At 71.3% G+C, this 114,189-nt stretch carries 103 protein-coding genes and 1 other RNA gene (2 of these 104 only partly in view); 74 read left to right on the plus strand and 30 right to left on the minus strand.

Annotation, left to right across the window (positions count from 1 at the left end; all coding sequences use genetic code 11):
- Positions 1-496: the final stretch of a threonine ammonia-lyase gene (gene ilvA, locus ACLJOK_RS20570; protein ID WP_410820331.1), read on the plus strand. 725 nt of this gene lie to the left of the window's left edge; 496 of the gene's 1,221 nt are visible here — the last part of the coding sequence; the start codon falls outside the window, past its left edge; it ends in the stop codon at positions 494-496.
- Between the two features lie 96 nt (positions 497-592).
- Here ilvA and greA read toward each other — a convergent pair whose 3' ends face one another.
- Both greA and ACLJOK_RS20580 read right to left on the minus strand, forming a co-directional pair.
- The gene (gene greA, locus ACLJOK_RS20575; protein WP_410820332.1) at positions 593-1,090 is read right to left on the minus strand and encodes a transcription elongation factor GreA; all 498 of its coding nucleotides are present in this window, start codon (positions 1,088-1,090) and stop codon (positions 593-595) included.
- 156 nt (positions 1,091-1,246) lie between these two features.
- Positions 1,247-1,687, minus strand: coding sequence for a DUF4307 domain-containing protein (locus ACLJOK_RS20580; RefSeq protein WP_410820333.1), 441 nt, complete (start codon positions 1,685-1,687; stop codon positions 1,247-1,249).
- 203 nt (positions 1,688-1,890) lie between these two features.
- Between ACLJOK_RS20580 and mca the strand changes: the two genes are divergently transcribed.
- The 6 genes from mca (at position 1,891) to purE (ending at position 9,735) form a co-directional block, all read left to right on the plus strand.
- Positions 1,891-2,772, plus strand: a complete 882-nt coding sequence (mca, locus tag ACLJOK_RS20585) for a mycothiol conjugate amidase Mca (RefSeq protein WP_410820334.1) — start codon at positions 1,891-1,893, stop codon at positions 2,770-2,772.
- 48 nt (positions 2,773-2,820) lie between these two features.
- The gene (locus tag ACLJOK_RS20590) at positions 2,821-3,114 is read left to right on the plus strand and encodes a hypothetical protein (protein WP_112582453.1); all 294 of its coding nucleotides are present in this window, start codon (positions 2,821-2,823) and stop codon (positions 3,112-3,114) included.
- Between the two features lie 179 nt (positions 3,115-3,293).
- A complete protein-coding gene (locus tag ACLJOK_RS20595; protein ID WP_410820335.1) occupies positions 3,294-5,825 on the plus strand; it encodes a putative bifunctional diguanylate cyclase/phosphodiesterase in 2,532 nt (843 codons plus the stop codon).
- Positions 5,826-5,877: 52 nt separating this feature from the next.
- Positions 5,878-7,914, plus strand: coding sequence for a thioredoxin domain-containing protein (locus ACLJOK_RS20600; protein WP_410820336.1), 2,037 nt, complete (start codon positions 5,878-5,880; stop codon positions 7,912-7,914).
- Positions 7,915-8,035: 121 nt separating this feature from the next.
- A complete protein-coding gene (locus ACLJOK_RS20605) occupies positions 8,036-9,211 on the plus strand; it encodes a 5-(carboxyamino)imidazole ribonucleotide synthase (protein ID WP_410820337.1) in 1,176 nt (391 codons plus the stop codon).
- A gap of 32 nt (positions 9,212-9,243) precedes the next feature.
- On the plus strand, positions 9,244-9,735 hold the full coding sequence (gene purE, locus ACLJOK_RS20610) for a 5-(carboxyamino)imidazole ribonucleotide mutase (protein WP_410820338.1): 492 nt from the start codon (positions 9,244-9,246) through the stop codon (positions 9,733-9,735).
- Between the two features lie 152 nt (positions 9,736-9,887).
- On the opposite strand, the gene ACLJOK_RS20615 is transcribed toward purE, so the two are convergent.
- Positions 9,888-14,783, minus strand: coding sequence for an SCO7613 C-terminal domain-containing membrane protein (locus tag ACLJOK_RS20615; protein ID WP_410820339.1), 4,896 nt, complete (start codon positions 14,781-14,783; stop codon positions 9,888-9,890).
- A gap of 151 nt (positions 14,784-14,934) precedes the next feature.
- Positions 14,935-16,362 (minus strand): UDP-glucose dehydrogenase family protein, encoded by a 1,428-nt coding sequence (locus ACLJOK_RS20620; RefSeq protein ID WP_238679775.1) that lies wholly within the window; start codon positions 16,360-16,362, stop codon positions 14,935-14,937.
- A 250-nt stretch (positions 16,363-16,612) separates the two neighbouring features.
- Here ACLJOK_RS20620 and ACLJOK_RS20625 point away from each other — a divergent pair, with 250 nt between their 5' ends.
- Positions 16,613-17,779 (plus strand): acyl-CoA dehydrogenase family protein, encoded by a 1,167-nt coding sequence (locus tag ACLJOK_RS20625; RefSeq protein WP_410820340.1) that lies wholly within the window; start codon positions 16,613-16,615, stop codon positions 17,777-17,779.
- A 44-nt stretch (positions 17,780-17,823) separates the two neighbouring features.
- Here the strand turns inward: ACLJOK_RS20625 and ACLJOK_RS20630 are convergent, their stop codons facing one another.
- The 5 genes from ACLJOK_RS20630 to ACLJOK_RS20650 are packed head-to-tail and all read right to left on the minus strand — an operon-like array spanning position 17,824 to position 22,006.
- Entirely contained in the window at positions 17,824-18,438 is a 615-nt protein-coding gene (locus ACLJOK_RS20630) for a hypothetical protein (protein ID WP_410820341.1), read from the minus strand.
- Positions 18,435-19,823 carry a hypothetical protein gene (locus ACLJOK_RS20635; protein WP_410820342.1) on the minus strand — a complete coding sequence of 463 codons (1,389 nt, stop codon included), beginning with the start codon at positions 19,821-19,823 and terminating at the stop codon, positions 18,435-18,437. The genes ACLJOK_RS20630 and ACLJOK_RS20635 overlap by 4 nt, the downstream gene beginning before the upstream one ends.
- The gene (locus ACLJOK_RS20640; RefSeq protein WP_410821550.1) at positions 19,820-20,620 is read right to left on the minus strand and encodes an ABC transporter ATP-binding protein; all 801 of its coding nucleotides are present in this window, start codon (positions 20,618-20,620) and stop codon (positions 19,820-19,822) included. Before ACLJOK_RS20640 ends, ACLJOK_RS20635 begins: the two co-directional genes overlap by 4 nt.
- A gap of 34 nt (positions 20,621-20,654) precedes the next feature.
- On the minus strand, positions 20,655-21,458 hold the full coding sequence (locus ACLJOK_RS20645) for a hypothetical protein (protein WP_410820343.1): 804 nt from the start codon (positions 21,456-21,458) through the stop codon (positions 20,655-20,657).
- Positions 21,455-22,006: an RNA polymerase sigma factor gene (locus ACLJOK_RS20650; RefSeq protein WP_410820344.1), complete on the minus strand. Its 552-nt coding sequence runs from the start codon at positions 22,004-22,006 to the stop codon at positions 21,455-21,457. The genes ACLJOK_RS20645 and ACLJOK_RS20650 overlap by 4 nt, the downstream gene beginning before the upstream one ends.
- A gap of 305 nt (positions 22,007-22,311) precedes the next feature.
- On the opposite strand from ACLJOK_RS20650, the gene ACLJOK_RS20655 reads away from it, so the two are divergent.
- Positions 22,312-23,604 (plus strand): multidrug effflux MFS transporter, encoded by a 1,293-nt coding sequence (locus ACLJOK_RS20655; protein WP_410820345.1) that lies wholly within the window; start codon positions 22,312-22,314, stop codon positions 23,602-23,604.
- A gap of 49 nt (positions 23,605-23,653) precedes the next feature.
- Here the strand turns inward: ACLJOK_RS20655 and ACLJOK_RS20660 are convergent, their stop codons facing one another.
- Positions 23,654-24,325 carry a hypothetical protein gene (locus ACLJOK_RS20660; protein WP_410820346.1) on the minus strand — a complete coding sequence of 224 codons (672 nt, stop codon included), beginning with the start codon at positions 24,323-24,325 and terminating at the stop codon, positions 23,654-23,656.
- Between the two features lie 23 nt (positions 24,326-24,348).
- Here ACLJOK_RS20660 and ACLJOK_RS20665 point away from each other — a divergent pair, with 23 nt between their 5' ends.
- Both ACLJOK_RS20665 and ACLJOK_RS20670 read left to right on the plus strand, forming a co-directional pair.
- The gene (locus ACLJOK_RS20665; RefSeq protein ID WP_091394150.1) at positions 24,349-24,867 is read left to right on the plus strand and encodes an acyl-CoA thioesterase; all 519 of its coding nucleotides are present in this window, start codon (positions 24,349-24,351) and stop codon (positions 24,865-24,867) included.
- Positions 24,868-25,010: 143 nt separating this feature from the next.
- A complete protein-coding gene (locus ACLJOK_RS20670) occupies positions 25,011-27,008 on the plus strand; it encodes an acetoacetate--CoA ligase (protein WP_410820347.1) in 1,998 nt (665 codons plus the stop codon).
- A 137-nt stretch (positions 27,009-27,145) separates the two neighbouring features.
- Here the strand turns inward: ACLJOK_RS20670 and ACLJOK_RS20675 are convergent, their stop codons facing one another.
- Positions 27,146-27,835 carry a TIGR03089 family protein gene (locus ACLJOK_RS20675; protein ID WP_410820348.1) on the minus strand — a complete coding sequence of 230 codons (690 nt, stop codon included), beginning with the start codon at positions 27,833-27,835 and terminating at the stop codon, positions 27,146-27,148.
- 154 nt (positions 27,836-27,989) lie between these two features.
- Here ACLJOK_RS20675 and ACLJOK_RS20680 point away from each other — a divergent pair, with 154 nt between their 5' ends.
- Together ACLJOK_RS20680 and ACLJOK_RS20685 are read left to right on the plus strand one after the other, a co-directional pair.
- The gene (locus tag ACLJOK_RS20680) at positions 27,990-29,135 is read left to right on the plus strand and encodes a glycosyltransferase family 4 protein (RefSeq protein WP_354941282.1); all 1,146 of its coding nucleotides are present in this window, start codon (positions 27,990-27,992) and stop codon (positions 29,133-29,135) included.
- A 63-nt stretch (positions 29,136-29,198) separates the two neighbouring features.
- Positions 29,199-30,290 (plus strand): mannose-1-phosphate guanylyltransferase, encoded by a 1,092-nt coding sequence (locus ACLJOK_RS20685; RefSeq protein ID WP_410820349.1) that lies wholly within the window; start codon positions 29,199-29,201, stop codon positions 30,288-30,290.
- Here the strand turns inward: ACLJOK_RS20685 and ACLJOK_RS20690 are convergent.
- Positions 30,259-30,876 carry an NUDIX hydrolase gene (locus ACLJOK_RS20690; protein WP_410820350.1) on the minus strand — a complete coding sequence of 206 codons (618 nt, stop codon included), beginning with the start codon at positions 30,874-30,876 and terminating at the stop codon, positions 30,259-30,261. The genes ACLJOK_RS20685 and ACLJOK_RS20690 overlap by 32 nt on opposite strands.
- A 39-nt stretch (positions 30,877-30,915) precedes the next feature.
- Here ACLJOK_RS20690 and ACLJOK_RS20695 point away from each other — a divergent pair, with 39 nt between their 5' ends.
- Positions 30,916-31,974 (plus strand): hypothetical protein, encoded by a 1,059-nt coding sequence (locus ACLJOK_RS20695; RefSeq protein WP_410820351.1) that lies wholly within the window; start codon positions 30,916-30,918, stop codon positions 31,972-31,974.
- Between the two features lie 258 nt (positions 31,975-32,232).
- Positions 32,233-33,225: an ArsR/SmtB family transcription factor gene (locus ACLJOK_RS20700; RefSeq protein ID WP_410820352.1), complete on the plus strand. Its 993-nt coding sequence runs from the start codon at positions 32,233-32,235 to the stop codon at positions 33,223-33,225.
- A gap of 30 nt (positions 33,226-33,255) precedes the next feature.
- Here ACLJOK_RS20700 and ACLJOK_RS20705 read toward each other — a convergent pair whose 3' ends face one another.
- Together ACLJOK_RS20705 and cofD are read right to left on the minus strand one after the other, a co-directional pair.
- On the minus strand, positions 33,256-34,341 hold the full coding sequence (locus ACLJOK_RS20705) for a coenzyme F420-0:L-glutamate ligase (protein ID WP_410820353.1): 1,086 nt from the start codon (positions 34,339-34,341) through the stop codon (positions 33,256-33,258).
- Entirely contained in the window at positions 34,338-35,285 is a 948-nt protein-coding gene (cofD, locus tag ACLJOK_RS20710; protein WP_238681801.1) for a 2-phospho-L-lactate transferase, read from the minus strand. The genes ACLJOK_RS20705 and cofD overlap by 4 nt, the downstream gene beginning before the upstream one ends.
- Before the next feature lie 98 nt (positions 35,286-35,383).
- Between cofD and ACLJOK_RS20715 the strand changes: the two genes are divergently transcribed.
- The 6 genes from ACLJOK_RS20715 to ACLJOK_RS20740 all read left to right on the plus strand — a co-directional run bounded on the left by ACLJOK_RS20715 (position 35,384) and on the right by ACLJOK_RS20740 (position 42,295).
- The gene (locus ACLJOK_RS20715) at positions 35,384-36,412 is read left to right on the plus strand and encodes a hypothetical protein (RefSeq protein ID WP_410820354.1); all 1,029 of its coding nucleotides are present in this window, start codon (positions 35,384-35,386) and stop codon (positions 36,410-36,412) included.
- Between the two features lie 389 nt (positions 36,413-36,801).
- Positions 36,802-39,345, plus strand: coding sequence for a bifunctional FO biosynthesis protein CofGH (locus ACLJOK_RS20720; RefSeq protein ID WP_410820355.1), 2,544 nt, complete (start codon positions 36,802-36,804; stop codon positions 39,343-39,345).
- 162 nt (positions 39,346-39,507) lie between these two features.
- Positions 39,508-39,786 (plus strand): hypothetical protein, encoded by a 279-nt coding sequence (locus tag ACLJOK_RS20725; protein WP_357208181.1) that lies wholly within the window; start codon positions 39,508-39,510, stop codon positions 39,784-39,786.
- A gap of 51 nt (positions 39,787-39,837) precedes the next feature.
- The gene (locus tag ACLJOK_RS20730) at positions 39,838-41,232 is read left to right on the plus strand and encodes a DUF4331 domain-containing protein (protein WP_410820356.1); all 1,395 of its coding nucleotides are present in this window, start codon (positions 39,838-39,840) and stop codon (positions 41,230-41,232) included.
- A gap of 17 nt (positions 41,233-41,249) precedes the next feature.
- The gene (locus ACLJOK_RS20735) at positions 41,250-41,579 is read left to right on the plus strand and encodes a phospholipase (protein WP_410820357.1); all 330 of its coding nucleotides are present in this window, start codon (positions 41,250-41,252) and stop codon (positions 41,577-41,579) included.
- Positions 41,580-42,037: 458 nt separating this feature from the next.
- A complete protein-coding gene (locus tag ACLJOK_RS20740; protein ID WP_007455784.1) occupies positions 42,038-42,295 on the plus strand; it encodes a WhiB family transcriptional regulator in 258 nt (85 codons plus the stop codon).
- An 86-nt stretch (positions 42,296-42,381) separates the two neighbouring features.
- On the opposite strand, the gene ACLJOK_RS20745 is transcribed toward ACLJOK_RS20740, so the two are convergent.
- On the minus strand, positions 42,382-42,831 hold the full coding sequence (locus tag ACLJOK_RS20745) for a metallopeptidase family protein (protein WP_074316962.1): 450 nt from the start codon (positions 42,829-42,831) through the stop codon (positions 42,382-42,384).
- A 153-nt stretch (positions 42,832-42,984) separates the two neighbouring features.
- On the opposite strand from ACLJOK_RS20745, the gene ACLJOK_RS20750 reads away from it, so the two are divergent.
- Entirely contained in the window at positions 42,985-43,359 is a 375-nt protein-coding gene (locus tag ACLJOK_RS20750) for a DUF3499 domain-containing protein (RefSeq protein ID WP_410820358.1), read from the plus strand.
- Between the two features lie 121 nt (positions 43,360-43,480).
- On the opposite strand, the gene ACLJOK_RS20755 is transcribed toward ACLJOK_RS20750, so the two are convergent.
- Positions 43,481-44,827, minus strand: coding sequence for an aspartate aminotransferase family protein (locus tag ACLJOK_RS20755; protein ID WP_410820359.1), 1,347 nt, complete (start codon positions 44,825-44,827; stop codon positions 43,481-43,483).
- Positions 44,828-45,350: 523 nt separating this feature from the next.
- Between ACLJOK_RS20755 and ACLJOK_RS20760 the strand changes: the two genes are divergently transcribed.
- Both ACLJOK_RS20760 and ACLJOK_RS20765 read left to right on the plus strand, forming a co-directional pair.
- Positions 45,351-46,094 carry a Scr1 family TA system antitoxin-like transcriptional regulator gene (locus ACLJOK_RS20760; protein WP_410821551.1) on the plus strand — a complete coding sequence of 248 codons (744 nt, stop codon included), beginning with the start codon at positions 45,351-45,353 and terminating at the stop codon, positions 46,092-46,094.
- Positions 46,085-46,297 carry a DUF397 domain-containing protein gene (locus ACLJOK_RS20765; protein ID WP_410820360.1) on the plus strand — a complete coding sequence of 71 codons (213 nt, stop codon included), beginning with the start codon at positions 46,085-46,087 and terminating at the stop codon, positions 46,295-46,297. Before ACLJOK_RS20760 ends, ACLJOK_RS20765 begins: the two co-directional genes overlap by 10 nt.
- 82 nt (positions 46,298-46,379) lie before the next feature.
- On the opposite strand, the gene ACLJOK_RS20770 is transcribed toward ACLJOK_RS20765, so the two are convergent.
- Positions 46,380-46,892, minus strand: a complete 513-nt coding sequence (locus ACLJOK_RS20770) for an Lrp/AsnC family transcriptional regulator (RefSeq protein WP_238659941.1) — start codon at positions 46,890-46,892, stop codon at positions 46,380-46,382.
- A 214-nt stretch (positions 46,893-47,106) separates the two neighbouring features.
- On the opposite strand from ACLJOK_RS20770, the gene ACLJOK_RS20775 reads away from it, so the two are divergent.
- The 8 genes from ACLJOK_RS20775 (at position 47,107) to ACLJOK_RS20810 (ending at position 56,012) form a co-directional block, all read left to right on the plus strand.
- The gene (locus tag ACLJOK_RS20775; RefSeq protein WP_410820361.1) at positions 47,107-48,291 is read left to right on the plus strand and encodes an extracellular solute-binding protein; all 1,185 of its coding nucleotides are present in this window, start codon (positions 47,107-47,109) and stop codon (positions 48,289-48,291) included.
- Entirely contained in the window at positions 48,291-49,448 is a 1,158-nt protein-coding gene (locus tag ACLJOK_RS20780; protein WP_410820362.1) for an ABC transporter ATP-binding protein, read from the plus strand. Before ACLJOK_RS20775 ends, ACLJOK_RS20780 begins: the two co-directional genes overlap by 1 nt.
- Positions 49,445-50,353 (plus strand): ABC transporter permease, encoded by a 909-nt coding sequence (locus ACLJOK_RS20785; protein WP_410820363.1) that lies wholly within the window; start codon positions 49,445-49,447, stop codon positions 50,351-50,353. Before ACLJOK_RS20780 ends, ACLJOK_RS20785 begins: the two co-directional genes overlap by 4 nt.
- On the plus strand, positions 50,353-51,189 hold the full coding sequence (locus ACLJOK_RS20790; RefSeq protein ID WP_410820364.1) for an ABC transporter permease: 837 nt from the start codon (positions 50,353-50,355) through the stop codon (positions 51,187-51,189). Before ACLJOK_RS20785 ends, ACLJOK_RS20790 begins: the two co-directional genes overlap by 1 nt.
- Positions 51,186-52,646 (plus strand): NAD(P)/FAD-dependent oxidoreductase, encoded by a 1,461-nt coding sequence (locus ACLJOK_RS20795; RefSeq protein ID WP_410820365.1) that lies wholly within the window; start codon positions 51,186-51,188, stop codon positions 52,644-52,646. Before ACLJOK_RS20790 ends, ACLJOK_RS20795 begins: the two co-directional genes overlap by 4 nt.
- On the plus strand, positions 52,646-53,827 hold the full coding sequence (locus ACLJOK_RS20800) for a saccharopine dehydrogenase C-terminal domain-containing protein (protein ID WP_410820366.1): 1,182 nt from the start codon (positions 52,646-52,648) through the stop codon (positions 53,825-53,827). Before ACLJOK_RS20795 ends, ACLJOK_RS20800 begins: the two co-directional genes overlap by 1 nt.
- Before the next feature lie 271 nt (positions 53,828-54,098).
- On the plus strand, positions 54,099-54,890 hold the full coding sequence (locus tag ACLJOK_RS20805; RefSeq protein ID WP_410821552.1) for a G5 domain-containing protein: 792 nt from the start codon (positions 54,099-54,101) through the stop codon (positions 54,888-54,890).
- Positions 54,891-55,166: 276 nt separating this feature from the next.
- On the plus strand, positions 55,167-56,012 hold the full coding sequence (locus ACLJOK_RS20810) for a DUF559 domain-containing protein (protein ID WP_410820367.1): 846 nt from the start codon (positions 55,167-55,169) through the stop codon (positions 56,010-56,012).
- 152 nt (positions 56,013-56,164) lie between these two features.
- On the opposite strand, the gene ACLJOK_RS20815 is transcribed toward ACLJOK_RS20810, so the two are convergent.
- From ACLJOK_RS20815 to ACLJOK_RS20825, 3 genes are read right to left on the minus strand one after another with little or no spacing between them, the layout of a single operon-like run.
- Entirely contained in the window at positions 56,165-56,509 is a 345-nt protein-coding gene (locus ACLJOK_RS20815; protein WP_410820368.1) for a DUF779 domain-containing protein, read from the minus strand.
- Entirely contained in the window at positions 56,509-58,014 is a 1,506-nt protein-coding gene (adh, locus tag ACLJOK_RS20820; protein ID WP_410820369.1) for an aldehyde dehydrogenase, read from the minus strand. The genes ACLJOK_RS20815 and adh overlap by 1 nt, the downstream gene beginning before the upstream one ends.
- Before the next feature lie 48 nt (positions 58,015-58,062).
- Entirely contained in the window at positions 58,063-59,340 is a 1,278-nt protein-coding gene (locus ACLJOK_RS20825) for a GAF domain-containing protein (RefSeq protein WP_410820370.1), read from the minus strand.
- A 239-nt stretch (positions 59,341-59,579) separates the two neighbouring features.
- Between ACLJOK_RS20825 and ACLJOK_RS20830 the strand changes: the two genes are divergently transcribed.
- From ACLJOK_RS20830 to ACLJOK_RS20855, 6 genes are all read left to right on the plus strand, one after another.
- Positions 59,580-60,245 carry a response regulator transcription factor gene (locus ACLJOK_RS20830; RefSeq protein WP_410820371.1) on the plus strand — a complete coding sequence of 222 codons (666 nt, stop codon included), beginning with the start codon at positions 59,580-59,582 and terminating at the stop codon, positions 60,243-60,245.
- A complete protein-coding gene (locus tag ACLJOK_RS20835) occupies positions 60,242-61,306 on the plus strand; it encodes a sensor histidine kinase (protein ID WP_410820372.1) in 1,065 nt (354 codons plus the stop codon). The genes ACLJOK_RS20830 and ACLJOK_RS20835 overlap by 4 nt, the downstream gene beginning before the upstream one ends.
- Positions 61,307-61,379: 73 nt before the next feature.
- Positions 61,380-62,390, plus strand: a complete 1,011-nt coding sequence (locus tag ACLJOK_RS20840; protein ID WP_410820373.1) for a threonine/serine dehydratase — start codon at positions 61,380-61,382, stop codon at positions 62,388-62,390.
- Positions 62,387-63,517: a D-alanine--D-alanine ligase family protein gene (locus tag ACLJOK_RS20845; RefSeq protein ID WP_410820374.1), complete on the plus strand. Its 1,131-nt coding sequence runs from the start codon at positions 62,387-62,389 to the stop codon at positions 63,515-63,517. The genes ACLJOK_RS20840 and ACLJOK_RS20845 overlap by 4 nt, the downstream gene beginning before the upstream one ends.
- Entirely contained in the window at positions 63,514-64,191 is a 678-nt protein-coding gene (locus ACLJOK_RS20850) for a M15 family metallopeptidase (protein ID WP_410820375.1), read from the plus strand. The genes ACLJOK_RS20845 and ACLJOK_RS20850 overlap by 4 nt, the downstream gene beginning before the upstream one ends.
- A gap of 57 nt (positions 64,192-64,248) precedes the next feature.
- Positions 64,249-64,923: a hypothetical protein gene (locus ACLJOK_RS20855; protein WP_410820376.1), complete on the plus strand. Its 675-nt coding sequence runs from the start codon at positions 64,249-64,251 to the stop codon at positions 64,921-64,923.
- A 56-nt stretch (positions 64,924-64,979) separates the two neighbouring features.
- On the opposite strand, the gene gabT is transcribed toward ACLJOK_RS20855, so the two are convergent.
- Positions 64,980-66,251, minus strand: a complete 1,272-nt coding sequence (gabT, locus tag ACLJOK_RS20860) for a 4-aminobutyrate--2-oxoglutarate transaminase (RefSeq protein WP_410820377.1) — start codon at positions 66,249-66,251, stop codon at positions 64,980-64,982.
- A gap of 3 nt (positions 66,252-66,254) precedes the next feature.
- Positions 66,255-67,691, minus strand: coding sequence for a gamma-aminobutyraldehyde dehydrogenase (locus tag ACLJOK_RS20865; protein WP_410820378.1), 1,437 nt, complete (start codon positions 67,689-67,691; stop codon positions 66,255-66,257).
- Positions 67,692-67,833: 142 nt separating this feature from the next.
- Here ACLJOK_RS20865 and ACLJOK_RS20870 point away from each other — a divergent pair, with 142 nt between their 5' ends.
- Complete coding sequence (locus ACLJOK_RS20870) at positions 67,834-69,273, plus strand: aldehyde dehydrogenase family protein (protein WP_410820379.1); 1,440 nt, start codon at positions 67,834-67,836, stop codon at positions 69,271-69,273.
- Positions 69,274-69,291: 18 nt separating this feature from the next.
- On the opposite strand, the gene ACLJOK_RS20875 is transcribed toward ACLJOK_RS20870, so the two are convergent.
- Positions 69,292-70,533 carry an SUKH-3 domain-containing protein gene (locus tag ACLJOK_RS20875; protein WP_410820380.1) on the minus strand — a complete coding sequence of 414 codons (1,242 nt, stop codon included), beginning with the start codon at positions 70,531-70,533 and terminating at the stop codon, positions 69,292-69,294.
- Between the two features lie 78 nt (positions 70,534-70,611).
- Here ACLJOK_RS20875 and ACLJOK_RS20880 point away from each other — a divergent pair, with 78 nt between their 5' ends.
- The 15 genes from ACLJOK_RS20880 to ahcY all read left to right on the plus strand — a co-directional run bounded on the left by ACLJOK_RS20880 (position 70,612) and on the right by ahcY (position 86,001).
- Positions 70,612-71,034: a YbaB/EbfC family nucleoid-associated protein gene (locus ACLJOK_RS20880; RefSeq protein ID WP_410821553.1), complete on the plus strand. Its 423-nt coding sequence runs from the start codon at positions 70,612-70,614 to the stop codon at positions 71,032-71,034.
- On the plus strand, positions 71,031-71,363 hold the full coding sequence (locus tag ACLJOK_RS20885) for a hypothetical protein (protein ID WP_410820381.1): 333 nt from the start codon (positions 71,031-71,033) through the stop codon (positions 71,361-71,363). The genes ACLJOK_RS20880 and ACLJOK_RS20885 overlap by 4 nt, the downstream gene beginning before the upstream one ends.
- 15 nt (positions 71,364-71,378) lie before the next feature.
- Positions 71,379-75,410 (plus strand): toxin glutamine deamidase domain-containing protein, encoded by a 4,032-nt coding sequence (locus ACLJOK_RS20890; protein WP_410820382.1) that lies wholly within the window; start codon positions 71,379-71,381, stop codon positions 75,408-75,410.
- On the plus strand, positions 75,379-75,666 hold the full coding sequence (locus ACLJOK_RS20895; protein WP_410820383.1) for a hypothetical protein: 288 nt from the start codon (positions 75,379-75,381) through the stop codon (positions 75,664-75,666). The genes ACLJOK_RS20890 and ACLJOK_RS20895 overlap by 32 nt, the downstream gene beginning before the upstream one ends.
- Before the next feature lie 14 nt (positions 75,667-75,680).
- Positions 75,681-76,115: a hypothetical protein gene (locus ACLJOK_RS20900; RefSeq protein ID WP_410820384.1), complete on the plus strand. Its 435-nt coding sequence runs from the start codon at positions 75,681-75,683 to the stop codon at positions 76,113-76,115.
- Positions 76,116-76,152: 37 nt separating this feature from the next.
- Positions 76,153-76,812 carry a tetratricopeptide repeat protein gene (locus tag ACLJOK_RS20905; protein ID WP_410820385.1) on the plus strand — a complete coding sequence of 220 codons (660 nt, stop codon included), beginning with the start codon at positions 76,153-76,155 and terminating at the stop codon, positions 76,810-76,812.
- 56 nt (positions 76,813-76,868) lie between these two features.
- Positions 76,869-77,117 (plus strand): hypothetical protein, encoded by a 249-nt coding sequence (locus ACLJOK_RS20910; protein WP_410820386.1) that lies wholly within the window; start codon positions 76,869-76,871, stop codon positions 77,115-77,117.
- Between the two features lie 125 nt (positions 77,118-77,242).
- Positions 77,243-77,884 carry a deoxyribonuclease V gene (nfi, locus tag ACLJOK_RS20915; RefSeq protein WP_410820387.1) on the plus strand — a complete coding sequence of 214 codons (642 nt, stop codon included), beginning with the start codon at positions 77,243-77,245 and terminating at the stop codon, positions 77,882-77,884.
- A 139-nt stretch (positions 77,885-78,023) separates the two neighbouring features.
- Positions 78,024-79,085 carry a hypothetical protein gene (locus ACLJOK_RS20920; RefSeq protein WP_410820388.1) on the plus strand — a complete coding sequence of 354 codons (1,062 nt, stop codon included), beginning with the start codon at positions 78,024-78,026 and terminating at the stop codon, positions 79,083-79,085.
- Positions 79,086-79,154: 69 nt separating this feature from the next.
- Entirely contained in the window at positions 79,155-80,540 is a 1,386-nt protein-coding gene (locus ACLJOK_RS20925) for a phosphomannomutase/phosphoglucomutase (protein WP_410820389.1), read from the plus strand.
- A gap of 61 nt (positions 80,541-80,601) precedes the next feature.
- A complete protein-coding gene (locus tag ACLJOK_RS20930; protein WP_354941357.1) occupies positions 80,602-80,787 on the plus strand; it encodes a Trm112 family protein in 186 nt (61 codons plus the stop codon).
- Complete coding sequence (locus ACLJOK_RS20935; RefSeq protein ID WP_410820390.1) at positions 80,784-81,980, plus strand: SIS domain-containing protein; 1,197 nt, start codon at positions 80,784-80,786, stop codon at positions 81,978-81,980. The genes ACLJOK_RS20930 and ACLJOK_RS20935 overlap by 4 nt, the downstream gene beginning before the upstream one ends.
- 67 nt (positions 81,981-82,047) lie before the next feature.
- On the plus strand, positions 82,048-83,055 hold the full coding sequence (locus ACLJOK_RS20940) for a cation diffusion facilitator family transporter (protein ID WP_410820391.1): 1,008 nt from the start codon (positions 82,048-82,050) through the stop codon (positions 83,053-83,055).
- Between the two features lie 3 nt (positions 83,056-83,058).
- Positions 83,059-84,222 carry a mannose-6-phosphate isomerase, class I gene (gene manA / locus ACLJOK_RS20945; protein WP_410820392.1) on the plus strand — a complete coding sequence of 388 codons (1,164 nt, stop codon included), beginning with the start codon at positions 83,059-83,061 and terminating at the stop codon, positions 84,220-84,222.
- A gap of 279 nt (positions 84,223-84,501) precedes the next feature.
- Positions 84,502-86,001, plus strand: coding sequence for an adenosylhomocysteinase (gene ahcY, locus ACLJOK_RS20950; RefSeq protein WP_410820393.1), 1,500 nt, complete (start codon positions 84,502-84,504; stop codon positions 85,999-86,001).
- A gap of 92 nt (positions 86,002-86,093) precedes the next feature.
- Here the strand turns inward: ahcY and ACLJOK_RS20955 are convergent, their stop codons facing one another.
- Positions 86,094-86,252, minus strand: coding sequence for a hypothetical protein (locus ACLJOK_RS20955; RefSeq protein WP_410820394.1), 159 nt, complete (start codon positions 86,250-86,252; stop codon positions 86,094-86,096).
- A gap of 172 nt (positions 86,253-86,424) precedes the next feature.
- Here ACLJOK_RS20955 and efeU point away from each other — a divergent pair, with 172 nt between their 5' ends.
- The 8 genes from efeU (at position 86,425) to hpf (ending at position 95,873) form a co-directional block, all read left to right on the plus strand.
- Complete coding sequence (efeU, locus tag ACLJOK_RS20960) at positions 86,425-87,324, plus strand: iron uptake transporter permease EfeU (protein ID WP_410820395.1); 900 nt, start codon at positions 86,425-86,427, stop codon at positions 87,322-87,324.
- Positions 87,325-87,346: 22 nt separating this feature from the next.
- Positions 87,347-88,480, plus strand: coding sequence for an iron uptake system protein EfeO (gene efeO, locus ACLJOK_RS20965; protein ID WP_328650864.1), 1,134 nt, complete (start codon positions 87,347-87,349; stop codon positions 88,478-88,480).
- A 25-nt stretch (positions 88,481-88,505) separates the two neighbouring features.
- On the plus strand, positions 88,506-89,783 hold the full coding sequence (gene efeB, locus ACLJOK_RS20970; protein WP_410820396.1) for an iron uptake transporter deferrochelatase/peroxidase subunit: 1,278 nt from the start codon (positions 88,506-88,508) through the stop codon (positions 89,781-89,783).
- 223 nt (positions 89,784-90,006) lie between these two features.
- A complete protein-coding gene (gene mtrA / locus ACLJOK_RS20975) occupies positions 90,007-90,696 on the plus strand; it encodes an MtrAB system response regulator MtrA (protein WP_110564421.1) in 690 nt (229 codons plus the stop codon).
- Positions 90,697-90,708: 12 nt separating this feature from the next.
- Positions 90,709-92,466: an MtrAB system histidine kinase MtrB gene (gene mtrB, locus ACLJOK_RS20980; RefSeq protein ID WP_410820397.1), complete on the plus strand. Its 1,758-nt coding sequence runs from the start codon at positions 90,709-90,711 to the stop codon at positions 92,464-92,466.
- Positions 92,467-92,498: 32 nt separating this feature from the next.
- Positions 92,499-94,277, plus strand: coding sequence for an LpqB family beta-propeller domain-containing protein (locus ACLJOK_RS20985; protein WP_410821554.1), 1,779 nt, complete (start codon positions 92,499-92,501; stop codon positions 94,275-94,277).
- A 37-nt stretch (positions 94,278-94,314) separates the two neighbouring features.
- Positions 94,315-94,989 (plus strand): ComF family protein, encoded by a 675-nt coding sequence (locus ACLJOK_RS20990; RefSeq protein ID WP_410821555.1) that lies wholly within the window; start codon positions 94,315-94,317, stop codon positions 94,987-94,989.
- A gap of 248 nt (positions 94,990-95,237) precedes the next feature.
- On the plus strand, positions 95,238-95,873 hold the full coding sequence (gene hpf / locus ACLJOK_RS20995; RefSeq protein ID WP_410820398.1) for a ribosome hibernation-promoting factor, HPF/YfiA family: 636 nt from the start codon (positions 95,238-95,240) through the stop codon (positions 95,871-95,873).
- A gap of 55 nt (positions 95,874-95,928) precedes the next feature.
- Here hpf and ACLJOK_RS21000 read toward each other — a convergent pair whose 3' ends face one another.
- On the minus strand, positions 95,929-97,041 hold the full coding sequence (locus ACLJOK_RS21000; protein WP_410820399.1) for a GNAT family N-acetyltransferase: 1,113 nt from the start codon (positions 97,039-97,041) through the stop codon (positions 95,929-95,931).
- On the minus strand, positions 97,038-98,189 hold the full coding sequence (locus ACLJOK_RS21005; protein ID WP_410820400.1) for a GNAT family N-acetyltransferase: 1,152 nt from the start codon (positions 98,187-98,189) through the stop codon (positions 97,038-97,040). Before ACLJOK_RS21005 ends, ACLJOK_RS21000 begins: the two co-directional genes overlap by 4 nt.
- Positions 98,190-98,357: 168 nt before the next feature.
- Between ACLJOK_RS21005 and secA the strand changes: the two genes are divergently transcribed.
- Entirely contained in the window at positions 98,358-101,282 is a 2,925-nt protein-coding gene (gene secA / locus ACLJOK_RS21010; protein WP_410820401.1) for a preprotein translocase subunit SecA, read from the plus strand.
- Positions 101,283-101,417: 135 nt separating this feature from the next.
- Here the strand turns inward: secA and ACLJOK_RS21015 are convergent, their stop codons facing one another.
- Positions 101,418-102,014, minus strand: coding sequence for an Rv3235 family protein (locus ACLJOK_RS21015; RefSeq protein ID WP_410820402.1), 597 nt, complete (start codon positions 102,012-102,014; stop codon positions 101,418-101,420).
- Positions 102,015-102,305: 291 nt separating this feature from the next.
- On the minus strand, positions 102,306-102,533 hold the full coding sequence (locus tag ACLJOK_RS21020) for a helix-turn-helix domain-containing protein (protein WP_030490852.1): 228 nt from the start codon (positions 102,531-102,533) through the stop codon (positions 102,306-102,308).
- Between the two features lie 216 nt (positions 102,534-102,749).
- Between ACLJOK_RS21020 and ACLJOK_RS21025 the strand changes: the two genes are divergently transcribed.
- The gene (locus tag ACLJOK_RS21025) at positions 102,750-103,259 is read left to right on the plus strand and encodes a DUF6912 family protein (RefSeq protein ID WP_410820403.1); all 510 of its coding nucleotides are present in this window, start codon (positions 102,750-102,752) and stop codon (positions 103,257-103,259) included.
- A gap of 76 nt (positions 103,260-103,335) precedes the next feature.
- Here the strand turns inward: ACLJOK_RS21025 and ACLJOK_RS21030 are convergent, their stop codons facing one another.
- Complete coding sequence (locus tag ACLJOK_RS21030; protein ID WP_410820404.1) at positions 103,336-104,469, minus strand: hypothetical protein; 1,134 nt, start codon at positions 104,467-104,469, stop codon at positions 103,336-103,338.
- Between the two features lie 291 nt (positions 104,470-104,760).
- On the opposite strand from ACLJOK_RS21030, the gene pruA reads away from it, so the two are divergent.
- The 10 genes from pruA to ACLJOK_RS21080 all read left to right on the plus strand — a co-directional run bounded on the left by pruA (position 104,761) and on the right by ACLJOK_RS21080 (position 113,548).
- Complete coding sequence (gene pruA, locus ACLJOK_RS21035) at positions 104,761-106,389, plus strand: L-glutamate gamma-semialdehyde dehydrogenase (RefSeq protein WP_410820405.1); 1,629 nt, start codon at positions 104,761-104,763, stop codon at positions 106,387-106,389.
- A 177-nt stretch (positions 106,390-106,566) separates the two neighbouring features.
- Positions 106,567-107,082 carry a PadR family transcriptional regulator gene (locus tag ACLJOK_RS21040; RefSeq protein WP_238677722.1) on the plus strand — a complete coding sequence of 172 codons (516 nt, stop codon included), beginning with the start codon at positions 106,567-106,569 and terminating at the stop codon, positions 107,080-107,082.
- 64 nt (positions 107,083-107,146) lie between these two features.
- Complete coding sequence (gene prfB / locus ACLJOK_RS21045; protein ID WP_410820406.1) at positions 107,147-108,268, plus strand: peptide chain release factor 2; 1,122 nt, start codon at positions 107,147-107,149, stop codon at positions 108,266-108,268.
- Between the two features lie 118 nt (positions 108,269-108,386).
- The gene (gene ftsE / locus ACLJOK_RS21050; protein ID WP_030331491.1) at positions 108,387-109,067 is read left to right on the plus strand and encodes a cell division ATP-binding protein FtsE; all 681 of its coding nucleotides are present in this window, start codon (positions 108,387-108,389) and stop codon (positions 109,065-109,067) included.
- Between the two features lie 67 nt (positions 109,068-109,134).
- Positions 109,135-110,010 carry a permease-like cell division protein FtsX gene (gene ftsX, locus ACLJOK_RS21055; RefSeq protein ID WP_238677720.1) on the plus strand — a complete coding sequence of 292 codons (876 nt, stop codon included), beginning with the start codon at positions 109,135-109,137 and terminating at the stop codon, positions 110,008-110,010.
- Positions 110,011-110,159: 149 nt separating this feature from the next.
- Entirely contained in the window at positions 110,160-110,639 is a 480-nt protein-coding gene (smpB, locus tag ACLJOK_RS21060) for an SsrA-binding protein SmpB (protein WP_124854050.1), read from the plus strand.
- 104 nt (positions 110,640-110,743) lie between these two features.
- Positions 110,744-111,119, plus strand: a transfer-messenger RNA (tmRNA) gene (gene ssrA / locus ACLJOK_RS21065).
- A 71-nt stretch (positions 111,120-111,190) separates the two neighbouring features.
- Positions 111,191-111,868, plus strand: coding sequence for a hypothetical protein (locus ACLJOK_RS21070; RefSeq protein ID WP_410820407.1), 678 nt, complete (start codon positions 111,191-111,193; stop codon positions 111,866-111,868).
- Between the two features lie 171 nt (positions 111,869-112,039).
- On the plus strand, positions 112,040-112,549 hold the full coding sequence (locus ACLJOK_RS21075) for a hypothetical protein (RefSeq protein ID WP_410820408.1): 510 nt from the start codon (positions 112,040-112,042) through the stop codon (positions 112,547-112,549).
- Positions 112,550-112,594: 45 nt separating this feature from the next.
- Positions 112,595-113,548, plus strand: a complete 954-nt coding sequence (locus tag ACLJOK_RS21080) for a hypothetical protein (protein WP_410820409.1) — start codon at positions 112,595-112,597, stop codon at positions 113,546-113,548.
- Between the two features lie 6 nt (positions 113,549-113,554).
- Here the strand turns inward: ACLJOK_RS21080 and mdlC are convergent, their stop codons facing one another.
- A protein-coding gene (mdlC, locus tag ACLJOK_RS21085) for a benzoylformate decarboxylase (protein ID WP_410820410.1) crosses the window boundary here: on the minus strand, positions 113,555-114,189 show its 3' end. It continues 961 nt past the right edge of the window; 635 of the gene's 1,596 nt are visible here — the last part of the coding sequence; its start codon lies beyond the right edge, outside the window; its stop codon occupies positions 113,555-113,557.

The raw sequence follows: 114,189 nt of genomic DNA on the forward strand, positions 1-114,189 counted from the left end.
CACCTTCAACCACGTGCGCAAGCTGGTCGACGAGATCGTCACGGTCTCCGAGGAGGACATCTCCCGGGCCCTGCTGATGCTGCTGGAGCGGGGCAAGCAGGTGGTCGAGCCGGCCGGGGCGGTCGGTGTGGCCGCGCTGCTGGCTGGCGTGGTCGAGGTGCAGACCCCGGTGGTCGCGGTGCTCTCCGGCGGCAACATCGACCCGTTGCTGATGCTGCGGGTGATCGAGCACGGGTTGGCCGCAGCGGGTCGCTACCTGCGGGTGACCGTCCGCTGTTCGGATCGGCCGGGGCAGCTCGCGTCGCTGCTCAGCCAGATCGCCGAGCACCGGGCCAACGTGGTGGACGTGGAGCACCAGCGGGCCAACCCGCACCTCAGCCTCGGCGAGGTGGAGGTGGCGCTGTCGGTGGAGACCCGGGGCGTCGAGCACTCGGACACCCTGATCAGCGCCCTGCGGGCCAGCGGCTACCAGGTGGTCTTCGCGGCCGAGGCGTGACACCGGTGGGTGCCACGCCTCGGATGCGCGGTGCTGAGACAGCGGGTGCCGGCGTCGGTCGACCCGGCCGGTAGCGGGTAGCGCGATCGGCGACGGTCAGCCGGAGAACGGCTCGAAGCTGACCACTGTCACCTTGATGTCGGCGCCGCTGGGCGCCGTGTAGGTGCAGGTCTGCCCGGCTCGGCCACCCAGGATCGCCCTGCCCAGCGCGGACTCCGGGCTGTAGACGGTCAGGTCGGTGGTGGCCGCGATCTCCCGGGAACCGAGCAGGAAGGTCTCGGTGTCGTTGGTGTCGTCGTCGAAGTAGATCGTCACCACCATGCCCGGCGACACCGCGTCGGCCGTCGGCGCCGTGCCGACCTTCGCGGTGCGCAGCAGCTCCTGCAGGTAGCGGATGCGACCCTCGGCCTTGCCCTGCTCCTCGCGGGCGGCGTGGTAGCCGCCGTTCTCCTTGAGGTCGCCCTCCTCGCGCCGAGCGTTGATCTCAGCTGCGATCGCCGGACGGTTGGCGATGTGCTCGTCGAGCTCGGCCTGGAGGCGGTCGTGCGCGTCCTGCGACAGCCAGGTGGCGGGCGCCTCGTTGCCAGTGGACACAGGCGTTCTCCTCAGTTGTGCGTGGCTGGCTGACAGGTGAGTTACCAAGTTACCAGTGCGGTACGACACAGCGTGTCGGCCATCACCGCCGGTGTCCGGATCCGACACCGGGGGTAGGCGCCCCGCCAGCCCCGCTTCTGGTGCTGTTCGCGCAGCTCAGGACGGTGGTCGGCAGCGCAGAACCTCACCGATGAACGGCCGCGCGGTGGTGGTCAGGCGGTGCTGGTTCGTCACGTGCCGATCCCCGGGATCGGCGGTCACGGTGACCTGTTCGCGGCCCACCTCGGCACCGGCACGGTCCCGGGCGCGCAGCACGCAGACCGCTGATCCACCCGGCGGGACCGTCACCCGAAAGTCGACAAGCACCTGCTTGTCCGTGATGTCGGTGTACGTGATCACCTGGGCGTCGTAGACCGGGTCGCCGTACTGGCGGTAGAGCCGGACCGAGATCACGGTCAGCGTGGCCACGAGCGCCAACAGCGCCAGCGCGGCCAGCAGCGTACGGCGGCGCTTTCCGCCCGGTGCCCGACGGCGGCCGTAGCGCCCGGCCGGGAATACCGGCGCGCCTGGTGAAATTGTGGCGTGCGTCTCGGTCACCGGCGGGTATCTCCTGGCGTTGTTGTCGGCGGCATCGGCAAGAATGACAGAGCCCCATCCTCCCACCCGGTCCAGCGGCAGGAATGGCAGGTCATGCCCGGCGCTGGTGGCCGGCGACAGGGTATGGCGAGGAAAGATCCCGGCAGGTCAGCCGGTCGAGCCCGGTCGGGTCCACCGTCCGGCACAGACGAGGAGCGCCGAAGTTGGCAGAGCAACTGCGTCTCATGGCCGTGCACGCGCACCCGGACGACGAGTCGAGCAAGGGCGCGGCGACGACGGCGAAGTATGTCGCTCAGGGGGTGGACGTCCTGGTCGTGACGTGCACCGGTGGCGAGCGCGGGAGCGTGCTCAACCCCAAGCTCGACCGCCCCGACGTGTGGGCCAACATCGGCGAGATCCGGCGTGCCGAGATGGACGCCGCCCGGGCCATCCTCGGTGTCGACCAGGCCTGGCTGGGCTTCGTCGACTCGGGTCTGCCCGAGGGCGATCCGCTGCCGCCGCTGCCCGAGGGCTGTTTCGCCCTCCAGGACGTCGAGGTCGCCGCGGGCCCGCTGGTGCGGCTGATGCGTGAGTTCCGTCCGCACGTGGTGACCACGTACGACGAGGAGGGTGGCTACCCGCACCCGGACCACATCATGTGCCACAACGTGAGCGTGGCCGCGTTCGAGGCCGCCGGTGACCCGGAGCGCTACCCGGAGCTGGGCGCGCCCTGGCAGCCGCTGAAGCTCTACTACGACATCGGCTTCTCCAAGGGCAAGATCATGGCCTTGCACGAGGGCATGCTGGCCGCCGGTCTGGAATCGCCCTACGAGGAGTGGCTCAAGCGGTGGGAGGATCGCCCCGACAAGGGCCCGCGGATCACCACCCGGGTCGAGTGCGCCGAATACTTCCCGGTCCGCGATGACGCGCTGCGCGCTCACGCCACCCAGGTCGACCCGGACGGCTTCTGGTTCCACGTGCCGATGGAGCTCCAGCAGAGCGCCTGGCCGACCGAGGACTACGAGTTGGCCCGCTCGATGGTCGACAGCCCGCTGCCCGAGTCCGATCTCTTCGCCGGGGTGCGGGAGACGGCGCACGCGCGCTGATTCCCGGCGGGGCTACCCTGGTTACCAACCGCACATCGGAGGAACGCCATGCTGACCGCTGCCCAGGTGCTCGCGGAGAACAACTTCGGGGACACCCGCACGGGTGGTCTGGCCGGGCCGATGGGCCTCTTCCTCATCCTGCTGCTGGCCACCGCGACCATCCTGCTGATCCGCAACATGAACGCTCGGCTGCGCCGTCTGCCGGACCGTTTCCCCCAGCAGTCCGGGTCGACCGACCCGACCAGGGCCGATGCGGCAGTCGTCGATCCGACAGACGGGACCGGGGGGCGTGATTCATCCACGCCCGCTCCCAATGGGCACCAGCAGCACCTGAACGGGTAGTCCGCGCGTGAATCACGCCGAACCGGGTGGTCGCCCCCTGTTGCGGCCACCCGGTTTGGCTTAGCCTTCCGCCGGGGGGACCAAAAGTCCCCGAGCCGTGTGCGGGAGGGGGCGCCGATGACCAGCACAGCACCGGCCGCCCGCCGCGACACCGGTCGGTCGGCTGACGGGGGAGGTCGATGACCTCCGATCCGGCCGACGACCCGTTCGATCGGCTCGGGGTGCGTGGCACGCCGGGCCGGCTGCTCGTGCTCACCGCCGCCGTCACGCTGACCGCCCTGGCCGCCGCCGCGGTCGGGTTGACCCTCCCGGTCCGGCTGCCGGCCGACGACTCCCTCGGCGGTCCGGCCCGCTTCGGCATCGCCGTCGCCGTCCTGGCCCTCGCCCAGCTCGCCCGGCTGCGATTCCGCTCGGCCGCGGGCATGGTCAGCATCACCTGGGGCGAGGCGGCCCTGATCGTCTGCCTCTACCTGACCCCGGCCGGCTGGCTCCCGTCCGCCACGTTGCTCGGCACCGGGCTGGCCTGGACGATGCTGTCACTGCACAACGACCGCCGCCCCGCCCTGGAGATCGTCCGGATCGCCGCGTCGCTGGCCGCCGCGTCGGCACTGGCCGTCTCCGTGACCACCGCGCTCGGGCGGCCGCTGCTCTCGCCACCCACCCCGATGCTGGCGCTCGCCGTGATCGCCGGGTCGGTGACGTACCTCCTGGTGACCGCCTGGCTGGGCGGCGTGACGCTGGGCCTGCGGCACGGGCTGCCGATCGGCCCGCCGCTGCTCGCCGCGCTGCGCGGCAAGCTGCTGATGTTCGTCGGCAACGTGGCGGTCGGCCTCGTCGTGGTCGCTCTGCTGGAACTCGACCCGCGCTGGTTGCTGTTGCTGCCGCCGCTGCTGTGGCTATTGCAGCAGACCTACCGTTACCGGCTGCGCTCCGATCAGGAGCGCCGCACCTGGCGTGCCTTCGCCGAGGCCACCGCGGCCCTCAACCAGCTCGACGAGCGGGGCGTGGCCAGCGCCGCCGTCACCGGGGCGCTGACGCTGTTCAACGCCGAACTGGTGGACGTCGACGTGGCCCGGGCCGACGGCCGGTGGCACCGCTACCGGGGCGACGCCAGCGGTCAGCTGGTCGACCGGGAGACCGGCCCACCGGACAAGTCGGAGCCGGACGAGCACGAGCTGAGCCGGGCGCTGTCGGTCGGCGCCGCGCCGGTCGGTCGGCTGCGGGTGCGGTTCCCCCGCTCGGCCCCGCCCACGGCCCGGGAACATGACGCGGTGGCCGCGTTCGGCGACGCGCTCGCCGCCGCGCTGCACGACGCCGCGACCCACCACGAGCTGCGGTTGGTGACCGCCCGTTCGTCGTACGAGGCGGTGCACGACCCGCTCACCGGGCTCGCCAACCGCGCGGCGATGCTGAGCAAGGGCGACCAGTCGCTGCGACAGCTCAGCCACGACCACCCGGTGGCGCTGCTGCTGTTGGACATCAACCAGTTCAAGGAAGTCAACGACACCCTCGGCCACGCGGCGGGTGACCAGCTGCTGCGGCTGACCGCGAACCGCCTCAACGCGCTGGTCCGCCCCGGCGACCTGCTCGGCCGACTCGGCGGCGACGAGTTCGCCCTGCTGCTCACGGCGGTGCCGGTGCTCGGCGACCGGGCCGCCCCGATGGCCCACGCGTTGCGTCAGGCCCGCGAGATCGCCGAGCGGCTGGCCGCGCCGACCGAGGTGGCCGGCGTACGGATGTCCATCGAGGTCTCGGTCGGGGTGGTGGTGGCCGCCGCGGGCACCGCGGACCTGACCGAGCTGCTGCGTCGGGCCGACATCGCGATGTACCAGGCCAAGGAGGGCGGCGGCAACGTCGCCGCGTACGACGGCGCGCGCGACGCGGCCAGCACCGACCAGCTCGCCCTGCTCGCCGAGCTGCGTGAGGCGTTGAAGGTCGACGATCAGCTGGTGCTGGCGTTGCAGCCGGCTGTCGACCTGGCCACTGGCGCGCCCACCGGGGTGGAGGCGCTGATCCGTTGGCAGCACCCCCGGCGTGGGTGGCTGAACCCGGCCGACTTCATCCGGCCGGTGGAGAACAGCGAGCAGCTCGGCGCCTTCACCCGCTACGTGCTGAACAAGGCGCTCAGCGTGGCCGCCAGTTGGGCCCGTGAGGGGCTGGACGTCCCGATCTCGGTCAACCTCTCGGCACGCAGCCTGCTCGACCCCCGGTTGCCGGCGGAGATCGCCGACGCGTTGCGCCGCCACCAGGTGCCGCCGCACCGGCTCGTTCTGGAGATCACCGAGACGGTGGTGATGAGCGAGCTGGAGGTCATCGACGAGGTGCTGGCGACGCTCCGGTCGATGGGCGTGCAGCTCGCTGTCGACGACTTCGGCACCGGCTTCTCGTCGCTGACCTTCCTCACCCGGATCGCTGTGGACGAGTTGAAGGTGGACCGCTCCTTCGTCATCCGGATGGCCGACTCGCCGGAGGCCGCCGCGATCGTCCGGACGACCGTCGGCCTCGCTCACGAGTTGGGGTTGCGGGTGGTCGCCGAAGGGGTGGAGACAGCCGAGCAGCGGATGGCCCTGGCCGAGTTGGGTTGCACCTCCGCGCAGGGATACCACTTCTTCAAGCCGATGCCGGCGGACAAGATCGGCGCGGTGCTGGGGTCGCTGCGCGACTCGGCAGAGTCGAACGTGTTCCGGCTCCGCGCCGACGGCGCGTCCTGACCGTCCGGGTGGAGCCCGCGCGGTCCGCGCCGGGGCTGGCTATGGTCGTCAGGTGAACCGACTCGCCGACGCCACAAGTCCGTACCTGCTCCAGCACGCCGACAACCCGGTCGACTGGTGGCCCTGGTCGGACGAGGCGTTCGCCGAGGCGAAGCGGCGGGACGTTCCGGTGCTCATCTCGGTGGGCTACGCGGCCTGCCACTGGTGCCACGTCATGGCACACGAGTCGTTCGAGAACGCGCAGGTCGGCGCCCTGATGAACGACAACTTCGTGTCGATCAAGGTGGATCGTGAGGAGCGCCCGGACGTGGACGCGGTCTACATGACCGCCACCCAGGCGATGACCGGCCAGGGCGGTTGGCCGATGACTGTCTTCGCCACACCGGACGGCACCCCGTTCTTCTGCGGCACCTACTTCCCGCGACCCAACTTCGTCCAGCTGCTCCAGTCGGTCGCCACCGCCTGGCGTGAGCAGCGCGAGGCGGTGCTGGGCCAGGGCGCCGCCGTGGTCGAGGCGATCGGCGGCGCGCAGGCCGTGGGTGGCCCCACCGCGCCGCTGGACGGCCCGCTGCTCGACGCGGCGGCCGCCAAGCTGGCCAGCGAGTACGACGCCACGAACGGCGGGTTCGGTGGCGCCCCGAAGTTCCCGCCGCACATGAACCTGCTCTTCCTGCTGCGCCACCACCAGCGCACCGGTGATTCCGGCAGCCTGGAGATCACCCGGCACACCGCCGAGGCGATGGCCCGGGGCGGCATCTACGACCAGCTCGCGGGCGGCTTCGCCCGCTATTCGGTGGACGCGCACTGGACGGTGCCGCACTTCGAGAAGATGCTCTACGACAACGCGCTGCTGCTGCGGGTCTACACCCAGCTGTGGCGACTCACCGGTGACCCGCTGGCCCGCCGGGTGGCCCGGGACACCGCCCGGTTCCTCGCCGACGAGCTGCACCGGCCGGGGCAGGGATTCGCGTCCGCACTGGACGCCGACACCGAGGGCGTCGAGGGGCTCACCTACGCCTGGACGCCCGCCCAACTCGTCGAGGCGTTGGGCGAGGAGGACGGCCGGTTCGCCGCCGACCTGTTCACCGTCACGGACGAGGGCACCTTCGAACACAGCATGAGCGTGCTCAAGCTCGCCCGCGACGTGGACGATGCCGCGCCCGAGGTACGCGCCCGCTGGCAGCAGGTGGTCGGGCGGCTGCTCGCCGCCCGGGACACCCGCCCGCAGCCGGCCCTCGACGACAAGGTGGTGGCCGCCTGGAACGGCCTGGCGATCACCGCCATCGCCGAGTTCCAGCAGGTCGCCGCCGTCTACGCGTCCCCGCAGGACTCGGACGCCAACCTGATGGACGGCGTCACCATCGTCGCCGACGGTGCGATGCGCCAGGCCGCCGAGCACCTGGCCACCGTGCACCTGGTGGACGGCCGGCTGCGCCGGGTCTCCCGGGACGGCAAGGTCGGCGAGCCGGCTGGTGTCCTGGAGGACTACGGCTGTGTGGCCGAGGCCTTCTGCGCGTTGCACCAGCTCACCGGGGAGGGCCGCTGGCTCACACTGGCCGGCGAGCTGCTGGACACCGCCCTGGCGCATTTCGCCGCGCCCGGTGGCGCCTTCTACGACACCGCCGACGACGCGGAGCGGCTCGTCGCCCGGCCGGCCGACCCGACCGACAACGCCACCCCGTCCGGCCGGTCGGCGTTGATCGCCGGGCTGGTGGCGTACTCGGCGCTGACCGGGGAGACGCGCTACCGGGAAGCAGCCGAAGCGGCCCTCGGCACTGTCGCGCCGATCGTCGGTAAGCACCCCCGGTTCACCGGGTACGCGGCAATGGTCGGCGAGGCGTTGCTCTCCGGGCCGTACGAGATCGCCGTGGTCACCGACGACCCGGCCGGCGACCCCCTGGTGGCCGCCGCCCGCCGGCACGCCCCGCCCGGAGCTGTGGTCGTCGCGGGGCGTCCGGACCAGCCGGGTGTGCCGCTGCTCGCCGACCGCCCGCTGGTCGAGGGGCGGTCCGCCGCGTACGTCTGCCGGGGTTTCGTCTGCCAGCGGCCGGTCACCTCGGTCGAGGACCTGGTAGCCGAGCTGGGCTGAGCGCACGGCCACGCCCGGTAGTCGCCCGCGCCGCCCGTCGGGTGGTCCCGCCAGCGCTTCCGAGGCGGGTCGCCAGCCCTCCCGGTGGGCCCGTCGGCGGCCCGGATAGGCTGGCCGCGCTATGGATTCCCGTACCGGTCTGCCAGTTGTCGGCATGGTGGGTGGCGGCCAGTTGGCCCGGATGACCCACCAGGCCGCGATCGCCCTCGGCCAGTCACTGCGTGTGCTCGCGACCGCCCCCGACGACGGCGCGGCGCTGGTCGCCGCCGACGTCCAGTACGGCGACCACACCGACCTGGCCGCCCTGCGTACCTTCGCCAAGGGCTGCGACGTCGTCACCTTCGACCACGAGCACGTGCCTTCCGAGCACATCCGCACGCTGGCGGCGGAAGGGGTGGCTCTCTACCCGCCGGCGGACGCGCTGTTGCACGCCCAGGACAAGCAGGTCATGCGGGAACGCCTGACCGAGCTGGGTGCGCCCAACCCGGCCTGGCGGCCGGTCGGGGAGCCCGCCGACCTGGTCGGCTTCGGCGAGCAGGTCGGCTGGCCGGTGGTGCTCAAGGCGGCCCGGGGTGGGTACGACGGCCGGGGCGTCTGGATGGTCGACGACGCCGCGCAGGCCACCGAGTTGGCGACCACGCTGCTCGCTGGCGGCACCCGGCTGATCGTCGAGGAGCGGGTGCCGCTGCGGCGGGAGTTGGCCGTGCAGGTGGCCCGTTCGCCGTTCGGTCAGGTGGCCGCGTACCCGGTGGTCGAGACGGTGCAGCGCGACGGCATCAACGTGGAGGTGCTGGCCCCGGCGCCCGGCCTGGACGAGGAGCTGGCGGTCTCCGCTCAGCAGCTCGCCATCGATCTGGCCACCGCGCTCGGTGTGATCGGCCTGCTGGCCGTCGAGCTGTTCGAGGTGCGCGACGACGCCGGCCGGCCGGCGATCGTGGTCAACGAGCTGGCGATGCGTCCGCACAACTCCGGGCACTGGACCATCGAGGGTGCCCGGACCTCGCAGTTCGAGCAGCACCTGCGGGCCGTGCTCGACTACCCGATGGGTGATACCGCGTTGACCGCCCCGGTGGTGGTGTCGGCGAACGTGCTCGGCGGTGAGCCGGGCGGGATGTCGATCGACGAGCGGTTGCACCACCTCTTCGCCGCCGAGCCGGGTGCCAAGGTGCACCTGTACGGCAAGCAGGTGCGACCCGGCCGCAAGATCGGGCACGTCACGGTGCTCGGTGACGACCTGGACGACCTGCGGGCCCGGGCCGCGCGGGCCGCGCGCTGGCTGCGCGAGGGCCACGAGTGAGTGACGGTTTCGGCAACGAGGAGAGGGCCGCAGTGAGCACGGTTGGCTTGATCATGGGCAGCGACTCGGACTGGCCGACCATGCGGGCCGCGTCCGAGGTGTTGGACGACTTCGGCGTGGCGTACGAGGTCCGGGTGATCTCGGCGCACCGGACTCCGGTCGCGATGATCGAGTACGGGCGCGACGCCGCCGACCGGGGCCTCAAGGTGATCATCGCGGGGGCGGGGGGTGCCGCCGCGCTGCCCGGCATGGTGGCCTCGGTGACGCCGCTGCCGGTGATCGGTGTGCCGGTGCCGCTGAAGCACCTCGACGGCATGGATTCGCTGCTGTCCATCGTGCAGATGCCGGCCGGGATCCCGGTCGCCACCGTGTCGATCGGCAACGCCCGCAACGCCGGCCTGCTCGCCGTACGGATCCTCGGTGCCGCCGACGAGGGACTGCGCGCCAAGATGACGACGTACCAGCAGGACCTGGAAAAGCTGGTAGCGACAAAGGAAGCGGCCCTCCAAGCCACCCTGCTCTAGTCCCCGCCCCGCCCTCAACCGGCGTCGATCATGTAGCCATGGTGCCCGAAAAGGGGGTGCAATTAGCCCTTTGTCCCCCACCGCAACTCGATGATCGACGCGGCCGGCCCACTCGCCGCGCCCACTCACCCGCGCCGCAGGGACCCTCCGGTTTATCTCATGCCGCGTAGGGCGGTCTGTAGGCGTTCCTGGGCGCGGCGGCGGCGCTCGTTGCTCGCGCCGAGCACCAGCAGCAGGATGCCCACCGGGATCAGCGCCAGCCACGGGCCCAGGCTGAACAGGGCGTGGATCGCCGTGATCGCGGTGACCGACGCGCCGACGATCACCGGCGCCTGCTGCCGACTGGACGACCCGAAGATCAGCACCGCGACCGCGCCGAGCAGCAGCAGCATCTGCCGCACCGTGCTGGATTCGGTGGCCAGCACGATCGCCAGCGTCGGCACGAAGGCCGTGACCAGCGCCGGCCCGTATGCCACCCAACTGCTCATGTCGGGTCGGTGGCGCAGCTCCAGAACTCCGACGAGGAGGGCCAACACGGCGAACGGCAGCGTGTACGCCTCGGGCAGCGCCACGTCGGCGACTCGCATCAGGATCCACCACGCGGTGATCTCACAGACCACCACCGCCCAGAACAGGATCCGGCGTTCCACCGGCCGACGGCCGGGTCGGGTCGCCGCCACCCCGAGGACAGCGCCCCAGGCGGCCAGCAGGGCGGCGATGTGGCGGGGCGAGTCGAAGGCGAGGGCCAACGCGATCAGCGCGGCAGCGTACCCGGTCCATTCCACAGTGGAGGCTTCCCGCTGCGCCTCGGGGCGGCGCAGCCGGGGCAGGGTCGCGGCGAGCACCTGGAGGACCGCTCCGACGGCGAGCACCCCGAACGCGGACCAGACCGCCGCCAGCCCGGCGACCAGGCCGGCGGTGAGCACGAAGAGCTGCGCCATGAGTGAGGCGAAGAGCCAGCCGAGGATGCGTGCCCGCTGGGTGGTGCCGAACAGCGCCGCCACCGCGCCCACCCCGACCGCGCTGCCGAGGGTGAGCAGGGTCATCTGCCGGTCGGCCAGGCTGCCGGCGAGCCCGGCGCTGCCGCCGGCCAGCCCGATGGCGAACACCAGCACCCGGGCTAGCCGCAGCGAGCGGGCCCGCTCGACCAGCGGCGGCGGTGGGGTCAGTGCGAGACCAAGCATCGCGATGGTGAAGACGGAGAGCGCGGCGACGGTGCTGGCTGGCCAGCCCTGGCCCAGCGCGAGGGGTGCGATCAGCAGCGTGACGGCCGCCCCGGGCAGCACCACCGGCACGGCCCGGGACCGTCGCCCGCCGCTGAAGCCGGTGGCGGCCAGCGCTGCGGTCGCGGTGAGCAGCAACGCCGTCAGCACATGGGTCGGGTTGACCACGTCCGGTGGCGGGGTGAGCAGCTCCGGCGGCGGGCCCTGCCAGATCCGGGTCAGTGTGCGGTGCGGCTCGACCAGGGCGGTGACCAGCGCGGGTGCGATGGAGGCGAGTGCCAGAGCGGTCGGAAGCGCCGCCGCGGCCAACGCGCCCGCGGCCGGGTTGACCCGCCACCGTCGTCGCTCCGGGTCGTCCGGCAGCCGCCGTAGGGCGCCGTCGAGTCGTACCGCCCAGCGCCGCACCGGCTGGGCCGCGCCGGTGGGCGGCACGGTGGCCGCGCGGATCAACTCGGCCAGTACGCCGAGCAGGGCGGCGGCGGCCGCGTAGACGCCGGCGGCGAGGCCGGTGGGAATGGCGGCGAGGGCGCTGATGGTGGCCCCGCCGACCACCGCCACGCTGACCCAGGGCAGATATTGCGGAACCTGCCGGCGGACCGCGGCCACGGCGGCCAGGCCGAGGCTGGTCGCGGCCAGCGCGGCGGTCAGCACCACCTGCGCCGAGTGTTCGAACTCGGCGGACAGCGCCGCCACGGCACCGGGGAGGGCCAACAGCGCGGCACCGGTGGCCGCGCCGCCGATCTGCGCCAGGTGTGGCGGCATCCCCTCGGTCTCGATGTCGGTGACCTGTGGGCCGGCGAGGACGCGGGCCAGCAGGGCCACCACCACGCCGATCAGCGCGATGCTGCCCAGCGCCAGGGCCGTGGTCCACGGGCGGACGAGTCCGGCTCCGGCGGCGTGCAGCGCGACGACCCCGGCCACAGTGGCCCGGGACAACCCGGCGCGCGCCTCCTCAGTGGCCACCGCGGCCATGCCGAACACGGTGGCGACCATTCCGCCGACCAGGACCGGCGACCACCAGGCCAGATCGAATGCGGCAGGCGCGCCGATCGTGGCGAGCACCACCGCCACGCCGGACACGTCCCAGCGCCACGGCGGCGGAAGCAGGATGCCGGCGGCGAGGGCCAGCAGCGCCAGCGCGACGGGCGCCTGCCAGGTGGCACCGCCGACCGGGGCCGCCGGCCAGTCGCTCAGGTCACCCCTCCAGATCGGGCCGGGGGTGGCCAGCACGCCGACTCCACCGCGCACCGCCGACCAGCCGGCGAGGACGCCGATGAGGACACCGCCGACGGTGAGGCCGAGGATCGGCCCGCGTCGCCACTCCTCCGGCATGCTGCGGGCGCCCACGGCGACCACCAGGAGCAGGGCGGCGGCCACCGCCAGCTGCCCGCCCGGGGCGAGTACCGCCCCGATTCGTACCAGCGTGGCGATCAGGGCGGTGGTGACCGCCGCGGCGGCCAGGTCCGAGCCGTCGAGGGTGAGGTCGGCTCGACGGCCGGCGTCGATGGAGGGGGCCAGGAAGAGCAGCACCGCCGCGACCAGCAGGAGCGCGCCCACCCACGCGTCGGCGACTGTCGCGCCGGGCGCCCCGAACGCGGCGGCGGTGACCATCAACGCGCCCAGCCCGGTGCCGACCGACAGCGGCGCGGGGATGTGGCGCTGGGAGACCTGTACGACGGCGGCGTAGCCGAGGGTTACGCAGACCGCCAGGAAGCTGGCCGCCAGGACCGGGACGGTCACCTCGCGGAGGCTCGCCGGGGTGGGGGTCGGGTCGGTGGGCATGGTCGCGGCCACGAACGCCGCCACCGCCCCGGGCAGCGCGAACGCGGCGCCGCCGGCGGCCCAGGCGGTGACCGTGTCGGAGGCGGCCGAGGCGATCCGGATCCGGGGCGCCAGCGCGACCAGCGTGCCGGCCACGAACAGGGTGATCAGGACCGCGGCCGTGAGGGTGGGGCTGGCCAGGCTGGCGCCCGCGCCGAACAGGCCGACCACTGCCGCCCCGATGGCGTGCGCCACAGCGGCTCGGCCGGTGCGGGCGGAGAGCCCGATCACCCCGATGCCGATCGCGGTGATCACCATTGGCCAGGGTGCCATCGACCAGCCGAGACCGAACGAGGCCGGGACGGCGAGTGCGGTCAACGCCGCGCCGGCGACCGCGAACTCCCGGCGGATCTCGGCGGGCAGGGCCAGCACCGCCGCGATGGTGAGCAGGAACGCGGCGACCGCGAGCTGCCAGGTGGTCGGCCCGACGGCGGCGGCCAACTCGCCCGGGTACTGGTTCAAGTCGGGGTTCCAGGCGGGCAGGGCCGCCCGGACCGGTGCCACCCCGGCGCGTAGCGCGCCGCCGGCGACCACCAGACCACTGACGGTCAGCGCCACCGCTGAGGCGATCTGTGGACCACGTCGGGCCGCCTCCGGGACCGCCCGCACCGCCAGCCCGGTCACCGTGATCACCGCCGCGATCAGCAGCAGCGCCTGGCCGGGGAGTGCCACCGACGCGATTCGGCTGAGTGAGCCGATCACCGCCAGGGTGACGATGCCGGCCGCGACGTCGGGCAGTGGCGGCCGACGCAGCACCAACGCGCCGGCCAGCCCGATCATGGCGGCCAGCAGCAGCACCACCCCGGCGCCGGTCGCTGTCGGCACGGTGTCAGCCCGCAGCAGGGCGGTGACCGCGTACGCCAGCGAGACGGCGACCGCCAGGGCGTGCAGCAACCAGGTCAGCTCACGTAGGCCGGGCACCGGGCGGGTCGGCTGGGGGTCGGCGGGGCCGGCGGTGGCGTCGATCAGCTCGGCGGCCTCCTCCGGGTCGCCCTCCGGCCGGCTCTCCGCGTCGCGTTGGCGGGCCGCGGACGGCGTGCCCGGCGACGGCAGGTCCTGCCGGACGGTGCGCTCGACGGTCACGCCGGAGCGGGCCAGGCCGAGGTTGACGAGGGCGACCAGGGCCAGCACCAGCGCCCAGCCGCCCGGGCCGGTGATCTGGTCGTACGCCAGCAGGGGCAGCACCGGCTGCGCGGCCAGCACTGTGGCGAAGCGGGGCGCGCGCAGACCGGTCCAACCTGCGTACCCGAATGCGACGGCGGCGGTGACCGCGAAGATCACCCCGGCGAAGACCGTGCCGGAGCCGCCGCCGGCGCCGATCCGGTCCACCGCCCAGAGGGCGTTGCCGGCGAGCGGCACCAGCAGCAGGCCGACCGCGGCGATGGTCTCGGCGGTCGAGGTGAGCCCACGCCGGGCCAGTGCCGGTGGGGCGATCAGCATCAGCACGGTGGCCAGGAGCAGGATGCCGAGCCGGGCCAGCGCGTCCATCGAGCTGGTGGCCACCGCGGCGAAGACCACAGCGGCCACGCCGAGCAGCAGCGCGCCCAGCCCGAGCGGGATGTTCTGCACCTCGCGCGAGGACGCCTCCGGCGGATGCTCCGGGTCGTCCACGTCCAGCCAGGCGGCCCGGGGCGGGGGCGGCGGCGGATCCTCCGGGGCGGGCGGAGTGCCCTGGCGGGGCACCCGGGGCGGCGCGCCCATGGTGGCGGTCGGTGGCCGCCGGCCGGGACGGCGGCGCAGCACCCGGCGTGGCCGGGTGGCCTGCTTGATCCGCTCCTCGCCGGCGTGGGCGAGGATGTCCCGCTGGAAGAGCGCGGCCTGCATCTTGGCGGCAATCTGCCGCTGCTCGCGGGCGATGGCGGCGTCGCGCGCCTTCATCTCCGCGATCGAACGCTCAATGTCGGCCAGGTGCTCGACCCACTGTGGTTGATCTGCCCCACAGTGCGGGCATCGGACGGCCGGCTTGATCTCCCGGCCGCACGAGGAGCATTGAAAGGTCGCCACGACACCCCTCCACCCGCACTGTGGACTCCCACTGTCGCAGCATGCCCAAAGCTGGCGCGGATTTCGACTCTTGTCGGCGGGTCCGGGGCAAACAAAAACACCGGCCGGCCATCGAGATGCTCGATGACCGGCCGGTGGCGCGTCGGTCTCGTCAGGGGCGACCCATGCCCCGGTACTCCCAGCCCGCCTGGGTCCACAGTGCCGGGTCGAGGCAGTTGCGGCCGTCGACGACCTTGCGACCCTTGACCAACTCGCCGAGGGCGACCGGGTCGGCGTTGCGGAAGTCGGCCCACTCGGTGAGGACGCAGACCAGGTCGGCGTCGTTGACCGCCTCGTTGATGCTGCTCTCGTAGGTCAACTCGGGAACCGCGCGGCGGGCGTTCTCGGTGCCCTGCGGGTCGTACACGTGCACGTCGGCGCCGGCCTTGTGCAGCAGCGCGGCGACGGCGAGCGCCGGCGCGTCGCGGACGTCGTCGGTGTTGGGCTTGAAGGTGGCACCGAGCACGGCGATCCGGGTGCCGGAGAAGTCCGGGCCGGCCGGGCCGGAGCGGCGGCCGAGCAGGTCCGCGGCGAGCTGGAGCACCCGGGTGCGCCGACGCAGGTTGATCAGGTCGACCTCGTGCAGGAAGCGCAGCGCCTCGCCGGCGCCCAACTCCTGGGCGCGGGCCTGGAAGGCGCGGATGTCCTTGGGCAGGCAGGCGCCTCCGAAGCCGAGGCCGGCCTGGAGGAACCGGTTGCCGATCCGCGGGTCGTAGCCGATCGCGCGGGCGAGCTGGGTGACGTCGCCGCCAGAGGCCTCGCAGACCTCGGCCATCGCGTTGATGAAGGAGATCTTGGTGGCCAGGAAGGCGTTCGCGGCGACCTTGACCAGCTCGGCGGTGGAGAAGTCGGTGACCACCAGGGGCACCTCGCGGTCCTCCGTGGCGGCCAGGTCGAACACGCCCTTGTGCGCGGCGTAGAGCATGCCGTTGGCCCACTCGCTCTTGACGCCGACCACGATCCGGTTGGGCCGCAGGACGTCGTCGACGGCGAAGCCCTCCTGAAGGAACTCGGGGCTCCACGCCACCTCGACGTCCAGGTCGTTCGGGGTGTGCTTCCCGACGAGCTGCTCGACCCACTCGGCGGTGCCGACCGGCACGGTGGACTTGCCGACGATCAACGCCTTGCGGGTCAGGTGCTGCGCGAGGCTGGTGACGGACGCCTCGACGTACGACAGGTCGGCGCCCATGCCGTCGGCCCGCTGGGGGGTGCCGACGCAGATGAAGTGCACGTCACCGAAGTCGGCGGTCTCGGCGATGTCGGTGCTGAACCGGAGGCGGCCGGCGGCGAGGTTGCGCCGGAGCAGCTCGTCCAGGCCGGGCTCGTGAATCGGCACCTGACCGGCGTTCAGCATCGCGATCTTGTCGGCGTCGACGTCGAACCCGAGGACCTCGTAGCCCAGTTCGGCGTAGCAGATGGCGTACGTCGCACCGAGGTAACCCGTCCCTAGGAACGTCACCCGCGGCCGGGGTGCGCCCGAGGGCGGAGTCACCGCGGCGATGGCGGGGGTCGGCTGGATGGTGGGGTAGGGGATCGTCACGCCTGTCTTCTCCGCTCGCGCTGGCGCCGCGTCGTCGCGTCGCATTCTGCTGCGGCGCCTGGGCGGGGCACCGGAGGGTGGCTCACTGTTTCAATCTCCATCATCGCTGAGCGCGTTAGGTGCACCATCTTGCCCATACCTACGCGCCGGTAACATCACCTGAACTGCAGTCGCTAGTCTTCAGTCTGCGCGGTCGGCGGTCAGGAGTCGTCACAGACTGCGCATGATAGTGGTGAAGGGGAGGGCCGAGATGGCCGCAGGGGAGTCGTTCGACGTCTACCGGTTGCCCGAGGAGCACCAGGCGATCCGGGAAGCCGTGCGAGAGGTCTGCGCCGCGAAGGTGGCTCCGCACGCCGCGGAGGCCGACGAGACCGGGGAGTTTCCCAAGGCGTCCTACGACGCGCTGCGAGCTGCCGACTTCCACGCACCGCACATCCCCGAGGAGTACGGCGGCGCGGGCGCGGACGCGCTGGCCACCGCCATCGTCATCGAAGAGGTGGCCCGCGCCTGCGCGTCCTCCTCGCTGATCCCGGCGGTGAACAAACTCGGCACCATGCCGCTGTTGCTGTCCGGTTCGGCCGACCTGAAGAGCCGTTACCTGACGCCGGTCGCCGCCGGTGACGCGATGTTCTCGTACTGCCTCTCCGAGCCGGAGGCGGGCAGCGACGCGGCGTCGATGACCACCAGGGCCGTACGTGACGGGGATCACTGGGTGCTCAACGGCGTGAAGCGCTGGATCACGAACGCCGGGGTGTCCGAGTTCTACACCGTCTTCGCCGTCACCGACCCGTCCGCCCGGTCCCGGGGCATCTCGGCCTTCGTGGTCGAGAAGTCCGATGCCGGGGTGAGCTTCGGCGCGCCGGAGAAGAAGCTCGGCATCAAGGGCTCGCCCACCCGCGAGGTCTACCTCGACAACGTGCGGATCCCGGCCGACCGGATGATCGGCGCGGAGGGCACCGGCTTCGCGACGGCGATGAAGACCCTGGATCACACCCGGGTCACCATCGCCGCGCAGGCCGTCGGGATCGCGCAGGGCGCGCTCGACTACGCGAAGGGGTACGTGGCCGAGCGCCGGCAGTTCGGCAAGGCCGTCGCCGAGTTCCAGGGGATCCAGTTCATGCTTGCCGACATGGGCATGAAGCTCGAGGCGGCCCGGCAGCTCACGTACGCGGCCGCCGGCAAGTCGGAGCGTGGCGACGCGGATCTCACCTACTTCGGGGCGGCGGCCAAGTGCTTCGCCTCCGACGCGGCCATGGAGATCACCACCGATGCGGTGCAGTTGCTCGGTGGCTACGGCTACACGCGGGACTACCCGGTCGAGCGGATGATGCGGGACGCCAAGATTACTCAGATCTACGAGGGCACCAACCAGGTGCAGCGGATCGTCATGGCGCGGCAGTTGCTGGCCGACGTCTAGGTCGGTTTCCGGTGCTCCGGGATCCCGGAGCACCGGAGCGTCAGTCACCGGTCGGGGGCGGTCTCGCTCACCGGCCGCACGGGGCAACCCCGCAGGGCGTACGCGAGCAGACCGGTCACCGCCAGGACGGCGGCGCAGGTGGTGGCGGCGGTGGTCCCGGCGGGTTGGATCAGCCAGCCGGCGACCTGCATCTTCAGATCCGGGCTGGGCCCCATCATCGGCAGCACCGCGATGAGGGTCCAGGTCAGCGGGGCGATCCAGGCCAGGGCGGCACCCAGCAGTGTGGCGCCGAGCGCGGTGAGGCCGAGCAGTCCCGCGGTGTTGCGCAGCATGAGGGCGAACGGCTCGTAGCGCGTGTCGGTGATCATGCTGAGGGACAGCAGCGCGGTGATCGCTGCGGCGGCGAGCAGCAGGTGCCCGGCACGGCGTACCGGCCAGTTGACCGCCATCGTGTGGTCGAGGGCGTCGTCGGCGCCGTTGAGGGTGGTGCCGACAGCGACCACCGCCAGCATGATGGCGAGGCTGGCCGTCCGGGCGCTGATGGTCGTCGCGTCGGTGTAGGCCAGCGGCAGCGCCCAGGTCAGCGCGATCAACGCGGTCGCGGTGGTCAGGGCGAGGGGCACCCGGCGGGAGCGCAGGTGAAGCTGAAGCCACCTCACGGCTGTTCCCCCGGCAGGATCGCCACCAGTTCGTCGTCCCGGCAGGCCAGTACGCCCTCGCGTACCGCTGCCATCCGAGTCCGTTGCTCGACCTCCGGCAGGCTCACCAGCGCCCGGTACGCGCTCTCCAGCAGCGCCATCTCCTCGGCTGCCCATCCGGTCTGCGGGACCGGTGGTCGACCGGTCAGCCAGGCGGCGGCGACCATCCGGGCCCGATACACGTCGCCTTGAACCGACTGGTCGCCGCACTCCTGCTGCCAGGCTGCCTCCAGCAGGGACGGCAGGAAGTAGTCACCGGACAGGTCGGCGCGCCCGACGCGGTCGATGGTGGGGGTGTCGAAGACGATCGTGTCGGCGGAGTGCCGGGTCGGTGCCGTGTCCCGGTCCAGCCGCGCCCAGTAGGTGACCTGTTGGGTCTCCACTGCCCGGACGGGTGCGTTGGGCAGCTTCGCCGCCATCATGCCGAGCGCCTGGCGGGCGGGGCCGACGACGGCGGGCAGCAGCCCGGCGTGTGCCCGCGTCACGCAGACCTGCGGGCCGTCGTTGTCGCAGACCAGCTCGATGGCGACCGGGTCGACGACCGCCGCCCCGCGGGCTCCGCCGACGGGCAGGAACGGTAGGGCGACAGCGACGCCGAGCAGCGCCGGGAGCACGGCGAACGCGATCGCGCGGCGACGGACCGCGCCCAGCAGCAGCAGGCCGGTCGCGGCGAGGGACACCAGCCACAGCGCCTGGAGCAGGCTGACCCGCGTCGCGATCGTCTGGAAGTCGTCCAGACCGGTGATCGTCGGTAGGAGCAGCACCGCTGCCGGTTCCGGCCGGAACTGCGCGATCTCCGCGCCCGTGTCGGGTGCCATCGCCAACTCCGGCGCCAGACCCACCAGGACAAAGCCGACCACGGCGAGGACCGGCGCGGTGATCACACGGGGCACGGCCCGGCCGGCGGCCATGCCCAGCCAACCCGCGGCGATCAGCGCCGGAACGCCGACCGCGAAGACGACGATCGTCGCGCTCGGGAAGTAGTTCGACGTGGGCACCACCCATCCGGCCGCGATGAGAAAGACCAGGAGGTACGCGGTCACCACCGAGACCGCGAGAGCGCCGGCGGTCGGGACGACGCGCTGCCAGCGCGGCCGGACGGTGCTGGCGAACAACTCGTTGACCCGGTGGCGCGCGTCGCGTCGGCCCATCCACGCCCCACCGGCCAGCGCGAGCGGCAGCAGCACCATCAGCAGCGACCGGGCCATCACCGCCAGCTGCATCCACCGCCCCGCGAAGAACTGGGTGGACGACAGCAGCAACGCCGCGCCGGTCACCAGTAACAACAGGGCGGTTCCCAGCGCCGCCGAGCGGCGCAGTTCGATGCGGAGGATTCGTCCCGTCATGCCGACACCCGCTCACGGTAGGCGCGCAGCAGCGACGAGTAGCCACGTTCGGTGGCGCTGTCACCGGCGTCGCCGGCCCCACCCTGCTCGGTGAGCTGCCCGGTGGTGCCCTGCCACACCAGCCGGCCCTCACTGATCAGCACCACGTCGGAGCAGGCCACCGCGACGTCCTCGACCAGGTGGGTGGAGACGAGTACGCAGCTGTCCAGGCCGATCTCCCGCAGCAGTTCGCGGAAGTCGAGGCGCTGCTCCGGGTCCAGGCCGACCGTCGGCTCGTCCAAAAGCAGCACCGCCGGGTCGTTGACGATCGCCTGGGCGATGCCGGCACGGCGCAGCATCCCGCCGGACAGTGTCTTCATCCGGGAGTCGGCGCGGCCCGCCAGACCCACCCGTTCGACGGCCCGCTGCACCGCGCCAGGGATGACCGCCTTCGGCATCTCCTTGAGCCAGGCGATGTATTCGACGAACTCCCGGACCGTGAAGCGCGGGTAGAAGCCGAAGTGCTGCGGCAGGTAGCCCAGACCGCGGCGTACCTGGCGGAGGTCGGCGTTGCCGGTGACCTCGCCGCCGAGCAGGGTCAGCCGCCCACCGGCCGGCTTCACCACGGTGGCCAGAGCGCGCATCAACGTCGTCTTACCGGCGCCGTTGGGGCCGAGCAGCCCGTGCACACCGGTGCCCAACCTCAGGTCGAGCTCGTTGACCGCGAGGTGTCGGCCGGCCCGGACCTGCAACTTCTCGGCGTGCACCGCCCACGCATAGGTGGACGGGGCGGTCTCCGCCACGCTGACCGTACGCATCATGATCTCTCCATTCGGCGCTGGCTCGATGTCGTCATCGGTGCAGAAGGTTCTGGTGCGGTTCGTGCGGCCGTCGCCACGCTCGAACGAGCACGACGGCCGTCAGCGCCACTGTGGCGAGCGCCCACCCCGGCAGGCTGCCGCCGGTGAGGACCGCCGGAAGTCGCCCGTCGGCGAGGCTCGGCACGACCACACCGGCGGACCAGGCGACTGTCAACGCGAGTGCCGCGCGGTCGACCCCCACCACCGCGCCCAGCGCCAACGCGCCGGCGGTGAACCCCAGTGCGGGCAGCAACCAGAGGCCGGGGGAGTGCCCGGTGACCCAGCCCGCCACCGCCAGCACCGGTATGACCGCCGACAGCACCCCCAACGTGCGGCGCATCAGCAGCGGTAGGCCGGTGCGGGGCATGGTGGCCGTCAGCTCCCAGGCCGGGTCGAGGCGCCGGCTCCAGACCGCCGCCACCGGCAGCAGCGGCGCCACCGGCGCGATCAGCAGCACCAGCGACGGCAGGCTGTTGAACGTCCACTCGAACAGGGCCGCGGCCAGCATCAACCCGGTGGCGGTGACCAGCCAGGGCAGCACCCGGGTGGCGACCCCGGTGCGCAGCAGCCGGTGACGGCGTACCGGACCCGGACCGGTGGCGATTCCGGTGGCGATCTCGTCGGCCACCCGGTCCAGCAGGTCCCGGGTGCCCGGGTCGACGGCGTCCGTCAGCACTGCGCGGCAGGCGGCGCAGGTCTCCAAGTGCGCCTCGACCGCCCAGATGGCCGTGTCGTCGACGCCGGTGCCGCCGGAGGCGTACTGGGAGATGAGGGTGGGCGACGGGTGAGTGGTCATGACAGCGCCTCCCGGAGGGCGATTCGGGCCCGTCGGGCACGCGTCTTCACGGTTCCCTCCGGCATGCCGAGCAGCAGTGCGGTCTCCCGTGCGGTCAACCCGTCGAGGACCATCGAGCGCAGCACCTGACGGAGTTCCGGCGGTAGCTCGTGCAGGGCACGCTCCAGGTTGGCGTCCATCCCGCCGGCCAGCGCCTCGTCCTCGGCGGCCGGGGCCACGGTCTCGAAGGTCTGCACCGACAGGATCCGCTCCCGTCGGGCCCGGTGGCGGAACGCGTCGATCAGCCGGTGCGCGGCGATCGTCCACAACCAGCCCACCGCGCTGCCGGAGGTGGAGGACTGCGCCTGGCTGCCGGCCGACCGCCAGACCGCCAGGTACGTCTCCTGCAACACCTCGGCCACCACGTCCTCGTCGGCGCAGCGCCGACGCAGTCGCGCGGTCAACCACGGGGCGGTACGCCGGTACAACGCGTCGAACGCCCGCCGGTCGCCCCGGGCGACGCGGCGGAGGAGTTCGCCCTCGTCGAGCCCGTCCAGACTTCGTTTCACACCAGGCAAGACGACGCGTACCCCGGCCCCGGTTCTGCTCCTGATGTGACTCCAGTCACATTGCACCCGGGCGAACGGGGCGGGGTGACTCCCCACACATCGGGAACGTCATCCGCCGCCGAGGTGTTGCCGAGCGAGAGGATCACCCTCGGATCATCGCCCCACCCGGCCGCCCCCGCCACGACCCTGCCTCGTCACGTCCACGCTGCCCACCTCGGGCATCCCACACCGTGCCGCCACGTCCACGCGGTCCGGTGACGCCCCGCGCCGCCGCTCGTGACGACGCGCCCCGCAGAGAGATCGAGATGATGAAGCAGTTGGTGGAGAAGACCGGACGCGATACCGCCGTCGCGCAAGAGGTGCTGCCCGGCGACCTGATGACCAACCGTCAGCGGGCGCAACTCGTCCTCGTGCTGGGCGCGTTGATCGCGATCGGGCCGTTGACCATCGACATGTACCTGCCCGCGCTACCCGCCATCACGGCGGGGCTGCAAACCACCGAGACCGCTGTGCAGTTGACGCTGACCGGCACGCTCGTCGGCCTCGCGCTGGGGCAACTGTTGATCGGGCCGCTATCCGACGTGGTCGGGCGGCGGGTGCCGCTGCTGGCCGGGTTGGCCGCGCACATCGTGGCCTCCGTCCTGTGCGTCTTCGCGCCCAACATCGCGGTGCTCGGCGGGCTGCGCGTACTCCAAGGGCTCGGCGTCGCCGCCGCCACAGTGGTCGCGACTGCTGTGGTCCGCGATCTGTTCAGCGGGGCCTCCTTTGCCCGGATCTTCTCCCGACTGATGCTCGTCATGGGCCTCGCGCCCATCCTCGCGCCGACCTTGGGCAGCGGCCTGCTGAGCTGGACCGACTGGCGGGGAGTCTTCGCGGCGCTGGCGGTGCTGGGCGCGCTGCTGATCGTCGTGGCGGCTCTCCGGCTCCCGGAGACCCTTCCGGTGACGCGTCGGCGGCACGGCGGGGTGCGCGCCACACTGCGCGACTACCGGGGGTTGGTCAACGACCGGGCGTTCGTCGGCCTGGTGCTCGTCGCCGGGCTGGCGATGGCTGCCCTGTTCGCGTACGTCTCGGGTTCGTCGTTCGTGCTTCAGCAGGAGTACGGCCTCGACGAGCAGCAGTTCGGCATCGCCTTCGGGGCCGGCGCTGTCGGCCTGATCGGGGCCACCCAGTTCAACGTGCGGCTGCTGCGCCGCTACACCCCGCAGCAGATCCTGGTCAGCGCCCTGATTGCCGGCACGGCGGCCGGCCTGCTGCTGGTCATGTTCGCGGCGACCGGCATCGGTGGCCTGGGCACCCTGCTCGCGTCACTGTGGCTGGTCCTGGCCGCGGCAGGCCTGGCCCTGCCCAACGCGCCGGCGTTGGCCATGAGCCGGCACAGCGAGGCCGCTGGCACCGCTGCTGCGCTGCTCGGGGCGGTGCAGTTCGGCATCGGCGCGGTGTCGGCGCCACTGGCCGGTCTGTTCGGCACCGGGAGCGTACCGATGGCGATCGTCATCGCGGGCGGCATGGCCGCCGCGCTGATCGTCATGGTCCTCGTCGTTCCCCGCGCCAGCCTCGGCACTGTCGACAGGGACCTGGCGGTCGCGCTGCACTAGCCCGGAAGAGACGAAAGGGGCGGGCCGGGCGACCGGCCCGCCCCGACGATCAGCGGATCTCGGTGGTGTCCTCGGGGCGCGGTTGACCGCGCGGTGGGGCGGACCAGGGTGATTCGCCACCCACCCGACGGGGCAGCGGCTCGGTCGCTGTCGAGTCCGCCGGGTAACCCAGAGTGAGGGGCGCGGTGTCGCGCTCCGCGGGCGCGGGGGCCGGCCAGTCGGTCAACGTGAAGTCGTCGTCGCGGGGGCCTCCGTCCGACGCGGGGGTGGGTGCCGCGGCCGGTTCGGTCGCCGGGCTCGGCCACTGCCGCCACCGCTGTTGGCTGAAGGTCGCCATCAGCAGCAGCAGGCCGAGCAGGAAGAGCGTGCCGTTCTCCACGGGCAGTCGCAGCGGCAGCGGATCGCCGAACACCTTCCACTCGTGCGGGATCGCGTCCCGCACCGAGAAGGGCGCCACGAACATCCCGATGTACGGGGTGACCAGCAGCGCTCCGGCCACCATCGGGCCCAGCGGCGAGAAGCGCAGCGTGCCGAGCAGGCCCAGCAGGACACCGCCGACACCGAGGTAAACGGCCGGCTCGATCAGGTTGGCGGTGTTGAACGTGCCGATCTCCACCCAGCGGTCGACCGTCCGGCTCGACCCGTCCTGCCCCAGTGTGACCAGCACCCAGGTGATGGGCGCCACCACCAGCCCGGCGAGGAAGCTCCAGAGATGTCGCATCCGCGCACCGTACCGTTTTCGACATGACTGAGCACCTCTCCGCCGCTCCAACCGGCAAGCCGACGTCGTACTCGCGCGTCACTCTCAGCAAGATCATGACCGCGGTCGACGTCAACCTCTACGGCACCGTGCACGGCGGGGTTCTGATGAAGTTCGTCGACGACGTGGCCGGGGCCGCTGCCGCCCGACACAGCGGCGGCACCGCGGTGACCGCGGCGATCGACGAGATCGTCTTCTCCGAGGCGGTCCGGGTCGGCGACCTGGTGCACGCGCACGCCCAGGTGAACTGGACCGGCCAGACCTCGATGGAGGTGGGCGTGCGGGTGGTGGCCGAACGGTGGGACTCGGCCGAGGATGCGCCGGTCCGGGTGGCCACCGCGTACCTGGTGTTCGTCGGTGTGGACGTGGGTGGGGCGCCTCGGGCGGTCCGCCCGGTGCTGCCGGAGACGGCGGAGGACGAGCGCCGGTACAAGGAGGCGGAGATCCGCCGAGCGCACCGGCTGGCCCGCCGCCGCGCCATCCAGGCCCACCGCGCCGGCTGACCCACATGGGGTGCCGGGTTGGAGTGTGGGACGGGCACGCGTCGGTTGGCCTACCCGGTGCGCAGAATGGCGCTTCGAGGTAGGGCAAGATGGCGCCACGGCCCAGTCACAGTGTCGTGTCGGGCCAGGGGGAGGGTGGAGCAGTGGGTGACATGCTGTGGGCACCGCCGGCGGACGTACGTGAGCGGTCCCGGATCGGCGCCTACCTGCGCTGGCTGCGGGAGCACCGCGGGCTGGACTTCGCCGACTACGACGCGCTGTGGCGCTGGTCCACCACCGACCTGGACGGGTTCTGGCGCTCGATCTGGGACCACTTCGAGGTGATCGCGCACACCCCGCCGACCGCCACCCTGGCCGAGCGGGGGATGCCCGGCGCCCGTTGGTTCCCCGACTCCACGCTCAACTACGCGGAGAACGTGCTGCGGATGCCGGGGCGGGCCGACGACGACCCGGTGGTGATCTCCCATGGGCAGACCCGAGCGCCGGTCACCCTGACCGCCGGTGAGCTGCGCGAGCAGGTCCGCCGGGTGTCGGCCGGGCTGCGCCGGCTCGGCGTCACCGCCGGCGACCGGGTGGCGGCGTACGCCCCGAACATCGCCGAGACGTACGTCCTGCTGCTGGCCACCGCCAGCCTGGGTGCGATTTTCTCGTCCTGCGCGCCCGAGTTCGGCACCCGCAGCGTCACCGACCGTTGGCAACAGATCGAACCGACGGTGCTGGTCGCCGTGGACGGCTACCGGTACGGCGACAAGCCGGTGGACCGGCGTGCCGAGGTCGCCGCGATCCGGGCCGCCCTGCCGTCGCTGCGCCACACGGTCAGCATCGGTTACCTCGACCCGGCGGGCCCCGCGCCCGAGGGCGCGCTGGGCTGGGCCGAGCTGTCCGCGCCGACCGACGAGCCGTTGACGTTCACGCCGGTGCCGTTCGACCACCCGCTCTACGTGCTCTACTCCTCGGGCACCACCGGGCTGCCGAAGCCGATCGTGCACGGCCACGGCGGCATCCTGCTGGAGCACCTGAAGATGCTCGCCCTGCATCACGATCTGGGCCCGGCCGACCGGTTCTTCTGGTTCACCACCACCGGCTGGATGATGTGGAACTTCCTGGTCTCCGGCCCGGCGGTGGGTGCGGCCATCGTGCTCTTCGACGGCAACCCGGGCGTTCGGGCGGAGCCCGGCCAGCCGGCTGAGCCGGACCTCGGCGGGCTGTGGCGGCTGGCGGCGGAGACCGGCACCACGTACTTCGGTACCTCCGCGCCGTACCTGCTGGCCTGCCGTAAGGCCGGGTTGGTCCCCCGGGAGGTCGCCGACCTGTCGGCGCTGCGCGGCGTGGGTTCCACAGGTGCGCCGCTGCCCGCCGAGGGCTTCCGCTGGGTGTACGAGACCGTCGGCGACCACCTCCAGCTCCAGTCGCTCTCCGGCGGCACCGACGTGTGCACCGGGTTCGTCGGTGGGGTGCCGCTGCTGCCGGTGTACGCCGGTGAGATCGCCTGCCGGGCGTTGGGCGCCAAGGTGGAGGCACGTTCCGCCGACGGCACGCCGGTCATCGGTGAGCTCGGCGAGCTGGTGATCACCGAACCGATGCCGAGCATGCCGGTGGGCTTCTGGAACGACACAGACGGCACCCGCTATGCGGAGGCGTACTTCGGCGTCTACCCGGGCGTCTGGCGGCACGGCGACTGGATCACCATCAACGAGCGGGGTGGCTGCGTGATCACCGGCCGCTCCGACGCCACCCTCAACCGTGGTGGGGTGCGGCTCGGCACCGCCGAGTTCTACTCGGTCGTGGAGGGGCTCGACGAGGTGCTCGACTCGGTCGTCGTGCACCTGGAGGACGACGAGGGCGGCGCCGGTGAGCTGCTGCTCTTCGTGGTGCTGGCCGAGGGTCTGGAGTTGGACGACCCGATGCGCGCGAAGATCTGCCGAGAACTGCGTACGGCGCTCTCACCCCGGCACGTGCCCGACGAGATCCACCAGGTGCGTTCGGTGCCCCGTACCCTCTCGGCGAAAAAGCTGGAGGTGCCGGTCAAGAAGATCCTCACCGGCACGCCGGTCGACCAGGCCGCGGCGAAGGGCGCCCTGGTCAACCCCGAGTCCCTGACTGCCTTCGCCGCCCTGGCCCAACGCCGCACGAAGTCCTGACCCCTACCCCCGCGATCGTGCCCTCGGCTCGCGTCGATCATGGAGTTGTGGTGCCCCACAGAACGGGCATCGGTGTATCAACTGCCCACCACGACTCCATGATCGACCCCAAGGCGGACCAGGGTGCGGCGGGCCGGTTACGGGAGTGGGTGGGTGACTTTTTCTGCGGTCAGCCTGGCGGCTCGGCGGGCCGGGTCCTGGTTGGCGTTGAGGACCACTGTGGCGGCCCGGGTCAGCGGGGCCAGCAGCCAGTCGACCGGGTCGGGGTAGCGGGTGGCGTCCACGAAGATTCGCGCGCCGGGCTCGATGCCCAGCTCGGTGGCGCGGGCCTCGGCGCGGCCCAGCAGGTGCGCGTCGGTGGGGCCGGGGCCGGATTGTGGCGTGAAGTGGTCACCGTGTCCGCGTACCTCGACGACGTAGTCGACGAACCCGGGCGGCACCTGCCGAAGCGGGGCGGCGAGCGGGGCCAACCCGAGGGCGTACCGCTCGTCGGCGGACCAGGACTGCGCCTCGTCGAACTGGTCGGCGGCGGCGAAGAGCACCCCCACGTCGCCCGGCGTGTCGACGACGCTCAGCTTGGCCGACCAGCAGGCCAGCAGCACGGCCGCGGTCTGCCAGTGTGGCGGCAGCAGCACGCCGGCCGGGGTGCCCGGCGCGAGGCCGACCTCGTCGACGAGGAGGTTGGCGGTCTTCGCCACCCAGTTCGCCAAGGTGACGCCGGAGAGTTCGGTGCGGTCGCCGGTGGCGTCGTCGTACCAGGTGAGCAGCGGTCGGGTCGGGTCGGTCGCGATCGCGTCGGCGAACACCCGGGCAATGTTGTCGGCCATCGGCGCGAACGATACGCCAGTGCGGGCCGTACTCGATGACGACGACAAGTCGGCGTACCGTCGGGTCGCAGTCAGCGTCGGCCCCGCGCCCCGGCGTAGGCTTTACCCCCGGAGTGTTGTTCCCCACAGGCCCGCCAGTTCAAGGAGTCGCCCCGTGACCGCCGGTCGCCCGCCCCGCGTGCTCATCGACGCCACGAGTGTCCCCACCGACCGTGGTGGTGTCGGTCGCTACGTCGACGGTCTGCTCGGTGCCCTCGGCAAGGTGTGCGGGTCGGGGGTGGAGCTGGCGGTGGTCAGCCTCCGCACCGATCTGGAGCGCTACACCCGCATGCTGCCCGGCGCGGAGATCATCCCGGCCCCGGCCGCCGTGGCGCATCGCCCGGCCCGGCTCGCTTGGGAGCAGACCGGCCTGCCGCTGCTCGCCCAGCAGGTGGGCGCAGAGGTGCTGCACTCGCCCTTCTACACCTGCCCGCTGCGGGCCGGGTGTCCGGTCACGGTCACCGTGCACGATGCGACGTTCTTCACCGAGCCGGAGCATTACGACAAGTCGCGCCGCACGTTCTTCCGCAGCGCCATCAAGACCTCGTTGCGCCGCGCCAACCGGGTGATCGTGCCCAGCAAGGCCACCCGGGACGAGCTGATCCGGCTGCTCGACGCCGACCCGACGCGGATCGACGTGGCCTACCACGGCGTCGACCAGGCTGCCTTCCACGCTCCCACCGAGGAGGAGAAGGCCCGGGTACGCGCGCGTCTGGGGTTGGGCAACAGCAGTTACGTCGCCTTCCTCGGCGCCAAGGAGCCCCGCAAGAACGTGCCCAACCTGATCCGTGGGTGGGCGCGGGCGGTGGCTGACCGGGTCGACCCGCCGGCCCTGGTGATCGCCGGTGGGCAGGGGCACGACGAAGACATCGACCGGGCGGTGGCCGAGGTGCCGTCGCACCTGCGTCTGCTGCGCCCCGGCTACCTGCGCTACGCCGACCTGCCGGGTTTCCTCGGCGGTGCCCTGGTCGCCGCGTACCCGTCCTACGGCGAGGGGTTCGGGCTGCCGATCCTGGAGGCGATGGCGTGCGCCGCCCCGGTGCTGACCACGCCCCGGCTCTCGCTGCCCGAGGTGGGCGGCGACGCGGTCGCGTACACCTCGGAGGACCCGGAGCAGATCGGCACCGACCTGGCCGCCCTGCTCGACGACGAGCAGCGGCGGTTGTCGCTGGCGAAGGCGGGGTTCGACCGGGCCAAGGAATTCACCTGGGAGTCCAGCGCCGAGGTGCACATCGCGGCCTGGAGTCGCGCCCGCTCCTGATCCTCCACGCCGCCGCAGGTGACCCGTGCCACTTTGGGCAGGTACGTCGGGCATGATGTGCGGATGCTCTATGCGGTCATTCCGGCAGGTGGCAGCGGCACGAGGTTGTGGCCGCTGTCCCGCGCTGGCCATCCCAAGTTCCTCCACCCGTTGACCGGCACCACCGCCTCGCTGCTCCAGGCGACCGTGGAACGGCTCGCGCCGCTGACCACACCGGATCGGACCCTTGTGGTCACCGGTGCCGCGCACGTCGCGGCGGTGGCACGGCAGCTGACCGTGCTGCCGGAGGAGAACATCCTGGTCGAGCCCTCCCCCCGGGATTCCTGCGCGGCGATCGCGTTGGCCGCCGCGGTGATCGCGACGCGTGACCCGAACGCGGTGATGGGCAGCTTCGCGGCCGACCACCTGATCCGCGACCCGGACAGCTGGGTCTGCACTGTCCAGGAGGCGGTTCGCGGGGCCGAGCAGGGCATGCTGATGACCGTCGGGATCACCCCGACCCGTGCGGAGACCGGCTACGGCTACCTGGAGACCGGCGATCCGATCGAGGGTGTGCCGTGGCGGCCGGTGGCCGAGTTCAAGGAGAAGCCCGCCGCCGAGGTCGCCGAGGCGTACGTCCGTTCGGGCCGGCACCTGTGGAACGCGAGCATGTTCGTCTGGCGGGTGGACGTCTTTCTCGCCGAGTTGGCTCGCCAGCAGCCTGCACTGCACGCCGGTGTCGCCGCGATCGCCGCCGCCTGGGGCACCCCGGAGCAGGACGACGTCCTGGGCGCGATCTGGCCGACCCTGCCGAAGATCTCCGTCGACTACGCGGTGATGGAGGGCGCGGCCACTGCGGGTCGGGTCGCGACGGTGCCGGGCGACTTCGGTTGGAACGACGTCGGTGACTTCCACACGCTGGGCGACGTGCTGCCGGCCGACGACGCGGGCAACGTGGTGCTCGGCACGGAGGCCAAGCCGGGCGTGCTGCTGCGGGACAGCAGCAACCTCGTGGTCGTGCCGCAGTCGGGTCGGTTGGTGGCCGTGCTCGGTCTGCGCGACCTGATCGTGGTGGACACCCCGGACGCGGTGCTGGTCTGCCCGCGCGACCGGGCACAGGACGTCAAGGCCCTGGTCGACGAGCTCAAGGAGCGAGGCGAAGAGGGCTACGTCTGAGGGCGGCGAGGGCCGGTGCGATCAGTTGGACGGTCCCGCCGGCCAGCGGCTCGGGCAGTTGGTCCGGTGGGAACCAACCCAGCTCCTCGGCCTCGTCGCTGACCTGCTCCACCGCCGAGGGCGGAGCGAGCACCGCGAACCGGACGTCGTAGTGCGCCGAGCCGCCCTGACACTGCACCTGGTGCACGTCCACGTCGATCGGCACCGGGTCGATGCGCAGGCCGGCGATCCCGGACTCCTCGGTGGCCTCGCGGAGCGCGGCGGCGACCAGGGTCTGGTCGGTCGGCTCGCAGTGCCCGCCGAGCTGCACCCAACGCCCGAACTTGACGTGCAGGCAGAGCAGCACCCGGGAGCCGGTGGGGTCCAGCACCACCGCGCTGGCGGTGACGTGCCCGGGCCGGTGCTGCCGGCTCATCGCGACCGGGCCGGCGGCGAGCAGCGCGAGGGTCCGGTCCCGCGCGCTGGCCGCGTCCGGGCTGGTGGGCTGCCAGTCCTCCAGCAACGCTGTGGCGTCGGCGTGCAGCGCCTTGTACGTCTCGGGGTCGGTGGTCTGGGTGGTCGGGCCGGTGATCACGGTGTCGGGCACCCCGTCACTGTACGAGCGTGTGCTCCGTACGCTGGCTCGATGACAGTGCGACTTGTCGAATTCGTGGTGGCCGGTAACGAGGCCAGCGATCTGTTGCCGGTGCGGTCGGCGGCGCTGCTGCGCGCGTACGGTGCCCGGCGGGGCTTCTGGACGGTGCTGGACGAGGGGCCGGTGGAGCGCTGCCTCGCGCTGCTGCTGGAGCGCGACGACGGGGAGTGGACGGCCCGGCATGTGCTGGCGGATGCCGGTGTGGAGAACGGGCGGACCGAGGACGCTGAGGCGCTCGCCCACCACGACGGCTGGGTGTACGTCTTCGGCTCCCACTTCGGCTCGAAGGCTGGCCCGCTGCGACCTCGGCGAGCCTTCGTGGCCCGGTTCCGCGAGGACGACGCGGTGGCCGGGCCGGTGCCGGTGCACGTGGTGCGCAACTCGTTCCGACTGCACCGGGCGGTGAACGATGCTCTCGCCGCGTCGCCGCTGACCCTCCTGCCGGCGGGGGAGCGGGTGCGGGAGCGGTTCATCGTGGAGACGCTGGCCCGGGGGACCGTCCGGGAGAAGAGCTGGGTGAGCCGGTTGGCCCCTGGTGACCTGCCGTTGAACGTGGAGGCGGCGGCGTTCACTCCGGCCGGGACGGTGCTGCTCGGGTTGCGTTTTCCGGTCACCGACGCCGGTGAGCCGATCCTGGTCGAGGTGGCCGGTGTGCCGGGGATGTTCACTGCCGAGCGGGCGTGGCCGCGGGCGCTGGGCGCGTACGTGTTGACCGGGGTCACCCCGCCGGGGCAGCTGACCGGTTTCCGCGCGATCACCCCGACGGCGGACGGCGGGTACGCGGCGGTGATCGGGTCGATCGACGCGCTGGGCAAGGGATCGGTCCTGCTCGACGACCATCCGGGTGGGGGTGAGGTGACCTCCCGGCACGTCCGCTTCCGACTTGACGGTGGCAAGGCGGGCGACGGGCGCCGGCTCGTCGGGGAGCAGGTGGCGGACCTGGCCCCGTTCCACCACGTCGAGGGCGTGGCGGAGCTGGACGGGCGACCGTTCTACGTCACGGACGAGGACCATCGGGTCGCGCTCTGGGTCGGCGCGGGGGCGGGATGACCGGACGGCACCTCCGCGGAGCAAGGGCCGCAGACCCTCGTGGTGCCGTCCGATCACCGGGGCCTCCCCGGTCCCGGTGCCCCCGGCGGCGCGGGCGTCACTGACGCGCGGCGCCGTGTTCGGGCATGGGAAGCATGCCGAACCGGCCCCGGAGGCGTCGAGGTTTTTCAGTCCAGGCTTAAAGATGGAGAATAGTGCCGGCCAGGTAGAGTCGAACGGTCAACCGGCATCCCCCTGCCGGCGACACGGGAGCGCTCCATGCTGAAGATCCACTTCTCTGGGGAGGACATCCTCCGGACCCGGGTGGCGCCGGCGGCGGACCCGGTCTGGGAGCTGGTCCTCAGCCTGCACGTGCTGCGCGGCCGCAGCCGCGATCCGCTGACCGCCAACTGGCGGCGCAGCGTGGCCCGGGATCTGCGCCAGGACTCCTCCTCCGAGCAGCTCCGCATGCTCTTCGCGTTGAACCCGCCGCGTGGCTACTTCCCCGACTTCCTCACCCCGTACGCCAGCGTCGGCGGCTTCGAGGCCGGACTGGACGCGGTCCGCAGTACCCCCACCGAATTGCTGCACCGGGACCTGAGCGTGCTGGCCGCCGAGAATCAACTGCCCTCTTCGGCGGCCGCGCTCGCTCGCGGTGAGGTGTCGGCGCTGCACCACCTGGCCGACTCGATGGAGCAGTACCGGTCGCTGGCGATCAGCCCGTACTGGAGTCGGATCCAGGCCGCGGTGGCGGCGGACCGCGCGCGTCGGGCGCGGGCGCTGCTCGACGGCGGCGTCGAGGGCCTGCTCACCAGCCTCCGGCCGGCGATGCGCTGGGAGAGCGGGGTGCTGGAGGTCCGTAGCTACCCGCACAGCCGGGAGCTGCACCTGGACGGCCGTGGTCTGCTGCTGGTGCCGTCGTTCTTCTGCGCGGCCACCCCTGTCGCACTGCTCGACCCGGCGCTGCCACCGGTGCTGGTCTACCCGGTGGACCGGCTGGGCGCGCTGGTGTCCGCCGACGCCGGCGCCGCGCCCGGTGCTGCCCGCGAATCACTCGCCGCGCTGCTGGGCCGCACCAGGGCGGCGGTGTTGCAGGCCAGCGACGAGGGCTGCACCACCGGCGAGGTCGCCCGCCAGCTCAACATCTCACCGGCGGCGGCGAGTCAGCACGCAACGGTGCTGCGCAACGCCGGCCTGCTGGTCAGTCACCGCGAACGCAACAGTGTGCTGCACACGTTGACCCCGCTGGGCCGGGCCATGCTGGACGCGTGACCCGGCCGTTCCGCGAAGGTGAGGGCGGCGCTACAGGGCGAGCGCGGCGCTCGCCGGGCTGCCGGGAGGCGGCGGCAGCAGGGTCGACCCGACGCCCTGGGCGGCCAGGGCGACGCGCAGCCGGTGCAGGTCGGCGCCGAAGCGGACCAGACCCATCGGCTCGACGGGCGTCGGTGCCGAGCCGAGCAGCAGGTCGGCGCCGTCCGGCCACCCGGGCATCTCGGCGACCAGACCGGCGCGTACCTCGGCCTCGTCGACCAGTGTGAAGACCGTGCCAGCGGCGACCACCCCGGCTACCGCGTCGATCGCCCGTCGCACGGCGGTCAGGTCGGCCGGTGTCGGGCCGGGACCGTCGGTCAGTGTGGCGGCGTCGGAGAGCCCGACGGCGCGGGCCTCGGCGGTACCGAGCGAGAACAGGTCCTGCGCCGCGTCGCGGATCAGCGCCCGCGCGCCACCGGCGTCGTCCGGACTGGTGGCGGGCAGGTAGCCCCGCACCACAGCGACGGGGACCTGATCGCACTTGCCCTTGATCAGCTCGCCGGCACCCGCCAACTCGTCCACCACTGCCATCTGGGTCAACTGCAACTCGTTGCCGTACGGGTCGACCTCGCCCCGGTGGTCGCGAATGGCCGGCATCCCGGCCACGCCGAGCGCCACGTCGGTGAGCCCGTTGCGCCAGGGCCGACCCATCGTGTCGCTGATGATCACGGCCAGGTCCAGGTCGTAGCCCTCCCGCAGCGCGTCCCGCAGGGCGCGCGCCGAGGCGTCCGGGTCGACCGGCAGCAGCACCAGTTGGGTCTTGTCCACGTTCGACGCGTCGATCCCCGCAGAGGCCATCACGAAGCCGTGGTGGGTCTGCACGATCCGGGTCGCCCCCCGGCTGGCGACCACCCGGGCGGTCTCACCGGCCAGGACCTCGTCCCGGGCGGCCAGCCGTTCCGGCCCGTCCGCCGGCACGTCAACGAGCCGCCCCTCCGCCTTGGAAACGATCTTGCTGGTCACCACCAGCACGTCGCCGTTGCGCAGCCACGGCGCGGCGGTCGCAATCATCGCGGCCAGGTCGTCACCCTCGGTCACGTGACCGATGCCGAGCACCGGCAGAATCTCCAGCCTCACGTCAACTCCACCGCGGCGCGGACCATGGCCGCCGTCGCCGCCTCGTCGGTCATCCGCAGCGGCACCGCGCGGACCGTCACCTCGGGCACCACAGTGCCCGCGTCCTCCTCGGCCACCAGCCAACCGTCGAGCAGGCCGCCGCTCGCCCGGCCGCCGTAGAGCCGCCCCACCCCCGCCGCGCTGCACTCCACACCGAGCACGGCCAGGCAACGGTCGGCCATTCCCCGCACCGGCGCGCCGCCGATGATCGGAGAGACACCCACCACCGGCGCCGGGCCGTCCGCCACCGCCGCACGCATCCCCGGTACGGCCAGCACCGGCGCGACGCTCACCACCGGGTTGCTCGGCGCGATGAGCACCAGGTCGGCCGAGGCGATCGCGTCCAGCACCCCGGGCGCCGGCTTCGCCGTCTCCGCGCCGACGAACACGAAACGGTGCGTGGGGATGTCGGCGCGGTACCGCACCCACCACTCCTGGAAGTGGATCGCCCGCTGGCCCTGGTCGTCCTCCACCACGGCATGGGTCTCCAAGCGGTCGTCCGTCGCCGGCAACAGGCGTACGCCCGGCTCCCAGCGGCTGGCCAGCGCCTCGGTGACAGCGCTCAACGGGTAACCGCCGTTGAGCATGGTGCTGCGGACCAGGTGGGTGGCGATGTCCTTGTCGCCGAGGCCGAACCAGGTCGGCTCCGCCCCGTACGCGGCCAACTCCTGTTTGACCGTCCAGCTCTCGCCGACCCGACCCCAGCCCCGTTCCGGGTCGGCGCCCCCGCCGAGCGTGTACATGACGCTGTCCAGGTCGGGGCAGATCTTCAACCCGTGTAACCACAGGTCGTCGCCGACGTTGACCACGGCGGTCACCTCCGCGCCGACGTCACGGGCGTACGCCCGGACCCCGAGCAGGAACCGGGCGCCGCCGATGCCGCCGGCCAGAACCACGATGCGCATGTCGACCATCCTCGCGCACGTGACGCCTCCGATCCGTGGGTGGCCCGCGAGACTAGGCTCACGTGCACCCTGTCCGTTGATGCCCCGAGGGGGAACTCGTGACCAGCCCCGCCGAGCCCGCGTCCGCTGACGCGACGCAGGCCCGCCAGCTGACCAAGCCGCTACGGGAGCTCGCCGCGCTCGCGCTGCTTGGCGCCAACGCCGTGTTCCTCTTCGTGGGCCTGCTCCGGCTCATCGCCCCGAACGACTACAGCTCCTTCACCGACCGCGCGGGCAGCGCCTTCTACGCGTTCATCGGGGTGGAGGCGGTGGGTCTCCCACTGCTGGCGGTGCTGCTGGCCACGCACATCTCGCCGGTGTTGGCGAAGGCGAAGCTGATCACGCAGGCAGCTGTCGTCGAGTACGCGGTCAGCGCCCTGTTCGGCACGCTGACCATGCTGATCTGGACGGTGGGCCGGCTGGCCGAGGCCGAGGTGCTCGACGCGCTGCTCGGTGTGCTCACCCGGTTCGCCTGGATGGTGATCTTCGCGATCGCCGCCTGGGTGGTTTACACCATCTGGCGCGCCCACTACTACGTGCCGCGCCCCAAGCCGCAGCCGGGCGTCTACGGCCAGCCCCAGCCGGGCTGGCCGCAGCAGCAGGGTGGCTGGCCGGCCCCGGGTCAGCCCGGCGGCCAGCCGCAGGGCGGATGGCCCGCTCCCGGCCAGCCCGGCTACCCGCAGGCCGGTCAGCCGGGTGGTTACCCGCAGGCTGGTTACCCCCAGTACGGCCAGCAGTCGCCGCCGTTCCAGGCCCCGCAGTCGGCCCCGCCGTTCCCGCAGTCCGCGCCGCCGCACCCGCAGTCGGCCCCGCCGCACCCGCAGTCCGCGCCGCCGCACCCGCAGTCGGCCCCGCCGTTCCCGCAGTCCGCGCCGCCGGCGAACCCCGCCCCCCAGTCCGCGCCGCCGTCCCCGGCCGCGCCGCCGCCCGCCGCGCCACCGTTCGGGCAGCCGCCGTCGGCCGACCCCACTCAGGCGATCCCGCGCCAGTCCGCCGACCCGACCGAGGTCATCTCTCACCCGGCCGACCCGGACACCGACCGCACCCAACACATCAAGCCCAACGACCACCCCGACCAGCCCCGCTGACCCGAAGACCGCGCCGATCTTGCATTTTCGGTAGTCGAAACGAGCAAGATGTCCCCTAAGTCGGGACACAAACTGCAAGATCGCGAGCCTCCGGCACCACAACTCCGTCGATCATGGAGTTGTGGTGCCGGATTCGCGCCTTACGAGACGCTTTGTCACCCACCACAACTCCTTGATCGACGGGGCGGGGTGGGCGGTGCGCCCAGGGCGGGTTGACGGCGCGGCGCGGGCGTGGCATGGGGCGTGGCACGGGCATGGGGCGGTGGGGCGCGGCACGGGCATGGGGCGCGGGCGCGGCGCACCGCACCGCACGGCACCGCACCGCACCGCACGGGCGGGGCGTGGTGGGGACTGGTTGGGTGGCGTCGGGCTGCGCATAGGGTGAGTGGATGGTTGATCGCACCCACTCCGGCCCCAGCGATGCGAGCGTGCGGCGGGCCCTGGGCCGGGCCGCGAACGGGCGGGCGCTTGATGCCGACGAGGCGACCGCGCTGCTGTCCGCCCGCGGTGCCGCGCTCGACGAGCTGCTCCGGCTTGCCGGCGGGGTCCGCGACGCCGGGCTGCGGGACGCCGGGCGGCCGGGTGTGGTCACGTACTCCAAGAAGGTCTTCATTCCGCTGACCCGGCTCTGCCGGGACCGCTGCCACTACTGCACCTTCGCGACAGTGCCGCACCGGCTGCCGGCGCCGTTCCTGGACCGCGACGAGGTTCTCGCGATCGCCCGGGCCGGCGCGGCGCAGGGCTGCAAGGAGGCGCTGTTCACCCTGGGTGACCGGCCGGAGGAGCGTTGGCCGGCGGCCCGGACCTGGTTGGACGAACGCGGTTACGACTCGACCCTGGACTACCTGCGCGCCTGCGCGGTGGCGGTGCTGGAGGAAACCGGCCTGCTGCCGCACCTCAACCCCGGGGTGCTGTCCTGGTCGGAGCTGCAACGGCTCAAGCCGGTCGCGCCGAGCATGGGCATGATGCTGGAGACGACAGCTACCCGGCTCTGGTCCGAGCCGGGTGGCCCGCACTTCGGCTCACCGGACAAGGAGCCGGCGGTCCGGTTGCGGGTGCTCGAGGACGCCGGCCGGGTCGGGGTGCCGTTCACCACCGGCATCCTGATCGGTATCGGGGAGACCCCGGCGGAGCGGGTGGACGCGCTCTTCGCGATCCGCCGCGCCCAGCGGGAGTACGGCCACCTCCAGGAGGTGATCGTGCAGAACTTCCGCGCCAAGCCGGACACGGCGATGCGCGGCATGCCCGACGCGGAGTTGCACGACCTGGCCGCCACTGTGGCGGTGGCCCGGCTGCTGCTCGGCCCGAAGGCCCGGATCCAGGCCCCGCCGAACCTCATCGCCGGCGAGTACGACCTGCTGCTGCGCGCCGGCATCGACGACTGGGGTGGCGTCTCTCCGCTCACCCCCGACCACGTCAACCCGGAGCGCCCCTGGCCGCAGATCGAGGAGCTGGCCCGGCACACCGAGCTGGCCGGGTTCTCGCTGCGGGAGCGGCTGACGATCTACCCCGAGTACGTGCGCGCGGGCGACCCGTGGCTCGACCCACGGCTGCTGCCGCACGTCGGTGCCCTGGCCGATCCGTCGACGGGCATGGCGGTCGAGTCGGCGATGCCGCAGGGACGACCGTGGCAGGAGCCGGAGGAGGTGTTCGGCGGGCGGGTCGACCTGCACGCCACCATCGACACCACCGGCCGCACCGACGACCGGCGCGGCGACTTCGACAGCGTCTACGGCGACTGGTCCGAGGTCGCTGGCAAGGTCACCCCGGAGGCGGAGGCGCGCCGGGCGGGCGTACCCCCGGTGCCGGCCGGGGTCGGCGCGGACCGTGACCTGGCGGCCGGGCTCAAGCTCGCCGCCGACGACCCGGCGGCGCTGCTCGACCCCCGGCACACCGATGCCGCGCTGGCGCTGTTCGGCGCGGACGGGCCGGCGCTCGACGAGCTGTGCCGCCTCGCCGACGGCGTGCGCCGCGCGGCGGTCGGCGACGACGTCACCTACGTGGTCAACCGCAACATCAACTTCAGCAACGTCTGCTACGTGGGCTGCCGCTTCTGCGCGTTCGCGCAGCGTGAGCGGGACGCCGACGCGTACCGGCTCTCGGTCGAGCAGGTCGCCGACCGGGCTGAGCAGGCGTGGGCGGTCGGCGCCAGCGAGGTGTGCCTCCAGGGTGGCATCGACCCGAAGATGCCGGTCACCGGGTACGCCGACATCGTGCGCGCGATCAAGGCTCGGGTGCCCGAGATGCACGTGCACGCGTTCTCGCCCATGGAGATCGTCACCGCTGCCGCGAAGGCCGGGGTGCCGATCCGTGAGTGGCTGCTCCAGCTGCGCGAGGCCGGGCTGGACACCATCCCGGGCACCGCCGCCGAGATCCTCGACGACGACGTGCGCTGGGTGCTGACCAAGGGCAAACTCCCGGCCGCCGCCTGGGTCGAGGTGGTCAGCACCGCCCACGAGCTGGGCATCCGGTCCAGCTCCACGATGATGTACGGCCACGTCGACCACCCCGGGCAGTGGCTGGCGCACTTTCGGGTGCTGGCTGGTGTGCAGGACCGTACCGGCGGGTTCACCGAGTTCGTGGCACTGCCGTTCGTGCACACCAATGCTCCGATCTATCTGGCGGGTATCGCCCGGCCCGGGCCGACCTGGCGGGAGAACCGGGCGGTGCACGCCATGTCCCGGCTGCTGTTGCACGGCCGGATCGACAACATCCAGTGCTCCTGGGTGAAGCTCGGTGACGAGGGCACTGTCGCGATGCTCCAGGGCGGCTGCAACGACCTCGGCGGGACACTGATGGAGGAGACGATCTCCCGGATGGCCGGCTCCGACAACGGTTCGGCGCGTACCGAGGAGCAGCTGCGGGCCATCGCGAAGGCCGCCGGTCGTCCGGCGCGCAAGCGGTCGACTGCGTACGGTCACGCCCGGCCCTGACGTCGAACCTTTCCCCGCCAACGGCCGTACCACGCGGTGCCGGCGGCGGTCGCGGCGAGGACCGCCGCCGGTGTCCCCTCAGGGGCCTGGCGGCGTCGTGAGACGGCACCGGACCCGTCCGTCTCCGCGGGCGCGCTCGCGCCACCGCCGGAAAGGTTGCCCATGACCAGTGATCAGCGGAAGCGGCAGTGGCCGCGACTGACCCGCCGGCAGACGTTGACCGCCGCGGCCAGCGCCACCCTCGGCGCCGCCGCGCTCACAGTGCCGGGCCTGTCGGCCGCGCAGAACGCTCCCGGCGCGGCCGGACGAGCCGACGAACCGATCGTCGTGCACCTGCGTGACGCCGACTCCGGAACGATGGACGTCTTCGTCGGTGAGACGCGCATCGAGGTACGTGACCGCAGCCTGGCGGACCGGCTGCGGCGCGCCGCCCGGCGCTGAGCCGTCACTCCGCACTGCCATCCTGTCCCCGCCCAGTGAGGTTGGTCCGTCATGTCTTCCCACCGCGAGGCCCCGGAGATAGCCAAGGATCCGGTCGCCGACAGCTCCGACCTGTACGCGTTCGTCAGCCCTGACAAACGCGACACTGTCACGTTGATCGCCAATTACGTGCCGTTGCAGCTCCCCTCCGGGGGCCCGAACTTCTTCGAGTTCGGCGACGACGTGCGGTACGAGATCCATATCGACAACGACGGCGACGGTCGTCCGGATGTCACCTACCGGTTCGAATTCGCCACCGAGATCACCAACCCGAACAGTTTTCTCTACAACACCGGCCCGATCGATTCGCTGGACAGTAAAAACTGGAACCGGCGGCAGTTCTACAGCCTGACCCGGGTGGCCGACGGCCGCGAGCACCGGCTGGCGCACAAGCTGCCCTGCCCGCCGTGCAACGTCGGCCCGCTGTCCACGCCGACGTACGCCGACCTGGTGCGGCAGGCCACCTACTCGCTGTCCACCGGGGAGCGGGTCTTCGCCGGGCAGCGCGCCGACGGGTTCTTTGTCGACCTCGGCGCGATCTTCGACCTCGGCACGCTGCGGCCGTTTCAGCAACTGCACGTAGCCGGGAAGAAGATCTTCAAGGCCGAGGGGGAGCCGGTCAACGCCACCGACCGGATGAACGTGCACAGCATCGCGGTGCAGGTGCCTCTGGAACGGGTGCGTCGGCGCGCCAACCGGTACGGCGCCGCCGATCGGGCGTCGGTGATCGGGGTGTGGACGTCCGCGTCGCGCCGGCAGGTGCGGGTGCTCGGCAACCGGGGCGGGGCCGACACCAGCACCGGCCCGTTCACCCAGGTCTCGCGGTTGGGCAATCCACTGTTCAACGAGGTCATCGTGCCGATGTCCAAGAAGGACCTGTGGAACTCGCTGTCGCCGTCGGAGGACAAGCGGTTCGCCCAGTTCGTCGAGCAGCCGGAGCTGGCCGCGTTGCTGCCGGCGCTCTACCCGGACGTCTTCCCCAACCTGGACAAGCTCACCAAGGCGAAGAAGGCCCGAGCCGACCTGGTGGCGATCCTGCTCACCGGCGTGCCGGCCGGGCTGATCGACGGCTTCACCAACGCCACCGGCGAGGTGCAGGCCGACATGCTGCGACTGAACACCGCGATCCCGCCCACCAGGCGTCCGGACCGGTTCGGGGTGCTCGGTGGCGACCTGGCCGGGTTCCCAAACGGGCGGCGAGTCGGCGACGACGTCGTCAGCATCGCGTTGCGGGCCATCGCCGGGGTCACCGTCCCGCTGGTGGACAGGACGTTCCAACCGGACGCCGCGGCCGCCGCGGTCACCCCGGGGCTGAGCGCCGCCGACGTGACAGCGCCGTTCCTCGGAAACTTCCCCTACCTGGGTACGCCGTACGACGGGTTCAACAACCCGCCGGCGGCGTCCTAGCGGGCGGGGGCGAGCGGATGCACGAGCACGCGTACGGGCCGTCGGAGACCGGGACCGTCGTCCTCGAACTGGGCGGCGACACCGGCGCCCTGATCGTCTACACGGGTCGGGATCTGCGCGGCCGGGAGATCGAGATCAGTCGCGACGACGAACGGCGGGTCCACTCGGCCGTGCGTGAGCGTCGGGTGCGGGACGGCTCGTTCCACAGTGCGGTCTATCCCGACCTGCCGAGTGGAATCTATACCGTCTGGTGGGACGAGCGTACGTCCGCCGGCACGATTTCTGTCCATGGTGGAGCGATAGCCGAGTTTGCCTGGCCCAGCAGCAGTTTTGGGGCCGCCGGCTGACCTCGACGCATCGGTTTCACCACAGCGCCCCGTCCACATTGTGGACGGGGCGCGAGTGCTGTCCGCAGCTCGACGGGCAGTCTGCGCCGCACCGCGTTAACCTGTCCCCCACCAAGATCAGCTTAGGGGTGGAGGTCTCTGGTGCCGCCCGGTCGGCGACCCGTCGGGGAAGCGCCACGGCAGAAAAGTCGGGCAACTCGCCGGAGAGGGCGTTACTCGGCCGGGGTCTGAATCGATAGGGCAGGTTGCGAGGCTGGACGGCCCGAGTGGCCGACCGGGGGTGTCGGGAGGGCGACTCCATTATCAAGTTTGGCTTGACGGCGCACGCATTACACGCGTGTAATTTGAATGGGGTTGTTCGCACGGAACGCAACAAAACGGGACCGGACGGACAAGCACGCCTTTCGCGTGGGGGGTTGCAGCGGCGATGACGCCGGTGCGCGACAAGGAGGCATTTGATGGACGGCCAGCTTGAGGTGGCCGACCTGCTCGGAAACGCGCCGGAGTGGCAGGAGCGGGCGTTGTGCTCGCAGACCGACCCCGAGGCGTTCTTTCCCGAGAAGGGCGGCTCGACCCGCGAGGCGAAGCGGATCTGCTCGCGTTGCGAGGTCAAGACCGAGTGCCTCGAATACGCACTGGGTCACGACGAGCGGTTCGGCATCTGGGGTGGGCTCTCCGAGCGGGAGCGGCGCAAGTTGAAGCGGCGGGCCGCCTGAGCGGTGCAGGTCTGGGCGGGGGGCCGCCTGAGCGGTGTGAGGTCGTGGCGGTGGGGGCCGCCCGACTCTCCGCTCGGGGGGTTGGCTCAGGCGAGCTCGTCCGGGTCTACCCCGAGAAGGTTCGCCACCTGTTCGATGATCACGTCATGGACGAGATCGGCGAGGTCCTCACGGTCCATCGCCCGGAACTCCAGGGGCCGTCGGTACAGCACGATCCGCGGCGGCACCTCCTGCCGGCCCGGGCGGCCGGGCAGCAGCCGGGCCAACGGGACCTCGCCGTCCTCCAGCACGTCCGAGTCGTAGACGTTCAGGTCCGGGGGGACGTCCTCGACCGCGAACTCGACCCCGGCCAGCTCCTTGGCGAACCGACGCTCCAGCGTCTCGACGGTGTCCAGGACCAGGTCGTCGAAGACCTCGGCCTTGGTCCGCGCCAGCGGCACGGTGGCCGGCACCAGCCGCCCGCGCAGGCCGCGACCGTGCCGGTCACGATGCGCACGCCGGCCGGAGCCGGGGCGGCGGTGTTCCGGGCTCGTCATGAGGCAAAGGGTAGCGCCCGTCTCGGGCTGGTCAGCGGCAGCGCCGCTCCCGTGGCGCGGCGCGCCCAGGACGGTCGACTGTGATCACCATGACGGGCGTGTCGCAACGCGAAGCGATGCGCCGGACCCGGTAATGGAGATACCCTGCCGCACGTGAGGTCACCACGGCGCTGCTCCCGTAACGGCTGCCCCCGGCAAGCGGTCGCCACATTGACCTATGTCTACAACGAGTCGACAGCGGTGGTGGGACCGCTTGCGGCGTTCGCCGAGCCGCACACGTACGACCTGTGCGAGCAGCACGCCCGCAGCCTCACCGCACCGCGGGGCTGGGACGTCGTCCGGCACGAGGGCGAGTTCGAGCCGCCGCCGCCCACCACCGACGACCTGGTCGCGCTGGCCGAAGCGGTCCGCGAGGCCGCCCGCCCGGCCCCGGCACCCCGCCCCCCGGAGCCGGACCAGAACCGTCCCGGGAACCCGCACCAGACCGGCCGCCGAGGCCACCTCCGGGTAATCCCCCCCAACCACTAACCCGGCCCCCGGCGCTCCCCCCTTCCGGCGTGCGCCCTCTCCGGCGCTGATCATGAAGTTATTGCCCTCCGCCTCGGCGTGTCGTGGCAATAACTTCATGATCAACAGGGGTTGGGTGGGGTTAGAGCTTGGTCCAGGCCTCGGTCAGGACTGTGCGGAGGATCTGCTCGATCTCGTCGAAGTGTTGCTGCTCGGCGATCAGGGGTGGGGCCAGCTGGATGACGGGGTCGCCCCGGTCGTCGGCCCGGCAGTAGAGGCCCGCCTGGAACAGGGCGGTGGAGAGGAAGCCGCGCAGCAGGCGCTCCGACTCGGCCTCGGTGAAGGTCTCCCGGGTGGTCTTGTCCTTGACCAGTTCGATGCCATAGAAGTAGCCGTCGCCGCGGACGTCGCCCACGATCGGCAGGTCGTACAGCTTCTCCAGGGTGGCCCGGAAGGCGTCCTCGTTGGCACGTACGTGCCCGACCAGGTCCTCGCGGGCGAAGACCTCCAGGTTGGCCAGGGCCACCGCGCAGGAGACCGGGTGCCCACCGAAGGTCACCCCGTGGGCGAACATGCCGGTCTCGGTGAGGAACGGTTCCATCAGCCGGTCGCTGGCGATCATCGCGCCGAGCGGGGCGTAGCCGGAGGTGATGCCCTTGGCGGTGGTGATGATGTCCGGCTGGTAGCCGTAGCGCACCGCGCCGAAGTACTCGCCCAACCGCCCCCACGAGCAGATCACCTCGTCCGAGACGAGCAGTACGTCGTACGCGTCGCAGATCTCCCGTACCCGCTCGAAGTAGCCGGGCGGCGGCGGGAAGCACCCGCCGGAGTTCTGCACGGGCTCAAGGAAGACCGCGGCGACCGTGTCCGGCCCCTCCCGCTCGATGGCCCGACCGATCTCGTCGGCGGCCCAGCGGCCGAACGCCTCGGGGTCGTCGCCGTGCTCGGGCGCCCGGTAGAAGTTCGTGTTCGGCACCTTGATCGCGCCCGGCACCAGTGGCTCGAAGTCGCTCTTGATGCCGGGCAGGCCGGTGATCGACAGGGCGCCCATGGAGGTGCCGTGGTAGGCGATGTACCGGCTGATCACCTTGTACTTGTTGGGCTTCCCGGTGCGCTTGAAGTACGCGCGGGCCAGCTTCCACGCCGCCTCGACGGCCTCGGAGCCGCCGGTGGTGAAGAAGATCCGGTTGAGGTCGCCGGGGACGAGCGCGGCGATCCTCTCGGCCAGCTCGATCGCCTTCGGGTGCGCGTACGACCAGAGCGGGAAGTAGGCCAGCTCGCCGGCCTGCTTGGCGGCGGCCTCGGCCAGCTCGGTGCGGCCGTGGCCGGCGTTGACCACGAAGAGCCCAGCGAGCCCGTCCAGGTAGCGGCGACCCTGCGCGTCCCACACGTACGTTCCCTCGCCGCGCACGATGGTCGGCACCTCGCCGGCGGAGTAGCTCGCCATCCGGGTGAAGTGCATCCAGAGGTGGTCGGTGGCGTTGGCCATGTCGAGCCCCATCGGTCGTCGGGCCGGGTCAAGGGGTGAGGCCGGCCGCTCTGCCAACGGTTATCGCACAGTCTCAACCCCGGAAGCAAGTGTTATCGGCGGTATCACGGTCAGTCGGCGACGGATTTAGCGCACAGGCGTCATGGATGCAACGGAATCCGTACTGCAGTCGATCGGCTGATCGACGGTCGGCGGGAGGCGGAGGTGTGCTGGTGGGGCCCGCACGGTAGTGGCGCCTCCCTCGGCTGCCGGTGGGCCTTGGGTCGGGGAGGCGCGGTGCCTTGGGACGCTGGTGGGGCACTTCGGGGACGGTCGGGGGGCGTCCTGGGTGCGCGCCAACACGTCCCACCACAACACGCCGGTAGGTCGCAGACACGGACACGCAGCGTGGCTATCGTCCGCCGCAACGTGCATCGAGCGGCGTCGCAGCGCGCCTGCTGGGCGAACGATCCCGAGTCGTCCGCTCCGGCACGGAGGAGCGGCGGGAGGGTCCGGGGTGGCGAACGAGGCGTTGCGGGTGGCGATGGCCGAGGCGGGGGAGACTGTCGAGTCGTTGGCCGAGAAGGTCCGCGTCGACCCGAAGACGGCGGCGCGGTGGCTCGCTGCGGGGCGCATACCGCATCCGCGTACCCGGGTGGCGGTGGCCGAGGTTCTGCGCCGGGACGCGGCTGACCTGTGGCCGGAGCCGTTCCGCCGTCGTGACCTGCCGTGGTTCCGGCCGTGGGCCGAGCTGGAACAGGACGCGACGTCACTACGGTCCTACCAGCCGCTGCTCGTGCCGGGTCTGCTCCAGACCGAGGGGTACGCCCGGGCGATCCTGGGCACCGGTGGGCTGGTCGCACCGTCCGAGGTGGACCAGATCGTGGCGGGCCGCCTCGAACGGCAGGCGGTCCTGTGCCGCGATGCTCCACCGCAGCTCGTGGCGGTGATCGACGAGGTGGTGCTGCGCCGGTCGGTCGGCGACCGCGCCGTGATGGCGGCTCAACTGGCCCACCTCGCGAGAGTGGCCGAGTGGGAGCACGTGCAGGTCCGGGTCATCCCGGCCGAGAGTCCGTGGCACACGGGGCTGGCCGGCCCCTTCGTGCTGGGCCGGCTGCCCGACGGGACGGAATTGGCGTATCTCGACAACCAGCTCCGCGGTCAGGTCGTGACCGATCCCCTCGACGTCGCTAGCCTGGGACGCAGGTGGGAGAGCGTCACCGGCGAGGCGTTCCCCCAACGCCGCTCGATCGAGCTGATCAGGGAAGTGGCCACAACATGGACATGACCGACGCCCGATGGCGCACCGCGACCCGTAGCAGCAACAACGGTGGTGACTGCGTCGAGGTGGCCGACAACCTGCCCGGCCGGGTGCTGGTGCGCGACAGCAAGGACCGCGACGGCGGCACCCTGACGTTCGCACCGACAGCCTGGGCGTCGTTCGTCGGCGCGGTAGGCGCGGCCGACACGGTCCGCACGACGCACCGCTGATCCACTCGGGATCACGGACACCGGGGCATCAGGGCGGCCCGGACACCCCGACTTCCGGAAAGCCGAGTGGATCAAGAAAGGCTCAGGCCGTACCCCAGGTGTAGGTCTGCTTGCGCAGCTTGAGATAGACGAACGCCTCGGTGGAGAGCACCCCGGGCACCGCGCGCAGCCGTTGCAGGATCTCCAGCAGGTGGTCGTCGTTGCGGCAGACCACCTCGGTGAGCAGGTCGAACGACCCGGCGGTGATCACCACGTAGTCGACCTCGTCCAGCTCGGCCAGCCGGTCCGCGACCGCCTCCAGGTCGCCGTCGGTACGCAGGCCGATCATCGCCTGCCGGTTGAAGCCGAGCTGGAGCGGATCGGTCACCGCCACGATCTGCATCACGCCGGAGTCGAGCAGTCGCTGCACCCGCTGGCGGACCGCCGCCTCGGACAGCCCCACCGCCTTGCCGATCGTCGCGTAGGGGCGGCGGCCGTCCTCCTGGAGCTGCTCGATGATCTGCTTGGCCACGTCATCCAGCAGAGCGTGATTGGCGCCTTCACGGACAGCGACGCGGCGACCGCCGTTGCTGTTCTCGTGCTGCCGGTTTGTCATTGCCCGCTCCCCATGTCCCGAATCGTGATGTCGCGCGTGTATCCCCGCGTAGTCTGGCGTATTTCGTCGTGCATCGCTATTCCCGCAACGGAATCCCTTGTAAGGGAGGTCACCTCATGTCAGGATCAGTCGTCCATGGCACTTGACCCTCCCGACATTCCCGCCGGCGTGCCTCCCCGTCCCGCCCGCCGACGATGACCCCCTAGGAGTCGTCATGCGTACTCCCCTCCGGCCCCTCTCCCGGCGTGGACTGCTCACCGGCACTCTCGGTTCGGCCGCCCTGCTCACCATGGGCGGCAGCCTCGCGGGCTGCGGCACCAAGGGCGCGCAGCAGACCGAAGCTGGCTGTGTCAGCGAGGACCTCTCCGGCACCGAGAAGAAACTGGCCTTCGCCAACTGGCCGCAGTACATGGACGTGGACGACAAAGACGAGTCCAAGCGACCGAGCCTCGACGAGTTCATCACGAAGACCGGCATTCAGGTGACCTACACCGAGGACATCAACGACAACAACGAATTCTTCGGCAAGGTGCAGAACCAGCTCGCCGCCTGCCAGAGCACCGACCGGGACCTCATCGTGCTGACCGACTGGATGGCGGCCCGGATGATCCGGCTCGGCTGGATCCAGAAGCTGGACCCGGCGAAGATCCCGAACGTGCAGGCCAACCTGCTTCCGTCTCTGCTCAACCGCCCCTTCGACGCCGAGAACCGGATCTCCATTCCGTGGCAGTCCGGCCTCGCCGGCCTGGCGTACAACGGCAACGTCACAAAGGAACTGCGGACTGTCGACGAACTGCTCACCCGCCCCGACCTCAAGGGCAAGGTGACGGCGCTCAGCGAGATGCGCGACACCATGGGCCTGCTGCTCGGGTCCAACGGACACGACCCGGCGAACTTCACCGCCGCCCAGTTCGACGACGCCCTCAACAAGCTCAAGAAGGCAGTCGACTCCGGGCAGATCCGCAAGTTCACCGGCAACGACTACGCGCCCGACCTGGCCAAGGGCGACATCGCCGCGTGCATCGGCTGGTCCGGCGACGTCATCCAGCTCTCCACCGAGGACGAGAAGGTGCGGTTCGTCGCGCCGGACTCCGGCGTGATGCTCTACAGCGACAACATGATGGTCCCCAACAAGGCCACCCACAAGGGTAACGCCGAAGCGCTGATCAACTACTACTACGAGCCGGCGGTAGCGGCGAAGCTCGCCGCGTACGTCAACTACATCTGCCCGGTCAAAGGCGCTCAGGCCGAGATGGAGAAGATCGACCCCGAGTTGGCCGCCAACCCGCTGATCTTCCCGGACGAGGCGCTGCTGGCGAAGTCCAAGGTGTTCATGGCCCTGGACGAGAAGCAGGAGAAGGAGTACGAGGGCAAGTTCCAACAGGTCATCGGGGCGTGATGAGGATGGCGCGCGAGACACCCGCCGGCGACCTGCGCCTGGCCAACCTCACCAAACGGTTCGGCGTCTTCACCGCTGTCGACGACCTGAGCCTGACCATCGAGCAGGGCTCGTTCTTCGCGCTGCTCGGGGCGTCCGGCTGCGGCAAGACCACCACGTTGCGGATGATCGCCGGCCTGGAGGAGCCGACCAGCGGCCAGGTGCTGCTCGGTGACCGGGACATCGCCCGGCTGCGGCCCTACAAGCGACCGGTCAACACCGTCTTCCAGAGCTACGCGCTCTTTCCGCACCTCACCATCTTCGAGAACGTCGCCTTCGGGCTGCGCCGACGCGGCATCCGCTCGGTGGACGACGAGGTCACCCGGATGTTGTCGCTCGTGCAACTCGACGGGTACGGCAACCGCCGCCCCGCCCAGCTCTCCGGAGGTCAGCAGCAGCGTGTCGCGCTGGCTCGCGCCCTGATCAACCGACCGCAGGTGCTGCTGCTCGACGAGCCGCTGGGCGCACTCGACCTCAAGCTGCGCCGACAGATGCAGATCGAGCTGAAGCGCATCCAGACCGAGGTCGGCATCACCTTCGTGCACGTCACCCACGACCAGGAGGAGGCCATGACCATGGCCGACACCGTCGCGGTGATGAACGCCGGCCGGATCGAGCAGTTGGGTGCCCCGGCCGACATCTACGAGTTTCCCGCCACCGCCTTCGTGGCGAACTTCCTCGGCCAGTCCAACCTGCTCGCCGGCGAGGCCACCGGCGCCAGTGGCGGCGACGTCGCGGTGACGGCGCACGGCACGCGCCTCTCGGTGCCCGCCGGCCGCTCACGGGCCGACCACGGCCCTGTCCACCTGGGGGTACGCCCGGAGAAGCTGATTCTGGTCGGCTCCGCCGACCAGGTGCCCGCCGGGCATCAGCACGTCACCGGAGTGGTCACCGACGCCTCCTACGTGGGAGTCAGCACGCAGTACCTGCTGCGCACCGGCTGGGGCACCGAGTTGTCCGTCTTCGCCGCCAACAGCGGGACGTCGGCGCGGGTGGTGGTCGGCAGCGAGGCCGTGGCGTACTGGGATCCGCAGCACGCGTTCCTGCTGCCCCGCGACGCCGCCGACACCGATCGGACGTCGCCGGTGCTCGACGAGCCGGTGGGTGCGTCGTCGTGACCCTGCTGGCCCCCACCGGAGCGGGGCACCCGCCGCCCGCGCCACCGGCAGCCCGGTCCGGGCGGCGCCGACTCCTGCCGTACCTCCTGTTGTTGCCCGGTGCGGCCTGGCTGCTCATCTTCTTCGGTGTGCCGCTGGTGCAGTTGGCGGCGGCCAGCCTGTACGACCCCAGCGGCTCGCTCTCCACCGGGTACGCGATGACCTGGGCGGTCAGCAACTACCCGGACGTGTTGCAGGCGTACTGGCCGCAGTTCCTGCGCTCGTTCGGCTACGCCGGGCTGGCCCTGGTGCTGGCGTTGCTGCTGGGCTACCCACTGGCGTACGCCATCGCGCAGAAGGCCGGCCGCTGGAAGAACCTGCTGCTGGTCTGCGTCGTCGCGCCGATGTTCACCAGCTTCCTGGTCCGCACGCTGGCCTGGAAGACGATCCTGTCGGACAACGGCGCGCTCGTCGGTCTGCTGCGCGACGTGCACCTGCTCGCCCCGGACGGTCGGCTGTTGGCCACCCCGTTCGCTGTGGTGCTCGGCCTGACGTACAACTTCCTGCCGTTCCTGGTGCTGCCGCTGTACGCGAGCCTGGAGCGGCTGGACCCCCGGTTGCTGGAGGCGGCCACCGACCTGTACGCGAGCCCGGTGCAGGCGTTCCGTCGGGTGACGCTGCCGCTGTCCATGCCCGGTCTGGTTGCCGGCACGCTGCTGTTCTTCATCCCGGCCAGCGGCGACTACATCAACGCCGAACTGCTCGGCACCCCGAACGAATACATGATCGGCAACGTCATCGACTCGGCGTTCCTGGTCCGACTGGACTATCCGCAGGGCGCCGCGCTGTCGTTCCTACTGATGGCGGCGATCCTCGCGGTGGTCTTCGGCTACCTCCGTCGAGCCGGCACGGAGGAGGTCCTCTAATGCGACTCTCGCGCTGGTTGGCGGACCGCTGGGTGATGATCGTGGCGTTGCTGGTGCTCGGCTACCTGGCGCTGCCGATCCTGGTGGTGGCCGCGCTGTCGTTCAACAGGCCGTCGAGCCGGCTGTCGTACGACTTCAACGAGTTCACGCTGGACAACTGGCGGCAGCCGTGTGCCACCTCGGACATGTGCGACGCTGTGGTCCGCAGCGTGCAGATCGGCTTCATCGCCACAGTTGTCGCCACGGTGCTCGGCACCCTGATGGCGTTCGCGCTGGTCCGGCACCGCTTCCGCGGCCGATCCGGGATCAACGTGCTGATCTTCCTGCCGATGGCGACCCCGGAGCTGGTGATGGGCACGTCCTTGCTGGCCCTGTTCGTGTCGGCGGGCGTCCCGCAGGGGTTCTGGACCATCGTGATCGCGCACGTGATGTTCTGCGTGTCGTTCGTGGTGGTGACAGTGAAGGCGCGGCTCGCCGGGATGGACCGGCGGCTGGAGGAGGCCGCCATGGACCTCTACGCCAACGAGTGGCAGACCTTCCGGCGGATCACCCTGCCGCTGGTGCTGCCCGGCATCGTGGCCGCAGCGTTGCTGGCCTTCTCGCTGAGCTTCGACGACTTCATCATCACGAACTTCAACGCCGGCACCACAGTCACGTTCCCGATGTACGTCTGGGGCGCCGCCCAGCGTGGCATCCCCCCGCAGGTCAACGTGATCGGCACCGCGATGTTCGCGGTCGCGCTGCTGCTCGTGGGGCTCAGCTCGCTGCGCGGTCGACGGGCCCGCCGCGCCAACCTGCTGGCCGGGCCGTCGGGTCACCCGCGTCGGTCGTCATGACGCTCCCGCATACCGGCCGGGCGCTGGCCGACGCGGCACCCGTGCCGTACTGGCTCGATCGCCCGGACCGCCCCGACCCGCTACCGCCACTGAGCGGTCGGCACTCCGCCGACCTGCTGGTGATCGGCGGCGGTTACGGCGGACTGTGGACCGCGCTGTTGGCGAAGCAGGCGGACCCGGACCGGGACGTGCTGCTCGTCGACGCCGGGACCTGCGGTTGGGCCGCGTCCGGGCGCAACGGCGGGTTCTGCGCCGCCTCGCTGACCCACGGCCTCGCCAACGGCGTCGACCGCTTCCCCGATGAGGTCGGCGAGTTGGAACGCCTCGGCCGGGACAACCTGGACGCCATCGCCGCCACCGTCGCGACGTTCGACATCGACTGCGACTTCGAGCGCACCGGTGAGCTGGCCGTCGCCGTCGAGCCGTACCAACTCGACGGGCTGGCCGCCGACGCCGACCTGGCTCGCCGGTACGGCCACCGGGTGCGGCTGCTCGACCGGGACGAGGTACGCGCCGAGGTGCACTCGCCGACGTACCTGGGTGGGATGTTCGACGCTGACCGGGTGGCCATGGTGGACCCGGCGAAGCTGGCCTGGGGGCTGCGCCGCGCCTGCCTCGACCTCGGCGTACGCGTGCACGAGCACACCCGGGTCACCGGTCTGCGCGCCGACAACGCCGCGCTGCACGCCAGCACCCTGGGCACCGATCCCGCCGCCCATCCGGCCGACCCTGCCGACACCCGGGCGGCCGGCCTGCCCGGCTCGATACGGGCGCGCCGGGTCGTGCTGGCCACCAACGCGTTCCCGCCGCTGCTACGCCGGCTGCGGGCGTACCTGGTGCCGGTCTACGACCACGTGCTGATGACCGAACCGCTCACCCCGGCCCAGCGCGACGCCATCGGTTGGCGCAACCGGCAGGGGCTCGCCGACACCACCAACCAGTTCCACTACTACCGGATCACCGCCGACGGGCGGATCCTCTTCGGCGGCTACGACGCCGTCTATCACTACGGCAACCGGGTCGCGCCCGAGCTGGAGCAACGACCGGCCACCTTCACCACCCTCGCCCGCCACTTCTTCACCACGTTCCCGCAGCTCGCCGACGTGCGGTTCAGCCACCGCTGGGGTGGTGTCATCGACACCTGCACCCGGTTCTGCGCGTTCTTCGGCACCGCGTACGGCGGTCGTTTGGCCTACGCGGCCGGCTACACCGGCCTCGGCGTCGGGGCCACCCGCTTCGGCGCCCGGGTGCTGCTCGACCTGCTCGACGGCGGAAACACCCCGCTGACCCGGCTCGACCTGGTTCGCCGTAAGCCACTGCCGTTTCCGCCGGAACCCGTCCGCGCGGTCGGCATCAATCTCACCCGCTGGTCACTGGCCCGCGCCGACGCGCGCGAGGGCCGGCGCGACCTCTGGCTCCGTACTCTCGATCGTTTCGGTTTGGGGTTTGATTCCTGATGCGTGTCCTCCTCGTCGGCGCCGGTGGCGTCGGCTCCGCCGCCGTAGCCATCGCCGCCCGACGGACCTTCTTCGAGACCATTGTGGTCGCCGACCACGACCCCGTTCGGGCCGAGCGTGCGGTCGCCGGGCACGGTGACCGTTTCGTCGCCGCCCAGGTGGACGCCTCCTCGGCCGACGCCGTCACCGCGCTGTGCCGGGAGCACCGGATCACGCACGTGCTCAACGCCGTCGACCCGCGGTTCGTCATGCCGATCTTCAACGGCGCGTTCGCGGCCGGCGCGGACTACCTGGACATGGCGATGTCGCTGTCGCACGTCGAGACCGGAGTGAAGCTCGGCGACGAACAGTTCGCGCTGGCCGACACCTGGTCGGCGGCCGGTCGGCTGGCGCTGTGCGGCATCGGGGTCGAGCCCGGCCTCTCCGACGTGTTCGCCCGGTACGCCGCCGACGAACTGTTCAGTGAGATCGACGAGATCGGTGTCCGGGACGGGGCGAACCTCACAGTCGACGGGTACGACTTCGCACCCTCGTTCTCCATTTGGACCACCATCGAGGAGTGCCTCAACCCGCCGGTCATCTGGGAGCGGGACCGGGGCTGGTTCACCACCGAACCGTTCTCCGAACCGGAGGTCTTCCACTTCCCGGAGGGGATCGGGCCGGTCGAGTGCGTCAACGTCGAACACGAGGAGGTGCTGCTCATCCCGCGCTGGGTCAAGGCCCGGCGGGTCACCTTCAAGTACGGCCTCGGGGACGAGTTCATCGAGGTGCTCAAGACGCTGCACAAGCTCGGCCTGGACGCGGTCTTCCCGGTGCGGGTACGCGGCGTCGACGTCTCCCCGCGAGACGTGGTGGCCGCGAGTCTGCCCGACCCGGCCACGCTCGGTGCCCGGATGCGCGGCAAGACCTGCGCCGGCACCTGGGTACGCGGCCTCGGCCCGGACGGGCAACCCCGCGAGGTCTACCTGTACCACGTGGTCGACAACGGGTGGTCGATGCGGGAGTACGGGCACCAGGCGGTGGTCTGGCAGACCGCCGTCAACCCTGTCGTCGCGTTGGAGTTGCTCGCCAGCGGCGCGTGGGCCGGCGTCGGGGTGCTCGGGCCGGAAGCACTGCCCCCGATGCCCTTCCTCGACCTGCTGACCGGTTACGGGTCGCCATGGGCGATGGAGGAGCGGTAAGTCCGCCCCGCTGACGGCATCGCGACAATTTTGTCGTCCCCCTTGGAAACCCGATCGCCTGCCGATGCGGTGCGTGCTGATTCGCGGCTTTTGTTGGTGCCGACACGCGCACGATCGGCCCTGCCCTGATGACCTGCCGGGTTGCCGCGCTTGTCGACTCGTCGCTCGTGAGCGCGCCCACCGATCTTTCCCGCCAAGCGAAAGGCTCAGGTGACGGACGCGACGGGGGATATTGCAGACTGTGTTTGCGACGACACTCATCGCCGTGACGATGCAACCACCACAGCACCCGGGGCCGCCGTACCCGCCGTCGTTCGGCCAGACGCCGCGACCGAACTGGTTCCGCCGGGCAACTCCCGCCAGCCGGGTCGCCGTGATCCTCGGCTCGGTGACGCTGTCGATCCTGCTGCTCTGCTGCGCCGGCACCGCCATTGTCGGCGCGTTGACCGGCGAGCCGGAGCCGACGAAGACCGGCACCGCCGCCGAGCAGCCGCAGCAGCCGATCCTGGCCGCGCCCGGCGAGCCGACCGAGGAAGCCCCGGCCCAGGAGGAGTCGCCGCTCGCCGCGCCCTCCAACGTGCCCTCGTCGGAGCCCGCCACGGCGCCCTCGTCTGAGCCCGCCACGGCGCCCTCGTCGGCGGCAGCCGTGCCGGTGGTGCAGGTGACGACCGTGAGGGAGCAGGCCACGGTCCGGTACGGCGAGCGGACCGTCAAGGACTCGTCACTGGCCGAGGGCAAGCGGGTCGTCCGGACCAAGGGCGTGAACGGCGTACGGACCCTGACCTACGAGGTGACCACCACCGACGGCGTGCGGACGGCCAAGAAGCTGGTCAAATCCGCCGTGACGAAGCAGCCGGTGACCCAGGTCGTCGCCGTCGGCACCAAGAAGCCGCAGTCGTCGAAGTGCGACCCGAACTACAGCGGCTGCGTCCCGATCGCCAGCGACGTCGACTGCGCTGGTGGCAGTGGCAACGGCCCCGCCTACGTCAGCGGGCCGATCAGGGTGATCGGCGACGACATCTACGACCTAGACCGAGACGGCGACGGCATAGCCTGCGACTAACCCCCCGCCCCCTGGACCCCCGGACCGCCCTCCGCCCCCGCCGATCTTGCACTTTCTGTGCTCATCTTTCGTGTCGTATCGGGCATATCGACGACAGGAAGTGCAAGATCGCGGGGGCGGGGGCGGGGGCGGGGGCGGGGGCGGGGGCGGGGGTCCGAGGTGTGAGGCTTTAGCACGGCAGGGGGTGGGTTGGGGGGTTGTCCACAAGGGGGACGGTTATCCACAGGTGGTCGTCGCGGGACCTCTCTGGGGTCCTGGGTTGGTCAGCCTGCTCCCATGGCTACTCAGTTGTGGCGTACTGACGCACTGATGCGGCAACTCACCGTTGGGCGGATCCGTAGTCGGCTCGACCGCGAGGAACTGCACCGCGTGCGCAGAGGGGTCTACGCCGACCAACCTGCCAGCGACGACGACGAACTGCGTGCACTGATGCTCCGGCTGCCCGATGGGGCAATGTTGGCGAGGCAGAGTGCCGCCCGCCGACACGGCTTCGGCGTGCTCCGTGACGATCTGATCCACGTGCATTTGCCCGCCGAGGTGCCGAAGCCCCGTTTACCCGGGGTGGTCGTCCACCGGACGGTTTTACCCGCGCGGCCGGTCCTCGTCGACGGTCTGCCCTGTGTGCCGGCGGCTCGGTGTGCGGTCGACCTGGCTCGCGCCGTTCGGCGGCTCGACGCACTCCCGGTACTCGACGCTGCGCTCCGGTCGGGCTTGGTCACCCAGGATGACCTGCTCAGCGAGGTCGCAGCCCATGATGCGCTGCGTGGTGTTCGCCAAGCCCGGCAACTCATATCGCTGGCCGACGGCAGGGCTGAGTGCCGACAGGAGAGCCAGCTCCGACTGATCCTGATCGATGGAGGATTGCCTCCGCCAGAGCCACAACTATGGGTGGCCGACCGCCATGGCATCCCTCTCTACCGGATAGATCTGGGCTACCGGGAACGCCGGATCGGCATCGAGTACGACGGGCTGTCGCACCTGGACCGTAACCGGCTCAGGCACGATCGGGAGCGGGTCAACTGGCTGGACGCAGCGGGTTGGCGCATGCGCTATTTCACCGATCGTGACCTCTACCGCCGCCCCCAACACATCAGAGGCACCATCCGCGCCGCCCTCTCCTAACCAACGCCCACCCACCCCGCCCCGCCCCCTCCCGTCCTCGCTCTCGCCCTGCCGATCTTGCACTTTCTGCCCCGACAAGTAACTCATAAGAGGCATCACGGCAACACAAAGTGCGAGATCGCCGGGGCGGGGCGGGGCGGGGCGGGGCGGGGTTAGGGGGCTAGGTGGGAGCGGATTAGGAAGCGGACGCCTTCGGGGGCCTCCAGGGAGAAGCCGCTGCCTCTGCCGGGGACCACGTCGACGGTCAACGTGGTGTGTTTCCACAGCTCCCACTGGGACTTCGACATCCAGAACTCGACCGGCTCGGCCACCCCGTCCACAGCGAGGGAGGCGAGCAGCACGTCGGACGCGCCGGTGCGGAACTCGCCCGCCGGGAAGCACATCGGGGCGCTGCCGTCGCAGCAGCCACCGGACTGGTGGAACATCAGCGGACCGTGCCGCCCCCGCAGCGACCGGATCAAGTCGGCCGCGGCGGGGGTGACGGAGACGACCGACATCAGAAGAAGCCGAGCTTCTTGGTCGAGTAGCTGACCAGCAGATTCTTGGTCTGCTGGTAGTGCTCCAGCATCATCTTGTGGTTCTCCCGGCCGATGCCGGACTGCTTGTACCCGCCGAACGCGGCGTGCGCCGGGTACGCGTGGTAGCAGTTTGTCCACACTCGCCCGGCCTGGATGGCCCGCCCGGCCCGGTACGCGGTGTTCATGTCCCGGCTCCACACACCTGCGCCCAGCCCGTACAGGGTGTCGTTGGCGATCTTCACCGCGTCGTGGAGGTCGGCGAAGGAGGTCACCGAGACGACCGGCCCGAAGATCTCCTCCTGGAAGATCCGCATCGAGTTGTCGCCCTCGAAGATGGTCGGCTCGACGTAGTACCCGCCCGCCAGCTCCCCGCCCAGATCCGCGCGTGAACCGCCGGTGAGCACCCGGGCGCCCTCTTTCCGGCCGATGTCGAGATAGGACAGGATTTTCTCCAACTGGTCGTTGGATGCCTGTGCCCCGATCATCGTGTCGGTGTCCAGGGGGTGCCCCTGCACGATCTGCTCGGTGCGGGAGACCGCCGCGGCGAGGAAGTCGCTGTAGTGGCCCTGCTGGATCAGCGCCCGGGACGGGCAGGTGCAGACCTCGCCCTGGTTGAGCGCGAACATGGTGAAGCCTTCCAGGGCCTTGTCCAGGAAGTCGTCGGAGTCAGCGCTGACGTCGTCGAAGAAGATGTTCGGGCTCTTGCCGCCCAACTCCAGCGTGACCGGCCTGATGTTCTCACTGGCGTACTGCATGATCAGCCGCCCGGTGGTCGTCTCGCCGGTGAAGGCCACCTTCGCGACCCGGGCCGAGGACGCCAGCGGTTTACCGGCCTCCACACCGAAGCCGTTGACGATGTTCAGCACTCCGGGCGGCAGCAGGTCCGCCACCAGCGACAGCCAGTAGTGGATGGACGCCGGTGTCTGCTCGGCCGGTTTGAGCACCACGGCGTTGCCGGCGGCCAGCGCGGGGGCGAGCTTCCACGTCGCCATCAGGATCGGGAAGTTCCACGGGATGATCTGCCCGACCACGCCGAGCGGCTCGTGGAAGTGGTACGCCACTGTGTCGTCGTCGAGTTCGCCGAGCGAGCCCTCCTGGGCCCGGATCGCCCCGGCGAAGTAGCGGAAGTGGTCGATGGCGAGCGGGATGTCGGCGGCGAGGGTCTCCCGGACCGGCTTGCCGTTCTCCCAGCTTTCGGCCACGGCCAGGGATTCCAGGTTGTCCTGCATCCGGTCGGCGATCCGGTTGAGGATCAGTGCCCGTTCGGCCACCGAGGTGCGGCCCCAGGCGTCGGCGGCGCCGTGCGCGGCGTCGAGGGCCTTCTCCACGTCGGGTGCTGTGCCCCGGGCGACCTCAGTGAAGGTCTGGCCGGTGACCGGTGTCGGGTTCTCGAAGTAGGCGCCGCCGTGCGGCTTGACGTACTCGCCGCCGATGAAGTGGTCATAACGGGACTGCCAGTGGGTGGGCGCGTCGTAGCGCGTCATGGTTACCTCCGCCGTCGTTGTGCGGGTGTGCCGACGGCGACGGTAGTTTCAGCGACGTTGCAGCGACGTTGCGCGCTGGAGGTCGTACTCCCCGGCAAGCTGGTCTATGCGCGCGAGGGCGAGGGGCCGACGCGGCGCGCCCACCGGCAGCGCCCGCGCCATGGCCTGCCAGGCGGCCAGGTCGTCGGCGCCGGCCGGCGTCGCCGTCCAGGCCGCGAGCAGCGCCGGGTCCGCGGCAGCCAGCACTGCCGCGCGGAGGTGGCCGTCGATCAGCCGGCGCAGTCGCGCCACTCCCGGCGCGTCCGAGCCGGGCAGCAACGGCCCGGGGTACGCGTCGAGCGCGCCCGCCGGATCGCCCTGGTCCAGCCGGTCGGCGACGGTGGTGAAGTCGGCGCGGATGGTCCCGCGTAGCCGGTACGGGCGGGAGTCGAGCAACTCTGGGCCGAGGACCCGGCGTAACCGGGACAGCTCGGCGCGCAGGGTGACCGGGCGCAGCCGGTCGTCGCCGTACAGGTCGAGGCCGAGCTGCTCGCCGGTGCGCCCCTCGGGGTGTTGGAGCAGCAGCACCAGCAGTTCGCTGTGCCGTCGACCCAGTCGGATGCGTCGGCCCTCGAACCGCAGCTCCGCCTCGTCCCGGCCGAGCGCGGTCACTGTGGCGACGCCGGGTTCCGGCGGTCGGTCGACGGCGAGCTGCGACTCGGCGGCCCGGGCGGTGGCCCGGACCAGCGCCAGGCTCTGCGGAGTCGCCAGGTGGTCCCCGCCGGTGATGTCGATCGCGCCGAGCAGCCGCCCGGTGGCGGGGTCGTGGATCGGTGCGGCTGCGCAGGTCCACCGCTGGACCGGGCGACTGAAGTGCTCGGTGGCGAAGATCTGCACGCTGTGGTCCACGGCCAGGGCGGTGCCGGGGGCGTTGGTGCCGGCGTGCGTCTCGTCCCAACGGGCGCCGGGCATGAAGTTCATCCGCTCGGCGTGCCGCAGCACACCAGGGTGCCCCTCGACCCAGAGCAGCCGACCGTGCGCGTCGCAGACCGCCATCAGGTGCGCGCCGTCCTGGGCGATGCCGCCGAGCAGGTCCCGGAATAGCGGCATTACCCGGGCCAACGGGTGGACCGCCCGGTACGCGGCCAGGACGTCGTCGGCAAGCTCGACCGGCGGGGTGGCCTCCGGGTCGAGCCGTGCCGAGCGTTCCCAGGAGCGGCGGACCACCTCCCGCACCCGGTGCTGCTCGGCGCCGGCGGTCAGGAAGGCTTCGTGGGCGGCACCGATCTGCGCGATCCGCTCCGCCGGATCGACGCCGAACTCCAGGGCGAGCCACGGGTCAGCCATCGGGCGACCTCCTCGGCCCCCATCGTGACGCAGCTCACCCCCGCGCGCCAACCGTCGTGGTCTTCGGGGACGGACGACGCAGATGGCGCGACACAGGCACGAAGTCGACCGGGACTGGCTTGCGGTGGTTTGCCCGCTGGACAGCCGCGTGGAGGATGGCTGCGGCGGGTGCTTACAGAACCCTTAACCCGGGCCTGCGACGGTATGCCGGGCAAGCCGAACTGGGGGAGCGGACAAACGTGCGGGTGCTGGTGGCGGACGACGAGCGGTTGTTGGCGGACACGGTGGCCGATGGGCTGCGCCGCCTCTCGATGGCCGTCGACGTCTGCTACGACGGTGACGGTGCGCTGGAGCGGGTCGGCGTGAACCGGTACGACGTCGCGGTGCTGGACCGGGACATGCCCGGACACACCGGCGACGAGGTGTGCCGCAGCATCACCGACGCGCAGGTCGGCACCCGGGTGCTGCTGCTCACCGCCGCGGCCGGCATCCGGGACCGGGTCGAGGGTCTCGGCCTCGGCGCGGACGACTACCTGACCAAGCCGTTCGCCTTCGCCGAGTTGGTGGCCCGGGTGCAGGCCCTCGGGCGACGGTCCGCCCCGGCGCTGCCACCGGTGCTCGCCCAGGACGGCCTGGCGCTGGACGTGGGCCGGCACCTGGCCACCCGGGACGGCCGCCCCCTCGCGTTGAGCCCCAAGGAGTTCGCGGTGCTGCACGTGCTGCTGCGCGCGGACGGCCAGGTGGTCAGCGCCGAGGATTTGCTGGAGCAGGCCTGGGACGAGTTCGCCGACCCGTTCACCAACGCCGTACGGGTCACAGTGATGACCCTGCGCAAGAAGCTCGGCGATCCCGCGATCATCCACACCGTTCCGAAGGCCGGCTACCGCATCGGCGGCACGGCGTGAGCTGGACGCCCCGACGTCGGGTGCTGCTGGTGGGGCTGCTGGCGCTGCTGGCCGGCCCGATACTGCCGACGGTGGGCAGGTGGCTGTCGGGGGTGACGTGGACCTGGGGGCAGCAGTTCTGTGACCTGCCCATGCCCGGGTTGTCGGCGGTGTGCCGCAACGTGCGGCCGGGGGCGTTCATGCTGCCCCTGGTGGCCGTGCTGCTCGTGACAGTGGCCGTCCTGGTGGGGCTCTGGTTCGCCGCGGTGTGGTGCCTGCGCCCGGTCGCCGACCTGGCCGGGCCGATCCGGCACCTTGGCCCGCAGAACCTCGGTCACCGGATCCGGCCCCGGGGCAGCGACGAGTTGGCCCGGCTGTCCCGGGCGATCGACGAGATGATGGAACGCGTCTCCGCCGGGTACGAGGGGCAGCGGCGGTTCGCCGCGAACGCCTCGCACGAGCTGCGGACGCCCCTCGCGGTGCAGCGGACGCTCATCGAGGTCGGCATGGCCAGGGCACTCACCGCCGAGCAGTTGGAGTTGCTGACCAGTCAGCTGCTGGAGACCAACGAGCGCAACGAACGCCTGATCGAGGGCCTGCTCGCGCTCAGCGAGAGCGACCAGGGCCTCCGTTCGCGGATCCCGCAGCGGTTGGACACGATCGTCGAGGCGGTGTTGGCCGGTTACCTGGACCGGGCCCGGGAGGCCGGGGTCACAGTGGAGACCCACCTCGAACCCCGGGTTGTCGTCGGCGAGCGGGTGCTGCTGGAACGCCTGGTCACCAACCTGGTGGAGAACGGGATCAAGTACAACCGGCCGGGCGGTTCGCTGACCGTCGTGGTGAGCGGCGTGCCCGCGCTGTCCGTGGTCAACACCGGCCAGCCCGTGCCGGCCGAGGCGGTGGCCGGTCTGTTCGAGCCGTTCCGCCGGCTCGCCCGGGACCGGACCTCGCAGGGCGGTGGGGCCGGCCTGGGCCTGGCCATCGCCCGCTCGATCACCCAGGCCCACGACGGCATCATCGCGGCCCGGCCCGCCGAGTACGGCGGCCTGCGGGTCGACGTCCAGCTACCCACAGTGAACTGACACTTCCACCCACCTTTCCCGGGGTCCACGTACCGCTGGACCCCGCCTGTGGTGTGCCCGAGAAGGAGAGACGATGACACGCACCGTTGGCCAGGTCCGGGCCGATGTCGAGGAGGCCAGCCGCTGGCTCACCGGCCGCGTGGTCCGCACACCCGTGCTGCGCTCCCCGGTGATCGACGAGCTCGCCGGGGCGCGGGTCCTGCTCAAGGCGGAGAACCTCCAGGACGGCGGCTCGTACAAGATGCGCGGCGCGCTGCGCGCGGTCGGTCGCCTCGCCGCGGCCGGCCACACCGGGGTGATCGCGCAGAGCACCGGCAACCACGCGGTGGCGGTGGCGTTGGCGGCCCGGCAGCACGGGCTAGCGGCGACAGTGGTGCTGCCTGTCGACGCGGCACCGACGAAGGTCGACCGGGCGCGCGCGGCGGGGGCGCGGGTGGTGTTCGCCGGCACGGGCGTCGAGGAGCGGGTGGCGGCGGCCGACGGGCTCAGCGACGAGAGCGGTCACCCCGTCGTCGACGCGTACGACCACCCGGACGTGATCGCCGGGCAGGGCACCGCGAGCCTGGAGCTGATCGAGGACGCCGAGCGCGCGGGGACGCCGTTGGACGTGCTGGTCGTGCCGGTGGGTGGCGGTGGCGGGGTGGCCGGAGCGTGCCTGGCCGCCGCCGGCTCCGGCATCCAGGTGTACGGCGTGGAGCCGGTGGGCTGTGACTCGCTCGCCCGCAGCCTGGCGGCAGGTGTACGTGTACCGGTCACGCCGGCGCCCACCATCGCGGACGGGCTGCGGCCGTCCTGCGTGGGTGAGCTGCCGTTCGCCATCGTGCGGGACACGCTGCGTGGGGTCGTCCGGGTCGACGACGACGAGATCGCTGCGGCGTTCCGGCTGATCCTGACGGAGCTCAAGGTGCTCGCCGAGCCGTCCGGGGCGGCCGGCCTGGCCGGCGCCCTCCGACTTCCACCGGCGAGAGACCGACAGCGAACGGTCGGCGTGGTGCTGACCGGCGGAAACGTGGAGGCGGCGCTGGTGGCCCGGTTGATGGCCCCGCGATCCGCCGACCTGGCTGAGGAAGGGGCGGCGGCGTGAGCGCGCCAGTTCGGATCGGAATCCTGTTCGGTGGGCCGTCGGCGGAGCACGAGGTGTCCTGTGCCTCAGCGCTCGGGGTGGCCCGGGCGCTTGCCGGCGGCGGCTACCGCACTGTCGCCATCGGTGTCACCCGCAGCGGCGGCTTCCGGCTGATGCCGGACGCGTTGCTGGCCGAGTTGCGCGACCGACCGGCCGGCGAGCGGGCCATCGACGACCAGTTGATGGTGACCGGGCCGGCCGTCGAGCTGCGGGCCGGTCCGCGTCCGGGCGTCGTGCAGGTGTCCGCCGGTAACGCCCCCGGCGCTGTGCACGCCGAGCTGGACGTGGTCTTCCCGGTGCTGCACGGCCCGTACGGCGAGGACGGTGTGGTGCAGGGGCTGCTGGAGTCACTGAACGTGCCGTACGTCGGGTGCGGCATCCTCGCCTCGGCGGTCGGCATGAACAAGGTGGCGATGAAGCGGGCGCTGCGTGCCGAGGGCCTCCCCGTCACCCCGTACGTGTCGTTCGACGCGCACACCTACCGGGCGGTCGACGACCCGGAGAAGCTGGTGACCGGGCTGAGCCGGCCACTCTTCGTCAAGCCGGCCAGCATGGGCTCGTCGATCGGCATCTCCCGCGTCGGCGAGGGTGACGACCTGGCCGCCGCCGTGGAGGAGGCGCTTCGCCACGACCAACTCGTCATGGTCGAGCAGGGTGTCGCCGGCCGGGAGTTGGAGTGCGCGGTGCTCGGTGGCTGGCGTCCCGAGGCGTCGGCGGTGGGCGAGGTGCAGGTCACCGGCGGCTGGTTCGACTACCAGCAGAAGTACTTCGGCGACGCCGACCCGATGATCGTCCCGGCCGTGCTGCCGGACGAGGTGACCGCGCGGGTCCGCGAGCTGTCGCTGCGCGCGTTCGCAGCGATCGGCGGTTGGGGTCTGGCCCGGGTCGACTTCTTCTACGACGAGACGGCCGGTGAGCTGTACGTCAACGAGCTGAACACGATGCCCGGCTTCACCGCGCACTCGATGTACCCGAAGGTGTGGGCCGCCGTCGGGGTCAGCTACCGGGAGGTGGTGGACCGACTCGTCGAGTTGGCAGGGGTCCGGCACGCGGAACGGTCCGCGAGCACGGCGGGGAGCATCCGATGATCCTGCTCTCCGATCCGCGGGTGGCGGCAGTGCCCAGCGCCGACGACGGCGAAGAGTTCGTGGACCTGCGTGAGCTGCCGGAGTTGCGGCTCGACGGCCGGGCGGCCGACCCGGCCGGGGCGTACGCCCGGTTGCGCGTCGGTGTCGTGGACCGCCTGCTGGCCGCGCAGCGTGCCCTGCCTGGTGGGCTGCGGCTGCTGCTGGTCGAGGGCTACCGGCCGTACCAGGCGCAACTTGCCATCTTCACCGGCTACCGGGACGAGCTGCGCCGACGGCATCCGGACTGGTCGCCGCAGCGGCTGCACCGGGAGACCACGAAGTTCGTCTCACCGGTCGAGGTGGCCCCGCACAGCACGGGCGGCGCGGTCGACCTGACGCTGTGCACGGACGACGGGGTGGAGCTGGACCTGGGCACGGCCATCGACGCCACCCCGGAGGACAGCGCCGACGCCTGCTTCACCGACGCGAAGACGATCGGCGGCACCGCCCGTCGGCACCGACAGGTCCTGGTGGACGCTCTCGGTGGTGCGGGGATGGTGAACTACCCGACCGAGTGGTGGCACTGGTCGTACGGCGACCGTTACTGGGCGCTGATCACCGGGGCCCCGCACACCCGGTACGGGCCGGTGGACCTGGCCGCCGCACGATCGATACCCGTGCCGGCTGAACGGTAGGACGCTCCGGTCCGTACCGGTGAGTGAAGGACACCACCGAGGACGGGAGTGACGGCGATGAGGGTGCAGCGCAGGCACGTGCTGGCAGCGAGCGTGGCGGTGCTCGCCGCGGTGGGCGTGTCGGTGGGGACCAGCTTCGGGTTCGCCGACACGTCCCCGGCACGGTCGTCGGTCTGCTCCGGCTCGGTCACCTTCTCGGCGGAGGGCGGAGCGCCGGCGGCGACCAGTGACCGGTTCCCGGTCGGGACCCGGTTGCGGGTGACCAACCTGGACAACAACCGGGCGGCCACTGTGACGGTGACCGGCCCGTCGGGTAGTTGCGTGCTGCTCAACTCCGCCGCCATGGAGCTGGTCCGCGAGCCGGGGAAGAACGTGATCCGCCGCAACGTGGTGGAACGCGTCGACGGCGCGGCCCCGCCGGCCGGCGCTCCGGCACCCGGCACCGTCCGTCCCGGAGCCGCGTCGCCCGGCGCGCCCGGCCCGGCGCCCCAGTCGGCGTGCTCCGGGGCGATCACCTTCTTCGAGGAGGCGGCCGGGCCGGCGGCGACCAGCGGGCAGTTCCCGGTGGGCACCCGGCTGCGGGTGACCAACCTGGACAACAACCGGGCGACCACCGTGACGGTGACCGGGCCGTCGGGCAGCTGCGTGCTGCTCAACTCCGCCGCCATGGAGCAGATCCGCGAACCGGGCAAGAACCTGGTGCGCCGCAACACGGTCGAGGTTCTTCGCTGACCTCGGCGGAGGGGCCCGTGCACCGGGCCCCTCCGCCGCTCAGCCTGCTCAGCCGCTCAACCGAAGGCGGCGTCGAGCACGTCGGCACCCCGACCGAGTTGCCCGTCGGGGATCACCAGCGGGGGCAGGAAACGCAGCACGTTGCCGTACGTGCCGCAGGTCAGGGTGAGCAGGCCGGCGGCGTGACAGGCCGCCGAGATCGCCGCGGTGGCGACCGGATCGGGGGTGAGCGTGCCCGGCAGCACCAGCTCCACTGCGAGCATCGCGCCCCGGCCGCGTACCTCGGCGACCCGGGGATCCCGCTCGGCGATGGCCCGTAGCCGGGGGACCAGCACCGACTCGATCCGTCGGGCCGCAGCGGCCAGGTCCAGCTCGTGCATGGTCTCGATGGTGGCCAGCGCGGCGGCGCAGGCGATCGGGTTGCCGCCGTACGTGCCGCCGAGCCCACCCACGTGCACCGCGTCCATCAGCTCGGCCCGACCGGTCACGGCGGCCAGCGGCAGACCACCGGCGATGCCCTTGGCCAGTGTCACCAGGTCGGGTTCGACGCCCTCGTGCTGACAGGCGAACCAGTCACCGGTACGGCAGAAACCGGTCTGGATCTCGTCGGCGACGAAGACCACCCCGGCCGCCGTCGCCCAGGCCCGCAGTGCGGGCAGGAAACCCGGCGCGGGTACGACGAAGCCACCCTCGCCCTGGATCGGCTCGATGAGCAGCGCGGCCACGTTCTCCGCGCCGACCTGCTTCTCGATCATCTCGACGGCCCGGGCCGCCGCCTCCGCGCCGGAGAGCCCACCATCGCGTAGCGGGTAGGACATCGGCACCCGGTAGATCTCCCCGGCGAACGGCCCGAACCGGTGCTTGTACGGCATGTTCTTCGCGGTCAACGCCATGGTCAGGTTGGTGCGGCCGTGGTACGCGTGGTCGAACACCACAACCGCCGGCCGCCCGGTGGCGTGCCGGGCGACCTTGACGGCGTTCTCCACCGCCTCCGCACCGGAGTTGAACAACGCGGAGCGTTTCGCGAACCCGCCGGGCGTCAACGCGTTGAGCTGCTCGCACACCGCCACGTACGACTCGTACGGCGCGACCATGAAGCAGGTGTGGGTGAACCGCTCCACCTGCGCCCGGACCGCCTCGACCACCCGCGGCGCCGAGTTGCCCACGCTGGTCACGGCGATGCCGGCGGCGAAGTCGATCCACTCCCGGCCGTCGACGTCGGTGATCGTCCCGCCCGACGCGCTGTCCACGTAGGACGAAATCACGCTGCCGACACCCCGGGCCACGGCATCACCGCGCCGCTTGTGCAACTCCTCGCTCGACGGCATGCCTCAGCTCCCCAGGTTGTGCATGACGTGCTTGATCCGGGTGTAGTCCTCCAGGCTGTAGACCGAGAGGTCCTTGCCGTGCCCGGAGTGCTTGAAGCCACCGTGCGGCATCTCGGAGACGAACGGGATGTGCGTGTTGACCCAGACGCAGCCGAAGTCCAGTCGACGGGTCATCCGCATGGCCCGGCCGTGGTCGCGCGTCCAGACCGACGCGGACAGGCCGTAGTCGACGCCGTTGGCCCAGCGCACCGCCTCGTCCTCGTCGGAGAAGCGCTGCACGGTGATGACCGGCCCGAACACCTCGTCCTGGATGATCTCGTCGGCCTGACGCAGCCCGGAAACCACCGTCGGCGCGTAGAAGTAGCCGCGTTCGCCCTGCCGGGACCCGCCGGTCTGGATCGCCGCGTGGTCCGGCAGGCGGTCCACGAAGCCGCTGACCCGGCTGAGCTGGTTGGCGTTGTTCAGCGGACCGTAGAGCACGTCGGCGTCGTCCGGGGCGCCGGTCTTCGTGTTGCGGGCCTGCTCGGCCAGCGCCGCCACGAAGTCGTCGTGGACGCCGGGGCCGGCGAGCACCCGGGTGGCCGCCGTGCAGTCCTGCCCGGCGTTGAAGTAGCCGCCCAGCGCGATGGCCTCGGCGGCCGCCGCCACGTCCGCGTCGTCGAAGATCACCACCGGGGCCTTGCCGCCCAGCTCCAGGTGGGTGCGCTTCAGGTCGGGGGCCGCCGCGGCGGCGACCTCCATGCCCGCGCGGGTCGAGCCGGTGATCGACACCAGCTGCGGGGTCGGGTGCGACACGAGGGTACGACCGGTGTCCCGGTCGCCGCAGACCACGTTGAACACCCCCGGCGGAAAGAACTCGGCGGCGATCTCGGCGAGCAGTAGCGTCGACACCGGTGTGGTGTCCGACGGCTTGAGCACCACAGTGTTGCCGGCGGCGAGCGCGGGGGCGATCTTCCAGACCGCCATCATCAGCGGGTAGTTCCAGGGGGTGACCTGCGCGCAGACGCCGATCGGCTCACGCCGCACGTAGGAGGTGTGCCCGGCCAGGTACTCCCCGGCGGACCGCCCCTCCAACATCCGGGCGGCGCCGGCGAAGAACCGGAACTGGTCCACCGCCGGTGGAAGCTCCTCCTCGGCGGTGAGCTGACGGGGCTTGCCGGTGTTGCGCACCTCGGCGTCGACCAGCTCGGCGGCGCGTGCCTCCACGGCGTCGGCGAGCTTGAGCAGTGCCCGCTGCCGCTCGGCGGGGGTGACCTCCCGCCAGCTCTCGAAGGCGGTGGCGGCGGCGCTCATCGCCGCGTCCACGTCGGCGGCGCCGGAGATTGGGGCCTGGGCGAACACCTCACCCGTGCAGGGGTCGACCAGGTCGGCGTAACCGCCATCGGACGGGTCGACGTAGGAGCCGTTGACGAAGTTGCGCAGCTGCTGCTGGTCACTCATGAGGGATCACTCCGAGGGGGCCGGGGGCGCGGTTCTGCGGCGGTTATCGCAATCTCTCTGCCATCTTCGCTACTGAATTCGCGGCAGACAAGGGTTATCGCGACTGTTTCCGTCGACTGGTCGCTCGGCTACGCTGCTCGGCGTGGAGCATGCCCCCTTCTTCGTCGCCTCCCGCCCCGCCACCGGCGAGGGTGAGTTGACCGTCCACCACCCGTACGACGGCCGCCCGGTGGGGCGTACCACATTCGCCACGCCCGACCAGGTCGACGCCGCCGTCGCCGCGGCGGCCGGGGTGGCAGCGCAGGCCGCGGCCCTGCCCGCGCACGCCCGCGCGGCGGCCCTCGACCACGTGTCCCGGCGGCTCGCCGAGCGCGCGGACGAGATCGCCGCCCTGATCACCGCGGAGAACGGCAAGCCGCTCACGTGGGCCCGCGCCGAGGTCGGGCGGGCGGTGTCGACCTTCCGCTGGGCCGCCGAGGAGGCCCGCCGCTTCTCCGGCGAGTTGCAACGACTCGACACCGACCCGGCCGCCGGCGGGCGGATCGCGCTGGTCCGCAGGGTGCCGCGCGGGCCGGCGCTGGGCATCACGCCGTTCAACTTCCCGCTCAACCTCGTCGCCCACAAGGTGGCCCCGGCCATCGCCGTCGGCGCGCCGATCATCGTCAAGCCCGCTCCCGCGACGCCCCTGACCGCGCTGCTGCTCGGCGAGCTGCTGGCCGAGACCGACCTCCCGGTCGGGATGTTCTCGGTGCTGCCGCTGCCCAACGACCGCGCCGCCGAACTGGTCACCGAACCCCGGCTGCCTGTGGTGTCGTTCACCGGCTCCGGGCCGGTCGGCGCGGCCATCCGCCGCGCCGCGCCGGAGAAACACGTGACGCTGGAGTTGGGCGGCAACGCCGCCGTGGTGCTCTGTGCGGACTGGACAGCCGACGAGGACCTGGACTTCGCCGCGCAGCGCATCGCGACGTTCGCCAACTACCAGGCCGGCCAGTCGTGCATCGCCGTTCAGCGGGTGTACGTGCACCACGCCCGGTACGCCGATTTCCTGCCCCGACTGGTGGCGGCGGTGCGAGGGCTGCGGACCGGAGACCCCGCGTCCGAGCTGACCGACGTCGGGCCGATGGTGTCCGAGGACGCGGCCCGCCGGGTCGAGACGTGGGTGGCCGAGGCCGTCGCCGCCGGCGGCATCGTCGAGGTGGGCGGCCTCCGCGACGGCGCGACCTACCCCCCGACAGTGCTCACCGGCGTGCCGGCGAACGCCAAGGTCGTGGCCGAGGAGGTCTTCGGGCCCGTGCTGGTGGTCGCCCCGGTCGCCGACGACCAGGCCGCGTTCGCCGCGGTCAATGACTCGGCGTACGGCTTGCAGGCCGGCGTCTTCACACGGCGCCTGGACGTGGCCTTCGCCGCCGCCCGCGCCCTCGAGGTGGGCGGGGTGATCGTCGGCGACGTGCCGTCGTACCGCGCCGACCAGATGCCCTACGGCGGGGTGAAGGGCAGCGGCGTCGGCCGGGAAGGGCTGCGCAGCGCGATGGACGACTACACCGAGCCCCGGGTCATGGTGCTGACCGGCCTCACGCTCTAGGCCGGCAACGCTGCCGCGCTAGTCGGCCTGCCAGGTGCCGTCGTCGCGCACCCGGGCGGGGGCGCGGCCGAGCAGCAGGGTGGTCAGCGCGGCGTCGACGGTGTCACCGAGGAACCACTCGCCGGCCTGGTCGAGCGCGAAGACCCGGCCGCGCTCGTCCACCGCCAGGATGCTGTCCTGCTGCTCGGTGCCGATCGGAAAGAGGCGTACGCCGAGCACCGCGCCGAAGTCCGCGAGGGTGTCGGCGGTGTGCGCGATGGTGTGCGGGCGGATGTCAAAACGGGAGATCCACACCTGCTCGCCCCGGCCGCGCCGCGCACCGACCAGGCTGGGGAACGCGGTGAGCGCCTCCACGGCGGCGGGAAAGACCTCGTGCCGATGGTTGCGCCCCGGCACCGAAGTGACGTCCCGCACGGCGGCGGCGGCCATGATCTGATCCCCGATGTGTGGCCTCCAACCGGCCGCGACCAGCGCGTTCGCGACCTCCGCCGGGAACCGCCCAGGATCGGGGTCGGGTGCCTCCGGCGCCTGCCAGGTCTCGGTGTAGGCGCGAGCCGACTCCGGTAGGACGTTCGCCCGCACCAGGAAGGAGAGGCACGAGTCGCAGGGCCGCTCGGCGGGCCCACCAGCAGGATCACCCGGCTCACGGACCCGGAAGATCTCGAAGCGGGCGCCCTCCAGCAGCGCCGCTGCCTCGGGCCGCCCCATCGGCGCGATGCCCTCGGCGGCGCGGCGGTGGTCGTACTCGTGCAGGACGTCGGAGACCACGATCAGCTCCGCGTGGGCCTCCCCGCCGCGAACCAGCTCGCCGGGGGGTAGCTGGTCGAGATAGTCGCGGACCAGCGGGTGATGGTTGAGCGGCACGTCGGCCTTCGTGCCCTGGGCCGTCCAGAGCCGTCCGTCGATGGTCAGGTGCGCGGCGGTGTTCGGGGTGGCGCCCCGATGGATTTCCCGGAGCAGCAGGTTCGACGGGTCGACTGTGCGGGGAGCGGTCGGCCCAGCGGGCTGGCTGCGCCGGTACAGCTCCGCCACCACGGTGCTCGGCACCCGAGGCCAGGTGGTGACAGTGCCGGTCTGCTTGTCGATGACTGTCGTCGGCAGGTCACCCGGCACAGTGCGCACCTCGGTGGGCACGACGGACGTGATGACCCACCCCAGGTCGAACTCGTCGACCATCGCGGTGCACTCGTGGCCGAGACGCTGCGAGTCACGGCGGGCCCAGGTGGCCGCGAGCTGCTCGGCCTGTTGACGGTCGATCACGCATTGAAACTACCGGACTACACGGATCGATGGCGGCCGGTATTGTCTTGCTCTACCGACGGTGACGGGAGGGCGGCGGTGGACGAACAGGCGGACCGGGGCGTCAATCGCGAGCTAAGGGCCCGATTCGATGACGTTTATGGGCAATACCAGCAGCTCAGATCCGGTTTGGACACTCTCCAGACGCGACTCGCCGCGCTGCGCGTGACCCGTCGGTCGGCCGACGGGCAGGTGACGGCGACAGTGGGCGCGCAGGGCCAGTTGATCGAGGTCGAGCTGACGCCGGCCATCTACCGGGACCGCGACGCTGACGCGCTCGGCCGAAAGGTCACCGAAACGATCCGGGCCGCCGCGACCGCCGCCGCCGACGCCACCCGCGACCTCGTCGCCGAGACCATGCCGGCCGGCTCCGGAACGATGGACTTCCTCAAGACCGGCGATTACGCCACGCTGCTCGGTCGGGCCGACGCCGTACTCGGCAAAGGTGAGGCGACGCCATGACCGACGGGCAGCTCTGGCTTGATCCGTCCCGGGCCACCCGGGGTGGTGCCGACCTGGCGCTCGCCGGCGAGGCGGTGACTGCCCGCCGTGCGGCGGAGGGCGGGGCGATCGAGGCCGCCAGCGGCGCCCGGCCCTGGGGTCGCGACGACATCGGCGCCGTCTTCGAGCGCAACTACCGCGGGCTCGAGCAGACAGTGCTGCGAGCCTGGGCCGGCGTCGGGCACCGGCTCACCGAACTGGGCAGCGACGTGGTCGAGGCGGTCGACGCGAGCGTGCAGACCGACAGGGCCAGCGCCGCCCGGGTCGGTCGGGCCGCCGACCGGCGCTGACGGCCGACGATCCCGATGAGCGTGCTGCCGAGCCCCGTCCCGCACCCGCTGGACTACGCGCCGTGGGACGTGCCCGGCTGGATCTACGAGGCCCTCGACTGGGTGGTCGGCGTGCAGTGGCCGGAGGGCAACGAGCGGGCCGTCTGGGACGTCGCCGACCAGTGGTACGCGGTCGCCTCCGTGCTCGCCGGGCCGCACGCCGACGCCGCCGCGGCCGCTGTCGAGGTGCACAACGGGTACGGCGGCGTCGGGGCCGTCGACGCGGCGTTCGAGGCCGCCTGGCGGGGGATCGCCGAGGGCGCCGACGCCCCGCTGCCCGTGCTGCTCGCGGTCACCGCCGACCTGGGCCGACTGGTTGAGGAGTGCGGTTGCGACATCGAGGGCGCCAAGCTGGAAGTCTGGATCGAGCTGGGCATCCTGGTCATCGAGTTGCTCACGGTGGCGGTGGCGGCGGTGTTGACCGCCGGTGCGGCAACCCCGGCCGCCGGCGCGGCGATCACCGCGACGCGGCTGCTGGTCCAACAGATCTTCAAGCGGCTCATGGGCCAACTGGCCAGCAAGTCCCTCAAACACGGTCTCAAGGAGGCCGGCGAGCGGGCCGCCAAGGAGGTCGCCCGAGGTGGTGCACGCGGGCTCGCCAAGCGGGCCGCCCGGGGAGGGCTGGAGGAGGCCGCCGAGGAGGCCGGTGTCACCCTGGCCACCCAGGCGTACCAGAACTCCACCGGGCGGGCACACGGCCTGGACCTCACCGATCTCGGCGCCTCAGCGGTCGGCGGGCTGGCCGGCGGGGCGGTGGCGCCGCTGGCCGGCCTGGGCCGGCACGCGACCGGGCGGGCGGCGAAAGTCGGGGAGCACCTGGGGCGGGAGATGACCGGCGAGGTGCTCGCCGAGAGCGCGGCGAGCCTGGCCACCGGTCAGGGCCTGACCTCGATGGAGGACGTGGCGCGCGCCGCCGCGTCCGGGGCCACCGGTTCGGCGACCGGGCAGACCGACCACGCGCTACGCGCCCGGCTCGACGCGCAGGCCAACGCCCTCGCCGGAGCATCGTTCACGGGCCCTTCCCTCCCGCCCGTGCTGCCTGTCGCGGGGGATGCGGCCTTCTCGGGGGCGTCGTCCTCCTCGGGGGTGTCGTCCTCCTCGGCGGCCGCGTCAACGGCGGTCTCGCCTGCGGTGGCGGCTGCGTCTACGGGGGCTGCCGGTGGTGTGGCCGCGGGTGGTCTGGTTACGTCTGCGGGCGTTGCGGCGCAGGCGACGGAGTCCGTCGCCGCGCCGCCGCCGAACCAGTTGGCTGCGCCGACGCCACCGGTTGTCGAGCAGTCACTGGGAGCCGGTCTGGCGTCTCCGGTCGCGCCCTCACCGGTGCCGGTCGGTGCGGTGTCCGACGTGGACGTGGTGGACAGTTCGGCAGGCGCTTCCGAGGCGACAGCGTCGACGAGCGGGTCGTTCGGGGACAGAGCGGGCGTCCCGCACCCGGTCGCGGCCGACCCCACGCTCTCGGCGGTGAGTGCTGATCCGGGCACGTCGGCGATGAGTGCTGATCCGAGGCTTTCGGCGGCGGCCGCACCCGTGGCCGGGCCCCTCGAATCGGGCGGCGGGCCGGCTGCCACCGGTACGCCGCCGACCCACCCCGGCAGTTCGGCGCACGCCACCACCTCCGGACCGACCGCCTGGTCTCCGGCGACTGGACCCTCCGCACCCACGATCAACCCCGGGCTGGCGGCGCCTGTCACCTTCGGCGTCCCGACCACCACCAGCGGTCCGCTGCCGGTCGCCCCCACCCCACCAGTGGTGGGTCGGTTCGCTGTGCCGTCGCGCATCCCGACCCGGGGGGCACCCGCACCGGTGCGAGCGCCCGACCATCCGGCCCGGGGAAGGGCGTCGATCCCCGTCGACGTGGCCGCGTTCGGCGCCCCGACGGTGCGGGAGCCCGAGATCAACGACGCGTACGCGGCGCAGTGGGCCGCTGCGGCGGAAGCCGCCGAGCGGCGGCGCTACCAGGACCACTACGAATCGCTGCGGATCGGGTTCGAGAACAACCGCCGTCAGGCCGAAGCCGCCCGACTGCGCACCCGTGCCGTGGAGCACGATCGCCGAGCCGTCGAGTACGCCACCTACGCCCGACAACTGCACCAGGCCGGCAACCGGCAGTGGGCCGACGGCTGGCAGCGCGCCGCGAACGAGGAAGCTCGCGCGTACTCCGAATGGCGTGACCTGGCAGACGCGGTGCTGGCCGGCACCACCGCCCCGCCGGTCGTGGACATCAGCGCCACCTTCGAGCACGCCAACCGGGACGTGGGCGCCCTCGCGCTCGGCGCGGTGGAGACTGCCGGTCCGTCCAGGCTCACCGGCGACGACGATCCGCCGCCGATCGACGACTCCCGGCCGTACGGGCAGCCCGGAGGACTCCGGCCACCGCTCGCCCTGCACCAGGTCGACGTCGAACGACAGATGCCCCGCGGGCCGGACCGCGCCGTCACCCGCACCGCCGACCCCCGACAGGGCGGCTGGTTCGGGTTGCTCAACGACGGTGGTCCCGCGGCCGACGCCACCCGTGGCATCAACTGCCTGGACTGCACACTGTCGCTGTTCGAGACGTGGGTGCACGGGCGCCCCCGCGTGTCGGCGCCACGAACCTTCGACGGCTACCTCGACGGTGACATCCGGCGCCCGATCCGTGGCGAGGCAGGCGGCCCGGGCCGGGTGGAGGACGTGACCGGCGGGCGCTTCCAGCAACTCCTCGCCCCCGGCCAACGTACGGACGCCGCCCAGGCGCGGCAGGCCGCCGACCGGGGCTACCGCAACCTGCACGACCAACTGCTGCTGGGCGGCCACGGCAGCTACTCGTTCCTGGTCACCGAGTGGGCGCACGGCGGTTCGCACGCCTGGGTGGCGCTCAACCAGAACGGCACTGTGCTCTACGTGGACCCGCAGAACGGCGTGGTCCGGGACCGGCCGCTCTACCCCAATGTGGTCGGCATCGACGCACTGGTGCTGAGCGGGGACGGCCGGCCGATGCCGCTCGGCGGACTACCCCGGGGCCGGTTCAGCGAACGCCCCGACCTGCCGGATCACCCGCCGACGCACGACGACGGCGGTCACGGCGACCCGTACATCAACCGGATGTACCTGCTCCTAGAAGGCCCAGGCTCTTCGGGTGCCGATTTCGGCCGGGCGGAATCCGGTGATGTTGCCCGATCAATGCCCAACCTCGCCCAGCTCAGGGTGGACGAGCTGGCGGTTCTGACAGAGCTGCGTGAGCACGCTCTGGGCGCTGCTGACCAGGTCGAGAATGCTTTGACTGAGGTCGGGCAGAACGTGACCGCCGCGCTCGGCCTTGACGAACCAATCCGATTGCGGGATCGCGAGTATCGCGTCAAGGGGCTGGAATCGCTGGCGCGGAAGTACCTCGACGAGGCCCGCATCGCCACGATCGACGCGACGGACTTTGCGGCAAGCGTCAATGATGTCCTGAGGTTCTGCTTCGAGATGCCGGCGGGCCAGCGCTACAGCAACGCCGTCGACCTGGTCCTTGCCGGCCTGACCGAAGCTGGCTTCTCAGTGCCGACTTCAGCCTGCAAGAACTTCTGGCGCCAGGGGAACCGGTTCTACGGACTAAATTGCACACTTCGTTCGCCGGACGGGATGCTGATCGAGTTGCAGCTGCACACTGCGGTGTCACGAGAAGCGTGGCTGGCCACCCATGAGGAGTACGAGATCTTAAGGCGCCCGTCGAACGGTCCCGAACGACGAGTCCACGCTTTATTGCGGATGATTAGTGTGAACCGCGCAAATGGCCTGCCGGATGCGCTGCCGAGCGGGCTCGATCTCCGCTTCCCGGCCAAGGATGCCACCTTCGCCAAGTGGATCAGCCAGAACGTCGACGTCTGGCGCGAATACCGCGCCTGGCTAACTAGCCAAGGGACAAGCCTCGCACAGGTGGTACAAGGGCTGAGGCTAGGGTCTCGTGACTTCCCTATAGCACCGCAGGTTGCCGAAGAGTTGGAGCAGGAGATTGTTGAGCTATTACGTGATCTACCGGATCGATGAGCAGAGCGGGCCGGCCGGCCTCTTCGTCATGGATGCGGGCCTAGGTCAGGCGGTCCTCTGGGATCATCGCGCCCGAGCGTGGGCCCACGATTCGGGACTTGTAGTGCGCTTTCTCGACGACTATCGGAATGCGGACCGTTACAAGAACGTGAGCCGCGCTGACGCTGAGTCGGTGGTTGAAGCAGTGACTGGGGGTGAGAAGTTGCCTGACGAAGGCTCAATCCGTGCCATGTTCAACGGCGGCGGCGATCGCTAAGGTGGTGATCCCCAATGGACGGAGGTCTGGTGCTCCCGTCCTACTACCTGTATTACCAGTCGCCGGTAAAAATCGTGGAGACGCCCGACGGGGGCGCCAGGGTCTGGCGTGTTGCGATCGACACCGGCGCTTGGCAGGAGAAGAACGACTTGTTCAGCGAGATCGTCTTCGGCGTCGGAGGTGACATATTCCGGCGTACCGCCGAGGACTTCGTGCAGGAGGTGGAGGCGTTCCGGGCCCACTATCTCAAGGGTGAAGGGCCAATCTTCGCGCTCTACGAGACGGTGCGTGCGATCGAGCTCCTGGCGGACGCCGAAGCGCGTCACGAGACGCCGAAGGAGCAGGCGCTTATTCGTGGGATTCGGCAGCGGACGTTCGTCATGTTCGAGGAGCAGCTTCGTGCGGCCGGCGATCCTGGCGCGGACCCCGACCTAGCGAGAGCGAAGTAGGCATGCTTCGCGAATGGGCAGACGGAGGGACGGGTCGATGACGACCGAGGGGCTGGACGCGCGGCTGGTACGGGCGCAGGTGCGGTATGAGCAGGCGGTCTTCGGTGGCGACGCGAAGTCGTTGGACGAGGCGGAACGGGACCTCACCGCGTTGGACGCGGATGTGGCGTTGGCGCGGGGGCGGCTCCTGCACGCACGTTTCCTCGACACCGGGTTGGAGGACGCGGAGGAGTTGCCGCTCTTCGAGCGGGCGGCCGGGCTCTACCGGGAGTTGGGTGATGCCCGTGGTGAGGGCGAGTCGCTCTTCTGGGTGGGTACGGTCCACCAGGTGATCCGGCAGGACCAGGCGGCCGCTGACCCGGCCTTCGCCCGGGCGCGCGAGTTGGCTACCGCGGCGGGGGATGAGCTGACGCTGTCGTACGTGTTGCGGCACCTCTGTTTCGGTGAGCAGGCCGCCGGTCGTGTTGATGGGGCGCGGGAGTTGTTGACCGAGTCGACCCGGTTGCGCCGGAAGTTGTCCTTCACCGCCGGTGTCGCGGCGAACCTGATCGGTCTGGCGGATCTGGCCGCGAGCGACGGTGATCGGGATGCTGCCCGTGAGCTGCTCGACGAGGCGGCCGGGCTGGCGGCCGACAGCGGCGCGCACGGGGTTGGCCGGTGGGTCGAGGAGGCCCGCGACGAGTTGGGGCTCGCCTGAGCGTGGAAGGCGATCGGCGGGGTTGGAGCCCTGGCGGCGTCGAATAAGATCGACGCGTGGCGAGATCCGGTACGCAGAGCGACAAGTCCTACCTCTGGACCTGGCCGGTTGGCATCCTGGTCGGCCTGGCGATCGGCATTCCCGTGTTCGGTGCGAAGGGTGGTGTCGCCTTCGGCGTCGCGCTCGGCATTGCCTTCGTATTCGGCCTGGGTGCGATCAGGGGCCGGGCCGACGGTGATCCTGCCCGGGGTGGCCCGGACGGTAGGGCCGCCGGGGATGGCGCCGACGCCTCCGGCCGAGGGTGATCGACTCCGGTTCCTTGAAGTCGGGGCATCCAGGGCCGTGGGATGGCCCGACTTCCTTGAAGCCGAGTGGATCATCGCAAGCGACGAGCGCGGCGGCCACGGGGCCGGCCAGTGTCGCCGAGGCCGTGGCCGTACAGGACGAGTTGCGGCCGCTGGTGGACCTGGTCGGGCCGGGGCCGACCGTGCCCGCGACGGTGGCCGGCCTGGACGTCGCGTACGCCGAGGGCGGTGACCTGCTGGCGGCGGCCGTGACGGTCCTGGATGCCCGGACCCTGGCGGTGGTGGACTCCGCTGTCGGTGTGGGGCGACCCGCGTTCGACTATGTGCCGGGGTTGTTCGCCTTCCGTGAGTTGCCCGCGTTGCTCGCCGCGCTCGACCGCCTGACCACCATCCCGGACCTGCTGGTCTGCGACGGGCACGGCCTGGCCCATCCGCGCCGGTTCGGGCTCGCCTGTCATCTCGGGGTGGTCACCGGGTTGCCCGCGATCGGGGTGGCGAAGACGTCGCTGGTCGGGGTGTGGGATCCGCCGTCCGCCGAGCGGGGTTCCTGGTCGTCGTTGCGCGACGGTGGTGAGGTCGTCGGTCAGGTGCTGCGGACCCGCGACGGGGTGAAGCCGGTCTTCGTCAGCGTCGGCCATCGGATGAGCCTGGAGAACGCGACAGCGCAGGTGCTGGCGTTGACTCCGCGCTACCGGCTGCCGGAGACCACCCGCACCGCCGACCGGCTGTGCCGCGACGTCCTCGCCGAGGCAGAGCGGGAGCGCTGACTGGCTGGTCAGTCCGGCCACCAGCCGAGCCGTAAACCGTAACGCCGCACACATGCTGGGCGCTCTATAGCCGGTGGGACAGGGGGGCCGGTAGTAGCCTGACCCGCGAACCCCACCCGGGGAGAACGGCGAGGTAATCATGACAGTGCGTCGACGCGTGGCACGGCTCGCGGCGGTCTGCGGTCTTGCGGGCGGCCTGGTGATGCTCGGTGCGTCGCCGGCGCTGGCCGATCAGGACTCGGTCCGGGTGGGTGCGGCCAGCAGCTTCGCCGCCGGTGGTTCCGCGCAGGGGGTGAACGTCGCGGTGCGTAAGCGCACCGACGGGTGCGTCCTGCTGCGTACCGCACTGGGCTTCAGCCTGGAGGGTCTCCAGCCGAACCAGGTGGCGGTCGAGGTCAACGCGGACGGGCGCTGGTTCCCGGTGGCCGTCACCGGTGGCGCCGGCACCGTGTCGACCGCGCAGACGTCACCCTCGAAGCCGACGCTGTGCAAGGGCAAGGGCATCACGGTGCGCTACCGGGTGGCGTTCGCGGCGGGTTCGCCGGGCGGCCGTCTGGTGGTCACGGGCGCGGGCATCAGCGCCGCCGGCCAGACGCTGGGTCACGCCACCGACGCGGCGCGGCTGACCGGAGCGCGGGTCACTCCGTCGCCGACGCCCTCGCTGTCGAAGAAGCCGACGCCGACTCCGAGCCCGACCGAGGTCGCGACCGTCGACGAGGCGGTGAACCCGGCGGCGCAGGGCGGCGTCTCCGCCGCGCCGAACACCACGGCGACCGCCGCCGAGTCGTCCGGAGGAGGATCCCCGGTGATGTACTTCGGCATTGTGCTGGTGGCGGTCGGCCTGCTGCTCATCGTGCTGCTGTTCCGTCGCTCGCGGCAGGACCGGAAGCCGTCCGACGACGCGCCGGGCACGCTGCCGGGCAACCCCGGCGGCACCACCTACCGCGCCGGGGGTGGGTTGCCGGCCGGGCCCGGTCGCCCCGGTCAGGTGTACGGCCAGCAGCCGCCGGCCGCCGCCTGGGGTGGCGCGGTGCCGGCACCGCGTCCCGCCACCGGCGGGGTCTACGGTGCCCGGCCGGACACCCCCGCCCCGGAGGCCACCCAGCCGATGCCGGGTCGGCCCGACGGTCGCCCGAAGCCCGGTGACCCGCCCACCGACGGCGGCGGCCACACCGTGTTCATTCCCCGGCTCCCCGGCTGAGCGGAGTACGGCCTGGCCCTCCGTTAGGCTCAGGATCGGTGTCTAACCTGCGGCCAAGGAGTGGAACACGTGTCTGATCTGTCCCAGATTGTGAAGGCGTACGACGTCCGCGGGACGGTGCCGGACCAGTGGGACGAACGGGCCGCCGAGGCACTGGGCGCCGCCTTCACCCAACTGCTCAGCTCCACCGACGAGCCGGGCGACGCCGTCGTCGTCGGGTACGACATGCGGGCCACCTCGCCCGGCCTGGCCGCCGCGTTCGCCGCCGGCGTACGCGCCGAGGGCCGCTCGGTGATCGAGATCGGCCTCGCCTCCACCGACCTGCTCTACTACGCGTCCGGCTCGCTCGACCTGCCCGGGGCGATGTTCACCGCCAGCCACAACCCCGCGCAGTACAACGGCATCAAAATGTGCCGCTCCGGCGCGCGCCCGATCGGCCAGGAGAGCGGCCTGGCCGAGATCCGGGAACGGGCCCAGGCCCTCCTGGACTCGGGCGACGCTCGTCCCGCCGGTGCGCCGACCCGGCCCGCCGAGCGGCGCGACCTGCTCCCCGACTACGCCGGCTACCTGCGCAAGCTGGTCGACCTCTCGGGCATCCGGCCGTTGAAGGTGGTCGTCGACGCGGGCAACGGCATGGGTGGCTTCACAGTTCCGACAGTGCTCGGAGACGCGGCCCTGTCGCCGCTGCCGCTGGAGATCGTGCCGCTCTACTTCGAGTTGGACGGCAGCTTCCCCAACCACGAGGCCAACCCACTCGACCCGGCGAACCTGGTCGACCTCCAGCGCGCGGTGGTCGAGCACGGGGCCGACATCGGGTTGGCCTTCGACGGTGACGCCGACCGGTGCTTCGTGGTGGACGAGCGCGGCGAGCCGGTCTCACCGTCGGCGATCACCGCACTCGTCGCCGCCCGTGAGTTGGCCAAGCACCCGGGTTCCACGGTGATCCACGGCCTGATCACCTCCAGCGCCGTCGCGGAGATCATCCGGGAGCACGGTGGGAAGCCGGTCGTCGCCCGGGTCGGGCACTCCTTCATCAAGGCGGAGATGGCCCGCACCAACGCCGTCTTCGGCGGCGAGCACTCCGCGCACTACTACTTCCGGGACTTCTGGTTCGCCGACACCGGGATGCTCGCGGCGATGCACACGTTGGCCGCACTGGGCGAGCAGTCGCTGCCGCTGTCCGTGTTGGCCGGTGAGTACGAGCGCTACATCGCCTCCGGCGAGATCAACTCGACGGTGGCCGACCAGGCGGCGGCGGTGGCCGAGGTGCGCGCCGCGTACCCCGACGCGGTGGCCGACGAGATGGACGGACTCACACTGCGTTTCCCCGACGGCGCCTGGTTCAACCTGCGCGCCTCCAACACGGAGCCGCTGCTGCGGCTCAACGTCGAGGCGCCCACCCGGGATCGGATGGTCTCGCTCCGGGACGACGTGCTCGACCGCGTTCGCCGATAAGATCGCCTGCGCCGGTCGGCACCGCCGTCGGTCAAGCCGTACACGTGGAAGGAGCCGCGCCATGGCCCTGGATCCGCAGTTGCTCGAGATCCTCGCCTGTCCGGACACGCACCACGCCCCGCTCTCCTATGACGCCGAGGCGCAGACGTTGACCTGTACGGAGTGCGGTCGGATCTTCGAGGTCCGCGACGACGTGCCGGTACTGCTGCTCGACGAGGCGCGCGGCGGCCCCGGGCAGTCCTCATGATCGACGGTACGGCCGGGGTCAGCGGGCGTCGGGACGCCGACGAGGCCCTGCTCGACAACCCGCAGGCGTTGGCCGAGGCCGACCCGGGCGGCATGCTCCGGCACACGGCGTCGGCCGGTGCGCAGGTTCGCGAGAGCGCCGCGCTGGCAGCCGAGGCGAACCTCGCGGTGCTCGCCGACGACGGGCGGCCCCGAGCCGTCGTGATCGCCGGCATCGGCACCGCCGGGCGTACCGGGGACGTGCTGGCCACTGTCGCCGGGCCACGCTGCCCGGTCCCGATCATCGGGCATCGCTCCGCTGGCGTACCCGGCTGGGTTGGCGCGGCCGACGTGGTGATCGCGGTGAGCGCGTCCGGACGTAGCCCGGAGGCGCTCGGCGCCGCCGAGGCGGCCCACCGTCGTGGTGCCCGACTCGTCGCCGTGGGTGCCCCGGACTCGCAGTTGCAGTCGATCGCCGAGCAGGCCCGGGCGCCGTTCATCCCGGTGCCCCGGCGTGCCCCGGCCCGGGCCAGCCTCTGGGCGCTGACCGTGCCGGTCCTGCTCGCTGCCCGTTCCCTCGGGCTCGTGAAGGTCAACGAGGCGGACCTGGCGGAGACCGCGGCCCGGCTCGACGCGGACGCCGACCGCTGCCGGTCCGCCGCGGAGTCCTTCGTCAACCCGGCGAAGTCACTGGCGCTGGGCCTGGCCGGCTCGATCCCGATCGTCTGGGGTTCGTCCCCACTGGCCACGGTGGCGGCCCGCCGGTTCGGCGACACCCTGTCGGCCAACGCCCGCTATCCGGTGGTCACCGGAGCGCTGGGTGAGGCCGGGCGGGGGCGCGTCGGGCTGCTCGACGGCGTCTTCGGCGGCCTGGCCGAGGGGGAGCGGGACATCTTCGCCGACCCGGCCGAGGAAGACGGCGAGGGCACCCGGCTGCGGCTGGTGCTGCTGCGCGACGGCGGGCTCAACGCCGAGGACGACACCGACGAGCCGCTCGCCGTCGAGGAGCGCCGTGCGGACGCGGTGCAGACCCTCGCGGAGCGCCGTGGCGTGCGGTGCGACGTGGTGACCGCCGAGGGCGGCTCCGCGCTGGAGCGGCTGGCGTCGCTGATCGCCGTTCCGGACTTCGCCTCGATCTACCTTGCTCTGGCACACGGGCTTGACCCGATGGCCGTTCCGGCCATCACCGAGATGAAGGAGCTGTCGAACCAGTGAACGAACGCAATGGGCGGCGCGCCATGCGCGGACCGGTCGGCTTCGCACGGCGAAGCGGAGCGGTGGCATGAGCGCCAACGGTGGGACGAAGGCGATTGTCGCCGCTCTGCTGGCCAACGTCGGCATCGCCATCACCAAGTTCATCGCGTTCCTGCTCTCCGGCTCGTCGTCGATGCTGGCCGAGGCGGTCCACTCGGTCGCCGACTCCGGCAACCAGGGCCTCCTGCTGCTCGGCGGCAAGCGGGCGAAGCGGGCGGCCACCCCGGAACACCCGTTCGGGTACGGCCGGGAGCGCTACATCTACGCGTTCATCGTGTCCATCGTGCTGTTCAGCATCGGTGGTCTGTTCGCGCTCTACGAGGCGTACCACAAGTGGCACGATCCCAAGGGGATCACCGAGTGGCACTGGCTGCCGGTGGTCGTGCTGGTGACGGCGATCATCTTGGAGTCGTTCTCCTTCCGGACCGCCATCAAGGAGTCCAACCACATCCGGGGCAACCAGTCCTGGGTGCGTTTCATCCGTCGCGCCAAGGCGCCGGAGCTGCCGGTGGTGCTCCTGGAGGACTTCGGCGCGCTCCTCGGTCTGGTGTTCGCCCTGTTCGGCGTCACCATGACGCTGATCACCGGCAACGGCGAGTGGGACGCCGCCGGCACCGCGATGATCGGCATCCTGCTGGTCGTCATCGCCGTGGTGCTGGCCATCGAGACGAAGAGCCTGCTGCTCGGTGAGGGCGCCGAGGCGTCCGACCTGGCCGCCATCGAGCGGGCCGTCACCGACGGCCCCGAGGTGGAGCGGATCATCCACATGAAGACGCTCTACCTGGGCCCGGAAGAGCTGATGGTGGCCGCCAAGATCGGCGTGCCGGAGTGGGAGAGCGCCCACGACCTGGCCCGTGGCATCAACGCCGTCGAGGCGCGGATCCGCGCCGCGGTGCCGGTCGCCCGGGTGATCTACCTGGAGCCGGACGTCTACAGCGCCGCTGCCGCCGAGGCCGGCACCGGTGCCGCGGCCGACACCGCAGTTCCGCAGCCGCAGGACGCGTCCGGCGAGGCGACCGGGCGGCCCGGGGGCTGACGGGTGGAGCCACTGTACGGGCCGATCCGGGACTACGCCTGGGGCTCGCGCTCGGCCATCGCCCTCCTTCAGGGGCGATCGGTGCCGAGCGCGGGCCCAGAGGCGGAGCTGTGGTTGGGGGCCCACCCGGGCGCCCCGGCCCACGTGGATCGCGCCGGTCTGCGGGTGAGCCTCTGTGACCTGGTGCGGGACGAACCAGGGCAGTGGCTCGGCCAGCGGGTGTCCGAGCGGTTCGGCAGCCGGCTGCCGTTCCTGCTCAAGGTGCTCGCGGCCGACGCTCCGCTGAGCCTGCAGGCCCACCCGGACGCCGAGCAGGCGCAGGCCGGCTACGCGGCGGAGGCGGGGCGCCCGGAGGGGCAGCGCAACTACTCCGACCCGCACCACAAGCCGGAGTTGCTGGTCGCGCTCACCCCGTTCGAGGCGCTGTGCGGGTTCCGGGATCCGGCGGAGTCGGCCGAGGCGCTCGCCGCGTTCGGCGTACCGGCGTTGGCGCCGGTGGTCGCCGCTTTGCGGGCCGGGCCGGCTGGTTTGCGGACGGCGGTGCGGACGCTGCTCGGCTGGCCGGTCGCCAAGCGTCACGAGCTGCTGGCCTCGGTGGTGGCAGCGCCGGCCGGCGGCCCGGACGCGGAGCTGACCCGCCGGTTGGCCGAGGCGTACCCGGGGGATCCGGGTGCGCTTGTCGCGCTGCTGTTGCACCACCTGCGGCTGGAGGCGGGAGAGGCGATCTGGATGCCCGCCGGCAACCTGCACGCCTACCTGAGCGGCTGCGGCGTGGAGATCATGGCGGCCAGCGACAACGTGCTACGCGGCGGCCTGACCCCGAAGCGGGTGGACGTCGACGAGTTGTTGCGGGTGCTGCGCTTCGAGGTGCTCGACGATCCGGTGCGGGCCGCGCAGCCGGTCGGCCCGGGCGTGGACTGGTGGCCCGTGCCGGTGGACGATTTCGCGCTGCACCGGGTGCGGGTCGACGCGGCGGTGCCCTCGGTGACGTTGCCGCTGCCCGGCCCTCGGGTGGTGCTCTGCGCTGGCGGTTCGATCACCGTGGACGACGGTGCCGGCGCCTTGACGCTGGCCTCGGGCGAGGCGGCGATCGGCACGGCGTCGGGAGCGCCGCTGCGCATCGACGGCGTCGGTGTGGCGTTCGTGGCGACGTCCGGGCTGCGCTGACTTCAGCTCCGGAGAACGACACAAGTCCGACTTTCCCGGAATAGCTTGACGTCGCCCTGCCTGAGTGTGACTCTATGAGTACGCAGCGTTATCGCGACGACGGTCCGAGAACGTGCGGGGGAACCAAACCGGGGGGATGCACGGGGCGGGCGGGACGTGGGCGGGAAGGTCCGTCCATCACCGACCGCCCCGTGCGCTGTCCGCGGACCGTGCCTGCTGCCCGTCGTCGACGCGCGTAAGGTGGAGGGTCGGCGCAGACATCGTTCGACAGGAGCTTTCATGACCAGCACCCTCCCGGCGTCCGCCAGCGGCACGCCGTCCGAGGCCCGGCCGAGCACGCTCGCCGACGGCGACTTCAAGGTGGCGGATCTGTCCCTCGCCGAGTTCGGGCGTAAAGAGATCCAGCTCGCCGAGCACGAGATGCCCGGCCTGATGGCGATCCGTCGCGAGTTCGCCGAGGCGCAGCCGCTCGCCGGCGCGCGGATCACCGGCTCCCTTCACATGACCATCCAGACCGCCGTCCTGATCGAGACGTTGGTCGCGCTCGGCGCGCAGGTGCGCTGGGCGTCCTGCAACATCTTCTCCACCCAGGACCACGCCGCCGCGGCGATCGTCGTCGGCGCGGACGGCACCCCCGAGGCTCCGGCCGGGGTTCCGGTGTACGCCTGGAAGGGCGAGACCCTGCCGGAGTACTGGTGGTGCACCGAGCAGGTGCTCGCCTGGCCGGACGGGCAGGGCCCCAACATGATCCTCGACGACGGCGGCGACGCCACCCTGCTCGTGCACAAGGGTGCCGAGTTCGAGCGGGCCGGGGCGGTCCCGCCGGTCGAGTCCGCCGACTCCGAGGAGTACGCGGTCATCCTCGAGCTGCTGCACCGCTCGCTCGGCGAGGACGGCCAGCGCTGGACCCGGATCTCCGCCGGAATCAAGGGCGTGACCGAGGAGACCACCACCGGCGTGCACCGGCTCTACGAGATGCACCGGGCGGGCACCCTGCTCTTCCCGGCCATCAACGTCAACGACTCGGTGACCAAGAGCAAGTTCGACAACAAGTACGGCTGCCGGCACTCGCTCATCGACGGCATCAACCGCGCCACCGACGTGCTGATCGGCGGCAAGATGGCGGTCGTCATGGGCTACGGCGACGTGGGCAAGGGTTGCGCCGAGTCGCTGCGCGGCCAGGGCGCACGGGTCGTGGTGACCGAGGTGGACCCGATCTGCGCGTTGCAGGCCGCGATGGACGGCTACCAGGTCGCCACCCTGGACGACGTGGTCGAGCTGGGCGACATCTTCATCACCGCCACCGGCTGCTTCGACGTCATCACCAACGAGCACATGGCCCGGATGAAGCACCAGGCCATCGTCGGCAACATCGGCCACTTCGACAACGAGATCGACATGGCCGGGCTGGCCAAGCGTTCCGACGTCGAGCGGATCAACATCAAGCCGCAGGTCGACCTGTGGCGCTTCGCCGACGGGCACGCCATCATCGTGCTCTCCGAGGGTCGCCTGCTGAACCTGGGCAACGCGACCGGGCACCCGAGCTTCGTCATGTCGAACTCGTTCGCCAACCAGACGATCGCCCAGATCGAGCTCTTCACCAAGACCGAGGAGTACCCGATCGGCGTCTACGTGCTGCCCAAGCACCTGGACGAGAAGGTGGCCCGGCTGCACCTCGGCGCGCTCGGCGCCAAGCTGAGCACGTTGACCAAGGAGCAGGCCGCCTACCTCGGCGTCTCCACGGAGGGTCCGTTCAAGCCGGATCACTACCGCTACTGATCGACATCTCCGGACCGGGTCGGCTGTTCGCAGCCGGCCCGGTTCGTCGTCTCCGCCGCCGGCTGGGCGGGCTCAGCGTTCCCGCCGCCGGGTCAGCCCGAACGGGGGCCGCGGCGGGTGGGGCGGAACCAGGTCCAGATGCACCAGACCAGCCAGCCGACCGACACGACTGTGGCCAGCGCCCGCAGACGTAGCGCGCTGAGCAGCAGCACCACGGCCAGCACCGCCAACCACGGCAGGAATCCCCTCACGGCGGGGATCCTCCCACAGCCGACCGGCGACAGGCCGGCCGCCGGGCGCTCGTGGGTCCTCGTCACGGGCCCAGTGAGTTTGTCGTGAACGACTTGACGAGTGCCCTGAGCAGGGAGGAAGGTATGCCTGCCCTAAGCCAGCCAAGGCGTGCCTAACCTACTCGGAGCCCGGATGTTCGCCACCTACCTGATCGGTCTGCGGGAAGGGCTGGAAGCGACCCTGGTGGTCAGCATCCTGGTCGCCTTCCTGGTGAAGTCGCAGCGCCGGGACCGGCTGCCGCAGGTCTGGGCGGGCGTCGGCCTGGCCGTAGCGCTATCGGTGCTCTTCGGCTGGCTGATCGAGTACACGTCGACCTCGCTGCTGTCCCGTTCCGAGGATCGCGAGTTGTTCGAGGCGATCACCTCGGTCGCCGCCGTGGTCTTCGTGACCTGGATGATCTTCTGGATGCGTCGGGCCGCCCGGACCATCGCCGGCGAACTGCGGGGCAAGCTCACCGAGGCGCTGGCCGTCGGCTCCCTCGCCGTCGCCGGCATGGCCTTCCTCGCGGTGATCCGCGAGGGCCTGGAGACCGCGTTGATCTTCTACTCGGCCGCCCAGGGTGCGGCCGGCGACAGTGGCCCGCTGCTCGCGTTGATCGGCGGCATCGTCACTGCCGTGGTCCTCGGCGCGCTGCTCTACGCCAGCGCCCTGCGGATCAACCTCAGCAAGTTCTTCACCTGGACCGGCGCGCTGCTGATCCTGGTCGCCGCCGGCATCCTCAAGTACAGCGTGCACGACTTCCAGGAGGCCGGGGTCCTGCCCGGCCTGAACGACCTGGCCTTCGACATCACCAGCGCGCTCGACCCGAGCACCTGGTACGCGGCCCTGCTCGCCGGCATGTTCAACGTGACTCCCGCGCCCACAGTGCTGGAGACGATCGCCTGGGTCGCGTACGCCGTACCGGTGCTCCTGCTCTTCCTGCGACCGGCCCGGCGCAAGCCGGCACCCACCGCGACCACCACCACCGTCACCGAGCGCGGGGCCGACACCGGCGCCGAGGCCGAGGCGGCGTCCACGCCGCAGCGTGCCTGACCCACGAGGAGAGACAGCCCAGATGCGTACCACCCAGTTCTTCGCGCTGGCCGCCGCCGGCGTGCTGGCAACGGCCGGTCTGGCCGCCTGCTCCGACTCCGACAAGGGTGACCCGGCCGCGTCCGGCGGACCGATCGTGGTCAAGGCCAGCGACACCGCCTGTGAGGTCGGCTCGACCGACCTGGGTGCCGGCACCGCCACCTTCAAGATCACCAATTCCGGCGCGAAGGTGACCGAGTTCTACGTGTACGCCGACGGCGACCGGGTGATGGGCGAGGTGGAGAACATCGCCCCCGGTCTGAGCCGCGAGCTGCACGTGGAGTTGCCGGCCGGCACGTACCAGACGGCCTGCAAGCCGGGGATGAGTGGCAAGGGCATCCGGGGCGCGCTCAAGGTCAGCGGGTCGGCGCAGCCGCTCACCGCCGACGCCGCGCTGGGTGACGCCACCGACAACTACCAGCGTTACGTCAAGAGCCAGACCGCCGCGCTGTTGGACAAGACCGAGGAGTTCGTCGGCGCAGTCAAGGCCGGCGATGTGGCGAAGTCCAAGGCGCTCTACCCGGTCGCCCGCACCTACTGGGAGCGGATCGAGCCGGTCGCCGAGATCTTCGGCGACCTCGACCCCAAGATCGACGGCCGCGAGGAGGTCATCGAGGAGGGGATGGAGTTCACCGGCTTCCACCGGATCGAGAAGGACCTCTGGCAGTCCGGCGACATCAGCAAGGACGGCCCGATCGCCGACCGCCTGCTGGTCGACGTCAAGGAGATCGTGGCCAAGGCGAACGCCGAGAAGCTCTCCCCGCTCCAGCTCGCCAACGGTGCCAAGGAGCTGCTCGACGAGGTGGCCAGCGGCAAGATCACCGGCGAGGAGGACCGCTACTCGCACACCGACCTGTGGGACTTCGCCGCCAACCTCGAAGGTTCCAAGGCCGCCGTGTCCGCCCTGCGGCCCGCGTTGCAGCAGCGCTCGCCGGAGCTGGTCACGCAGCTGGACACCGAGTTCACCAACGTCGAGGGACTGCTCGGCAAGCACCGCGACGGCGACGGGTGGAAGCTGCACACCGCGCTGAGCAAGGCCGAGCTCAAGGAGCTCTCCGACGGGATCAACGCGCTCGCCGAGCCGATCAGCAAGGTCGCCGCGGCCGTCGCAAAGTGACCACCTGGCAGAAAGGGTCTAGTTGATGAGCGGGAGCAGGTTCACCCGGCGCCGGGCGATCACCCTGGCCGGCGCCGGGGTGGCCGGGGTCGCCGGAGTGGCGGCCGGCGCCGGGGCGCTGCTGAACGGCTCCCATGGCCCGGCCGCGGCGAGTGACCACCCGGCCGGGGCGGTGCCGTTCCACGGTGAGCACCAGGCCGGCATCGTCACCCCGGCGCAGGACCGGCTGCACTTCGTGGCCTTCGACGTGATCACCAAGGACCGGGCCCGGCTGGTCGAACTGCTCGAGGAGTGGACGGCCGCCGCCGCCCGGATGACCGCGGGACGCGACGCCGGGGTGCTCGGTGCGGTCGGCGGAATGCCGGAGGCCCCACCGGACGACACCGGCGAAGCGCTCGGCCTGCCTCCCTCGCAGCTCACCCTCACCATCGGGTTCGGGCCGACGTTGTTCCGCGACGCCGACGGGCGGGACCGCTTCGGCCTCGCCGACCGTCGGCCCGCCGCCCTTGCCGAGCTGCCGAAGTTTCCCGGCGACGCGTTGCAGGCGCAGCTCTCCGGCGGCGACCTCTGCGTCCAGGCTTGCGCCAACGACCCGCAGGTGGCGGTGCACGCGATCCGCAACCTGGCCCGGCTCGGCATGGGCGTGGTGAGCGTCCGCTGGTCGCAGCTCGGCTTCGGCCGCACCTCGTCGACCTCGCGGGACCAGGCCACCGCGCGCAACCTCTTCGGGTTCAAGGACGGCACGGCCAACCTGAAGGCCGAGGACACCGAGCTGCTGCGCGACCAGTTGTGGGTGCAGCCGGGCGACGGGCCGGACTGGATGGCCGGAGGCTCGTACCTGGTCACCCGCAAGATCCGGATGCTCGTGGAGACCTGGGACCGGACCTCCCTCGCTGAGCAGGAGGAGATCGTTGGCCGGACCAAGGGCAGCGGCGCGCCACTGGGTCGCAGCGACGAGTTCGACCAGCTCGACTTCGCCGCGCGTGGCGCGGACGGGAAGCCGGTGATCGCCGAGCACGCCCATGTCGCGCTGGCCCACCCGAGCCGGAACAGCGGCGCCCAGCTGCTGCGCCGGGGTTACAACTTCGTCGACGGCTCGGACGGCCTCGGCCGGCTCGACGCGGGTCTCTTCTTCATCGCCTACCAGCGCGATCCACGGCGTCAGTTCGTACCGATCCAGACGCAGTTGGCCCGGCACGACGTGATGAACGAGTACCTACGACACGTCTCCAGCGGGGTGTTCGCCTGTCCGCCCGGGGTACGCGACGGCGGGGACCACTGGGGGCGTGGGCTGTTCGGCTGACCGTCGTCCGGATGGCGACAACCGGATCGGCCCAGCCTGCGGTGGCGCCCGGCGGCACCGAAGGGGGATCATGGTGACAGCCCGGCGACGGCCATCCGTGCGCCCGGTACCGCAGCCCGTGGCGCCGCCGTGGCGGACTGCGGTCACCGTTTTGACGGCGGCGCGAAGCATTACCGGCGGACGCCGGTCCCACCGAACTGAATGAGGATGCAATATTAATCCCATGAGAGCCCGCGTACTGGTGGTCGACGACGACCCCGCGCTCGCCGAGATGCTCGGCATCGTGCTGCGCAGCGAGGGTTTCCAGCCCTCGTTTGTGGCGGACGGCGAGCGGGCGTTGGCCGCTTTTCGCGACAGTCGTCCCGATATCGTGCTGCTTGACCTGATGCTTCCCGGTATGAGCGGTATCGACGTCGCCCGGTCGATCCGTGCGGAGTCCGGCGTGCCCATCGTCATGCTGACCGCCAAGAGCGACACCGTGGACGTCGTGCTCGGCCTGGAGTCCGGCGCCGACGACTACGTGGTCAAGCCGTTCAAGCCCAAGGAACTGGTGGCCCGGATGCGGGCCCGACTGCGCCGAGGCGAGGACGTGGCCCCGGAGATGCTCACCATCGGGCCGCCCGACAACCAGATCACCATCGACGTGCCGGCGCACACGGTGAGCCGCAACGACGAGGAGGTGAAGCTGACGCCGCTGGAGTTCGACCTGCTGGTCGCGCTCGCCCGCAAGCCACGTCAGGTCTTCACCCGCGAGGTGCTGCTCGAACAGGTCTGGGGCTACCGGCACGCGGCCGACACCCGTCTGGTCAACGTGCACGTCCAGCGGTTGCGGGCCAAGATCGAGCCGGACCCGGAGCGACCGGAAATCATCCTCACCGTGCGGGGCGTGGGCTACAAGGCGGGGACCGGATAGCCTGGTCGCACTGTGTCGACCTCGCCGCCCCCACCCTCCCCGAGTACTGCTGCCCGCCGGCCCAGCGCCGGCGGGGAGCTCTGGCGTGCGGTGAGCGGTCGGGTCGCCCGGGTGGTGGGTCGGGCGCACCAGACCTGGCGCCGCTCGCTCCAGGTCCGGGTCGTGACCATCACGCTTGTCGCGTCCAGCCTGCTGGTCGGCGGGTTCGCATTCCTGATCGCCGACAAGATCACCACGATCCTGCTCGACAGCGCTCGCAGCGACGTCCGGCAGCGGGTGACCACCGGTGCCAGCTACGCGGCCAAGCAGGTCTCCTTCTACGGGCAGCCGCAGGAGGCGCAGCTCCAGGAGACCATCGACGGCACTGTCAACTACCTGGCCGGCGGTGACCCCCAGCAGACCAGCGGGGTGGTGGTGGCGATCACCGCCGACGACTACCCCAACGACATCCAGACGCGCACCTCCCCGTCCGCGAACGTCCAGTCGCTGATCAGCCCCGAGCTGCGGGCCGCGATCGCCGACGGCAAGGTGGCCAGCCAGATCCGCACCGGGCGACTCACCGACAAGACCACCAAATACCTGGTCTACGGCTCACCGGTGCCCACCCGCTTCGGCCAGATCGAGCTCTACTATCTGGTGCCGCTCGGCCGGCAGGACGTCACCGCCGCCGACGCCCGAGCCACAGTGGTGGCCACCGGGGTCGCGCTGGTGATCCTGCTCGGGTTGCTCGCGGCGCTGGTCACCCGGCTGGTGGTCAACCCGGTCCGGGTCGCCGCACGAACCGCCCAGCGGCTCTCCGCGGGCCTGCTCGACCAGCGGATGGTGGTCAACGGCGAGGACGACCTGGCCCTGCTCGCCGCATCGTTCAACCAGATGGCCACCAACCTGCAACGGCAGATCCTGCGCCTGGAAGAGATGTCCCGGTTGCAGCGCCGCTTCACCTCCGACGTCTCCCACGAGCTGCGTACCCCGCTGACAACGGTCCGGATGGCCGCCGACCTGATCTTCGCCGAGCGCGACGAATTCGACCCGGCGGTCGCCCGCAGCGCCGAGCTGCTCCAGGCCGAGCTGGATCGATTCGAGGAACTGCTCACCGACCTGCTGGAGATCAGTCGGTTCGACGCGGGCTTCGCCATGCTGGATTCCGAGCCGACCGACCTGGTGCCGGTGGTGCACCGGGTGGTCGACCGGCTGGCCGGCCTGGCCGAGCGGGTGGGCGTACCGATCGAACTCGACCTGCCGGGCACGCCGGTGATCGCCGAGGTCGACCCGCGCCGGGTCGAGCGGGTGTTGCGCAACCTGGTCGGCAACGCCGTCGAACACGGTGAGGCACGCCCGGTGCTGATCACCCTCGGCATCGACGAGACCGCCGTGGCGATCACCGTCCGCGACCACGGCGTGGGGCTGAAGGTGGGCGAGGAGAAGCTGGTGTTCAACCGGTTCTGGCGGGCGGACCCGTCCCGGGCCCGGCAGACCGGGGGCACCGGCCTGGGCCTGTCGATCAGCCTGGAGGACGCTCGGTTGCACGGCGGCTGGCTGGAGGCGTGGGGTGCTCCCGGCCAGGGCGCGCAGTTCCGGCTCACCCTGCCGGCCCGCGCGGGCGATCGGCTGACCACCTCACCGCTGCGGCTGGTGCCGGCCGACGCCGCCCTGCCGTTCGGCGGCCCCCGCGACGGTGGCCCACTGGCCATCGGTCCCGGCACCGGCGGGGCACTGGCGATCGGCCCGGCTCCGGCCGGGGACGGGCAGCGGACGGAGGTGCGCTCGTGAGACGGCCAACTGTGCTCGGGGCTCTCGGCGTGATGGTGCTGCTGGGCGCCGGCTGTGGCATCCCGGCGGCATCCGACGTGCGGCTGGACGGCAAGGGCGGCGCCGCGACCGAGGCCGGTGTGATCAGTCGGGGCAGTGAGCCACCGACGCGGACGGCCAGCGGCAGCGTCAACGAGACGTTCGTTCGCAACTTCCTGTCCGCCGCCGCAGGCGAGCCGGACCGGGCGTACGAGCGGGTCAAGGCGTTCATCGCCCCGGAGGACAAGATCCGCCTACAGGACAAGAAGGGCAGCGAGGTCGCGCTGAACGTGGTCCGGCTGCGCGGGGCGGTCTACACCCTCAACCGCGACTCGACCACGACCGTGAAGATCGCCGTGCAGCAGATCGGGGTGCTGCGGACCAACGGCACCCTGGCTCCACCGGTGGCGACCGAGACGGAGTACGAGTTCGGCCTGCGCAGTGCGTCCGTCAACAGCGGCGCCAACGACGAGCGGGCCGGCCTCTACATCATCAACCCGCCCAACGTGCTGCTGCTCAGCGACACCGCCCTTCGTCAGTACTACCAGGACGAGACGATCTACTTCTGGAGTTCGGACCGCACCCGCCTGGTGCCCGATCAGCGCTACCGGCCGCAGGCGGTGCCGGTCGAGCGGCAGGTCAACGAGGTGGTGAAGTGGCTGGTCGGCGGCCCCTCCGACTGGTTGCGCCCGGGAGTCGTCGGGCTGCCGGACCGCACCGAGCTGATCAACAACGCCACCGGCGGGAACGGTCGGTGGGAGGTCAACCTGGACATGTCCGGTGACGACCAGAACGGGATCGATCAGTTGATCACGCAGATCGCCTGGTCGTTGGGCGACCTTACCGGTCAGCTGGAGTTGAAGATCCGCAACAACGCGCAGCCCGTGGTGGAGCTGGGCGAGCGACGAGACTCCCAGTTGCTCTACCCGCATGCCACCAGCCCGCAGCGCTTCGGCGTGTACGACGGCGCGATCCACCCACTCGACTTCGAAGGTGAGCCCAGCGGCACTGTGCCGTTGACACCCGAGGCCAACCGCAACGTCGTCTCCGCCAGCCTCGGGCTGGCCAAGGACCGCCGGATCCTCGCCGCGATGGTGGTCGCCGGCAGCAGCAAGAACCGGTACCGACTCGCCGTGGGCACGGGCGCCGACCCGGTCGCCGTGCTCAGCCGCAGCGGCACCGAATACTCCGCGATCGGCCGACCGGTCTGGCTGCGTACTGTCGACAACCGCCCCAGCCGCGGCCTGGTGGTGGCCGACGGGCAGCTCTACCGGTTCGACGAGGCGGCCCGGATGTATCCGGTGCCGCTCAACCTGCCCTCCGCCGGGGTCACCGCGGTGGCGGCCGCGTTGGACGGCCAGCGGGTGGCGCTGATCGCCGGCGGCCGTCTCTACGTCGCCGCGGTCAACCTCGACGGTGGCGGGGTCTCCATCGGCCCGCCCCGAGAGTTGGTCACCTCGCTGACCAACCCGACGGCGGTCGACTGGGGCAGGGAGGACCAGCTCGTGGTGGCGGGGTCGGTCGGCCAGCCGGCGATCTACGAGATCAGTGTCGACGGCGCCCTGGAGACGCCGCTGAAGACCGAACTCGGCGCCAAGGTCACCCACCTGACCGCGTACCCGACCAACCGCAGCGTGCGGGCGCCCAGCGGGGCCTACATGTACGAGGCGAACGGGGTGGCCTACCGCAGCAGCCCGTTCGAACGGATCGAGCCCGGCCGGGTGCGCGACATCGCCCCGGTGCCGACAGGTGTCCGGCCGAGCAACCCGTCGGCGCCGTTCTTCCTCTACTGACACGGTGAGCGGGCTCTGGGCGGACCTCGCCGACCTGGTGCTGCCCGCCGACTGCGCCGGTTGCCGGGAGCGCCGACCCGGCCTGCGGCACGGGGTCTGCCCAGCGTGTGTCGTGGCGCTGGACGAGCTGCGGCCACGGGCGGTCCGCCCTACCCCCGCCCCACCGGGCCTGCCGTCCTGCGTCGCCCTCGGCCCGTACGCGGGTCCGCTGCGCGAGGCTCTGCTGGCGTACAAGGAACACGGCCGACACGGGCTGGCCCGCCCGCTCGGCGCGCTGCTCGCCGAGGTCGTCGCGGCGGCCGTCGGTGGGGCCCGCCCGCTGGCGTTGGTTCCGGTCCCGGACACCGCGGCGGCGGCCCGGTCCCGCTACGGGGACCACCTCGACCGGCTGGCCCGGCACTGCGCGGCCCGGCTCCGCCGGAGCGGTTGGGCGGTGCGGGTGCATCGTCCGCTGCGGGCGTCGCCCCGGCCCGACTCGGTCACCCTGGACAGCGCGGGGCGCGCGGCGGCGGCCGAGGCGGCCTTCCAGCCCCGCTCGACCGGGCCGGTGCGGGGTCGTGCCGGAGGGGCGGCGCCGGTCGTGGTGCTGCTCGACGACATTCTCACCACCGGCGTGACCCTCGCCGCCGCGAGCCGGGTGCTGACCGCGACGGGATGGGCACCGAGTGTCTCGGCGGTGCTCGCGGCGACCGAGAAAAGACACCAGTCGTAACCGATAGTGTTTCCGTTTCACCCGTTGGTGTATGAGGTGCGAAAAATCCTGGGTGGTCTCGGCAACATGGGGTGACTGCCGGGCAAACAAGAGTTAGCGTTTCGCTGTCGGGGGTAGGAGGTCGTTCCAACCGCCCCCGGCGGTGAGAGGAGGCGTAGCCGTACCAACCGGTCGACGCCAGCGGGTCTCCCCACGGCGCGCGGCCGGGTGTAAACCGGATCGAAGGCCGTCCGAAAAAGGGAGGTCACGTGGACATCGTGGTCAAGGGCCGAAACGTTGAAGTGCCGGACCATTACCGGGTACACGTAGCCGAGAAACTCGCGAAGATCGAACGCTACGACCACAAACTTATTCGCGTTGATGTCGAGCTGTTTCACGAGCGCAATCCGCGCCAGGCCGACCACTGCCAGCGGGTGGAGATCACCTGCGTTTCCCGGGGCCCGGTGATTCGGGCCGAAGCCTGCACGAACGACTTCTACAGCGCGCTCGACGCGGCCATCGCGAAGCTCGACACCCGGCTGCGCCGCGCGGCCGACCGCCGCCGCGTACACCGGGGCCGGCACGCGCCGATCTCCGTCGCCGAGGCCACCGCGGGCCTGCCGGTCGCGGACCTGGTGCCCAGCGCGCTGAGCGCGCCAACCGATGGTGCCCGCGCCGGCACCGCGGTCGCGGAGCGCGTCGAAGAGGAGCACGACGACCAGCCGTGGCACATCGCCCGGGAGAAGGTGCACCCGGCCGAGCCGATGACCATCGACGACGCGTTGTTCGAGATGGAGCTGGTCGGCCACGACTTCTACCTTTTCCAGGACAAGGAGTCCGGCCGCCCCAGCGTCGTCTACCGGCGTCACGCGTACGACTACGGCATCATCTCCCTCGCCACCTGACCGGCAGCTCGTGGGGTTGTGGCGGGGCGCTCCCGCCGCAACCCCACGACACCGGTCAGCGGACGTCGGCGGGAAGCAGCGCGAAGGTCAGGTCGTCCAGACGGGCGCCGGCCAGCCCGGGCAGCCGGCCGCGCTGAAGGGCCTCGCGCCGAAACCCGACCCGCTCCAGCACCCGGTGCGACGCGGTGTTGTCCGGCACCGTGCCGGCCGACAGCCGGACGATACCGGCCGGGCCGAACGCCCAGCCCGCGAGCAACCGGACCGCCCGCGTCGCGTACCCCCGGCCGCGCCAGTCCGGCAGCAACGCGTAGCCGACCGACGCCTCGCCGGCGGCCACGTCGGTGTACGACAACCCGCAACTGCCCACAGGCTCTCCGCTGGCCACGTCCGTGATCAGCAGCCGGGCGATCTCGCCGGTCAGCCAGCCGCTCTGCGCGAGACGACAACGCCGCTCCATCGCCTCGCGCGTCGGCGGCACCGGCGGCGCCTGGTTCGCCACCACCTCGGGTCGGCTGTGTAGCAGGAACATCAGCGCCGCGTCGTCCGGCGCGAGCGGGCGCAGCGCCACCACCTGGTCGGTGAGCACCCCGTCGGGCAGGTCGGGCAGCAGCCGGGCGGCCGGGCCGGGCGGATCACCGGCGACGCGTACCCAGGCCAGCAGATCGTGCCGGCCCGCGTCGCGGGACGCACCGGCCGACCGGCGCAGACCCTCGTAGCGGAAGCCGGCGGCCAGCGCGACCCGCTGGCTCGAGCCGTTCTCCGGTTCGGTGAGCAGTTCCAGTCGGGCCGCCCCGGCGTCGACCGCGTGCTCGCTCAGCGCGCGAGTCGCCGCGGTGGCCAGCCCGCGACCGCGCGCCGCCGGCCGCATCCAGTAGCCGATCTCCAGCTGACCCCGGGCGGGCACCGGGTTGTTCAACCCCACAGCGCCGAGCAGCCGATCGGTCGCGGGATCCGCGACGGCGTACGCCGTGCCGCCGCCGGTCCAGGCCGCCGGGGCGCCGACGTCGATCCACCAGCGGGCATCGGTCTCGGTGTACGGCGTCGGCAGGTTCGACACGAACCGTTGAGTCAGCGGGTCCGCGCAGCCGTCGACCACGTCGGCGCTGTCCTGCGCGCGGAACGGGCGCAGCCGCACCCCGTGCGCCTCGACGACCGGCCGCAGATTCATCCCAGATCCTTCGGGAGGAGCGCCCCGACCCACACGTCCACCCGATCGCCCCGGTGCTGCACACCGCCCCGGGCGGTTCCCTCGATCAGGAAGCCCGCCTTCTCCGCCGCCCGGCGGGAGGCCGTGTTGCCCACGTTCGCCTTCCACTCGATCCGCGCCAGGCCCAACGTGCTGAACCCCCAGGCGCTGAGCGCGACCAGCGCGGCGGGCAGATAGCCCCGACCCCGGGCCGCCGGCGCGGTCACGAAGCCGACGTCGGCCACCAGCGGGTCGGCGGGGGAGAGCCGCAGGTCGAGCGTGCCCGCGTACCGGTCGTCGGGGTCGGCGACCACGAAGCAGGCGGCGTCCCCCCGAGCCCAGGCGTCCCGGCCGTAAGCCTGGAAGCCCTGCGCGTCGGCGCGCTCGTACGGGTCCGGCACTGTCGTCCAGCGGATGGTTTCCGGGTCCCGGGAGGTGTGCACCACGGCGTCCAGATCCTGCTCCTCCATGGGCCGCAGACGAAGCTCGCCGGCCTTGGTCTCGGCGAACAGAACGGGCTGCGGGCGGCCGAAGACTGCGGCCCGCCGGGCGGCGAGGGTGCCCGGTCCGGCCGGGCCGGTCGACCCGGCGGCCGGCACCTCGCCGGGCAGCAGCGAGCCGATCCAGCCGTCCGCGCTGCCGTGCAGCGCCGGGTTGGCCAGCCGCAACCGGCCGTCGATCCGGAAACCGGCCCGGAGGGCCACCAGCCGGGAGGCATGGTTGCCCACCTCGGCCTGCCAGATGAGCCGGCGAAGCCCGAGGGTGGCGAAGGACCAGCGGGCCACCGCCCGGGCGGCCCGGACCATGACGCCCCGACCACGCGACCAGGGCGCCGTCCAGTAGCCGATCTCACCGGTGCCGTTCTCGTCGATCGAGATCAGTCCGCAGGAACCCAGCAGCTCCCCGGTGCTCGGGTCGCAGACCGCGAACGGTGCCCCGGTGCCCTCGGCCCAGGCCGTCCGGCTCATCTCGGTGACAAATCCGAGCGCGTGTTCCGGCCGGTATGGGCGCGGTACGGTGGTCCAACGCTGAATGTCCGGGTCCTGGCAGGCTCGGTGCACGGCCTCGGCATCCGTCTCTCGCCAGGGCCGCAGCAGCACGCCGTCTTCGATGATCTCCACGGGCTCCACTCGTGCATCCTGCCGTAGCGTTCGCCGACGGCGTAACCGGATAACGTCTGGAGCGTGCGCCGGACGCGAGTTATGTCGGGTTCGGTGGGGTCGAGCACCGCCACCAGTGACCATCGCGCCGATGGAGCGCCTACGATGGTTCGAGACTGTCTAGGGGAGCGTTGATCCGTGTCGATTCTGGAAAAGGTCCTTAACGCGGGCGAGGGCCGCATGGTGCGACGGCTCAAGGCCATCGCCGCCGCCGTCAGCTCGATCGAGGACGACTACGTCAACCTCACCGACGAGGAACTGGCCGGCATGACCGAACAGTTCCGGGAGCGGCTCGACGAGGGTGAGACCCTCGACGACCTGCTGCCGGAGGCGTTCGCGGTGGCCCGAGAGGCGGCCGCCAGGGTGCTCGGCCAGCGCCCGTACGACGTCCAGGTGATGGGCGGCGCGGCGCTGCACTTCGGCAACATCGCCGAGATGAAGACCGGTGAGGGTAAGACGCTGACCTCGGTCATGGCCGTCTACCTCAACGCGCTCTCCGGCAAGGGCGTCCACGTGATCACGGTCAACGACTACCTCGCCCAGCGTGACGCGGCGTGGATGGGTCGGGTGCACGAGTTCCTCGGGCTGACCGTCGGCGTGGTGCTGCCCAATCGGCCGGCCACCGAGCACAAGGCCGCCTACGAGTGCGACATCACCTACGGCACCAACAACGAGTTCGGCTTCGACTACCTGCGCGACAACATGGCCTGGTCGAAGGACGAGCTGGTGCAGCGCGGGCACAACTTCGCGGTGGTCGACGAGGTCGACTCCATCCTGATCGACGAGGCCCGCACCCCGCTGATCATCTCCGGCCCGGCCGAGCACTCCGCCCGCTGGTACGGCGAGTTCGCCGGCGTGGTGGCCCGGCTCCAGCCCGGCACCGACGGTGAGGGCGACTACGAGGTCGACCACTCCAAGCGCACCATCGCGGTGACCGAGCGGGGTGTCGCCAAGGTCGAGGACCGGCTCGGCATCGACAACCTGTACGAGTCGGTGAACACCCCGCTGGTCGGCTACCTCAACAACGCCATCAAGGCCAAGGAGCTCTACAAGCGCGACAAGGACTACATCGTCAGCGACGGTGAGGTCCTGATCGTTGACGAGTTCACCGGTCGCATCCTGCACGGCCGTCGCTACAACGAGGGCATGCACCAGGCGATCGAGGCCAAGGAGGGGGTGGAGATCAAGCAGGAGAACCAGACCCTGGCCACGATCACCCTCCAGAACTACTTCCGCCTCTACGAGAAGCTGTCCGGGATGACCGGTACGGCGCAGACAGAGGCGAGCGAGTTCAACAAGGTCTACAAGGTCGGCGTCGTGACCATCCCGACCCACCGCCCGATGGTTCGCGAGGACCGGCCAGACGTCATCTACAAGACGGAGAAGGCCAAGTTCAACGCCGTCATCGAGGACATCGCCGAGCGGCACCAGATGGGCCAACCGGTGCTGGTCGGCACCGTCTCGGTGGAAAACTCCGAGATCCTCTCCCAGTTGCTGCGCCGACGCGGCATTCCGCACAACGTGCTGAACGCCAAGTTCCACGCCCGGGAGGCCGAGATCGTCGCCCAGGCCGGGCGTAAGGGCGCGGTCACAGTGGCCACCAACATGGCCGGCCGTGGCACCGACATCCTGCTCGGTGGCAACCCGGAGTTCCTCGCCGCGAACGAGCTGCGGCAGCGCGGCCTCGACCCACTGGAGAACGAGGAAGATTACGCCAAGGCGATGGAGGAGGTCCTTCCCACCTGGAAGCAGGCCTGCGACGCCGAGGCGGATGAGGTCTCGGCCGCCGGTGGCCTCTACGTGCTGGGCACCGAGCGGCACGAGTCCCGGCGGATCGACAACCAGCTGCGCGGTCGCGCCGGCCGGCAGGGCGACCCGGGCGAGTCCCGGTTCTACCTGTCCCTTCAGGACGAGCTGATGCGGCGCTTCCGGGCCGGCGCGGTCGAGGCGGTGATGGAGCGCTTCAACATCCCGGAGGACGTGCCCATCGAGTCGAAGATGGTCACCCGGCAGATCAAGAGCGCCCAGGCCCAGATCGAGGGCCAGAACGCCGAGATCCGCAAGAACGTGCTCAAGTACGACGAGGTGCTCAACAAGCAGCGCCAGGTCGTCTACGCCGAGCGGCTCCGGGTGCTCAACGGTGAAGACCTCTCCGACCAGGTCCGCAACATGATCGACGACACCGTCGAGGCCTACGTGCGAGGCGCCACCTCCGACGGCTACGGCGAAGACTGGGACCTTGAGCAGCTCTGGTCCAGCCTCAAGCAGCTCTACCCGGTCGGCCTGACGATCGAGGAGCTGGAAGAGGAGGCCGGTGGCTCCCGGGCCGGCATGGACGCCGACTTCCTGGTCGCCCGCCTCAAGGACGACGCCAACGCCGCGTACGACCGGCGTGAGGAGGAACTCGGCACCGAGGGGGTGCGCCAACTCGAGCGGATGGTGCTGCTCCAGGTCATCGACCGCAAGTGGCGCGAGCACCTCTACGAGATGGACTACCTCCAGGAGGGCATCAACCTCCGGGCGTACGCCCAGCGCGACCCGGTGGTGGAATACCAGCGCGAGGGCTTCGACATGTTCGCCACCATGATGGACGGCATCAAGGAGGAGACCGTCGGTTTCCTCTACAACGTCGACGTCCAGGTGACCGAACCGGAGCCGGAGGAGGGGGCCGACGAGGTCACCCTGCTCGACAAGCCGGTGGAGATCCGGGCCAAGGGCCTCAACCAGGCGCCGCGGCGGCAGGGCCTGCAATACTCCGCGCCCACCATCGACGGTGAGGCCAGCCCCGGCGCGGTCGCCGTGGAGCAGGCCCAGCAGCAGGCTCCGGCGCTCGGTGTGGGCCGACCGGCTCAGGGTGCTCCAGCGGCACCGGGGCAGAGCGCGCCGTCCGCTCCGCAGCGGCCGGCATCCGGGCTGCGTGGCCCGACTGTTCCGTCGGCCGCCCGCCGGCCGGCCCCGAACCAGGCGGAGGCGAGCAACGGCCCGTCCCGCAACGCGCCGTGCCCCTGTGGCTCGGGCCGCAAGTACAAGCGCTGCCACGGCGCACCCAACGGCGGCAACTGACCAACAGCACCTGCACCGAGAGCGTCTGCACCGACAGCAGCCGCACTGACAGTGTCTGACCGACGGGTCCCGGCCTACCCAGGCCGGGGCCCGTCGGTGTCGTTGAGCCCCGCCGACGACCGGGGGCAGGTGTGGTCAGAGCACGTGTAGGGCGACGCAGAGCCAGCGGCCCCGGCGATGTTCGAGGCGCAGTGCCATCGCCCAGCTGCGGCCGCCCGTGCCGGTGAGGACGGCTGCCGCCTCCACAGCGGTCTCCTGGGGCTCGCAGACTCGCAGGCGTAGCAGCCGCACCAGTGGTCGGCCGGCGCGGCGGCGGGATGTCCCGGCCCGGCCGGGTGCGCGGGCGAGTTCGGTCAGTAGGTCGCCCGCTCTGGCCGGGTCGAGCAGCGCTCGCACCTGGGTCGGCGAACGGTAGCCGTTGACCACCTCCAGGCAGGTGCCGACGAAGCGGTGCGCGGCTCGGGTGGTTTCCGGCGCGGTCGACGGCGGCAACGACGCGACCGGATGGGTGGTGGTGGACCGGCTGGGCACCGGGCGCAGGGCTGCTCGCCGTTCCGGCGGCCGGACCGGGCTGGGCCGGGTGGAGGCGAACAGGTCGAGGGCGAGTTGGCCGTCGGTCGGCACCGGCCAGTAGGACCCGTCGGCCTCGTCAACGTACGGCGGGTCGAAGGGCGGGACGGGGCGCAGCCGCACGGGTGGTCGGGAAGGACCGGGTCGCGCTCCGCTCATCATGGCCCCCTTGATCTTGCGTTTGCCTTCGTTTGCCTCCGACTAGCTCGATTCTGAGCGACAGAATGGCCCCGGTCAATGGCTCGATGGCAGCCTCCGCCCGACAAAACGCTTGATCCACTCGGGTTCCTTGATGTCGCGGGCGTCCCAGCGGCCCGAACACCCCGACTTCCGCGAACCCGAGTGGATCATGCCCTGCGAAGGCAGGCGGAACGGGCCGGGGCGGGGCGGGCGGGTTAAAGCGGGGCGGGCTAGCGGCGCAGACAGGCCAGGCTGGGGTCAGATCGGGCTGTGCTACTCGGGGTCGCGGTCGACCAGCGGGTTGCTCTGCACCCAGTCTGCCGTCTCGTCATATTTGCGCGCTATGTACTCCTCCAGGCGGGCGCGCTCGACGCGCCACTGGCCACGCCCGCCGATCTTGATCGCCGGCAGTTCGCCGCTGCGCACCATGTGGTAGACCTGCGAGTCCGACACGTTGAGCTCGGCGGCCACGTCGGAGAGCAGCAGGAACCTCGGCTCCACAGGAACTCCCGGGGTTGATGTCGTTTGGCTCAGTTTGCCACCGACAGCCCCCGCCGCCCAGCACCGGACCGCGTCGAGGCCGGGCCAACCACGCCGGACACACCGGCTGGGAGCTTCCTCCGGGCGGAGGCGGGGTGTATGACGGTCACGGCGTGCGGCATGATCTGCGCCCGTGCCGGCGGCCGCCGGTGAAAGGACGACGCAGGGAGACGACCGGTGACCGACGAGCTTGTCCGGGTGTACGTGCCGGCGACCGTACCGATGCTGGCTCGGCTGCGTGAGGAGGGGCTGGCCGCCGACCAGGCGCACGCCGTGACCCCGGCGCTGCGCGAGTGGTACGCCGAGGGTGACGAGGAGGAGTTGGAGTACGTCGCCTTCACCCGGGCTGCCCAGGACGCCCTGCACCTGCTGCGGGCCGACCCGACCGCTCCCCGCCGACGCGTCGTCGTCTCGGTCGACCTGCCGTCGGCAGCGATCGGTCGCGGCGACGGTGAGCTGGGCTCCAGCACTGTGACGTTGGCCGACGCCGTGCCGGTGGGCGCCGTCGCAGCCATCCACGTGGACAGCGCGGACGCGGCCGAGGAGATCGGCGCGGCGGCCGACGTGGTGGCCGAGGCGGCGGCTGGTGACCCGGACGCCCAGTTCACCGTCGACGGCGCCGAGGACCACGAGCTGGAGTGGTACGACGTGACGGAGCTGGACCAGCTGCTCCGCGCGACCGACTGAGCCGGACACCGCCCCAGCAGCAGCCTGAGTCGGACACGGCCATGCCCGCCCGCGCCGAACGCCGGCCGGTCCAGCGTCAGCGAGCCGGGTCCGCCTTCGCGGGGTCCGCATCGGACGTCTCAGTTGCGTCGCCGTCGAATGTCTCGGCGGGGTCGGCGTCGAACGCCTTGGCGTAGCCCGGCTTGTCGTCCTCCGGGGCGATCTGGTCCGCCACCGGGTTCGGGCCGTCGGCCGGTTCGTCGTCGTCGCTGTGGGCCGGGCTGAGCGTGCGGCCGAACGCGATGAGCGCGGTCAGCGCACCCACGAAGAGCACCCAGATGCCGTTGTCCACCCGCGAGGTGCCCAGCGAGGTCTGCGCCACGGCGTCCGCCTCGCTGAGCGCGCTGGCGAGGTCGAGCAGCGACCGGCCGCCGATCCGGATGATCACTTCGGCGAGCAGCAGGAGAAGCCCCGGGCCGGCCCCGGCGAGCAGGTACGCCGGCCAGCGCAGCGCCGGGGTCTCGGAGTCGCGGCGGACGGCGCGACGCCGTGCCCAGGTCAGGTAGCCGAAGGCCAGTAGCCCGGCGAGCAGCCCGGCGACGAGCGATTCGGTACGGGACACCCACTTGGCCGCGTTAATCAACGATTCCTGGCTGTCGCCGGCACCGAAGAGGTCGAACAGCGGGTCCCGGGCGCGGCTGAACGCGACCACGAAGATCAGCGTGCCCAGCGCGGCGGTGACCACAGCACCGATCGCCGGGGCGGTCCGCGCGCCGGCCAGCGCGCCCCCGATGATCGCCGCGGCCGCCGTGGTGCCGGCGATCACGTTGGTGGTGGACGTGTCGAAGTAGGTGAGGTTGATGGCCACCGCGGCAGCGAGCCCGACCAGCGTTCCGCCGCCGATCGCCCCGGCGAAGCGCAGCGTGGCCCAGTCGCCGTACCTGCGGGCCAGCAGGTTGCCACCGGCCAGCGCGACGGCCGCCCCGGCCACCAGCGCGGCCGAGATCACGCCGGGCAGGGCGAACGCGGAGAGGCTGATCGCTGTGACCCCGGCCGCCGCCGAGGTGATGGCCTCCCGGGTGGACCAGAGCATGGCGGCCAGCCAGCCGAGCGCCAGCAGCGCGAGCACTGCGGCGCCGGGGGCGGGCAGCGGCCGACTGCCGGCGCTGGCCGCGTCGACCGCCGGCTCGTCCGACTCAGCGGCCGGGACGCGGCCGGGCTGCTTGGTCATCGTCTCCCCTTCGAGGCGGCAGGTCACCGACCATTCAGGGTACGCGGGCCCGCTGGGCTGCCTGTCGCCCTGGGACAGCGGGACGGATCGAGGCCGGTCGGTAAGGAGAGGAGGGGTGGGGCGGTCCTTGGCGCAGGGCGGTGGCGGACGTGGGTCGCATGGCCCGTCGTGGGAGAATCATGGGAGGTCCCGCCGCTGCTCGGCCTCCCGTGTGGCGTCCGGTGTCCGGCCATCCGGTCGGTGCCCGCGGGTCCGGTTTCGCCACTGCTGTCGAGATCGCCAGGAGCCTTGATGGATGCCGTGTTCTCCGTTCCCGAGCCGCGCAACGAGCCGGTTCGCAACTACGAGCCGGGCAGCCCCGACCGGGACCGGCTCCAGCGGCGGCTGACCGAGCTCGCCGCCGAGCGCATCGACCTGCCGATGACCATCGGCGGTGAGCAGCGGATGGCCGGCGGCGACCCGATCAACGTGGTGCAGCCGCACAAGCACGCCCGCGTGCTGGGGGTGACCGCGCACGCCACCCACGACGACGCGCGCGCCGCGACCAGGGCGGCCAAGGATGCAGCGCCGATGTGGCGGGCGCTGCCCTTCGAGGAGCGCGCCGCGATCTTCCTGCGCGCCGCCGAGCTGCTCGCCGGTCCCTGGCGGGACACGCTCAACGCCGCCACCATGCTCGGCCAGTCGAAGACCGCGATCCAGGCGGAAATCGACGCGGCGTGCGAGTTCATCGACTTCCTGCGGTTCAACGTGCACTTCGCGCGTCGCCTGCTCGAGGAGCAGCCGGCGTCCTCGCCCGGCGTCTGGAACCGCTTCGACCACCGCCCGCTGGAGGGCTTCGTCTACGCGGTCACCCCGTTCAACTTCACCGCCATCGCCGGCAACCTGCCGTCGGCACCGGCCCTGCTGGGCAACACTGTGGTCTGGAAGCCGGGCCCGACCCAGCAGTTCGCCGCGCACTTCACCATGCGGCTGTTCGAGGCCGCCGGCCTGCCGCCCGGCGTGATCAACATGGTCACCGGCCGGGGCGAGGAGGTCTCCGATGTCGTGCTCGCCGACCCGGATCTGGCCGGCATCCACTTCACCGGTTCGACGAAGGTCTTCCAGCAGTTGTGGCGGACCGTGGGCGACAACATCTCCCGTTACCGGGGCTACCCGCGCCTGGTCGGCGAGACCGGCGGCAAGGACTTCGTCGTCGCGCACACCAGCGCCGACGTTGACGCGCTGCACACCGCGCTGATCCGCGGCGCGTTCGAATACCAGGGCCAGAAGTGCTCGGCGGCCTCGCGGGCGTACGTGCCGCGCTCGCTCTGGGAGGGTGGGCTGCGGGACCGGCTGGCCGCCACCGCCGACTCGCTGACCTACGGTGACGTGGCCGACTTCGGCAACTTCGGCGGCGCGGTGATCGACGACAAGGCGTTCGCCCGGCACACCGCCGCGCTGGAGCTGATCGCCGGCGACGACAGCTGCCGGGTGCTGGCCGGTGGCACCGCCGACGACTCGGTCGGCTACTTCGTGCGACCGACGCTCTTCGAGTGCGGCGATGCCGCCCACGAGACCTTCACCACCGAGTACTTCGGGCCGATCCTGGGCGTGCACGTGTTCGACGACGCCCGGTTCGACGAGGTGGTCGCGCAGGCCGAGTCGATCGCCCCGTACGCGCTGACCGGCTCGGTGTTCGCCACCGACCGCCGGGTCGTCGAGTCGGTCGGTGAGCGCATGCGGTACGCGGCCGGCAACTTCTACATCAACGACAAGCCGACCGGCGCGGTGGTCGGGCAGCAGCCCTTCGGTGGCGCCCGCGCCAGCGGCACCAACGACAAGGCCGGCTCCTGGCTCAACCTGGTCCGCTGGGTCTCCCCGCGGACGATCAAGGAGACCTTCGTGCCTCCGACCGACCACACGTACCCCCACATGGGCTGACCGGCGCCGACCCGCCGGCGGCGCGCGTGGGCGCCGCCGGCGGACGCCCGGAATGTGGCAATCCATCGATAGTCCTCAACGGACAGTCTGCCGCCGACAGTGCACTTAGGAAGTCCTGTCGGGTGGCAAACCGGCAAATCCTGGACGCCGGGTGCGCAAAGTGGCAGCGTAGTGGGCATGGCGGATTCCGGAGTCAACCCTACGGCGGCGGCCCTGCTCGGCCTCCTCCACGAGGGCCCGATGACAGGCGGTCAGTTGATGGCCGCCGCTGAGCGCCGTCTGGCGCCGTACTGGTCGATGACCCGCAGTCAGGTGTACCGCGAGTTGCCGGTGCTGGCTGAGCGAGGTTTCGTGCGGCTCGGTAAGCCGGGCCCGCGGATGAGTCAGCCGTACTCACTCACCGCCAGCGGAAAACGGACGTTTTCCCGCTGGCTCGCGGAGAACCCGGGGCGGGACACCATCCGCAACCCGATAGCGCTCCGGATGGCCTTCGGCAACCTGCACTCCGCCAGCCAGCTGAAGGGCCTGTACGCCTCGGCCAACGAATACCACACCGAGGCCCTCGCCCAGGTCCGGGAGCAGGTGAAGAACGCCAAACGGGACGGCGAGACGTACGACGCCAGCGCGCTGGAGTTCGCCGTCGCCTACCACCGGGCGGCTCTGTCGTGGTTGAAGTCCGCCCCCGTCGGGTGACGTCCGGCCAGTTCGCGCATCCACAACGAGCTGCGCAGCCTGCGGCACAGTACGCTTGTGTGTCGTGACCGCTGCCGATTACGCCGAACAGCTCAAGGAACTCGACGCGACCCTGCGAAACATCGAGGCCGTCCTCAACATCGACCGTCTGCACGAGGACAAGGCCCGCCTTGAGCAGGAGGCCTCCGCCCCCGACCTGTGGGACGACCAGGCCAAGGCCCAGCAGGTCACCTCGCAGCTGTCGTACGTCAACGGCGAGATCAGCAAGCTGGGCAGCCTGCGTTCCGGCCTCGACGACGCCCAGGTGCTGCTGGAGCTGGCCGAGGCCGAGGCCGACCCGGGTGTGCTGACCGAGGTCGAGTCGGAGATCACCGGGCTGACCAAGGCCATCCAGGAGATGGAGGTCCGCACCCTCCTCTCCGGCGAGTACGACTCCCGTGAGGCGCTGGTTGCCATCCGGGCCGGCGCGGGTGGCGTGGACGCCGCGGACTTCGCCGAGATGCTGCTGCGGATGTACCTGCGCTGGGCGGAGCGGCACGGCTACCCGACCGAGGTCTACGAAACCTCGTACGCCGAGGAGGCGGGCCTCAAGTCGGCCACCTTCGCGGTCAAGGTGCCGTACGCGTACGGCACGCTCAGCGTCGAGTCGGGCACGCACCGGCTGGTCCGGATCAGCCCGTTCGACAACCAGGGGCGTCGGCAGACCAGCTTCGCGGGCGTCGAGGTTCTGCCGGTCACCGAGCAGACCGACAGCATCGACATCCCGGAGAACGAGGTTCGGGTCGACGTCTACCGCTCCTCCGGGCCAGGTGGGCAGAGCGTCAACACCACCGACTCGGCGGTGCGCCTGACGCACATCCCGACCGGCATCGTGGTGACCTGCCAGAACGAGAAGTCCCAGTTGCAGAACAAGGCCTCCGCGCTGCGGGTGCTCCAGGCCCGACTGCTGGAGCGCAAGCGCCAGGAGGAGGAAGAGAAGATGGCCGGCCTCAAGAGCGGCGGCACGAGCTCGTGGGGCGACCAGATGCGCTCCTACGTCCTGCACCCGTATCAGATGGTGAAGGATCTCCGAACCGAGCAGGAGACCGGCAATCCGAGCGGGGTCTTCGACGGCGACCTCGACGATTTCATTGAGGCCGGCATCCGTTGGCGCAAGCAGCGTCAACTCGCCAACGACGGTGCGTGACGGCGCGCGGGCGGAGCGCGTCATCGATCTCCAGGTAGAGGCCTGATTCGACGACTCGTGCCGGATCGGCGGGGCGTGGGGCTTGGCTCAGTTGTTACACCGCGTAGACTCACCACCCGTGATTCAGCTTGAGCAAGTGACGAAGACGTACCCGAAGGCGTCCCGGCCTTCGCTCGACAACGTGTCCGTCTCGATCGAGAAGGGCGAGTTCGTCTTCTTCATCGGTCCATCCGGCTCCGGCAAGTCCACGATCATCAAAATGCTGCTGCACGAGGTGGCCCCCAACAAGGGCCGCGTCGTCGTCAACGGCAAGGACGTCACGTCGATGCGCTCCTGGAAGCGACCCCACTTCCGGCGTTCGATCGGCTGTGTCTTCCAGGACTTCCGGCTGCTGCCCAACCGCACCGCCTACGAGAACGTGGCGTTCGCCCTCGAGGTGATCGGCAAGACGAAGGCGGTTGCCCGCCGGGTCGTGCCGGAGGTGCTGGAGCTGGTCGGGCTCGGTGGCAAGGAGCACCGCTACCCGCACGAACTCTCCGGTGGTGAGCAGCAGCGGGTCGCCGTCGCCCGGGCGTTCGTGAACCGTCCGCTGATCCTGCTGGCGGACGAGCCCACCGGAAACCTGGACCCGGACACCTCGATCGAGATCATGCGCCTGCTGGACCGGATCAACCGCACCGGCACGACCGTCGTGATGGTCACCCACGACTCCAACATCGTGAACCAGATGCGCCGCCGCGTCGTTGAAATTGAGAGCGGTCGCATCGTGCGTGACCAGGCCCGCGGCGTCTACGGGTGAGCCGGCGCTCCACCCCTGCGCAGCCTGACGACGAACACCTCATGCCGGAGACCCGGAGGAAATCCCGATGCGCGTGAAATACGTCCTGTCCGAGGTACTGGTCGGACTGTGGCGCAACGTGACCATGTCCATCGCGATGATCATCACGATGGCGGTCTCGCTGACCATGCTCGGCGCCAGCGGTCTCATGTACCGCCAGGTCGACGACATGAAGGACCTCTACTACAAGAACATCGAAGTCTCGATCTTCTTGACCCAGGAGGTGACCGAGCAGGAGCGCACCGACCTCCAGACCAAGCTCGATGGCGACCCCCTGGTCAAGGACGTCTTCTATGTCAACAAGGACGAGGCGTACAAGCGCTTCAAGGAGATGTACCAGGACGCGCCGGACCTGGTGAACGCCGTGAAGCCGGACCAGCTGCCCGAGGCGTTCCGGCTCAAGCTGAACAACCCGGAGCAGTACAAGGACGTCTACGACCAGTACAAGGACACCGCGGGCGTCGAGGAGATCATCGACCAGAGTCGACTGCTCGACAAGATCTTCAACATCCTCACCTCGATCCAGAACATCGCCCTGGCTGCCGCCATCGTGATGGCGGTCGCCGCCCTGCTGCTGGTCGCGAACACCATTCAGGTGGCCGCGTACAGCAAGCGGCGTGAGGTGGCGGTTATGAAGCTGGTCGGCGCGTCCAACTGGTTCATCCAGGCGCCGTTCGTGCTGGAGGCCGTGGTGGCCGGCCTGATCGGTTCACTGCTCGGTCTGGTGGCTTTGGTCGCGGCGAAGTATCTGCTCTTCGACGGGTCGTTGAGCGCGTTGCAGGGTCTGCTCTCGCCGATCACCTGGGGCGACATCCTGTTCATCTTCCCGCTGATGGCTGGCGTCGGTGGTCTGGTCAGCGCGGGCACCGCCTGGATCACCCTGCGCTTCTACCTGCGGGTCTAGGCACCGTACGGGTCGTCCCGTCGTCTCCCGAGGGCCCTCCCGCAGCCGGAAATAAACGGCGCGGGAGGGTCCTTGTCATTCGGGTAGCATGATCGGTTGTCCGGCCGGGGTGAGCCCGGCCGCGGACGCCAGGAGAGGGGGTGGCACCGATGCCACGGGAAAAGGGGCGCAAGGTGGTCGCCTCCAACAAGAAGGCGCGTCACGACTACGCCATCTTCGACACGTACGAGGCGGGCATGGCGCTGACCGGCACCGAGGTGAAGTCGCTTCGGGCCGGGCGTGCGTCACTTGTCGACGCCTTCGCGCAGGAACGTGACGGCGAGTTGTTCCTGCACGCGATGCACATCCCGGAGTACACCCAGGGCACCTGGACCAACCATGAGCCCCGGCGTACCCGCAAGCTGCTGCTCAACCGGGGCGAGATCGACAAGCTCCTCGGCAGGACCCGCGAGGGCGGTTTCACCATCGTCCCGTTGCAGGTCTACTTCTCGGACGGCTGGGCCAAGGTCGAGATCGCCCTGGCCAAGGGCAAGAAGTCGTACGACAAGCGTCAGGACCTCGCCAAGCGGGACGCGGACCGGGAGATCGCCCGGGTTTCCGGTCGGCGCGGCAAGGGCATGGACGACTAGTTCATCCTGTTTGTCCGGGTCGGCGTGCCGGCCCGGGGCTCGGGATGAAAGCTGTTGCGGCAGGCGTTAGTCTTGTCAGTGCCGCCACATCGGCGGCCTGTCGAGGGGGTGACTGGTTTCGACTTCGTACGCAGCGACAGGGGAAGCGAGCCGAGGAAGCCGACGTCGTCTCGAGAATCGGTCGTCGGAAACTTATAAGCGCCAAGCAAAATCGCGCTGACTTCGCTCTCGCCGCCTGAGGCGAGTAGCTAAGTCTGTCGGCCTGGGAACGCCTTCGTCCCAGTAGCCGGCATCAGCTAGGAGGCTGGCCAATCGGACCCGGTCGCGGGGTCCGTGCGGCGAGATTAATCAGCGACTGGGCCCGTCACACCAACTTGCTCGCGTGAGCGGTGGGGCCGAGTAGAGGCACAGCGAGCTGCGCTCGGAGAAGCCCTGACAAACCGGCGAAGGACCCGGGTTCGATTCCCGGCACCTCCACCACCTCGAACGAAGCGCCCCGGCTGACCAGCCGGGGCGCTTTGTTGTGTCGAGAGGGTCTTACGCTGCCCCTTGTGACCAACCAGGAGCTGCGCCTGTCGGTCGGCGCGTCGCCCGGCCAGCGCGTCGTGGCGGTGGTGGCCGGCGTCCTGCTCACGGCCGTCGGCGCGGCGTTCGTGGCGCTGCCCCTCGTCGCCGACGGGCTGTTGCGCCGACTGACCGGCCCGGGTGACGCGTTCGCCTCCTATGAGGAGGCTCGCGACCTGCCACCGGGGCTGCTGCCGCCCGCGCTGCGCGACTCCGCCGACCCGAACCAGTCCGGTCCCAGCCCGTTCATCGGCCTGTGTGGCCTGCCCTTCGTCCTGCTCGGCCTCTACCTGGTGCTGCGGGTGCTCCGCACGGCCGCCTGGCTGGACGGCAGCCGTGCACGGGTACGAGGTGCGTTGCGCACCCGCACCGTCGACCTCGCCACCGCCCGGATCGAGTCCGGCGCGGTGTCGTACCGCGAGGCGGACGACGACGGTCCGGCCGGCCAACCGCAGCTGCGGGCCGTCCTCGCGACCGACCCGGGAAGTGCCCGGCGGGTCACCATCCCACTGCGCGGCATGGGGTTGCCCGTGCTGCCGCCGTCCGAGCTGCGGGCGCTGGCCGAGGCGATCACGACGGGTCGACCAAGCGACGAGCGGGCCGGCGACGCGCGCGCCGTGGCCGACCACCTGCGCCGACTGACACAGCACCGGTCGACCGACTGAGGCGGTCGTACGTCCCAGGCGGCCTGTGCCGTGCTGAGGGCGCACCAACGTGGCTGGTGGGGTCGGTGGGTTCAACGGGGCAGAAGAGACGGCTCAGGGCTCTGGACAGGGCGTGCCGGGCAGCCTCACCATCGCGGTACGGGGTAGCAGCGCCGCCGCGCGGGAGGTGCCATGGTCACCGGTCCGGTCCAGCAGCCGTCACTCGTCACCCGACCGCGCGTCGCGCATCCGGCGGGGCTCCCCGCCGATCCACATCCCACCGGTCTACCCGGCGAGCCGCGCCCGGCCGGCCTCGCCGGTGACGTGCACGCCCTCGGCCGGGCCGTCGCCGTCACCAGCACCGAGCCGCGTTGGCGCGATGACGTTCTCCTTCGGCTGCGTCCGGTGTGCCAGGGCTTCGCCGAGCACGTCCGGGTCACCGAGGGCCCCACCGGCCTCTATCGGGAGTTGCTCACCCAGTCGCCGCGACTGGTCCACGGCGTGCGGCTGCTGACCCGGGACCACGTGGCGATCGTCGCCGCGATCCTGGCGGTTCAGCAGATCGCTGAGCGGCCCGAGACGCACCCCGATGAGCTGCGACACCGGGCCGGGCACCTGCTGCGGAGGTTGGCCCGGCATCGGCGGCGCGGCGCCGACCTGCTCTGGGAGGCCTACCAGACGGATCTGGGTGGCGAGACCTGAGCCCAGGTCGGGAACCGGCCGGTCGGCGAAGGCGTCGAACCGTACATGAATCGCCCTGCCCTGCTGCTCGTGCTCCCGTTGCTGCTCGTGGCGGGATGTGCCGCGACCGACGCCGGTCCGGCCGGCGGCCCGCGCAGCCCGACGCGCGGCGCGGAGGCGTTCGACCAGCGGGCCGCTCAGGTCGCCGAGGCATGGCGGCCCGGCCCCGACTGGCGCACCGGCTACGTGCCGTTGGAGGGCCCGACACTGCTCACCGGTGACCCGGGATTCACCCCCGACACCGAGGCCGCCTTCCGGGCGGGGTGGTACCGCGAGCAGGTCGGGATACCGCCCACCCGGGTCGGCGGCGAGATCCAATTTCCGGATGGACGGCTGACGCTGCCGTTGGTCAGCGCCGCCGAGGCGTACCGGCAGCTCGACCAGGGTGACCCACTGCCCTGCCCGGGTCGGCCGAAGCGGCCCGGCCGGCCCACCCCCGGCGGCCCCACCGTCGAACCGGGGCCCGACGGGTGGGCCACGAGCAGCACGCAGACCGCGTGTCTCCCGCTCACCGTCACCGGTGTCACGTTCGGTGCCGTGCCGGTACGCACAAGTCGGGGTGTGGCGCAGGTCCCGGCCTGGCTGTTCACCATCAAGGAGTTGGCCACCCCGGTGGTCCGGCTCGCCGTCGCGCCGACGGCCGTCACCCCCGTCCCCGAGCCCACCACGCCGCCCCGGCCGCTGCCGGACGGGTTGGTGGCGGCCCAGGACCTGGCCGCCGTCGACGGCGCCCGGCTGACCGTGCGGCTCGGCGTCGGCGCGTGCGACACCGGGATCACGCCTCTGGTGTGGGAACGGCCGGACGTCGTGGTGGTCGGTGGCGGCGTCACCCGGGCCACCGGCGAATGCATCGCCCTGCTGAAACTGGAGCCGGTCACCGTCACCCTCGCGGCGCCGCTGGGCAGCCGGCCGGTGCTGGACGTCTTCACCGGTGCCCCGCTGTCGATCGCGCCGCGCTGACTCGGCTCAGAGGATGCTGGGCACGTCGGTGCTGATCGGCACCGGCACCACAGTGGGCCGGTCGGCGCGCAGCCCGGTGGCGAGCGCCGCGCCGAGCTGATCGGGGGTCTCCACCACCTGCGTGGCACAGCCGTAGCCGGCCGCGATCGCGACGACGTCCAACCCCGGCAGGTCCAGGCCGGGCACCCCGGGAGTGTGCTTCAGCTCGGCGAACGCCTTGAGGATCGCGTACTGCTGGTTGACCGGGACGACGACCACCACCGGCAGTGCCAGGCGCGCGGCCGTCCAGAGCGCCTGCACCGAGTAGTGGAAGGAGCCGTCTCCGATCACCGCCACCACCGGGCGACCGCGCCCGGTGTCCCGCTCGGCCAGCGCGATGCCGATCGCCGCCGGCAGGCCGTAGCCGAGGCCGCCGCTGGCCATCGTGAAGTACGACGCCGGGCGGGTGATCCGCAGCTGACGACGCAGCGCGGACAGATTGGATGGTGACTCCTGGACCAGCACGCCGTCGGTCGGCCAGTGTGCGGCCAGCGCGGCGAACAGGGCGTCCGCGCTCAGTGGGTTGCCGACCTCCGGCGGTGGCAGTGCGTCCCGCCGCGTGGGTGCCGGCCGGTCGCTCGGCGGCACCCGTTCGACAAACG

It is taken from the genome of Micromonospora sp. 050-3, assembly GCF_046549335.1.
In the GTDB taxonomy this organism is placed as follows: domain Bacteria; phylum Actinomycetota; class Actinomycetes; order Mycobacteriales; family Micromonosporaceae; genus Micromonospora; species Micromonospora trifolii.

Excerpts from the sequence above, each read along its gene's own strand:
- ACLJOK_RS21015 (WP_410820402.1), bottom strand. The coding sequence starts at position 102,014 with ATGATGAGCGGAGCGCGACCCGGTCCTTCCCGACCACCCGTGCGGCTG.
- ACLJOK_RS20740 (WP_007455784.1), top strand. The coding sequence starts at position 42,038 with ATGGACGGCCAGCTTGAGGTGGCCGACCTGCTCGGAAACGCGCCGGAG.
- ACLJOK_RS20865 (WP_410820378.1), bottom strand. The coding sequence starts at position 67,691 with ATGAGTGACCAGCAGCAGCTGCGCAACTTCGTCAACGGCTCCTACGTC.
- ACLJOK_RS20635 (WP_410820342.1), bottom strand. The coding sequence starts at position 19,823 with ATGACGGGACGAATCCTCCGCATCGAACTGCGCCGCTCGGCGGCGCTG.
- ACLJOK_RS20755 (WP_410820359.1), bottom strand. The coding sequence starts at position 44,827 with ATGGCCAACGCCACCGACCACCTCTGGATGCACTTCACCCGGATGGCG.
- ACLJOK_RS20800 (WP_410820366.1), top strand. The coding sequence starts at position 52,646 with ATGCGTGTCCTCCTCGTCGGCGCCGGTGGCGTCGGCTCCGCCGCCGTA.
- ACLJOK_RS20810 (WP_410820367.1), top strand. The coding sequence starts at position 55,167 with ATGGCTACTCAGTTGTGGCGTACTGACGCACTGATGCGGCAACTCACC.
- ACLJOK_RS20940 (WP_410820391.1), top strand. The coding sequence starts at position 82,048 with ATGAGCGCCAACGGTGGGACGAAGGCGATTGTCGCCGCTCTGCTGGCC.
- efeB (WP_410820396.1), top strand. The coding sequence starts at position 88,506 with ATGAGCGGGAGCAGGTTCACCCGGCGCCGGGCGATCACCCTGGCCGGC.
- adh (WP_410820369.1), bottom strand. The coding sequence starts at position 58,014 with ATGACGCGCTACGACGCGCCCACCCACTGGCAGTCCCGTTATGACCAC.
- ACLJOK_RS21030 (WP_410820404.1), bottom strand. The coding sequence starts at position 104,469 with ATGACCAAGCAGCCCGGCCGCGTCCCGGCCGCTGAGTCGGACGAGCCG.
- ACLJOK_RS20605 (WP_410820337.1), top strand. The coding sequence starts at position 8,036 with ATGGATTCCCGTACCGGTCTGCCAGTTGTCGGCATGGTGGGTGGCGGC.
- ACLJOK_RS20775 (WP_410820361.1), top strand. The coding sequence starts at position 47,107 with ATGCGTACTCCCCTCCGGCCCCTCTCCCGGCGTGGACTGCTCACCGGC.
- ACLJOK_RS20920 (WP_410820388.1), top strand. The coding sequence starts at position 78,024 with ATGACAGTGCGTCGACGCGTGGCACGGCTCGCGGCGGTCTGCGGTCTT.
- ACLJOK_RS20595 (WP_410820335.1), top strand. The coding sequence starts at position 3,294 with ATGACCTCCGATCCGGCCGACGACCCGTTCGATCGGCTCGGGGTGCGT.
- ACLJOK_RS21075 (WP_410820408.1), top strand. The coding sequence starts at position 112,040 with ATGGTCACCGGTCCGGTCCAGCAGCCGTCACTCGTCACCCGACCGCGC.
- ACLJOK_RS20840 (WP_410820373.1), top strand. The coding sequence starts at position 61,380 with ATGACACGCACCGTTGGCCAGGTCCGGGCCGATGTCGAGGAGGCCAGC.
- ACLJOK_RS20765 (WP_410820360.1), top strand. The coding sequence starts at position 46,085 with ATGGACATGACCGACGCCCGATGGCGCACCGCGACCCGTAGCAGCAAC.
- ACLJOK_RS20905 (WP_410820385.1), top strand. The coding sequence starts at position 76,153 with ATGACGACCGAGGGGCTGGACGCGCGGCTGGTACGGGCGCAGGTGCGG.
- efeU (WP_410820395.1), top strand. The coding sequence starts at position 86,425 with ATGTTCGCCACCTACCTGATCGGTCTGCGGGAAGGGCTGGAAGCGACC.
- ACLJOK_RS20660 (WP_410820346.1), bottom strand. The coding sequence starts at position 24,325 with ATGCGACATCTCTGGAGCTTCCTCGCCGGGCTGGTGGTGGCGCCCATC.
- ACLJOK_RS20855 (WP_410820376.1), top strand. The coding sequence starts at position 64,249 with ATGAGGGTGCAGCGCAGGCACGTGCTGGCAGCGAGCGTGGCGGTGCTC.
- ACLJOK_RS20935 (WP_410820390.1), top strand. The coding sequence starts at position 80,784 with ATGATCGACGGTACGGCCGGGGTCAGCGGGCGTCGGGACGCCGACGAG.
- ACLJOK_RS20735 (WP_410820357.1), top strand. The coding sequence starts at position 41,250 with ATGCACGAGCACGCGTACGGGCCGTCGGAGACCGGGACCGTCGTCCTC.
- ACLJOK_RS20745 (WP_074316962.1), bottom strand. The coding sequence starts at position 42,831 with ATGACGAGCCCGGAACACCGCCGCCCCGGCTCCGGCCGGCGTGCGCAT.
- mtrA (WP_110564421.1), top strand. The coding sequence starts at position 90,007 with ATGAGAGCCCGCGTACTGGTGGTCGACGACGACCCCGCGCTCGCCGAG.
- ACLJOK_RS21040 (WP_238677722.1), top strand. The coding sequence starts at position 106,567 with ATGGCGGATTCCGGAGTCAACCCTACGGCGGCGGCCCTGCTCGGCCTC.
- ACLJOK_RS20685 (WP_410820349.1), top strand. The coding sequence starts at position 29,199 with ATGCTCTATGCGGTCATTCCGGCAGGTGGCAGCGGCACGAGGTTGTGG.
- ACLJOK_RS20770 (WP_238659941.1), bottom strand. The coding sequence starts at position 46,892 with ATGACAAACCGGCAGCACGAGAACAGCAACGGCGGTCGCCGCGTCGCT.
- ACLJOK_RS20850 (WP_410820375.1), top strand. The coding sequence starts at position 63,514 with ATGATCCTGCTCTCCGATCCGCGGGTGGCGGCAGTGCCCAGCGCCGAC.
- ACLJOK_RS20640 (WP_410821550.1), bottom strand. The coding sequence starts at position 20,620 with ATGCGTACGGTCAGCGTGGCGGAGACCGCCCCGTCCACCTATGCGTGG.
- ACLJOK_RS20655 (WP_410820345.1), top strand. The coding sequence starts at position 22,312 with ATGATGAAGCAGTTGGTGGAGAAGACCGGACGCGATACCGCCGTCGCG.
- gabT (WP_410820377.1), bottom strand. The coding sequence starts at position 66,251 with ATGCCGTCGAGCGAGGAGTTGCACAAGCGGCGCGGTGATGCCGTGGCC.
- ACLJOK_RS20780 (WP_410820362.1), top strand. The coding sequence starts at position 48,291 with ATGAGGATGGCGCGCGAGACACCCGCCGGCGACCTGCGCCTGGCCAAC.
- ACLJOK_RS20590 (WP_112582453.1), top strand. The coding sequence starts at position 2,821 with ATGCTGACCGCTGCCCAGGTGCTCGCGGAGAACAACTTCGGGGACACC.
- ACLJOK_RS20700 (WP_410820352.1), top strand. The coding sequence starts at position 32,233 with ATGCTGAAGATCCACTTCTCTGGGGAGGACATCCTCCGGACCCGGGTG.
- ACLJOK_RS20675 (WP_410820348.1), bottom strand. The coding sequence starts at position 27,835 with ATGGCCGACAACATTGCCCGGGTGTTCGCCGACGCGATCGCGACCGAC.
- ACLJOK_RS20645 (WP_410820343.1), bottom strand. The coding sequence starts at position 21,458 with ATGACCACTCACCCGTCGCCCACCCTCATCTCCCAGTACGCCTCCGGC.
- ACLJOK_RS20625 (WP_410820340.1), top strand. The coding sequence starts at position 16,613 with ATGGCCGCAGGGGAGTCGTTCGACGTCTACCGGTTGCCCGAGGAGCAC.
- ACLJOK_RS20790 (WP_410820364.1), top strand. The coding sequence starts at position 50,353 with ATGCGACTCTCGCGCTGGTTGGCGGACCGCTGGGTGATGATCGTGGCG.
- pruA (WP_410820405.1), top strand. The coding sequence starts at position 104,761 with ATGGATGCCGTGTTCTCCGTTCCCGAGCCGCGCAACGAGCCGGTTCGC.
- ACLJOK_RS20805 (WP_410821552.1), top strand. The coding sequence starts at position 54,099 with ATGCAACCACCACAGCACCCGGGGCCGCCGTACCCGCCGTCGTTCGGC.
- ACLJOK_RS20930 (WP_354941357.1), top strand. The coding sequence starts at position 80,602 with ATGGCCCTGGATCCGCAGTTGCTCGAGATCCTCGCCTGTCCGGACACG.
- ACLJOK_RS20900 (WP_410820384.1), top strand. The coding sequence starts at position 75,681 with ATGGACGGAGGTCTGGTGCTCCCGTCCTACTACCTGTATTACCAGTCG.
- ACLJOK_RS20760 (WP_410821551.1), top strand. The coding sequence starts at position 45,351 with ATGGCCGAGGCGGGGGAGACTGTCGAGTCGTTGGCCGAGAAGGTCCGC.
- ACLJOK_RS21000 (WP_410820399.1), bottom strand. The coding sequence starts at position 97,041 with ATGAATCTGCGGCCGGTCGTCGAGGCGCACGGGGTGCGGCTGCGCCCG.
- ACLJOK_RS20795 (WP_410820365.1), top strand. The coding sequence starts at position 51,186 with ATGACGCTCCCGCATACCGGCCGGGCGCTGGCCGACGCGGCACCCGTG.
- ACLJOK_RS20885 (WP_410820381.1), top strand. The coding sequence starts at position 71,031 with ATGACCGACGGGCAGCTCTGGCTTGATCCGTCCCGGGCCACCCGGGGT.
- ACLJOK_RS21080 (WP_410820409.1), top strand. The coding sequence starts at position 112,595 with ATGAATCGCCCTGCCCTGCTGCTCGTGCTCCCGTTGCTGCTCGTGGCG.
- ACLJOK_RS20720 (WP_410820355.1), top strand. The coding sequence starts at position 36,802 with ATGGTTGATCGCACCCACTCCGGCCCCAGCGATGCGAGCGTGCGGCGG.
- efeO (WP_328650864.1), top strand. The coding sequence starts at position 87,347 with ATGCGTACCACCCAGTTCTTCGCGCTGGCCGCCGCCGGCGTGCTGGCA.
- ACLJOK_RS20890 (WP_410820382.1), top strand. The coding sequence starts at position 71,379 with ATGAGCGTGCTGCCGAGCCCCGTCCCGCACCCGCTGGACTACGCGCCG.
- ACLJOK_RS20985 (WP_410821554.1), top strand. The coding sequence starts at position 92,499 with ATGGTGCTGCTGGGCGCCGGCTGTGGCATCCCGGCGGCATCCGACGTG.
- ACLJOK_RS20725 (WP_357208181.1), top strand. The coding sequence starts at position 39,508 with ATGACCAGTGATCAGCGGAAGCGGCAGTGGCCGCGACTGACCCGCCGG.
- ACLJOK_RS20730 (WP_410820356.1), top strand. The coding sequence starts at position 39,838 with ATGTCTTCCCACCGCGAGGCCCCGGAGATAGCCAAGGATCCGGTCGCC.
- smpB (WP_124854050.1), top strand. The coding sequence starts at position 110,160 with ATGCCACGGGAAAAGGGGCGCAAGGTGGTCGCCTCCAACAAGAAGGCG.
- ACLJOK_RS20815 (WP_410820368.1), bottom strand. The coding sequence starts at position 56,509 with ATGTCGGTCGTCTCCGTCACCCCCGCCGCGGCCGACTTGATCCGGTCG.
- cofD (WP_238681801.1), bottom strand. The coding sequence starts at position 35,285 with ATGCGCATCGTGGTTCTGGCCGGCGGCATCGGCGGCGCCCGGTTCCTG.
- ACLJOK_RS20695 (WP_410820351.1), top strand. The coding sequence starts at position 30,916 with ATGACAGTGCGACTTGTCGAATTCGTGGTGGCCGGTAACGAGGCCAGC.
- ACLJOK_RS20825 (WP_410820370.1), bottom strand. The coding sequence starts at position 59,340 with ATGGCTGACCCGTGGCTCGCCCTGGAGTTCGGCGTCGATCCGGCGGAG.
- ACLJOK_RS20665 (WP_091394150.1), top strand. The coding sequence starts at position 24,349 with ATGACTGAGCACCTCTCCGCCGCTCCAACCGGCAAGCCGACGTCGTAC.
- ahcY (WP_410820393.1), top strand. The coding sequence starts at position 84,502 with ATGACCAGCACCCTCCCGGCGTCCGCCAGCGGCACGCCGTCCGAGGCC.
- ftsX (WP_238677720.1), top strand. The coding sequence starts at position 109,135 with ATGCGCGTGAAATACGTCCTGTCCGAGGTACTGGTCGGACTGTGGCGC.